General features: G+C 64.1%; 83 protein-coding genes, 3 tRNA genes and 4 pseudogenes. 35 read left to right on the top strand and 55 right to left on the bottom strand.

Translation table 11 applies throughout. The features are described 5' to 3' along the window. The first annotated feature begins 35 nt into the window (after positions 1-35). Entirely contained in the window at positions 36-893 is an 858-nt protein-coding gene (istB, locus tag SO139_RS18050) for an IS21-like element helper ATPase IstB (protein ID WP_449384702.1), read from the top strand. Between the two features lie 342 nt (positions 894-1,235). After that, positions 1,236-1,460 carry a hypothetical protein gene (locus SO139_RS18045; protein ID WP_449381254.1) on the top strand — a complete coding sequence of 75 codons (225 nt, stop codon included), beginning with the start codon at positions 1,236-1,238 and terminating at the stop codon, positions 1,458-1,460. Positions 1,461-1,592: 132 nt separating this feature from the next. Here the strand turns inward: SO139_RS18045 and SO139_RS18040 are convergent. The 7 genes from SO139_RS18040 to SO139_RS18010 form a co-directional block, all read right to left on the bottom strand. After that, positions 1,593-1,666 (bottom strand) — tRNA-Gly (locus SO139_RS18040). A 98-nt stretch (positions 1,667-1,764) separates the two neighbouring features. Next, entirely contained in the window at positions 1,765-2,796 is a 1,032-nt protein-coding gene (locus SO139_RS18035) for a 4-hydroxythreonine-4-phosphate dehydrogenase PdxA (RefSeq protein WP_449381253.1), read from the bottom strand. Next, positions 2,793-4,328, bottom strand: a complete 1,536-nt coding sequence (locus SO139_RS18030; RefSeq protein WP_449381252.1) for a tripartite tricarboxylate transporter permease — start codon at positions 4,326-4,328, stop codon at positions 2,793-2,795. The genes SO139_RS18035 and SO139_RS18030 overlap by 4 nt, the downstream gene beginning before the upstream one ends. Before the next feature lie 11 nt (positions 4,329-4,339). Next, positions 4,340-4,822 (bottom strand): tripartite tricarboxylate transporter TctB family protein, encoded by a 483-nt coding sequence (locus tag SO139_RS18025; RefSeq protein ID WP_449381251.1) that lies wholly within the window; start codon positions 4,820-4,822, stop codon positions 4,340-4,342. Positions 4,823-4,870: 48 nt separating this feature from the next. Beyond that, complete coding sequence (locus SO139_RS18020; RefSeq protein ID WP_449381250.1) at positions 4,871-5,863, bottom strand: Bug family tripartite tricarboxylate transporter substrate binding protein; 993 nt, start codon at positions 5,861-5,863, stop codon at positions 4,871-4,873. A 60-nt stretch (positions 5,864-5,923) separates the two neighbouring features. Continuing rightward, on the bottom strand, positions 5,924-7,183 hold the full coding sequence (locus SO139_RS18015; RefSeq protein WP_498540339.1) for a CaiB/BaiF CoA transferase family protein: 1,260 nt from the start codon (positions 7,181-7,183) through the stop codon (positions 5,924-5,926). A gap of 9 nt (positions 7,184-7,192) precedes the next feature. After that, positions 7,193-7,990 (bottom strand): enoyl-CoA hydratase/isomerase family protein, encoded by a 798-nt coding sequence (locus SO139_RS18010; RefSeq protein WP_498540338.1) that lies wholly within the window; start codon positions 7,988-7,990, stop codon positions 7,193-7,195. Positions 7,991-8,109: 119 nt separating this feature from the next. Between SO139_RS18010 and SO139_RS18005 the strand changes: the two genes are divergently transcribed. Then, positions 8,110-8,784, top strand: coding sequence for a GntR family transcriptional regulator (locus SO139_RS18005; RefSeq protein ID WP_449381247.1), 675 nt, complete (start codon positions 8,110-8,112; stop codon positions 8,782-8,784). Between the two features lie 300 nt (positions 8,785-9,084). Here SO139_RS18005 and SO139_RS18000 read toward each other — a convergent pair whose 3' ends face one another. Then, positions 9,085-11,481 (bottom strand): ATP-binding protein, encoded by a 2,397-nt coding sequence (locus SO139_RS18000; protein ID WP_498540337.1) that lies wholly within the window; start codon positions 11,479-11,481, stop codon positions 9,085-9,087. Positions 11,482-11,821: 340 nt separating this feature from the next. Here SO139_RS18000 and SO139_RS17995 point away from each other — a divergent pair, with 340 nt between their 5' ends. Both SO139_RS17995 and SO139_RS17990 read left to right on the top strand, forming a co-directional pair. Beyond that, positions 11,822-12,535: a substrate-binding periplasmic protein gene (locus tag SO139_RS17995; protein ID WP_449381245.1), complete on the top strand. Its 714-nt coding sequence runs from the start codon at positions 11,822-11,824 to the stop codon at positions 12,533-12,535. A 100-nt stretch (positions 12,536-12,635) separates the two neighbouring features. Next, positions 12,636-13,022 (top strand): YciI family protein, encoded by a 387-nt coding sequence (locus SO139_RS17990; RefSeq protein WP_498540336.1) that lies wholly within the window; start codon positions 12,636-12,638, stop codon positions 13,020-13,022. A 5-nt stretch (positions 13,023-13,027) separates the two neighbouring features. Here SO139_RS17990 and SO139_RS17985 read toward each other — a convergent pair whose 3' ends face one another. After that, positions 13,028-13,621 carry a TMEM175 family protein gene (locus SO139_RS17985; protein ID WP_449381243.1) on the bottom strand — a complete coding sequence of 198 codons (594 nt, stop codon included), beginning with the start codon at positions 13,619-13,621 and terminating at the stop codon, positions 13,028-13,030. A 123-nt stretch (positions 13,622-13,744) separates the two neighbouring features. On the opposite strand from SO139_RS17985, the gene SO139_RS17980 reads away from it, so the two are divergent. The 3 genes from SO139_RS17980 (at position 13,745) to SO139_RS17970 (ending at position 17,319) form a co-directional block, all read left to right on the top strand. After that, a complete protein-coding gene (locus SO139_RS17980) occupies positions 13,745-15,808 on the top strand; it encodes an ATP-dependent helicase (RefSeq protein ID WP_498540335.1) in 2,064 nt (687 codons plus the stop codon). 47 nt (positions 15,809-15,855) lie between these two features. Then, a complete protein-coding gene (locus tag SO139_RS17975; RefSeq protein WP_449381241.1) occupies positions 15,856-16,101 on the top strand; it encodes a hypothetical protein in 246 nt (81 codons plus the stop codon). Positions 16,102-16,287: 186 nt separating this feature from the next. Further along, entirely contained in the window at positions 16,288-17,319 is a 1,032-nt protein-coding gene (locus SO139_RS17970; protein ID WP_498540334.1) for an LLM class flavin-dependent oxidoreductase, read from the top strand. 9 nt (positions 17,320-17,328) lie between these two features. Here the strand turns inward: SO139_RS17970 and SO139_RS17965 are convergent, their stop codons facing one another. The 9 genes from SO139_RS17965 to SO139_RS17925 are packed head-to-tail and all read right to left on the bottom strand — an operon-like array spanning position 17,329 to position 25,467. Continuing rightward, positions 17,329-17,676 carry a RidA family protein gene (locus SO139_RS17965; RefSeq protein ID WP_449381239.1) on the bottom strand — a complete coding sequence of 116 codons (348 nt, stop codon included), beginning with the start codon at positions 17,674-17,676 and terminating at the stop codon, positions 17,329-17,331. Positions 17,677-17,694: 18 nt separating this feature from the next. Then, on the bottom strand, positions 17,695-18,816 hold the full coding sequence (locus tag SO139_RS17960) for an NAD(P)/FAD-dependent oxidoreductase (protein WP_498540333.1): 1,122 nt from the start codon (positions 18,814-18,816) through the stop codon (positions 17,695-17,697). Then, the gene (locus SO139_RS17955) at positions 18,813-20,231 is read right to left on the bottom strand and encodes an FAD/NAD(P)-dependent oxidoreductase (protein WP_498540332.1); all 1,419 of its coding nucleotides are present in this window, start codon (positions 20,229-20,231) and stop codon (positions 18,813-18,815) included. The genes SO139_RS17960 and SO139_RS17955 overlap by 4 nt, the downstream gene beginning before the upstream one ends. Continuing rightward, positions 20,228-20,524 carry a (2Fe-2S)-binding protein gene (locus tag SO139_RS17950; RefSeq protein WP_449381236.1) on the bottom strand — a complete coding sequence of 99 codons (297 nt, stop codon included), beginning with the start codon at positions 20,522-20,524 and terminating at the stop codon, positions 20,228-20,230. Before SO139_RS17950 ends, SO139_RS17955 begins: the two co-directional genes overlap by 4 nt. 31 nt (positions 20,525-20,555) lie before the next feature. Beyond that, complete coding sequence (locus SO139_RS17945) at positions 20,556-21,692, bottom strand: NAD(P)/FAD-dependent oxidoreductase (RefSeq protein WP_449381235.1); 1,137 nt, start codon at positions 21,690-21,692, stop codon at positions 20,556-20,558. Between the two features lie 8 nt (positions 21,693-21,700). Continuing rightward, positions 21,701-22,507: an ABC transporter permease gene (locus tag SO139_RS17940; protein WP_449381234.1), complete on the bottom strand. Its 807-nt coding sequence runs from the start codon at positions 22,505-22,507 to the stop codon at positions 21,701-21,703. Continuing rightward, positions 22,504-23,388, bottom strand: coding sequence for an ABC transporter permease (locus SO139_RS17935; RefSeq protein WP_449381233.1), 885 nt, complete (start codon positions 23,386-23,388; stop codon positions 22,504-22,506). Before SO139_RS17935 ends, SO139_RS17940 begins: the two co-directional genes overlap by 4 nt. Further along, positions 23,385-24,428, bottom strand: a complete 1,044-nt coding sequence (locus tag SO139_RS17930; RefSeq protein WP_498540331.1) for an ABC transporter ATP-binding protein — start codon at positions 24,426-24,428, stop codon at positions 23,385-23,387. The genes SO139_RS17935 and SO139_RS17930 overlap by 4 nt, the downstream gene beginning before the upstream one ends. Positions 24,429-24,432: 4 nt before the next feature. Continuing rightward, positions 24,433-25,467 (bottom strand): ABC transporter substrate-binding protein, encoded by a 1,035-nt coding sequence (locus SO139_RS17925; RefSeq protein WP_449381231.1) that lies wholly within the window; start codon positions 25,465-25,467, stop codon positions 24,433-24,435. Between the two features lie 271 nt (positions 25,468-25,738). On the opposite strand from SO139_RS17925, the pseudogene SO139_RS17920 reads away from it, so the two are divergent. Beyond that, positions 25,739-26,636 (top strand): annotated as a pseudogene (locus SO139_RS17920) (LysR substrate-binding domain-containing protein). 25 nt (positions 26,637-26,661) lie between these two features. Here the strand turns inward: SO139_RS17920 and SO139_RS17915 are convergent. The 7 genes from SO139_RS17915 to SO139_RS17885 form a co-directional block, all read right to left on the bottom strand. Beyond that, a complete protein-coding gene (locus SO139_RS17915; RefSeq protein WP_449381229.1) occupies positions 26,662-27,642 on the bottom strand; it encodes a D-2-hydroxyacid dehydrogenase in 981 nt (326 codons plus the stop codon). A 13-nt stretch (positions 27,643-27,655) separates the two neighbouring features. Then, positions 27,656-29,701 carry a transketolase gene (gene tkt / locus SO139_RS17910; protein WP_498540330.1) on the bottom strand — a complete coding sequence of 682 codons (2,046 nt, stop codon included), beginning with the start codon at positions 29,699-29,701 and terminating at the stop codon, positions 27,656-27,658. 71 nt (positions 29,702-29,772) lie between these two features. Further along, entirely contained in the window at positions 29,773-31,641 is a 1,869-nt protein-coding gene (locus SO139_RS17905; protein WP_498540329.1) for a TRAP transporter large permease, read from the bottom strand. Beyond that, positions 31,638-32,663 carry a TRAP transporter substrate-binding protein gene (locus SO139_RS17900; protein WP_449381226.1) on the bottom strand — a complete coding sequence of 342 codons (1,026 nt, stop codon included), beginning with the start codon at positions 32,661-32,663 and terminating at the stop codon, positions 31,638-31,640. Before SO139_RS17900 ends, SO139_RS17905 begins: the two co-directional genes overlap by 4 nt. Positions 32,664-32,714: 51 nt before the next feature. Beyond that, the gene (locus tag SO139_RS17895; protein WP_449381225.1) at positions 32,715-33,734 is read right to left on the bottom strand and encodes a transketolase family protein; all 1,020 of its coding nucleotides are present in this window, start codon (positions 33,732-33,734) and stop codon (positions 32,715-32,717) included. Next, positions 33,731-34,579 carry a transketolase gene (locus SO139_RS17890; RefSeq protein WP_498540328.1) on the bottom strand — a complete coding sequence of 283 codons (849 nt, stop codon included), beginning with the start codon at positions 34,577-34,579 and terminating at the stop codon, positions 33,731-33,733. The genes SO139_RS17895 and SO139_RS17890 overlap by 4 nt, the downstream gene beginning before the upstream one ends. Before the next feature lie 14 nt (positions 34,580-34,593). Continuing rightward, positions 34,594-35,343: an SDR family NAD(P)-dependent oxidoreductase gene (locus SO139_RS17885; protein ID WP_449381223.1), complete on the bottom strand. Its 750-nt coding sequence runs from the start codon at positions 35,341-35,343 to the stop codon at positions 34,594-34,596. A 108-nt stretch (positions 35,344-35,451) separates the two neighbouring features. Here SO139_RS17885 and SO139_RS17880 point away from each other — a divergent pair, with 108 nt between their 5' ends. After that, the gene (locus SO139_RS17880; protein ID WP_449381222.1) at positions 35,452-36,345 is read left to right on the top strand and encodes a LysR substrate-binding domain-containing protein; all 894 of its coding nucleotides are present in this window, start codon (positions 35,452-35,454) and stop codon (positions 36,343-36,345) included. Positions 36,346-36,816: 471 nt separating this feature from the next. Here the strand turns inward: SO139_RS17880 and SO139_RS17875 are convergent. Further along, positions 36,817-36,902: transfer RNA gene (locus tag SO139_RS17875), tRNA-Tyr, on the bottom strand. Between the two features lie 212 nt (positions 36,903-37,114). On the opposite strand from SO139_RS17875, the gene rlmB reads away from it, so the two are divergent. Further along, a complete protein-coding gene (rlmB, locus tag SO139_RS17870; RefSeq protein ID WP_449381221.1) occupies positions 37,115-37,945 on the top strand; it encodes a 23S rRNA (guanosine(2251)-2'-O)-methyltransferase RlmB in 831 nt (276 codons plus the stop codon). A gap of 74 nt (positions 37,946-38,019) precedes the next feature. Here the strand turns inward: rlmB and SO139_RS17865 are convergent, their stop codons facing one another. Both SO139_RS17865 and SO139_RS17860 read right to left on the bottom strand, forming a co-directional pair. Continuing rightward, entirely contained in the window at positions 38,020-38,496 is a 477-nt protein-coding gene (locus SO139_RS17865) for a hypothetical protein (protein ID WP_449381220.1), read from the bottom strand. A gap of 60 nt (positions 38,497-38,556) precedes the next feature. Next, complete coding sequence (locus SO139_RS17860) at positions 38,557-39,051, bottom strand: hypothetical protein (RefSeq protein WP_449381219.1); 495 nt, start codon at positions 39,049-39,051, stop codon at positions 38,557-38,559. 313 nt (positions 39,052-39,364) lie between these two features. On the opposite strand from SO139_RS17860, the gene SO139_RS17855 reads away from it, so the two are divergent. The 3 genes and pseudogenes from SO139_RS17855 to SO139_RS17845 all read left to right on the top strand — a co-directional run. Continuing rightward, positions 39,365-39,838 carry a hypothetical protein gene (locus SO139_RS17855; protein ID WP_449381218.1) on the top strand — a complete coding sequence of 158 codons (474 nt, stop codon included), beginning with the start codon at positions 39,365-39,367 and terminating at the stop codon, positions 39,836-39,838. A gap of 179 nt (positions 39,839-40,017) precedes the next feature. Continuing rightward, positions 40,018-40,092 (top strand) — tRNA-Thr (locus SO139_RS17850). Between the two features lie 555 nt (positions 40,093-40,647). Then, positions 40,648-40,923 (top strand): annotated as a pseudogene (locus tag SO139_RS17845) (septal ring lytic transglycosylase RlpA family protein); the annotation flags it as partial. A 485-nt stretch (positions 40,924-41,408) separates the two neighbouring features. Here the strand turns inward: SO139_RS17845 and SO139_RS17840 are convergent. The 3 genes from SO139_RS17840 to SO139_RS17830 all read right to left on the bottom strand — a co-directional run bounded on the left by SO139_RS17840 (position 41,409) and on the right by SO139_RS17830 (position 44,550). Continuing rightward, the gene (locus SO139_RS17840) at positions 41,409-41,582 is read right to left on the bottom strand and encodes a hypothetical protein (RefSeq protein WP_449381217.1); all 174 of its coding nucleotides are present in this window, start codon (positions 41,580-41,582) and stop codon (positions 41,409-41,411) included. Positions 41,583-41,893: 311 nt separating this feature from the next. Next, positions 41,894-43,732: an outer membrane protein assembly factor BamB family protein gene (locus SO139_RS17835; RefSeq protein ID WP_449381216.1), complete on the bottom strand. Its 1,839-nt coding sequence runs from the start codon at positions 43,730-43,732 to the stop codon at positions 41,894-41,896. A 101-nt stretch (positions 43,733-43,833) separates the two neighbouring features. Continuing rightward, positions 43,834-44,550 carry a class I SAM-dependent methyltransferase gene (locus tag SO139_RS17830; RefSeq protein WP_449381215.1) on the bottom strand — a complete coding sequence of 239 codons (717 nt, stop codon included), beginning with the start codon at positions 44,548-44,550 and terminating at the stop codon, positions 43,834-43,836. A gap of 105 nt (positions 44,551-44,655) precedes the next feature. On the opposite strand from SO139_RS17830, the gene SO139_RS17825 reads away from it, so the two are divergent. Beyond that, positions 44,656-45,387: a dienelactone hydrolase family protein gene (locus SO139_RS17825; protein ID WP_449381214.1), complete on the top strand. Its 732-nt coding sequence runs from the start codon at positions 44,656-44,658 to the stop codon at positions 45,385-45,387. Positions 45,388-45,401: 14 nt separating this feature from the next. Here SO139_RS17825 and SO139_RS17820 read toward each other — a convergent pair whose 3' ends face one another. The 4 genes and pseudogenes from SO139_RS17820 to SO139_RS17805 form a co-directional block, all read right to left on the bottom strand. Next, positions 45,402-46,121, bottom strand: coding sequence for a class I SAM-dependent methyltransferase (locus tag SO139_RS17820; RefSeq protein WP_449381213.1), 720 nt, complete (start codon positions 46,119-46,121; stop codon positions 45,402-45,404). A gap of 270 nt (positions 46,122-46,391) precedes the next feature. Beyond that, a pseudogene (locus SO139_RS17815) lies at positions 46,392-48,090 on the bottom strand (methyl-accepting chemotaxis protein). Positions 48,091-48,239: 149 nt separating this feature from the next. Next, a complete protein-coding gene (locus SO139_RS17810; RefSeq protein ID WP_449381212.1) occupies positions 48,240-48,740 on the bottom strand; it encodes a GNAT family N-acetyltransferase in 501 nt (166 codons plus the stop codon). Between the two features lie 84 nt (positions 48,741-48,824). Continuing rightward, entirely contained in the window at positions 48,825-48,989 is a 165-nt protein-coding gene (locus SO139_RS17805) for a hypothetical protein (RefSeq protein WP_449381211.1), read from the bottom strand. Positions 48,990-49,089: 100 nt separating this feature from the next. On the opposite strand from SO139_RS17805, the gene SO139_RS17800 reads away from it, so the two are divergent. Together SO139_RS17800 and SO139_RS17795 are read left to right on the top strand one after the other, a co-directional pair. Then, positions 49,090-49,479 (top strand): hypothetical protein, encoded by a 390-nt coding sequence (locus SO139_RS17800; RefSeq protein WP_449381210.1) that lies wholly within the window; start codon positions 49,090-49,092, stop codon positions 49,477-49,479. Between the two features lie 290 nt (positions 49,480-49,769). Then, a complete protein-coding gene (locus SO139_RS17795) occupies positions 49,770-50,024 on the top strand; it encodes a hypothetical protein (RefSeq protein WP_498540327.1) in 255 nt (84 codons plus the stop codon). A gap of 9 nt (positions 50,025-50,033) precedes the next feature. Here the strand turns inward: SO139_RS17795 and SO139_RS17790 are convergent, their stop codons facing one another. The 4 genes from SO139_RS17790 to SO139_RS17775 all read right to left on the bottom strand — a co-directional run bounded on the left by SO139_RS17790 (position 50,034) and on the right by SO139_RS17775 (position 52,429). Next, a complete protein-coding gene (locus SO139_RS17790; protein WP_449381208.1) occupies positions 50,034-50,273 on the bottom strand; it encodes a hypothetical protein in 240 nt (79 codons plus the stop codon). 196 nt (positions 50,274-50,469) lie between these two features. Next, positions 50,470-51,177 carry an outer membrane protein gene (locus SO139_RS17785; protein WP_498540326.1) on the bottom strand — a complete coding sequence of 236 codons (708 nt, stop codon included), beginning with the start codon at positions 51,175-51,177 and terminating at the stop codon, positions 50,470-50,472. A 287-nt stretch (positions 51,178-51,464) separates the two neighbouring features. After that, positions 51,465-51,887 carry a hypothetical protein gene (locus SO139_RS17780; RefSeq protein ID WP_449381206.1) on the bottom strand — a complete coding sequence of 141 codons (423 nt, stop codon included), beginning with the start codon at positions 51,885-51,887 and terminating at the stop codon, positions 51,465-51,467. Between the two features lie 197 nt (positions 51,888-52,084). Beyond that, positions 52,085-52,429, bottom strand: a complete 345-nt coding sequence (locus SO139_RS17775) for a His-rich protein BRANT (RefSeq protein ID WP_449381205.1) — start codon at positions 52,427-52,429, stop codon at positions 52,085-52,087. A 273-nt stretch (positions 52,430-52,702) separates the two neighbouring features. Between SO139_RS17775 and SO139_RS17770 the strand changes: the two genes are divergently transcribed. Continuing rightward, positions 52,703-53,245 (top strand): tetratricopeptide repeat protein, encoded by a 543-nt coding sequence (locus SO139_RS17770; protein WP_498540325.1) that lies wholly within the window; start codon positions 52,703-52,705, stop codon positions 53,243-53,245. 112 nt (positions 53,246-53,357) lie between these two features. Further along, positions 53,358-54,743: a serine hydrolase domain-containing protein gene (locus SO139_RS17765; protein ID WP_498540324.1), complete on the top strand. Its 1,386-nt coding sequence runs from the start codon at positions 53,358-53,360 to the stop codon at positions 54,741-54,743. Here the strand turns inward: SO139_RS17765 and SO139_RS17760 are convergent. Further along, on the bottom strand, positions 54,733-56,298 hold the full coding sequence (locus tag SO139_RS17760) for a S10 family peptidase (RefSeq protein ID WP_498540323.1): 1,566 nt from the start codon (positions 56,296-56,298) through the stop codon (positions 54,733-54,735). The two genes, SO139_RS17765 and SO139_RS17760, sit on opposite strands and share 11 nt — an antisense overlap. A gap of 184 nt (positions 56,299-56,482) precedes the next feature. On the opposite strand from SO139_RS17760, the gene SO139_RS17755 reads away from it, so the two are divergent. From SO139_RS17755 to SO139_RS17745, 3 genes are all read left to right on the top strand, one after another. Further along, entirely contained in the window at positions 56,483-57,262 is a 780-nt protein-coding gene (locus SO139_RS17755; RefSeq protein WP_449381201.1) for an NAD kinase, read from the top strand. 100 nt (positions 57,263-57,362) lie between these two features. After that, positions 57,363-57,908 (top strand): response regulator, encoded by a 546-nt coding sequence (locus tag SO139_RS17750; protein WP_027525630.1) that lies wholly within the window; start codon positions 57,363-57,365, stop codon positions 57,906-57,908. A gap of 30 nt (positions 57,909-57,938) precedes the next feature. After that, positions 57,939-58,517 carry an Hpt domain-containing protein gene (locus SO139_RS17745; RefSeq protein ID WP_498540322.1) on the top strand — a complete coding sequence of 193 codons (579 nt, stop codon included), beginning with the start codon at positions 57,939-57,941 and terminating at the stop codon, positions 58,515-58,517. Between the two features lie 144 nt (positions 58,518-58,661). Here the strand turns inward: SO139_RS17745 and SO139_RS17740 are convergent, their stop codons facing one another. From SO139_RS17740 to folE, 4 genes are all read right to left on the bottom strand, one after another. Continuing rightward, positions 58,662-59,828 carry a DUF2336 domain-containing protein gene (locus tag SO139_RS17740; RefSeq protein ID WP_498540321.1) on the bottom strand — a complete coding sequence of 389 codons (1,167 nt, stop codon included), beginning with the start codon at positions 59,826-59,828 and terminating at the stop codon, positions 58,662-58,664. Between the two features lie 146 nt (positions 59,829-59,974). Beyond that, on the bottom strand, positions 59,975-60,991 hold the full coding sequence (locus SO139_RS17735) for a lysozyme family protein (RefSeq protein WP_498540320.1): 1,017 nt from the start codon (positions 60,989-60,991) through the stop codon (positions 59,975-59,977). A gap of 129 nt (positions 60,992-61,120) precedes the next feature. Then, positions 61,121-61,543: a phosphoribosyl-AMP cyclohydrolase gene (hisI, locus tag SO139_RS17730; protein ID WP_498540319.1), complete on the bottom strand. Its 423-nt coding sequence runs from the start codon at positions 61,541-61,543 to the stop codon at positions 61,121-61,123. Between the two features lie 129 nt (positions 61,544-61,672). Further along, positions 61,673-62,362, bottom strand: a complete 690-nt coding sequence (gene folE / locus SO139_RS17725) for a GTP cyclohydrolase I FolE (RefSeq protein WP_449381196.1) — start codon at positions 62,360-62,362, stop codon at positions 61,673-61,675. A gap of 258 nt (positions 62,363-62,620) precedes the next feature. Here folE and SO139_RS17720 point away from each other — a divergent pair, with 258 nt between their 5' ends. Next, positions 62,621-63,076 carry an iron-sulfur cluster assembly scaffold protein gene (locus tag SO139_RS17720; RefSeq protein WP_449381195.1) on the top strand — a complete coding sequence of 152 codons (456 nt, stop codon included), beginning with the start codon at positions 62,621-62,623 and terminating at the stop codon, positions 63,074-63,076. A 20-nt stretch (positions 63,077-63,096) separates the two neighbouring features. Here SO139_RS17720 and SO139_RS17715 read toward each other — a convergent pair whose 3' ends face one another. Further along, positions 63,097-63,996 (bottom strand): COG3904 family protein, encoded by a 900-nt coding sequence (locus SO139_RS17715; RefSeq protein ID WP_449381194.1) that lies wholly within the window; start codon positions 63,994-63,996, stop codon positions 63,097-63,099. A 228-nt stretch (positions 63,997-64,224) separates the two neighbouring features. Between SO139_RS17715 and yidD the strand changes: the two genes are divergently transcribed. Together yidD and SO139_RS17705 are read left to right on the top strand one after the other, a co-directional pair. Beyond that, positions 64,225-64,563, top strand: coding sequence for a membrane protein insertion efficiency factor YidD (gene yidD, locus SO139_RS17710; RefSeq protein ID WP_498540318.1), 339 nt, complete (start codon positions 64,225-64,227; stop codon positions 64,561-64,563). A 103-nt stretch (positions 64,564-64,666) separates the two neighbouring features. Continuing rightward, complete coding sequence (locus tag SO139_RS17705) at positions 64,667-64,837, top strand: hypothetical protein (protein WP_449381192.1); 171 nt, start codon at positions 64,667-64,669, stop codon at positions 64,835-64,837. 86 nt (positions 64,838-64,923) lie between these two features. Here SO139_RS17705 and SO139_RS17700 read toward each other — a convergent pair whose 3' ends face one another. Continuing rightward, positions 64,924-66,138 (bottom strand): hypothetical protein, encoded by a 1,215-nt coding sequence (locus SO139_RS17700; RefSeq protein WP_498540317.1) that lies wholly within the window; start codon positions 66,136-66,138, stop codon positions 64,924-64,926. Positions 66,139-66,140: 2 nt separating this feature from the next. Continuing rightward, a complete protein-coding gene (locus tag SO139_RS17695) occupies positions 66,141-67,508 on the bottom strand; it encodes an APC family permease (protein ID WP_498540316.1) in 1,368 nt (455 codons plus the stop codon). A 347-nt stretch (positions 67,509-67,855) separates the two neighbouring features. Here SO139_RS17695 and SO139_RS17690 point away from each other — a divergent pair, with 347 nt between their 5' ends. Continuing rightward, positions 67,856-69,166: an alpha/beta hydrolase gene (locus SO139_RS17690; RefSeq protein WP_449381189.1), complete on the top strand. Its 1,311-nt coding sequence runs from the start codon at positions 67,856-67,858 to the stop codon at positions 69,164-69,166. A gap of 92 nt (positions 69,167-69,258) precedes the next feature. Further along, positions 69,259-69,651: a hypothetical protein gene (locus tag SO139_RS17685; protein ID WP_449381188.1), complete on the top strand. Its 393-nt coding sequence runs from the start codon at positions 69,259-69,261 to the stop codon at positions 69,649-69,651. 34 nt (positions 69,652-69,685) lie between these two features. Here SO139_RS17685 and SO139_RS17680 read toward each other — a convergent pair whose 3' ends face one another. Next, positions 69,686-70,081, bottom strand: coding sequence for a hypothetical protein (locus tag SO139_RS17680; protein WP_449381187.1), 396 nt, complete (start codon positions 70,079-70,081; stop codon positions 69,686-69,688). A gap of 105 nt (positions 70,082-70,186) precedes the next feature. After that, complete coding sequence (locus SO139_RS17675) at positions 70,187-71,365, bottom strand: MFS transporter (RefSeq protein ID WP_498540315.1); 1,179 nt, start codon at positions 71,363-71,365, stop codon at positions 70,187-70,189. A gap of 310 nt (positions 71,366-71,675) precedes the next feature. Here SO139_RS17675 and thrS point away from each other — a divergent pair, with 310 nt between their 5' ends. The 3 genes from thrS to SO139_RS17660 all read left to right on the top strand — a co-directional run bounded on the left by thrS (position 71,676) and on the right by SO139_RS17660 (position 75,872). Further along, on the top strand, positions 71,676-73,718 hold the full coding sequence (thrS, locus tag SO139_RS17670; protein ID WP_498540314.1) for a threonine--tRNA ligase: 2,043 nt from the start codon (positions 71,676-71,678) through the stop codon (positions 73,716-73,718). A 93-nt stretch (positions 73,719-73,811) separates the two neighbouring features. Continuing rightward, the gene (locus tag SO139_RS17665; protein WP_498540313.1) at positions 73,812-74,375 is read left to right on the top strand and encodes a nitroreductase family protein; all 564 of its coding nucleotides are present in this window, start codon (positions 73,812-73,814) and stop codon (positions 74,373-74,375) included. A gap of 222 nt (positions 74,376-74,597) precedes the next feature. Then, positions 74,598-75,872 (top strand): serine hydrolase domain-containing protein, encoded by a 1,275-nt coding sequence (locus tag SO139_RS17660; protein ID WP_498540312.1) that lies wholly within the window; start codon positions 74,598-74,600, stop codon positions 75,870-75,872. On the opposite strand, the gene SO139_RS17655 is transcribed toward SO139_RS17660, so the two are convergent. Together SO139_RS17655 and SO139_RS17650 are read right to left on the bottom strand one after the other, a co-directional pair. Continuing rightward, on the bottom strand, positions 75,858-78,320 hold the full coding sequence (locus SO139_RS17655) for a putative bifunctional diguanylate cyclase/phosphodiesterase (protein ID WP_498540311.1): 2,463 nt from the start codon (positions 78,318-78,320) through the stop codon (positions 75,858-75,860). The two genes, SO139_RS17660 and SO139_RS17655, sit on opposite strands and share 15 nt — an antisense overlap. Positions 78,321-78,554: 234 nt before the next feature. Next, positions 78,555-79,405, bottom strand: a pseudogene (locus tag SO139_RS17650) (LysR family transcriptional regulator). 127 nt (positions 79,406-79,532) lie between these two features. Here SO139_RS17650 and SO139_RS17645 point away from each other — a divergent pair. Continuing rightward, entirely contained in the window at positions 79,533-80,507 is a 975-nt protein-coding gene (locus tag SO139_RS17645) for a zinc-dependent alcohol dehydrogenase family protein (protein WP_498540340.1), read from the top strand. 67 nt (positions 80,508-80,574) lie between these two features. Here the strand turns inward: SO139_RS17645 and SO139_RS17640 are convergent, their stop codons facing one another. Together SO139_RS17640 and SO139_RS17635 are read right to left on the bottom strand one after the other, a co-directional pair. After that, complete coding sequence (locus tag SO139_RS17640; RefSeq protein ID WP_027525651.1) at positions 80,575-80,769, bottom strand: hypothetical protein; 195 nt, start codon at positions 80,767-80,769, stop codon at positions 80,575-80,577. A 584-nt stretch (positions 80,770-81,353) separates the two neighbouring features. Then, positions 81,354-82,415: an RgsD C-terminal domain-containing protein gene (locus SO139_RS17635; protein ID WP_498540310.1), complete on the bottom strand. Its 1,062-nt coding sequence runs from the start codon at positions 82,413-82,415 to the stop codon at positions 81,354-81,356. 253 nt (positions 82,416-82,668) lie between these two features. On the opposite strand from SO139_RS17635, the gene SO139_RS17630 reads away from it, so the two are divergent. Beyond that, positions 82,669-83,748, top strand: coding sequence for a patatin-like phospholipase family protein (locus SO139_RS17630; RefSeq protein WP_498540309.1), 1,080 nt, complete (start codon positions 82,669-82,671; stop codon positions 83,746-83,748). A 3-nt stretch (positions 83,749-83,751) separates the two neighbouring features. Here SO139_RS17630 and SO139_RS17625 read toward each other — a convergent pair whose 3' ends face one another. Together SO139_RS17625 and SO139_RS17620 are read right to left on the bottom strand one after the other, a co-directional pair. Continuing rightward, positions 83,752-84,180 carry a CBS domain-containing protein gene (locus SO139_RS17625; protein ID WP_449384253.1) on the bottom strand — a complete coding sequence of 143 codons (429 nt, stop codon included), beginning with the start codon at positions 84,178-84,180 and terminating at the stop codon, positions 83,752-83,754. A 190-nt stretch (positions 84,181-84,370) separates the two neighbouring features. Next, positions 84,371-85,177 carry a rhomboid family intramembrane serine protease gene (locus SO139_RS17620; protein ID WP_498540308.1) on the bottom strand — a complete coding sequence of 269 codons (807 nt, stop codon included), beginning with the start codon at positions 85,175-85,177 and terminating at the stop codon, positions 84,371-84,373. Between the two features lie 455 nt (positions 85,178-85,632). Between SO139_RS17620 and SO139_RS17615 the strand changes: the two genes are divergently transcribed. The 3 genes from SO139_RS17615 to SO139_RS17605 all read left to right on the top strand — a co-directional run. Then, entirely contained in the window at positions 85,633-86,187 is a 555-nt protein-coding gene (locus tag SO139_RS17615; protein WP_449384251.1) for a PAS domain-containing protein, read from the top strand. A 288-nt stretch (positions 86,188-86,475) separates the two neighbouring features. Next, positions 86,476-86,739 carry a GNAT family N-acetyltransferase gene (locus SO139_RS17610; protein WP_498540307.1) on the top strand — a complete coding sequence of 88 codons (264 nt, stop codon included), beginning with the start codon at positions 86,476-86,478 and terminating at the stop codon, positions 86,737-86,739. 141 nt (positions 86,740-86,880) lie between these two features. Continuing rightward, the coding region (locus tag SO139_RS17605) for a hypothetical protein (protein ID WP_498540306.1) at positions 86,881-87,123 on the top strand (243 nt) is incomplete at its 3' end.

The raw sequence follows: 87,123 nt of genomic DNA, 5'->3' as shown, positions 1-87,123 counted from the left end.
GCCGAATACGAAGCAGCGATCGGAGGGAGCTTCTGATGGCGCGCACAAAGAAGGCTACCGAAGTACCGATCGATCGGCTCGAGGCCATGCTGGCGCGATTGCAGCTCTCCGGCATCCGCGACCAACTCGACAACCTGCTCGACGAGGCGGCGCGCGCGAACCTGTCGGCGCGTGAGACGCTGATCCTGCTGTGCGAGCGCGAGATCGCGCGCAAGGATCATCGCCGTATCGAGATGGCGCTGAAACTCGCACACTTCCCGGCCGTGAAGGAGCTGGCGGGCTTCGACTTCGAGGCGCAGCCGTCGATCGATCCGAAGCAGATCCGCGACCTGGCCGCGTCACGATGGATCGCCAACGGCGAGAACGTGCTGCTGCTCGGCCCGCCGGGCGTTGGCAAGACGCACTTGTCGATCGCGCTCGGGCGAGAGGCGATCCTGGCCGGATACACGGTGCAGTTCACCACGGCGACGACGCTGGTCGCTGGCCTCGCCAAGGCGCATGGCGAGCGGCGCCTGGACGAGAAACTGCTGGCGCTGGCGAAGCCAAAGCTGCTGATCGTCGACGAGCTCGGCTATCTGCCGCTGGAGCCTGACGCGGCGCATCTGTTCTTCCAGCTGGTCAGCCGGCGCTACGAAACCGGCGCCATGCTGATCACGTCGAACCGCAGCGTTGCCGAATGGGGCACAGTGTTCGCCGATCCAGTGGTCGCCACCGCGATCCTCGACCGGCTCTTGCACCACAGCCACGTGCTGACCATCCGCGGCGACAGCTACCGGCTCCGCGCCAAGCGAAAGAGCGGCCTCATCAAGCCGCCCGCCGCTGACGGCCCTCCGGTCGGCTCCGCCTCCCTCCGTCCCGTCAGCGGCGGAGCCAACCTTCAACCGACATCATGAACCCGAGGGTGGGGGCAGTTCTTCATGACGCAAAGGGGGCAGTTCCGGATGGCGTTTGACACTAAGCAGACGTGAGCCGAGACGGATCGGCTGTAAGGGCGGGCACGTAAACCTTTGTATAGGTCCGTTACCCGTTTGGATGACCGATACTTGCCGAGTTCCAATTGAGCCGCGATCGCGATCGTCTTATCTACAGGGCGTGCGGTAGCGCTCCCGCTATCGCACGCCCTCCTTGGGCGTTTCCTCCCTAGACTTGGGCCGCTTGTGGCAACGCAGGCGGTCTTTCTTTTTGTCTGGGCCTCATCGGCTTCTCGGTCCTTTGGGGAGTGTGAGAACTGCGGGATGCGCGCGACCGCCTCCGTTGAGGAAATCTGGTGCGAGAAAATCCGTCGTTGCAGTTGCGGGGAGAGCTTCGTCAGAAGTCGCTATGGGCTGACAGCTACAAGCGAGTGTCCTGCCCAGCCAATTGCGGTTGCAGCAGCGCCCTTCAGCATCAGAACGTCGAAGCCCAGCATCACGCAGATGGCCCAGTTGAAGCGCATCAAGAAGCGCGGCCAGAATGCCTGAGCACTCGCCCGAGATTGAACTCGACCTTCATGGCACGAACCATCGCGAACAGGCCGCCAGAACTTGGTCGGAAGCGTTCAGCCCGACTTGTTGGAATTTAGGCGCACTCGCAGGCTAAGTCATTGAAATCATTGGAGCGGGTGAAGGGAATCGAACCCTCGTATTCAGCTTGGAAGGCTGCTGCTCTACCATTGAGCTACACCCGCATTGAGGCATCCCCTAACACGCCGCGCCGGGCGCCTCAACCGTCCAGACCCCGCCTTTTGGCGTTGCGAACAGCCGAGCTCCATCGCGCGCCGCCATGTCAGGACGCTGCGGCCCGCACCTCCTCCGCCCTGCCGCGACGGCCGGCCATCTCGGCGGCGAGCAGGAGAGCGGCGCGGCTGGCGCCGGTGGACGCGATCCCCTGGCCCGCGATGTCGTAGGCGGTGCCGTGTGCGGGCGTGCAGATCGGAAACGGAAAGCCCCCGAGGAGGGTTACGCCGCGATCAAAGCCCATGAGCTTCATCGCGATCTGTCCCTGGTCGTGATACATCGTCAGCACCGCATCGAAGGCACCGTTCTTTGCACGCAGAAACACCGTGTCAGCCGGGAACGGCCCCTCGGCGGCGATACCCTCGCGCTGGCCGACTTCGACCGCGGGCGCGATGATGTCGATCTCCTCGCGACCGAAATTGCCGCCGTCGCCGGCATGCGGGTTGAGCCCGGCGACCGCAATGCGCGGCCGCGCAAAGCCGGCGTTGCGCATGCAGCTGTCGGTCAGTTTCAGTGCGCGATGGATGCGCTCAACGGACAATCGCGCCGCGACGTCCTTCAGCGGAATGTGCGAGGTGACCCGCGCGTTCCAGAGCTGGCCCAGCACATTGAACTCGCTCGCCGCGGTCTTGAGCCCGGCGACTTCCGCCGAGAACGCAATCTCGTCGTCATAGTCGGCGCGCGCAAGCCGCATCGCCTGCTTGTTGAACGGGGTGAAGCAGACCGCATCGACGCGGCCATCGCGGCCAAGCTCGAGCGCGTGGCGGTAATTTGCCAGCGCGAACCTGCCCCCGGCAAGGCTCGCAACACCACGTTCGACCTCCGCGGGGGCGAGATGGCCAAAATCGACAAACAGCGCATCGCCCTCCGCCGCGCGAAAATCAGCGCCCTGCTCCACCGTCTTCAGCTCTGGAGTAACGCCGGCGACGCGCGCGCCCTCGTCGAAGATGCGGCGGTCGCCGATCACGACGAGCCGGGCACGGGCGCGGATGTCGTCGAGCGCCGCGAGCCTGGCTGTCAGCTCCGGGCTGATGCCGGCGGGATCTCCCATCGCCAATGCGACAAGCGGCTTTGCGTTCATATGATCACCTTTTCCTGGCTTGTCGTCTCGGCAATGGACGTGGGCTTGCGCCAGAGACGCGTGAGCTGCAGCACGAGCGGAAGCAGCAACAGCGCAATGCCGGCCACCACCAGACACGTCACCAGCCGGTTGGCAAAGAAAATTCCGAGCGAGCCCTTGGACATCAGCATCGACTGCCGGAATGCGTCCTCCGCCTTGTCGCCGATGACGATCGCGAGCACCAATGGTGCCAAGGGATAGAACAGCTTCTTGAAGAGATAGCCGACGATCCCGAAGCCGAGCATCATGACCACGTCGAGATAGGAGTTCGACACCGAATAGGCGCCGACGACGCAGATGATCACGATCAGCGGCGCGATGACGACGAAGGGGATGCGCATCAGGGCGGCAAAGACGGGCACGGTGAGCAGGACGAGCGCGACGGCGACGATGTTGCCGACATACATCGAGGCGATCAGGCCCCAGACGAAATCCTTCTGGTCGACGAACAGCATCGGTCCGGGATTGAGCCCCCAGATCATCAGCCCACCCATCATCACTGCCGCAGTGGCGGAGCCAGGAATGCCGAGCGAGAGCATTGGCAACAATGCGCTGGTGCCCGCCGCATGATCGGCCGTCTCCGGCGAGATGATGCCTTCGACCTCGCCGGTGCCGAAATGCCGGCCGCGGCGTGAGAAGCGCCGGGCGATGCCGTAGCTCATGAAGGACGCCGCCGTCGGCCCGCCCGGCGTGATCCCCATCCAGCATCCGATCGCAGCACTGCGCAGCAAGGCAATGCCATGCCGCGGCAGGCGCGCCACCGCGCGAAACACCTCGCCCCAGTCGATCTTCGAGGAGACCGCGCGGGCATGAACCTCCTCCTCGACGGCGACCAGGAGCTCGCCGATGCCGAACAGGCCCATGACCGCGACGACGAAGCTCACACCCTTGACGAGCTCGTCGACGCCCATGGTGAGGCGCACGCTGCCGGAGACGGTGTCGATGCCGATCGCAGCGATCGCAAAACCGATCGCGAGCGCCACGACGGTCTTGATCGGCGCCGCGCCGCCCATGCCGACGAAGCTCGCAAAGGCGAGGAAATAGACCGCAAAATATTCCGGCGGCCCGAAGGCGAGCGCGACCTGCGCCACCCATGAGGCCAGGAAGGTGATCAGGATGACGCCGACCAGCGCGCCGAACGCGGCCGAGCCGAAGGCGGTGGCGAGTGCCGTCGTCGGCCGTCCGTCGCGTGCCATCGGATAGCCGTCGAAGGTGGTCGCCACCGACGATGGCTCCCCGGGGATGTTGAACAGGATCGAGGTCACGGAGCCGCCGAACAGCGCGCCCCAATACATGCTGGAGAGGAGGATGATCGCCGACACCGGCTGCATGCCGAAGGTCAGCGGCAAGAGCAGCGACACGCCATTCGGCGCACCCAGCCCCGGCAGGACGCCCACGAGAATGCCGAGCAGCACGCCGATCACCATCAGCACCAGATGCGGCACCGTGACCGCGATGGTGAAGCCGTGCAGGAGTTCCTGGAGATTATCCATTGGCTTCTCCGTCAGAACCCGAACGCGGCGGCGAGCGCGCCATGCGGCAGCGTGACCTGGAACATGCGCTCGAACACCACGTAGAGCGCGAGCGCTGTCGCCGCCGCCATGGCGAGCGCACGCGGCACGGATTGATATCTGGGGATCGCGAGCACCGCGAAGATATAGATGGCCGAGGCGAGATACATCCCGAGCAGCGGGATGGCCGCAACGAACATCGCGGCCGGAACGAACAGGCTTGCGAGCCGGCGCAGCTCGGTCGGTGTGATCGCCACGGGAACGCTCGCGAGCGTCACGGCCGGCAATGCGCCACGCACCAGATTGTAGAGGCTGCCAAGAACGATGATGACACCGGTCAGGAACGGAAACGTGCCGGCGTCGACACCCGCGCTCGACCATCCGATGCCGTTGTCGAGGCTGGAGACGACAACCGCCACACCAAAGCTGCCGGTGAGGATGGCGGTCGAAAGTTCAAGAGCGCGGCGCGATATCATCGAGGACTCCAGTCCGATACGAGACATCAGGATTGCAGCTTAGCCTTTTTACTTGATGAGCCAGCCCTGCTCGCTCGCCACCTGCTTGAGGTGCTCGAGGTCCTCCTTGATGAACTTGTCGAAGTCGCCGCCGGTCAGGAACGTGTCGACCTGGGAGGTCTTCTCGATGTAGTCCTTCCATTCCGGCGTCGCCTGCACCTTCTTCATGAGGTCGACATAGAACGCGGTCTGGTCTGGCGTGACCTTGCCAGGCAGCCACACCGTGCGCGGCTGCTCATATTGCTTGATGTCGAGGCCCTGCTCGACGCAGGTCGGAACGTCGCTCCAGCCTTCGGTCGCGGTGATCTTCGGACCCTGCGGCAGCCGCTTCGGGCTGAAGGCGCAGAGCGGGCGCTGCGTTCCGCCGCGCCATTGTCCGAGGCTTTCGCTGGGATTGTTGACGTGGGAATCGATGTGCCCGCCAGCGAGCTGCACGGCGGCCTCGGCGCCACTCTTGAAGGGGATGTAGGTCAGTTTGACGTGACCGGCCTTCTCGATCATGCGGGTCAGCACCTCGTCGGTGTCCTTTGACTGCGCGCCGCCCATCTTGAATTCGCTCGATGCCGCCGCCTTCAGATAGTCGCCCGCGGTCTTGTAGGGCGCGTCCTGCTTGACCCAGAGCAAAAACTCGTCCTGCGCCATCGCCGCAATGGGAGTGAGGTCGGTGTAGTTGAAGGCGACCTTGGAGACGAGCGGCTGCTGCCACGCATTCGACGTGCCGAAAATGACCTTGTAGGGATCGCCTGCGGAGACCTTGCCGTAGACATAGCCCTCGGCACCGCTGCCACCGCCCTTGTTGACGACGACGATCGGCTGCTCCGTCAGCTTGTATTTGGTGATGATGTTCTGCACCGCGCGCGCAAGATTGTCGGTGCCGCCACCCGGCCCGGCCGTGGCGACGAACTCGATCGGCTTCTGCGGTTGCCAGGCCGCAAGTGCCGGCACCGTGCCGGCGAGGATGACCGCGGCTGCGGAAAGCAGAAATGTTGACGTGCTACGCATGATGTCCTCCGATTTTTTGCCTTTTTGGCTGTTGTTCTTGTTTGTCGTATCGACGCCCGGTCAGGCGACTCGTTCCTCGCGCGGTGTGGACGCCGATACGATTGCGCCCTGTTTTTCCAGCGCTTCGATCTGTTGTTCGTCGAACCCGTATTCCGCCAGCACCTCGCGCGTGTGCTCGCCATAGACGGGCGCGCCGGAACGGACCTTGCCGGGCGTCTCCGAGAACTTGACGGGTAGCCCGATGGTCTTCACCGGACCGAGCGTTGAATGCTCGACCTCGACGACCATCTCGCGCGCCAGCGTCTGCGGATCGCTCAGGGCTTCCAGCATGTCGTGCACGGGTCCGCACGGCACACCCTTCTCATCCAGCGCCGCGAGCCAATGCGCCCGCGTCCCGGTGCGGAAGCGTTCGCTCAAAACCTCCTCGAGCTGCTTGAGATGCGCCATGCGGTCGGCACCGGTGACGAAGCGCGGATCGGCGGCGAGCTCGCTCGCGCCCAGCGCCTCCAGCATCAACAGCCAATGCTTCTTGTTGGCGCCGCCGACTACCAGCCAGCCGTCGGAGGCTTCAAAGGCCTGATACGGCGCGTTGAGCGGATGCGCCGAGCCCATCGCGCGCGGCGCGGTGCCCGCGGCCAGCGCAATCGTCGATTGCCAATAGGTCTGCACCAGGGCTGCTTCATAGAGGGAGGTCTCGACCCACTGCCCCTCGCCGGTCTTCAGGCGATGCGTGTAGGCCGCAAGGATCCCCATACTCGCGAGCAGGCCGGCAGTGATATCGGACAGCGGCGGCCCGCATTTCACCGGCGGACCGTCGGGGCGTTCGCCGGTAAAACTCATGATGCCGCTCATCGCCTGCGCGACGAGATCGAAACCGCGACGGTGCTTGTAAGGACCTGTGCGGCCAAAGCCCGAAAGCGAGCAATAGATCAGCGCCGGAAACTCTCTGTGCAGGTCCTCGTAGCCGAAGCCGAGGCGCTCCATGGCGCCCGGCGCAAAATTCTCGACCAGCACGTCGGCGCTCGCGATCAGCCGTCGCAGCACCTCCTTGCCGCCCGCGGTCTTCAGATCCAGCACGATGCCGCGCTTGTTGCGGTTCATCATCAGGAAGGAGGCGGCCTCGTCGCCGATCTTCGGCGGCACCGAATGGCGGGTGTCATCGCCGTTCGGCCATTTCTCGATCTTGATGACGTCGGCGCCCATGTCGGCGAGCATCAGCGTGCAGGTCGGTCCGGCCATGACATGGGTGAGATCGATCACCTTGAGGCCGGCCAGCGGTCCCGAGGGACGAGCGGTGGAGTGCGATTGATCCTTTTTCATCGGCTCGTCCTATTGGCCGCGCCATTGCGGGGCGCGCTTGTTGAGGAAAGCATCGAGCCCTTCGCGAAAATCCTGGCTCGTGTAACACATCAGGATGAGGTCTTCGCCCTCCTCCCGCGTCAGCCGCTTTTGCAAGCGGGCCACCGCCTGCTTCGTCGCGCTCAGCGTCAGCGGCGCGTGGCTGGCGAGCAGGCGCGCGACCTCGTCGGCACGCTTGTCGAGTGCCGTACCATCCTCGACGATTTCGCTGAGCAGACCGAGGCTTGCGGCTTCCGCGGCGTCAACGAGGCGCGCGGTGAAGATCAGATCCTTGACGCGCGCAGCCCCAATGAGCGCGGTGAGACGGCTGACATTGGACATCGACAAGCAATTGCCGAGCGTTCGCGCAATGGGAAATCCGATACGCGCGCTCTTCGTGCCGATGCGCAGATCGCAGGCCGCCGCGATCCCCGCCCCTCCGCCGGTGCAGAAGCCGTTGATCGCCGCGATCGTCGGCACCCGGCATTGCTCGAGCGTGGTGAGCACGCGATCGATCCGGTTCTCGTAATCGAGCGCGTCCTGCGGCGTCCTGAATTCGCGGAACTGATTGATGTCTGTGCCCGAGGCGAAGGCCTTGTCGCCTGCACCGCGCAGCACCAGCACCTTGATGGAATGATCGCTGTTCGCTTCTTCGCAAATCGCGGCTAGCCGCTCATACATGGCGAAGGTGAAGGCGTTGCGGGCCTGTGGGCGGTTGAAAATGATCCGCCCGATGCCGTCCCCACGTTCGAAAACGAGGTGTTCCGCCTCTGCGACTTGGAGGTCCATTTCCTCACATCCCTTTTGTTTTTTACATTTTTGAATGCAAAATATGGGATTTTCAAGCTGGAACTTTGTATATTTAAGTCTATAAACTCACTTTTGCATTCAAAATAGAGCCTTGTCCCATGCTTCATGAGGACGTCGTCAGCCGCATCCGTGCCATCCTGCTCGACGGCGAAATCCCGCCGGGCGCGCGGATACCCGAGCGCGAACTGTGCGAGCGGCTCCAGATCTCGCGCACGCCGCTGCGCGAGGCGCTCAAGGTGCTCGCCGCGGAGGGCCTCGTGCAACTGCTGCCCCATCGCGGCTCGCGAGCGGCCAAGCTGACCGACAAGGATATGCGCGACCTCTTCGAGGTCTGCCAGGGCCTCGAGGCGCTCGCCGGCGAACTCGCCTGCGAGCGCATCACCGAGGACGAGGTCGACGAGATTGGCGCCGCGCAAACGGCGATGGCGCAGCATTATCGCGATGGCGATCTGATCCAGTACTACCGCTGCAATCGCACCATCCACGAAGCCATCGTCACCGCAGCCGGCAATCCCGTGCTCGCAAGTCTCTATAATTCCGTGACGGCACGCATTCGCCGCGCGCGCTACGTCACGCCGATGACGCCGCGGCGCTGGGCACTCGCCGTCAGGGAGCACGAAGCGATCCTCAATGCGCTCCAGCGGCGTGACGGCACGGGCCTCGCCCACATCCTGCGCGCCCACCTGCGCCACAAGCGCGAGGAGGTTTTGCAGGCGGGTTTTGCAGAGACGGACGGCGCGGCCGTCGCCGCCGCGGATGAAGACGACGACTGAGCACGCGACGAGATCATCAGAGCTGGCGATTTATTCCCGGCCAGCGGCAACAATTCCGCCCCTTAACAGCCGCGCGATCTCGACCTATATTGAGTCTCCCGAAACCAACGAAAGGAGGTGATCCAGTGTCTTATCTCAAGCGCTGTCACCTCGCTGGGATCGCCCGCTAGGCTTTGACGTGAAGCCTGGCAACGGGGCGCTCTCAGCCCTGGACCAGCGAGACAACAGATCGGGCGCGACGGGGTTTTCCCCGCCGCGCCTTTTGTTTTTCGCGCACAAGCCGGTCGTCTTGCGCCGGGATCAATGCGGCAGGCCGCCGGTCAGCACTTCGCGGATCATCTGCGACAGCTCCGACTTCCGGTATGGTTTTCTCAGCAGCGCGATACCGGGATCGAGGTGCCCCTCATGCACGATGGCGTCGTCGGTATAGCCTGACGTATAGAGCACCCTCACATCGGGACGGCGCTCGCGGATCGCTTCGGCCAATTCCCGTCCGTTCATGCCGCCGGGCATGATGATGTCGGTGAACAAGAGATCGAACTTGATGCCCTGCCCGACCAGCGCGAGCGCGGCCGCGCCATCGCTGGCAACCAGCGTCCGATAGCCGAGACTGCCAAGCTGGGCGATCACATAGCCCTGCACCAGGGGATCGTCCTCGACCACCAGGATCGTCTCGTGCCCGCGCGGCACGCTGGGCGCGGCCACGGGCCCGGCCTGGCTCGCCATCCGGCCGACGGAGCGCGGCAGAAACAGCTTCACCACCGTGCCGCGACCTTCCTCGCTGTCGATCGCGACCGTGCCGCCGGTCTGCTTGGCGAAGCCGTAGACCATGCTGAGCCCAAGCCCGGTGCCGCGGCCCACGCCCTTGGTGGTGAAGAACGGCTCGAACACGCGGTCGCGGATGTCGGCGGGGATGCCATGGCCGCTATCGGCCACCGCGATCATCACGAACTCGCCGGGCTCCATCTCGCGATCACCGGACTCGCCCACGCCGTCGAGCACGCGATTGGCGGTCTGAAGCGTGAGCTTACCGCCGCCCGGCATGGCGTCGCGCGCGTTGACGGCGAGATTGACGATCGCCGAGGAAAGCTGCGACGGATCGGCCATCGCGAACCACGCATCGTCAGCGAGTTCGGCGTCGATCTCGATGTGCTCGCCGAGGATCGGCTTGAGCAGCCGCGCGGTCTCGACCACGAGGCCGTTGACGTCGATCTCCCGCGGGTCGAGCGGCTGGCGCCGCGCGAAGGTCAGGAGCTGGGAGGTGATCTCGGCGCCGCGCGTCGCCGCGTCGTCGATGAGCTGCGCGATCGCGGCAAGCTGCGGCTTGTCCGCAAGGCCCTCCTGAAGGATCTCGATCGTCCCGGTGATGACCGTCAGCACGTTGTTGAAATCATGCGCGACGCCGCCGGTGAGCTGGCCGATCGCATCCATCTTCTGCGATTGCCGCAGCCGCTCCTCGGTCTCGTGCTGGTCGGTGAGGTCGGTGGTCGAGCCGCGATACCCCAGGAAGCGACCGTCGGCGTCGAACACCGGCCGGCCGTTGACGCTGAAATGCCTGATGCGTCCGGTTGCATCGCGGCCGCGATACTCGAACTTGCGGAACGGCTCGTGGCGTTCCAGCGCAGCCATGTGGTCGCGCCATTTCTGCGGCTCGGTCTCCCGATCGATTGCGCCGTCGGGACGCCGCCTGCCGATCACGAGATCGCGCGCCATCCCGAAGGAGCCGGCGCGATCCGAGATATAAGTGAACACATGATCCGGCCCGGTCTCCCAGAACCAGTCGGAGGCGGTTTCCGCGTAGTCGCGGAAGCGCTGTTCGCTGCGGCGCGCATCACCCTCGGCACGCCGCCGGACCTGGAGATCGCGCTCCAGATTGGTATTGGCGAGCCGCAGATCGCCATAAGCACGCTGCAGACTCGCGCTCATGGCATTGAACGCATCGATCACCTTGTCGAGCTCGTCGACCTCGTGCGTCGGCCCGCGCTCCAGGCGCAGCGGCGGCTGCGGCCGCGCCAGCGTGTATTTGCTGACGAACTCGGCAATGGCGACGAGATGCCGGGTCACCAGCAAATGGAACATGTAGATGATGAAGAGGGAGACGAGGAACGTCTTGGCCGCCTGGCTCGCCAGGATGATCAGGGCCCGGTTCAGCAATTGCCTGTAGACGTCGGTCAGCGTCGCCTCGACATGCAGCGTGCCGATCCTGTGCTTCTCGCCTTGCATGACGTAGTCGATGGGATAGTCGCGGGCCACCACCGCTCGGCCACCGCTTTCGCCGACCGCCACCCGAATCGGTTTCGGACGATCGGCGAATTCGCGGACCTCGACCGCTTGGATGTCCGGCAGTCGCATGATGCCGTTGAGCTGGAGCTCGAGCTGGTTTTTGTCGAGGCTCCAGAGGCTCTCGCCGAGGCTGCCGAGATAGCTGCGGCCGATCTCGTTGAGCCGCGTCTCGATGATGCCCATCTCGCGATCGTAGTCGAGATAGAGCTGAAGCGCGGTCAGGGTCAACGTCACGATCGAGGAGAACAGCAGCACGGCGGACAGCAGGCGCAGGCCGATGCCGCTGCGAAACCACGAGAAGACGCGCGGCAGCGGGGGCCCGATCGGGACCCCTATTCGTACCAGATCCTCATTCGCGGCCGCCGGCGCAATGGCGCGGCCGCGATTGGGATCGTGCTCACCTGCGTTGCCCATGCACCACTCCCCCGAGATGGCGACAATCCTGCGTCGGCCCGTTGCGGCCTGCCGCGGTTCGACAGTTCGGCCTCCCCTGGAAGACCCGCCCCAAGGGCGCAGCCTCCCTGCTAGATCCTGGACGATGATTCGTCTGTGGGGGTCAATTTTTGTGCCCAGCCGCAGGAAGCCTCCGCAAACTAGCACCATGCGTGCTAAAATGTCATCGGTCAAAGTGCGGAGTAGGCCCCGCCTCACTGGTGGCGGATGGCCGTTGTGATTCGCAGGGCCGATCACCATCCGCGGTAGATCGCACCGGGCCATGAATCCAGTGGTAGCAAGGACGAGCGGGAGACGCATCATGTGGCGGATATGTCTTGTTGGCGCATTGCTGCTGTTCGCCCATCCCTCACAGGCACAGTCGGTCATCCGGCTGGCGCGGATCGCCAACATTCCCGATCAGTATGTCGGCGGCGAGATGCTGCGCGTCGTCTATGCGCGGCTGAACATCAAGCTCGAATTCGAGGATGTGCCCGGAAAACGCGCGCTCGCGCTTTCGAGCGCAGGCGAACTCGACGGCGAGATCCAGCGCATCGGCACGCTGTCCAAGGATTACCCGACGCTGCTCCGGGTGACGCCCGCGATCAACTATATCGAGCCGGCGGTCTTCGCCACGAAGCTTCGTTTTGACGTCGCCGGCTGGGATTCGATCAAGGACTACAGCATCGGCATCGTGCGGGGCGTCGGTTCCTCGGAGAACGGCACGCATGGATTTGGCCGCGTCACCGCGACCACGAACCTTGAGAGCCTGATCCAGATGCTGGACGCTGACCGCTTCGACGTGATCGTCACCGATCTGTTCAGCGGGCTCGTCGCCGTGCGCAAGCTCAACCTGCAGGCACGGATCTATCCGCTTTCGCCGCCACTCGAACGTATCGACATCTACCACTATCTGCACGAACGCCACCGCGACCTCGTGCCGAAGGTCGGAAAGGTGATCGAAGAAATGACCGCAAGCGGCGAGCTCGCCAGATTGCGCGAGCGGCTCGTCAAGCAGGTGCTGAGCGAGTCCTGACGGCGGGGGCGGTTAAAATATTTCCAGATCGAGGATTGTCGGATTCATCGGCCGTCATCCGTCCTTGAACCGGCAAAGGCGGAAAACAAGCGAGGTGACGATGCTCTACGCCATCCTGGCCTATCACGTGGAAAGCGAGGTCATGTCCTGGACGAAAGACGAGGACGCCGCCGTCATGAAGGGGCTTCGCGAGGTCCAAGAACCCTTGAAAGCCAGGGGACATTTCGGACCCGCGGCACGGCTCGACGAGACCGGGAAGGCCCGCACGCTGCGCGGCCCCGGCGCGGGCATGGTGCTGGACGGACCTTTTGCCGAAACCAAGGAACAACTGCTCGGTTTCTACATCATGGAGTTTTCGGACGAGGCCGGCGCGATCGCCGCCGCGCGGGAACTGCGCAGGGTCAATCCGAGCGCGGTCTACGAAATCCGCCCGATCAAGCTTTTCCTTCCGGCCGATGGGTTTGGCACGACAGCGGCCGAGGGATGACGTCCTCAAGCGCTTCTGGCCGGATTCCCCTTCACGAACCGGCGCATCAATAACGCTCCGAAGGCGAGAAACCAGACGAATTGCGCATATTCCGGCGCGACCACTGCCACGAGCGTGCCCGGCACGAACACCAGCACTGGAAAGATCGCGCCGGCAATCTCGTGACGGTGGCCGGCACGGGACGCAAGCCACCAGAGCCAGGCATTGAGGCTCGCGATCGCGGTCAGATGCAGGCCATAGAGCACCGCGACGGCACTGCTCAGCCGGTAACTGCCATAGAGTCCGTTGGTGACCGGCAGCAGGATGATCGAGAGCAGGAAGACGAGATTGAGCAGCACCACACCTCGGCCGGCCTCGGGCTGGCGCGCAAGGCGACGATGATGACTGATCCAGAACACGCCGGCGACGACGAAGGTCAGGATCAGGCCCGCCACGCGTCCGGAATAGAGATGGTCGAGATCGCTCCAGGTCGGCGCCGTCTTGAGCTCGTCGGCCTTGGGCAGGCTGTAGGCGAGCAGAGTCATGGCGACACCGAAAATGGTGTTGCTGAGCGACTCCAGCCGGCGCATCTCGAACTGGTCGGTATCTTGGTCGGTCATTTAGGGGGCACGAGGCTGGAACCAAGGTCGAGCTTCTCCCCTAGATCCTAAATCGCACCGCGTCCAGCCGCATTGCGGATCGCGGCCGGATCGCGGAATCTGCAGCTTTCACCGGGGCGATTCGTGGCGACTACGACATATCTGGACACGCTGAATGCCGAGCAGCGCCGCGCCGTCGAGCATGGCGTGGCTGGTGGCAGCACCATCGGCGGCCCCCTCCTCGTCATTGCCGGAGCCGGCTCCGGCAAGACCAACACGCTCGGCCACCGGGTCGCGCATTTGATCGTCGCGGGCGCCGACCCGCGCCGGATCCTGCTGATGACGTTTTCGCGCCGTGCGGCCGCCGAGATGGCCGCCCGCGTGGAGCGGATCGCCAGAAAAGTGCTCGGCGAGAACAACGCCGCGATCATGCGCGATGCCTTGAGCTGGGCCGGCACCTTCCACGGCATCGGCGCGCGGCTCTTGCGCGAATATGCCGAGCGGCTCGGCGTCGATCCGGCCTTCACCATCCATGACCGCGAAGATTCAGCAGACCTGATGAACCTGGTGCGGCATGACTGCGGATTGTCGCGAACCGAAAGCCGCTTTCCAGCGAAGGGCACCTGCCTGTCGATCTATTCCCGCTGCGTCAATGCCGAGCTGGAGATCGAAAAGGTGCTCGGCCAGCATTATCCCTGGTGCGCGGGCTGGTCTTCGGAGCTGAAGCGGCTGTTTGCGGCCTATGTCGAGGCCAAGCAGGCGCAGCACGTGCTCGACTATGACGACCTCCTGCTCTATTGGGCGCAGATGATGAGCGACGCTGGCATCGCCGAGGAGATCGGCGGCCGCTTCGATCACGTACTGGTCGACGAATATCAGGACACCAACCGCCTGCAATCGACCATCCTGCTGGCGCTGAAGCCGGAGGGCCGAGGCCTCACCGTAGTCGGCGACGATGCGCAGTCGATCTATTCGTTCCGCGCCGCCACCGTGCGCAACATCCTCGAGTTCCCGCAAAGCTTTTCGCCGCGCGCCGAGATCATCACGCTGGACCGCAACTATCGCTCGACGCAAGCAGTGCTGGCGGCCGCCAATGGCGTGATCGGCCTTGCACGGGAGCGCTTCACCAAGAATCTCTGGACCGACCGCACCTCTTCGCACAAGCCGCAGCTCGTCGCCGTGCGCGACGAGGCCGAGCAGGCGCGCTACATCGTCGAGCAGGTCCTGGCCAATCGCGAGCAGGGCTCGCCGCTCAAGCACCAGGCGGTGCTGTTCCGCACCTCCTCGCATTCGGGTCCGCTGGAAATCGAGTTGACCCGCCGCAACATCCCCTTCGTCAAGTTCGGCGGGCTGAAATTCCTCGACGCCGCACATGTCAAGGACATGCTGGCGCTGCTGCGCTTCATCGAGAACCCGCGCGACCGCGTCGCCGGCTTTCGCATCCTGCATCTCTTGCCCGGCGTTGGACCTGCAACGGCGCAGCGCGTGCTCGACCACATGGCGGAGAGTCCCTCGCCGCTTGCCGCACTCACAAAACTTCCCGCACCGCCGCGCACCGGCGACGACTGGACCGCCTTCATTCGCACGGTCGAGAATCTCAGCTATTCGGAATGGCCCGCCGACCTCGAGCGTGCGCGCCTCTGGTACGAGCCGCATCTCGACCGCATCCATGAGGATGCCGAGACGCGCCGCGCCGATCTCATGCAGCTCGAGCAGATCGCAAGCGGCTATATTTCGCGCGAAAAATTCCTCACCGAGCTCACGCTCGATCCGCCGGATGCGACATCCGATCAGGCCGGCGTTCCCCTGCTCGACGAGGACTATTTGATCCTCTCCACCATCCATTCCGCCAAGGGCCAGGAGTGGAAGTCGGTGTTCCTGCTCAACGTGGTCGACGGCTGCATGCCGTCCGATCTCGGCGCTGGCACCAGCGCCGAGCTCGAGGAGGAGCGCCGCCTGCTCTACGTCGCGATGACCCGCGCCAAGGACGACTTGCATTTGATCGTGCCGCAGCGTTTCTTCACGCACGGTCAGGCCGCTTCGGGCGATCGCCACGTCTACGCCTCGCGTACCCGTTTCATTCCGGAAGCGCTCGTTCCTCTGTTCGAGCGGACGGCCTGGCCGAAGACGCAAGCCGGCACGGCGCGGACCGCGGCGCAGGGGCCGAAGATCGATATCGGAGCCAGGATGCGGGGCATGTGGCGCTAGCGCTGGCCGCGCGTCCGAAGCCTGAGGAATTCCAAGGGAGCATGGAGATGACGACAGCAGGCAAGAACGCAATCAAGGCAGAGCTCGATGCGCTGCGGAAGCTCGCACGCGAGGTAATCCAGACGTCGAAAGGCAAGAGACCCCTTCCCGTCAAGGACCAGCGCACCCTGCGCCAGCAGCAGAAGCGTGCGGTCGAGGCCATCGTCGCCGAAATCAAGGAGCTGAAGCAGCTGAAGCGCCGCGTTCTCCAGGCGCGCGCCCCCGAGGCGATGGCGGAAAAATTCGGGCCTTGATGCGAGCTGCAGCGGCCATCAACAGGCATCGCCCGGTCGCGAAACGGAAACCATGGATTTCCTGAAGCGGTATTGTGACGGGCAAGCCGACGACTAGATCTGCAGCTGCCTTCGCTATTGTTTGAGCATGATCCTTTCGGAAAACCACTTCACACTTTTCCGGATCATGCTCGAGAGACCTGATCAATGACCGCACCGCTCGAATTCGGACTGGATACCTTTGGCGACGTCACCAAGGACGCTGGCGGCATGCCGCTGCCGCATGCGCAGGTGATCCGTAACGTCGTCGAGGAGGCCGTGCTGGCGGACGAGCTCGGCATCGACTTCATCGGGCTCGGCGAGCATCACCGTGCCGATTTCGCGATCTCCTCGCCGGAAGTCGCGCTCGCCGCGATCGCGGCCCGCACCAAACGCATCCATCTGGGCTCCGCGGTGACGGTGCTCTCCTCGGATGACCCCATCCGCGTCTTCCAGCGCTTTGCGACGCTGGACGCGCTTTCGAACGGTCGCGCCGAGGTGATCCTCGGGCGCGGCTCGTTCACGGAATCCTTCCCGCTGTTTGGCTTCGACCTGCGCCGTTACGAGGAGCTGTTCGAGGAAAAGCTCGACCTGTTCGCCGCACTCCTGTCCCAGAAGCCGGTGACCTGGGACGGCAAGCTGCGTCCGCCGCTGAAGAACCAGCTCGTCTATCCGCCGGTCGAGCACGGCGAGCTCAAAACCTGGATCGGCGTCGGCGGCAGCCCGGAATCGGTGGTGCGCGCCGCGCATTACGATCTGCCCTTGATGCTCGCAATCATCGGCGGCGATCCCAGGCGCTTTGCGTCCTATGTCGAGCTCTATCACCGCGCCTACAAGGAATTCGGCCGCGCGGTGAAGCCGATCGGCGTGCATTCGCCCGGCTATGTCGCAGAGACCGATGCGCTGGCGCGCGAGGAGCTGTGGGCCGACTACAAGACCATGCGCGACCGCATCGGGAAGGAGCGCGGCTGGCCGCCGATGGGCCGCGACGAGTTCGTGCACGAGGCCGATCACGGCTCGCTCTATGTCGGCTCGCCCGAGACGGTCGCGCGCAAGATCGCCGCGACCACGAAGGCGCTCGGCATCTCGCGCTTCCAGCTCAAATATTCCGCAGGGCCCTTGCCCCACGAGAAGCTTATGCGCAGCATCGAGCTCTATGGCAGCAAGGTGATCCCGATGGTCAAGGAGATCATGGGCTGAGGTTTAGCCTTAGCCCTTGAGCGCGGTGACGACGACCTCGATCAGCGCGCTGCCGCCGAGATCAGCGACGCCGACGGTCGCGCGTGCCGGCAGATTGTCACCGAAGAACTCGGTCCAGACCGCGTCCATCTCCTTCTTCTTCGACAGATCGGTCACGAAGATCGAGGCGCTGACGATGCGGGAGGCATCGCTGCCCACCTCCTTCAGATAGCCTGCGATCTTGCCGAGGATGTTGCGGGTCTGCTCGCCCATCGAGACAGAGGTGTCGTCGGCGATCGTGCCGCCGACGAACACGAAGCCATTGGCCTCGACAGTGCGGTGCATGATGGGCGTGCGGATGCTGCGCGTGATGGTCATGATGTCCTCTTGTTGGTTCTAAGAGCTGAAGGAACGAAAGCGGTCGATGGCGAGATCGCCGATCCGGGTCTGGGTGCCGCCGTTCACGATCAACTCCGCCATGACTGCGCCAGCGCCGGGGCCGAGTTGGAAGCCGTGCAGCGAGAAGCCGAACTGATGGAACAGACCGGCATGGCGGGCGCTCGGGCCCAGCACGGGCAGATCATCCTTTGTCTTCGCTTCGATGCCGGCCCAGGCGCGCATGATGGTGGCATCCCGCATCACCGGAAACAGCTCGAATACGGTGCGGGCGCTGATGGCGAGGCTCGGCCAGTCCAGCACCGTTTCGTTGCGGTCCTGGTCCGGCGTTGCCAGATGTCCACCGCCGATCAACACGGTGCCGTTCTTGAACTGCTTGAAGGACAGTTTGCGGCCGCGCAGGATCACCACGGGGTCGATGAAGTGCGGCACGCGCGAGGTGATCATCAGCATCGGCGCCACGGTCTCGACCGGCACCGGCTCGCCGAGCGCGGCGGCGATACGCCCTGCCCACGCGCCGGCGGCGTTGACCAGAACCGGCGCGGCATAGGTTTCAGCGCCGACATCGACGCGCCAGAGCCCATCCTCGCGGCGGACGTTGCTTGCGGCCACGCCCTCGCGCACGGTTGCGCCGAGCTGCTCCGCCTTGCGCCGAAACGCCGTCGTGGTCTGGGCGGGATTGGCCGCGCCGTCGCGGCGCGAGACCACACCGCCGGGGCAGGTGTCGGCGACGGCAGGCACCAGCCTCCGCAGCTCGGCGCCGTCGATCAGCTCCTCGTGGGTGAAGCCGAGCGCGTTCAACTCGGCGACACGCGCGCGGCATGCCGCAAGCTCGGTCTCGTTCTCCGCGACCAGAACCTGGCCATGGCTCTCGAAGCTGCAATCGTCGTCGAGCAGCTCTTCGATCCGCTCCCAGATCCCCATCGAGCGAATCGAGAGCGGGATCTCGGCGACGTGGCGCGCGAGCTGGCGCACGCCGCCGGCATTGACGCCGGACGCGTGACGGCCGGCATAATCCTTCTCGATCAGCACCGGCTTCATGCCGGCCAGCGTCAGGTGCAGCGCCGTCGAGCATCCGTGGATGCCGCCACCCACGATGATGGCATCCGCAAGCTTCGTCATCCGCGCACCACCGCCTTTATGTCATCGTCGGTCTTCGGCATCGCCGCAAGCTCGGCGAGCGTGATCGGCTTCACCGGCGCGCGCAGCCGATAGTAACCGATCTCCTGCGCCGTCTTGCCGCGCGCCTCCGCCATCAGCTCGGTGACGGTGAGGCCGCACAGGCGACCCTGGCACGGCCCCATGCCGGTGCGGCGATAGGCCTTGAGCTGGTTCGGCCCCGTCGCGCCGATCGCGACGGCATCGACGATGTCCTTGGCGGTCACCTCCTCGCAGCGGCAGACGATGGTGTCGCCTGCGGGAATGCGGAATTGCCGCGCGGGACGGAACAGCGTGTCGAGGAAGACGCGACCGCGCTCGGCTTTGGCCAGATCGGCACGCAGCGCGGCCATCGACGAGAGCTTCGCGGCGGCTGCAGGCGCAAGCGCCTCGACTGCAGCCCGTGCAGCGATGCGGCCGCGAACCACCGCGGCGTTTGCGCCGCCAATACCGGCGCCGTCACCGGCGATCGCGATGCCTTCGATCGAGGTGCCGCCATTGGCATCGAGCATCGGCGACCAGCAGAGTTGCAGGTCATCCCAGCGATGTTCAACGCCCGCCGCCATCGCGAGATTGACGTTGGGCACGACGCCCTGATGCAGGAGAAGAAGGTCCGCTGGGATCGTCTCGCGACGGCTGCCTGCGACATGGCTTACGCTGGCAAGCCGACCCTCGCCGGCCGCGGCAAGCTCGGTGACCCCAGTCACCACCTGTACCTCGGCCTTCACCTCGCGCATCATCGCAAAGCCCTTCGCAAAGTAAGGCGACGTCAGGAAGCTGAAGGCGTGAGGCAGCGCGGCCAGGTAGTTCTTGCGTTCGGTCGTATCGAGAATGCGATCGATACGACCGCCAAGGCGCAGGATCTGCGCTGCGAGCAACCACAGCAGTGGCCCCTGCCCCGCGATCACCGTGCGGCAATCAGGCACCAGCGCCGACGACTTCAGCATGGTCTGTGCGGCGCCCGCGGTCATCACGCCCGGCAGTGTCCAGCCCGGAATCGGAAACGGCCGCTCCAGCGCGCCGGTCGCAAGGATGACGCGCCGCGCCTTGACGAAGGTGGATGCGCCGCCGACAGAAATCCCGATCTCGCGATGACGATCGAGACTCCACACGGTTGCGCGATGGATAATCTCGGCCTTGCTGGACCGCACCTCGCCAACGAGTTCGGCACCTGCCCAATAATCGGCGCCGAGCTGGTCGCGCGCTGTCACGGGCGTCGACGCGATGGCGCGCCAGACCTGGCCGCCAGGGCCCGGGTTCTCGTCGAGTAGCAGCGTCGACAGGCCTGCTGCCGACGCGGTCGCGGTCGCAGCAAGACCGGCCGGCCCTGCCCCGATGACGACGACATCGTAAGCGTCGCGCTGAGGCGTCGTGTTCATCGGCCGACCTCCCTTTTGCCCTTCTGAATTTCGATCTGCATGCCGGCGGCGACCGGCACCAGGCAGCCCTGGCGATTGCCGACGCCATCGATGGTGACGAGGCAGTCGAAGCACACGCCCATCATGCAATAGGGCAGCCGCGGCGCACCGCTCACCGCGGTCGCGCGGCGCACGTCACGCCCCGAGACGAGCAGCGCGGCGGATACGGTATCGCCCTCGCGCGCCTCGACGGCAACGCCGTCGACGAAGATCTGCAACGATGGACGCTTGTCCTGATCGGATCGTCTGAACATTGGATGCCTCTTGGCTCCTTCTCTGAAGTCGCTAGTAGCCACTGTCGTTCGTTGCGCCCTCGCCTCCGAAGCGGCACGCTGAGAACGCGCCGACCAGCTCCGGCTCGAGCGCGCCGCCTGCGACCATGCGGGCAAGCTCGAAGGCGTGGTTGGAGGCGAGCGTCACGCCGGAATGACAGCAGGCGACGAACGCGCCGGGATGAGTTTCCGACTGGTCGTAGATTGGAAAGCCGTCCTGCGGCATGACTCGGATGCCGGCCCAGCTCCTGACGACGTTGAGCCGCGCCAGATGCGGGAACATCCGCTGCGCGCGGTCCGCCATCACGGAGCTGATCGAATGTCTCAGCGCGCGATCGTCGAGCTCGTCTTCCTTGCTGTCGCCGATCATGACAGTGCCCTCGTCTGTCTGGCGGATGGTCGTCAGCGGATGCGGCAGGAACGGCACGGTGCGCTCGGTCACCACGATCTGGCCGCGCGTCGGCCCCATCGGCGCGAAGAGGCCGACCATCGGCGCCAGCGTCTGGTTGGCATTGCCCGCGGCAAGCACGATCTTGTGGGCGCGGATTTCGCCTTGCGGCGTTGTCAGGCCGAATTCGCCGCCGCTCTTCGTGATCGCCGAGACCGGGCGCTCCGGAAAATAGTCGATACCGAACGCCTTGAAGCCGGTATGGAACGCGCGAAAAGTACGGAGCGAATTGACGTGACCGTCGAACGGACAGAAGCTGCCGCCCGACACCTCCGGGCCGATCAGCGGCAGCATCTTCTTCACCTCTGAGGCCGGCAGCATCTCCATCCTGTAATCGGCCGCGCCAACCTGGTTGTGCATGCGCGTGACGAGCTGGGTGCGCTGCTCGTACTCGTCCTCGCCGAGCGTCAGATGAAAGCCGCCATACTGTTGGAGGCAGACGTCGAGGCCGGTCTGATCCTTCAATTCGGCGGCAAGCATTGGCCAGGCCCGCGCCGCGCGCACCGTCCACACGGTATAGGCGGGCATGCCGAGCCCTTTGCTCTGCACCCACACCAGCGCAAAGTTCGCGCGCGAGGCGCGCTTGGCGATGTCGCCCTCGTCGAGCACGGCGACGCTCTTGCCGAGCCGGCCGAGCCCCCAGGCAATGGCGGAGCCGAGCAGTCCGCCGCCAACGACGGCGACGTCATATTCCCTGTGCATGCGTTCTCCTATCGCCCGGGATCGCTCTTGCCTGCGAGCACGCGGTCGAGCCCGTAGAAGCGGTCGAGCAGGATGAGGGCAGTCATGGTGACTGCGATGACGCTCGCTGAGACGGATGTCACGAGCGGATCGATGTTGTCCTGGATATAGAGGAACATCCTGACCGGCAATGTTTCAGTGCCTGGCGCCGCCAGGAAGACGGTCATCGTCAGATCGTCGAAGGACTGGATGAAGGCGAGTGCCCACCCGCTGATCACGCCGGGCAGGATCAGCGGCAGTGTCACGCGGCGAAACAGCGTAAAGCCGCCGGCACCAAGCGAGACCGCAGCCATCTCGACCGAGCGATCCATGCCGGTCGCCGCCGCCAGCGTCAGGCGGAGTGCGAAGGGAAACACCACGATGACATGGGCGATCAGCAGCGCCGCAAAGGTGCCACCGAGCCCGAGCGAGGTGAAGAAGCGCAGGAAGGCGATGCCGAGCACCACGTGCGGGATCATCAGTGGCGACAGGAACAGCGCTGCCAGCGCATCGCGGCCTACAAATCTGTAGCGCGCAATCGCCAGTGCCGCCGGCACGGCAAACATCAGCGCAACGAAGGAGGACACCATCCCGAGCCCGAGGCTGACCCAGAACGCGTGCACGAATTCCGGATAGCTCGCGATCGTCCTGAACCAGCGCAGCGAGAAGCCGTTGGTCGGCAGCGAGAGGAACCCCTCGGGCGTGAAGGCGACGAGGCAGACCACCACGATCGGCGCCAGCATGAAGACAACGAAGAGCGTGTGAAAGGTGAGCGCGAGCGGGCCGTTCGTCCTCATCGGAACACCTCGGCATAGCGGCGCTCGATCAGCGCATTGCTGCCGACGACGATCAGCACCAGCGCGAGCAGCAGCAGCACCGCGACCGCCGCACCGAGCGGCCAGTTCAACGTGTTGAGGAACTCGTCATAGGCGAGCGTTGCCGCGACCTTCAGCCTACGACCGCCGATGATCGCCGGCGTTGCGAACGCGCTCGCCGACAGCGAGAACACGATGATCGCGCCCGAGAGCACACCGGGCATGATCTGCGGCAGGATGATGCGGCGGATGATGGTGAAGGCGCCGGCCCCGAGCGACATCGCGGCGTTCTCGATCTGCGGGTCGACGCGCTGGAGCGCTGCCCAGACCGAGAGCACCATGAATGGCATCATCACATGCGCGAGCGCTACGACCATGCCGGTCTCGGTGAACATGAAGGGCAGCGGCGCGCGGATCAGACCGAGAGACATCAGGAGCTTGTTGACGAGGCCATTATTGCCGCCGAATAGCAGCGCCCAGCCGAGCGTGCGCGCCACTACCGAAATCAGAAGGGGCCCGAGAATCAGGAGCAGGAAGATGCCTTTCCAGCGTCCGCTCATACGGTTGAGGATATAGGCCTCTGGCGCGCCGAGCACGGCGGTGATCAGCGTTGCCAGCAGCGCGATGCGGAACGTCCGCCAGAACATCTCGGCGTAATAGGGATCGCTCGCGATCTCCTGCCAGTTCTTCAGGATGAAGACCGGCTCGATGCCCTTGTACTGGCCCCAGTCGTGGAACGAGAGCATCACGGTCATGAGAAGCGGGATCACCAGCACGCCGACGAACAGCATCAGCGCGGGCAACGTCAGCGCCCAGGACGCGCGCGTCTCGGCAGATTGCGTTGACGTGCCGGCGGCGGTCATACGGCGCCTCCGCTTCCGCGCAGGCTCATGTCTTCCACGCGCCATGTGAGATGGACCGCCTCGCCTTCGCCCGGCTGCGGCGTCCCATCATTCTGCCGGATCACGATCGCCGCTCCGCACTCGGTCTCGCACTGGAACAGCCAGTGATTGCCCTGGAAAATCCGCGTGACGATCTTTGCCGCAAGGCCAACATCAGCAAAGCTGATCCGCTCGGGGCGAAGGCTGATCGTCACCACGCCGCTCGCGCCTGCCGGGGCCGGCGCCTGCCAGGAGCCGGCGACCAGCCGCGCAGGCTGAGCCGTCCGATCGACGGTCGCGGCGAAATCGTTGGTCTTGCCGAGGAACTGCGACACGAAGGCCGATGCCGGCCGCTCATAGGTCTGTTGCGGCGTGCCGATCTGCTCGATCTTGCCCTGGCTCATCACGACGATGCGGTCGGACAACGACATCGCCTCGTTCTGGTCGTGGGTGACGAGGATCGTGGTGGTGCCGATGGTGCGCTGGATCTGGCGCAGCTCGATCTGCATCTCCTCGCGCAGCTTGGCATCAAGGTTCGATAGCGGCTCGTCGAGCAGCAATACGCTCGGCTGGATCACCAGCGCCCGCGCCAGCGCCACGCGCTGCTGCTGGCCGCCCGACATGCGCCGCGGATAGCGCTCCTCAAAACCGGCAAGCCCGACCATCCCCAGCGCCGCGCGAACGCGCTCCGTGCGTTTGTCCCTCGGCACGCCACGCATCTCCAGACCAAAGGCGACGTTCTCGGCGGCGGTCATGTGCGGAAACAGCGCGTAGCTCTGGAACACGATGCCGAGGCCACGTTTCGCTGGATGCACCCTGGTCAGATCGCGCCCCTCCAGCCGGATCGCACCGCGCGACGGCTCCAGGAAGCCCGCGATCATCTGGAGCGTCGTGGTCTTGCCGCAGCCGGAGGGACCGAGGAACGAGATGAACTCACCCCTCTCCACCGCAAGGCTGAAATCGTCGACAACGGTTTGCGAGCCGAACTGCTTGCCGACGCGATCGAGCTCGAGGAAGGCCATCGCGTTAGCGCTCGACCTCGCGGTTCCACCGCTTGGTCCATTCCTCGCGCTTCTCGTTGATGACGGTCCAGTCAGGATTATAGAGCTTGGCCGCGCGCTCGCCGATCGGCGCCATCTTGCCGAGCTCCGGCGGGACGACGAGCGATTTCAGCACCGGGCCGTAGCCATAGTCCTTCAGCATAACGAGCTGGATTTTGGGATCGAGCAGCATCTTGATGAAGCTCGCCGCGAGCGGCGAAGCAGTGGACTTGGCGATCGGACAGGCGGTCGTCAGGAGCGTTGCAGCGCCCTCCTTCGGATAGACGAAGTCGACAGGGAAGCCGGTATTGGCAAAGCTCTGCACACGTCCCGTGCCCCACACCGCGATGACGGCCTGGCCGGACTGGAACAGCTCGGTCATCTTGCCCGGCGACGGTTCATAGGCGAGCACATTCGGATTGATGTCGTTCTTGAAGATCTTGAAGCCCGCATCGACGTTCGACTCGCCGCCGCCGTTCATCTTGGCGAGCATCACCAGCGCCTCCAGGCCGTAGGTGTTGTTGATCGGCGGGATGACGAGCTGCTTGGCGTATTTCGGATCCTTCAGATCGTTCCACGAGGTCGGCGGCGCCCAGCCCTTCTCCGCAAACACCTTGGTGTTGTACATCAACCCAGTCGCGACGAGACCGATCGCGACTGCACTATCGTCCTTGAAGCGCGCGGCGTCATAGAGGTCGGACGGCAGGCCGTCGAGCTTGCCGCAAAAGCCGAGCTGGATCGCCTGGTACATCGGGCCGTCGTCGACGATCGCGACATCAATCTGCTGATTGCCCTTCTGCGCCTGAAGCTTGGCGAGCGTATCCGTGGAGTTGCCGGCGACGTATTCGACCTTGACGCCGTTCTCCTTCTCGAAATTCGGGATCACCTCGTCGCGGATCGTCTTCTCGAACGAGCCGCCATAACCGGCGACATAGAGCGTCTTCTGCTGTGCCGAGACGACCGACGGGGCCGCGGCGAGCGCCGCGATGGTGACCGCTGTGAGAAGGCTGAGTGTCTTCATAAGGACCAATCTCCAAGACCGGGATGAGGTGACGTGTCGACGATCAGACGACCGAAGCGCGCCCGCGTTCCCTTCGGCGCAAAATCCCGATCCGACCAGGGCTCCGGCCCCTGCTCACGGGTTTTGATGCGATCGGCGGGCTTTAGGCCCCGATCTGCCGAAAAAGCGGGCTGACTTCAGCGCTGATGAAAAAGATCGCAGAGCTACACTTCCATCGTCCAATGAATAATGGCAACTTCTGCATGCCGAAATGTTATGAAGAGAGGCCGGAATGGCGCGGATCAATTCGCGGCAAGTGGAAGCCTTCCGCGCGATGATGCTGACCGGCAGCGTGACCGAGGCCGCGAGGTTGATGGTCGTGACGCAGCCGGCGGTCAGCCGGTTGCTCCGCGACCTCCAGGCCCTCTTGAAGATGGAGCTGTTCGAGCGCCGTGGCACCGGGCTCGTGCCGACCGCAGCCGCAACGGCGCTCTACACCGAAGTGGAGCGGTCCTTCGTGGGCCTCGAGCGTATCGCTGCCGCCGCCGAGGAGATTCGCGGCCGTCGCACCGGCTCATTGCGGATCGCCGCGCTGCCGGCGCTCGCGAACGGCTACCTGCCGCGGCTCGCCGGGCATTTCCTGAAAGAGCGGCCCAACCTCAACCTCGCCTTCTTCGGCGTGATCTCGCCGATCGTGGTGGACTGGGTGCTGAACAATCAGTGTGATATCGGTTTTGCCGAAGTGCCGATCGCTGCCGGTCTGCCGGGCCTGCGGCTGCCGGCGCTGGCGCGCGTCGCGGTGCTGCCGGCCGGACATCGCCTGGCAGAAAAGGACGTATTTTGAGCCGCGCGATTTCGAGGGCGAGACCTTCATATCGCTCTCGGCGGGATCTGCGAGCCGGCATCTCGTCGACCAGGTCTTCCACCGCAACGACGTCAGCCGCGTGCTGCGCGTCGAGACCACGCTGTCGGAGATCATGTGCGGAATGGTGTCGTCGGGACTCGGGGTTGCGATCTGCGATCCCTTCACCGCGCAGGAATTTTCGACCCGCGGCGTCATCGTGCGTCGCTTCCTGCCGCGCATCGACTTCGAATTCTCCGCCGTCTTTCCCGCGCAGCGCAGCCCCTCACCGGTGGCGCTCGATCTGGTCGAGGCGCTGCGGCGTGCACTGGAGGGGATGGAGGCGTAGCTCGCTCTTCGTCGCTTGTTCGACGTTATGCTGCTGTGACAAGATTGCGCGGAGCGCCGTTCCAGAAGGCCTCGATGTTGTCGACGAGCTGGTCGGCGAGAGCCTGCACGGCCTCGTGGCTCGCCCAGGCCACGTGCGGGGTCAGAATGAAGTTCGGCAATCCGACCAATTGCATCAGCGGATGATCGGCTGAGGGCGGTTCGACAGTCGCGACGTCGAAACCTGCCCCGGAGATCTTGCCGGAGCGAAGGGCATCGCCGAGCGCGGTCTCGTCGACGAGGCCGCCGCGCGCGGTATTGATCAGAAGCGGGCGCCGTTCCATCACGGCGAATTCGCCCGCAGCGATCATGTTACGTGTCGCCGGCATCAATGGCGCGTGCAAGGTGATGACGTCCGACGTACGCAGCACCTCCTCAAAGGGTGTGTAGAGGGGACCCATCCCCTCCACGCCCTTATAGGTGGAAAACAGCACGCGCATTCCGAGCGCGCGGCCGATATCCGCAACGGAACGACCGAGTGCGCCGTCACCGATGATGCCGAGCGTCGAGCCGGCCAGATCGCGAATGGGAAAGTCGAAATAGCAGAACTGGCCGGATTCGAGCCATCGGCCGTTGCGGACTGAATCACGATAAGCAGTCAGGCTGCGACGAAGCGCGAATATCAGTGCGAAAGTGTGCTCCGGGACCGTATTGACCGCATAGCCGCGAATGTTCGAGACGGCAACGCCGCGCTCTTCGCAGGCATGGATATCGACGACGTCGTATCCCGTGGCCGCAACCGCGATCAAGCGCAATTGCGGCGCCGCCCGCAATTCCGCGCGTCGAACAGGCACCTTGTTGGTAATCACGATGTGGGCGTCCGCTATCCGGCTCGCGATGTCCTGCGGCGCGGTCGTTGCGTACTCCTGAACTTCGTGCCGAAACGACGGCGGCCGAAGTCGAATCTCCGGCGGCATCGTGTCCCGGTCAAGAAATACGATACGGACTGGTTCCGATAGGTTGGCCATCTTGCTCTCGCGGTCAGTTGTCCAAGGCAGCGGTCAGCTTATCGCGAAGCAATCCCAATGCCATTCCCGCAACCTTCTCGGCGGTAATGCCGAAATGGACGAACAATGCATCGGCCGGGCCTGACGCGCCGAAAGAGGACATGCCGACAAATCCGCCCCGGTCTCCGATCCAGCGGTCCCAACCGAGCCGCACCGCCGCCTCGACCGCGACCCGCACGCCCTTGCCGAGAACGCCTGCCCGATAAGCTTCATCCTGCTCCTCGAACAGTTCCCAGCACGGCATGGAGACCACCGCGGTGGGTACCCCCTGCGCCTGCAGGACAAGCCGCGCCGCAAGCGCGATCTGGACCTCCGAGCCCGTTGCCAGCAGCGTGGCGCATCGCGCGCCATCGGCCTCGACAAGCACATAGGCTCCACGCGAGCAAAGATTGGCGGAGCTATCCCCAGTGCGAACCGGCGGCAGGCCCTGCCGCGAGCAGATCATCGACGACGGGCCGAGCCTGCGGCGCAACGCGAGCTCCCAGCATTCGGCGGCTTCCACATGATCGGCGGGGCGGAACACCGCCATGTTCGGCATCGCGCGCAGCGAGGCCAGGAATTCGACCGGCTGGTGGGTCGGCCCGTTCTTGCCGATGCCGATGGAATCGTGGCTGTAGACCGTAACGACCGGCAATTCCATCAGCGCGGCCATCCGCAGCGCCGGCCGCATGTAGTCAGAGAAAACCAGATAGGTGGCGCCGAGAGGCAACACGCCGCCATGCGCGGCCATGCCGTTCATCATCGCACCCATGGCGTGCTCGCGGATGCCGTAGTGCACGTAACGGCCGGCGGGATCTGCGGACGTGAATGCCTGCAAGGTACGCTTGTAGTTGGTCGGGCCTTCGAGGTCGGGGGCGCCGGAAATCAGCTCGGGGATCGTCTCGGCGAGCAGCGCAACGATATCGGCGGTCGCCTCGTTGGTGGAGCGGATCGGACCTTCGGCCGCCATCTTGCGGCGCCACGCGGCCAGCGCATCGCTCCATCCCTCCGGAAGCTCGCCGGCCATCGCGCGCTCAAACATGGCGCGCTTCTCCGGCTGCATGGCGGCCACACGGGCGCGCCACGACTCGTAGGCGGGCCGGTTGCGATCGGTGACGCCGTTCTTCCAGGCTTCCGTGACGTCGCGGGGAATCTCGAACGGTCCTTCCGTCCAGCCCGCGGCCGCGCGCGCCTCTTCCAGATCCTTGGCGAACACGCGCCCGCCATGCGCGCCGCGCTTGCCCTCGAGCCGCGGCAATCCCTTGCCGATGGTGGTGCGGCAGGCGATCATGGTCGGGCGCGGGTCGCATGCGGCCAATAGCAGTGCCGCCGAGACCTGATCCACATCATGACCGTCGGCATCGATGACCTGCCAACCGGCGATGCGGAAACGCCCGCGCACGTCCTCGGAGATCGCGAAATCCGTGTGACCGTCATCGGTCATGCGATTGTCGTCCCACAGAAAGCAAAGCTTCCCCAGGCGCAGATGACCGGCGAGCGAAATGACCTCGTGAGCGATGCCTTCTTGAAGGCAACCGTCGCCGACGATGGCGTAGGTGCGATGATTGACGATTTCCTCGCCGAAGGTCGCACTCAGCCAGGCTTCCGCCACGGCCATGCCGACCGCGTTGGCGATGCCCTGTCCGAGCGGGCCGGTCGTGACCTCGATGCCGAGATCGGGCGCCCGCTCGGGATGGCCGTGGGTGTGCGAGCCGAGCTCGCGAAACTGCTTGATCTGTTCGATCGGAAAGCCGGCATAGCCGGACAGGTGCAGCAGCGAATAGATCAGCATCGAGCCATGGCCGTTCGACAGAACGAACCGGTCGCGATCCGGCCAAAGCGGATCGGCCGGATTGCACTTGATGTGACGCGTGAACAGCGCGGTTGCGATCTCCGCGCAACCGAGCGGAGCGCCGGGATGGCCATCCGCTGCGCGCTCGACCGCATCGAGCGACAAGAAGCGGATCGCGTCGGCCATGCGCTTGTGCAGGTCAGCGGGAGCGCGCGACGTGTCTGAGGTGATCGAAGGACTGATCGACATTGGCGATGACACCTGTTGCGGGCGGCACCGGTGAGACCGGCGTCGCCTGGGTTAAGTGCGCGTTCAGCGCATCAGGGAAGAAATCCCGTCGAGATCCAGGGAACGAAGGCGACGACCACGAGACCGACAACGAGCGCAGCGAGATAGCTCCAGATGCGCTTGAGGCCGGAGTTCGGATCGACCTGTCCAATCGAGCAGGCCGCGTAGTAGCCGAGGCCGAAGGGCGGCGCGAACAATCCGATGCCCATCGCCAGGATCACCACCATGGCATAGTGCACCTCGTGCACGCCCAGTTGCTTGGCGACGGGAAACAGCAACGGACCGAACAGCACCATTGCCGGGATTCCCTCGAGCACGCTGCCAAGCACGACGAAGAGCACGATCGAGCAGAGAAGGAAGCCGTACCGTCCGCCAGGAGCCTGCGCCAGCGCGCCCGCGAGCGCATGGGAGAAGTTCGATTGCGTCAACGCCCAGGACATGCAGGTCGCCGCGCCAATGATGAACAGGATGGTTCCCGAAAGTGCCGCTGTGCCGACCAGGGCCGGATAAAGCTGGCGCCAGTCGAACGAACGGTAGACGATGATTCCCACGACGAAGGCATAGGCGATGCCGATGGTCGCCACTTCCGTCGCCGTCGCCACGCCTTCGCTGACCGCGACGCGGATCAGCACGGGAAGCATCAGCGCGGGCGCAGCGACGAGGAATGTGCGCCCGATTTCGCGCGCCGTCGTCACGCCGCGGTCCGCACCAGTGCCCTCGGACATCCGCCGCCGCGCAACAAAGGCCAAGGCCAACGCCAGAACGACGCCGGGAAGAATGCCGCCGGTGAACAGGGCCGCAATGGAGACGCCCGTCACCGATCCGATGATGATGAGCACGATCGACGGCGGAATCGTTTCGGCCATCGCGCCGGATGCCGCTAGCAGCGACACGAGCTCGCCCTCGTGAATGCCTCGTCGCTTCATGTCCGGGAACAGCACGGGTGCCACAGCAGCCATGTCCGCGGTCTTGGCGCCCGAAATGCCGGAGACGAGCAGCATTGCACCGAGCAGCACGTAGGCCAGGCCACCTTCGACGTGACCGACCAGCGCTGCCAGGAACTTCACCATGGATGACGCCATGCGCGTCATCACGATCAGGTAGCCGAGCAGGATGAACAACGGCACGGCGAGCAGGATGAGCGAGCTCACGCCCTCATCGATGCGGCCAGGGATGACCTGCAACGGCGTCGTGGTCGCGACCACGAGATAGGCGACCGTCGACAGGCCGAAGCAGAAGGCAATCGGCACGCCTGCGAGCACGCAGAGGCCGAGCAGCAGCGTGAAGAACAGCAACAGGTTCCAGTTGCCGATCGCGACGATCCAGGGCGTGAGGAGATAGAGTCCCGCCGCGAAAGCAGCGAGAATCGCAACCGCCAGAGCAAGCTGCAAGGCTCCGAGGCGAAGGCACCGAACAAGTGTACCGGCGAGCATGAGCACGACACCCACAGGCACCGCCGCGGCGCGCAAGGCGTCGTTCAGACCAAGCGCTGGGGTGTGAACGAAAGCCTGGTCCTCCGCAAAATCGAAGGATGGCGAAAGAATGAAGAGCAGGAACAGCGCGGGCGCCATGGTCGCCAGCGCCTCCAGCAACTCCCGCCTCGCGCCGGCGGTGCGCTCCACCAGCGCGGTCATGCGCATGTGCTGGCCGCGTCGCAACGCAATGGCCGAACCCAGCATGGCCAGCCAGAGGAATGTGATCGACGCGAGCTCATCCGACCATGTCAGGGGATGATTGAAGACGAATCGCGCGATCACGCCCGTGAGCAGGATGACGATCTCGGCCGCAACGGCGAACGCCGCGAGCGGCTCGGTGACCAAAGCGAGCAGCCGGTCGAGCTTGACCACCAGGCCGGAGCTCATGCTTCCGGCCACGGGGTCGTCGGCGTGGATGGCGCTCATCCCAATTTGCCTACTGCCTGCTCGAGCAGCGTCCAGCCCTTCTCACCAAACTTTTCGCGCCAATCCTTGTAGAAGCTGGTCTTGCCGAGCGTCGTGCGGAAGGCGCCCTTGTCGACCTCGACGAAGTTGAGACCCTTGGCCGCCAGTTCGTCGCGCAGCGACTTCGACAGCGCGGCGATGTCGGCACGCTCGTCATCGGCCGCCTTGTTCAATTCGCGCGTCACGATCTCCTGCGCGTCGGACGGCAGGCGCGAGAACGAGCGGCGGTTGCCCAGGATGAGATAGGCATCCCATACGTGGCTCGTGAGGCAGCAATATTTCTGCACCTCGTAGAGCTTGGCCGTCGAAATGATCGCCAGCGGATTCTCCTGCCCTTCGACCACCTTGGTTTGCAGCGCGGAGTACACCTCGTTGAAATTGATCGGCGTCGGACCTGCGCCGAGCGCTTGGAACAGGCTGGTCAGGATCGGCGCCGCGGGGACGCGCATCTTGAAGCCCTTGAGGTCATCCGGGGTCTTGATCTCGCGGGTGGAGGACGTGAGCTGGCGGAATCCGTTGTCCCAGGACTTGCAGACCTGAAGAACGCCCAGCTTCTCGATCTCGCCCTTGACGAAATTTCCGAGATCGCCGTCCATCGCCTTCCACACGGCATCGTAGGAGCTGAAGGCGAAGCCGGTGTTGACGATGCCGACGCCTGGCACCAGCGTGGCGAGAACCGAAGCGCCGATGTTCAGATAGTCGACGGCGCCGTTGCGGATTTGACCGAGAAGATCGGTATCGGAGCCGAGCTGATTGGCCGGAAACAGGTTGATCTCGACGCGGCCGCCGGTCGCCTGCTTGATCCGGTCGATGGCTTCGCGCGCCCGCTTGTTCACGGGATGCGAGGGGTCCTGACCGGTCGCGAATTTGAGGGTGAATTCGGCGGCGTCGCCGCGCCGCGAGATGATGGAGACAAGGGGTATGGCGGCGCCCATGGCCAACGCAGCACGACGCGTCAAGCCCCTCTTCGCTTCCTTGGTCATTTCCTTCTCCCTGTTTGTTTGATTATTGGTCTGTCGTGAAGGTTGTGTCCTTCATCTCCAGCTTTTGATGGAGGCGCATATCGCCTCCGTCGAAATGCCGTAGCGATCATGCAACGTCGGCAGCGCGCCTGCGGCGAGGAATTCGTCGGGCAAGCCGATCTGGTGGAAAGCAGGATGGACGCGCGCCCGCATCAGGGCCGCCGCCACCGCCTCGCCCAATCCACCGATCACGGTGTGGTTCTCGGCGACCACGACGATACGACCCGGCTTGCGGCACGCCTCCACGATCGTTTCTGTGTCGAGCGGCTTGATGGTTGGCACGTGCAGCACGGCCACGTCGACGCGGTCGGATTCGAGCTGCTTGGCGGCTTCCAGAGCCCGCATCGTGAGCAGGCCCGAGGAGATGATGAGCACGTCGGTGCCGTCGCGCAAATGCTTGGCCTTGCCGAGCTCGAATCTGTAGCCGTATTCTTCGAGCACGAGCGGCACCTGCCCGCGCAACAACCGCATGTAGACCGGGCCTTGATGCGCCGCGATCGCCGGCACCACCTGCTCGATCTCGTGGGCGTCGCAGGGATCGATGACGGTCATGTTCGGCATCGCGCGGAACAGTGCCAGATCCTCGGCGGCCTGGTGACTTGGCCCGTAACCGGAGGTCAGGCCTGGCAACGCGCAAGCAATCTTGACGTTGCGATCCTCCTCCGCGATCGTCTGGTGGATGAAATCATAGGCGCGGCGAGAGGCGAAAACGGCGTAGGTCGTGACGAACGGCGTGAACCCTTCCGCAGCGAGACCGGATGCAGCACCGAACAGGAGCTGCTCGGCCATGCCCATCTGGTAGTAGCGGTGCGGAAATTCCTTCGCGAACACGTGAAGGTCGGTGTACTTGCCGAGATCGGCGGTCATGCCGACGATGTCGGCTCGCTGGCGCGCAAGCTCGACCAGCGCATGGCCGAACGGAGCCGGCTTCGTCGCCTGTCCTTCGCCGGCAATCGAGGCAATCATGGCCGAGGTGGTAAGCCGCGGCTTGTCCTTGGCTGCCGCCGCAGCTGTCGTTGTGGCCGGCTTCATGCTTGCCTCCCTGCGTCCAGAGCTTGCAGCGCTAGCTGCCATTCGTGCTGATCCACCCGCATGAAGTGATTGCGCTCGCGCGCTTCCAGGAAAGGAACACCCTTGCCCATAAGCGTGTCGGCGATGATCATGCGTGGCCTTGCGCCATCATGCGCCTTGGCTGCATCGAAGGCGGCAACGACGGCGTTGAGATCGTTGCCGTCGACCCGTTGCACGAACCAGCCGAACGCGCGGATCTTGTCAGCCAGCGGCTCGAAGCCCATCATCTGCCCCGAGGGGCCATCGGCCTGCTGATTGTTGACGTCGACGACGGCGATGAGGTTATCGAGCTTGTAGTGGGCTGCCGACATCATGGCCTCCCACTTCGAGCCCTCGTCGAGCTCGCCGTCGGAGAACAGCGTGTAGACGCGGCTGTCAGAACCCTTGCGCTTGAGGCCGAGGCACATGCCGACCGCGATGCTGAGGCCAAGTCCGAGTGAACCGCCGGACATCTCCATGCCAGGCGTGTAGCTGGCCATGCCCGACATCGGCAGCCGACTGTCGTCAAAACCGTACGTCTCGAGCTCCGCATCCGGAACAATTCCGGCCTCGATCAGCGCCGCATAGAGCGCAATGGCGTAATGGCCATTCGAAAGCAGGAAGCGGTCACGCCCCTCCCAAGCGGGATCTTCAGGTCGGTAGCGCATCGCGTGGAAGTAGGCGACGGCCAGCACGTCGGCGATATCGAGTGCCTGGGCGATATAGCCCTGCCCTTGAACCTCACCCATCCGAAGCGCATTGCGCCGGATGCGGTAGGCACGTTCGGCAATGTCGGGCTCGTTGGTACGAATTGCGGCTTCAGCCATGACCGTCCCCTCGTTCAGTGGATGAGCATGCCGCCGTTGACGTCGATGACGGCGCCCGTCGTGTAGGCAGAGAGGTCGGAAGCCAGGAACAGATAGATGTTGGCGACGTCCTGCGGCACGCCGAGCCGGCCGAGCGGAATGCCGTCAATAATCTCCTTGCGCTTCTCCTCGGATATCTTGCCGGCGTTGATGTCGGTCTGGATCAGACCGGGCGTCACGCAATTGACGCGGATGCCGTCGGGACCCAGTTCGCGCGCCATCGCCTTGGCAAGACCGAGCACGCCGGCCTTCGCCGCCGAATAATGCGCGCCGCCAAGAATGCCACCGCCGCGCTGAGCCGAAACCGACGACATACAGGCGATCGCACCGGATTTGCGATCGCGCATATGCGGCATGACCGCCTGCGAGAGAAAGAGCACGCCGCGCAGATTGACGTCCTGGATGCGATCCCAGTCCTCGGACGAAATGTCCCAGACCTTGACCGGTTGGGTGATGCCGGCGTTGTTGATCAGGATGTCGATCTGGCCGAAGGCCTTGAGCACGTCGGAGACAGCGCGCTCACAGTCGGCTTTGTTCGTCACGTCGCAGGCCAACCCGATGTGGTCCTTGCCGAGCTCGGCCGCGGCACCTGCCGCACTCTTGGCATCGATGTCGAGGATTGCGACGCGCGCGCCGTTCTTTGCGAATGTTTTTGCAGTTGCGAAGCCGATCCCGCGCAGGCCGGCGGCTCCAGAAATGATCGCAGTTTTGCCTGCCAAAAGCATGTTCCCTCCGTGAGATCTTGTTTCGATTGCCGCTGACTATGTTTGGGAGGGAGAGGCTGGAAAATACATGGAATTTGCATCAATAGGTGAATTGTGTTCACCTATGGCATGTCCAAGCTTCCGCTCAGCGCATTGCGAGTGTTCGAGGCGGCCGCCCGCACCAGATCATTCCGCGCGGCAGCAAGCGAATTGGGCCTGACGCCGAGCGCGGTCAGCCACGCGATCCGTGCCTTCGAGGACCAGATCGGAACGACGCTGTTCGAGCGCGACGGCCGCAAAGTGCGGCTCAACCTGGCGGGCGATGAGCTGTTGCGTCGCGTCTCGAGTGGATTCGACGAGCTGCGACACGGCCTCGAGGTCGCAAGCGCGCGCTCGTCAAACCTGTTGCGAATCCACTGCGCGCCGAGCATGGCGGCGCAATGGCTGATGCCGCGCCTGCGAAGCCTGATTGAAGGCCATCCCGAACTCGAGGTGCGCCTCGCCGCTGGCGTCGACTATCCCCACTTTCGCAACGACGAGTTCGACGTCGATATCTGCTATGGGCCGCCGCGGCAGGAGGGCTTGTCCGTATTGCCTCTTGGCGAAGAGACGATCCGTCCTATGTGCGCACCGTCTCTCGCCGGCGCGATCCGTGAGCCTGCCGACCTCTTGAAACTGGTGCTCATCGAAAGCGAGCAGAAGCGCGTTCGCTGGAACGCCTGGTTCGCCACAAACGGCCTGTCCGCACCGAGCCCCGGCGGATTTCGGTTCGACCGCAGCTTCATGGCTATCGCCGCGGCCACCGACGGGCTCGGGGTCACCCTGGAATCGACGCGGCTAGCCGAACGCGAGCTCGCGACCGGCCAGCTGGTCGCACCGCTCGCCGGGCGCGCTCGCGACGTCACCTATGTCGGCCACTACCTCGTGTGCCCGCCGCAGGCCAAGCACAGGCGATCGGTCCGTACGTTTACCAGGTGGATTGCAAAGGAGTTGAAACTAACTCATGGGGTCCAAACACGTTAGCAGCCCTCCATTGCTCGATCAGCGCGAAACGCGACGATCGAGAAACCAGTCCATGGAACTTTAAGCGACGGCGCAGTGAGCGGCTCGGCGACGGCAGCACCGGTGCGCCCGTGAGAAAGCTTCAACCCGACATCCGAGGATGCGGAAGACTATCGCAGCCCAGTGGGTTCGTAGTTGGCTCCCATCATGTGCAAAGTCCGGGACACGGCGAGGAAGCCGGCAAGCGCCACGCCCGTTCGCTGTTGCCGTTGCTCCAGTATGGGCGCACCAGGCTGCAAATCTGGAATCGGGGACCTAGGTGCGGTTGCTCCTGCAGAGAAGCATGGAGCCGCCGAGCGCAAAAAACTAACCGTACCCTCTGCTGAGACGATCGGTTGACCTGCTGCACAATGTGACCCACAGGCAAAAGGTCGCGTAGCTTCCTTACCGCTCAGCAGGCCAGGAAAGTAAATTTACGAAATAGAATCAACATGGTGGGGGAGGCAGGACTCGAACCTGCGAAGCCATGAGGCGGCTGATTTACAGTCAGCTCCCTTTGCCACTCGGGACACTCCCCCGCTCGACGGCAGCACAATCGGACCGGACCTTGCCGGCGGACCGAAACGGCCATGGAGACGTGAAAACCGCAACTGCCCGAAGGGACACGGGGCGCGGCCGGGCGCGTTTATGGGCGAAGCGATGGGGCAAAGTCAACCGAGCTAAGCAGCTAAAATCGCCTCTTTGGACACCCAAATTGCTAACTTTCGGAACCCGTGAGACAAGCGAGCCCATGAACGATCGCAAGTTTGCTCAAAGACCTCGGCGCGGCGGGGCTAAGCCCTTCAACAAAGGCGCAAAATCCGCGTCCCGGCCCACCTGGCGCGACCGCGATTCGCACTCCGACGGACCGGTCATCCTCTATGGTTGGCACACGGTCACGATGGCGCTGCAAAACCCCGAACGGCGGATCCGCAAGCTCACCCTGACCGAGAATGCGGCGAGACGCCTCGCTGAAGAGAACATTGAAACCCGCATCGCCCCCGAGATCGTCCGTCCCCAGGAGATCGACCGGCTGCTCTCGCCGGATGCCGTGCACCAGGGCCTGCTCGCAGAGGCCGATCCCCTGCCCTCGCCTGACATCGAGGCCCTGGAGCAGGAAGGCATGGTGCTGGTGCTCGATCAGATCACAGATCCCCACAATGTCGGCGCGATCCTGCGCTCCGCCGCGGCCTTCGCGGTGAAGGCGATCGTCACCACCGCGCGCCACAGCCCCGAGGCGACTGGCGTGCTGGCGAAAGCCGCTTCCGGCGCGCTCGAGCTCGTGCCGATCGTGACCGTGCAAAATCTCGCCCGCGCCCTGACCGCGCTCAATGAGCGCGGCTTCCAGACCGTCGGGCTCGACAGCCAAGGCAGCGAGGATCTCTCCGAGGTCGCTCTGCGCGAGCCGCTTGCGCTGGTGCTCGGCGCCGAAGGCAAGGGCCTCAGGCAATTGACGCGCGAGACATGTAGCGTGGTGGCGAGGCTCGACATGCCCGGCGAGATCAAGAGCCTCAACGTCTCCAACGCCGCCGCGCTGTCGTTGTACGTCGGCGCGAGTCGGCTCGGGCTGATGAAGCGCTGAATTCAAGACAAAGCAAAACGCCCGTTCGCATGTTGCGAACGGGCGTGTCGTGATTCAGCTCAACTGATCAGGGATCAGTAATAGCGGCGCAGCACGCGCTGGCCGTGGTAGTGGTACGGCGCGTAACGATAGCCATAGCGCGGGCCGTAGCCATAGTGCACGCGCGGCAGATAGCCGTAGCGCGGACCGTAGCCGTAGCGATACGGACGGTAATACGGCCGGCGGTGATAGTAGGGATAGGCGCGCGCTGCGACGGTTGCGCCATAGCCGTAAGACCGCGGGCCGTAGTTCACGACTGCGTCTTCCTGATAGGTCGGATACGGCGCGAAGGCGCCTGGGCCGGTGTAGGTCGGGCCCTGGTTGACGTAGTAATACTGCGTGGCCGGGTCGGCGAGGCGATCAAAGCCCCAGCCGCCGCAGCCGGTGTTGCAGCCCGAATAGACCGGTGCAACCGGCGCCGCACAGGGGCTCCAGCCGCAGGCCATGGCAGGCGCCGCCCCCATCACCATCACGGCCGCCGCCGCGACCAATCCTGAAATCATCTGACGCATTACTCTCTCCTGTAGATTTTCCGTTTGTTGGATTTTGCTTGGGTGTTGATCTGCCTGGACTTACCTGTGCAGCTCATGATTGCCGGGCACCTGCGCGTGAGGCGACGGGCGAACACGACGATGCGGATCGACGTCGATCTGCGGTGCAAGGATCACCGGCGGCGGATTGGCCGGCACATCCACCTGAGGCGGCAGCGGCGCCGATTGCACGCCCCAGCTCCGGTAGTAGCTCTCTGCTGGTTGCGGCACCTTGCGGTTCGCGGGCGGCTCGACCTCGAGGCGGCCATAGCCGGGCTGCAAGCCCATGCTTGGATAATAATGGCCGACATCGCTCGGCTGCCGTTCGCCGACGTAGCGCCCGCCATAGATGGTGGGCTGCACCTGCACGTTCTTCGCCAGCCCCCATTCGCCTTCAACGACGGTATAGGAGGCATCGATGCCATTGATGATGATGGGCACGCCGGGACGGCCTGGAATCACGATATCGAAACCCTCGCCGGCAAGCGCCGTCGCGGGCAGTCCGACCAAAAGCGCAAGCAGCGCGACAGCGCGCATAAGAAGGTCCCGGGTTAATCGGCCGAGAACCTATCCGATCACCACGGTTAGAGTGTTAAGGCCTGCCGCTGAAATTCCGGTAAGCCTAACGCGTAAGGATGGGCGGGCGGTCAAATGCGCTCGTCGGCGCTATCGAAGCGTTAACGGCAGCCATCCGAGGCGCCCATCGCATGATCCATTGCAGTGCGGTTGCGTAGCAGCAAACAAACATCCTGCGCGGGTTCACGTCGATGTGACCCCACATGCGACAATCCGCGGAACCACGGCCGGACGTCGTACTTACCCAAGGTCTCAACCACATGGAGCAAATGCCATGACGAGCCTCAAACTTCTTGGCGCGGCGGCCCTTCTCGCGTCCGCGCTGGCGACACCCACCTTCGCGCAAACCATGACCGACAACCCGCGCTGCGCGGGTCTCTTCCAAGATCCCGCCTGCCAGGCCATGACGCCTGGCACGGCGACTGACCGGCACTATCGTCACCGCCATGCCGCCTATCGTCAGGCAAATCCGAATGATCAGACCGGCTTCTGGCCGGCCGATGCGGCAGGCGCTGCCGCCGGCGCTGCCGTCGGCACCGCGGCCGCCGTCACTGGCGCGGCCGTTGGCACCGCAGGCGCTATCGCAACAGCACCGTTCGGAGGTTGGAACAATTCCTACGCCTCTTATGACCAAGGTGGTCCCGCCTGGCACGGCGACTGGAACACCTATGCGGCCCGTAACGGCATCGTTTGCAGGCCCGGCACCTGGGTCAAGGGCGATGACGGCCGCCGGCACCTCTGCCAATAACGCCTTTCTTTTCAGCCCGAATGATACAGGCGGCCCTCGGGCCGCCTTTTTTTCGATCGAGCTGCGGCTCCCTTGAGACAGCGTCGGCGGGTTCTGGCTCTTTTCAGACAAGTCTGATATTGCGACCGCACCCAAGCGGACCCGCCGGCGCCATGCCGGTGGCATTTTCCCGGAAAGTGGCCGGCTTAGCTCAGCGGTAGAGCAGCGGTTTTGTAAACCGAAGGTCGGGGGTTCAATCCCCTCAGCCGGCACCATCGGTCTAGCCGACAATGCGGCCTTACCTACAGACCGGTTCCCCCCCCATAGCGGGTGAAGGTCGACGGAAACAATGTTTCGTCGGTGGCTGCCAACTCGCCCTCTAGCCGGGCCTTCTCGGCGCGTGCTCCAACCGACGCTATCTCCTCAGCTTCGAACAGTCCTTTCTCGACCGCTCCTGTGAGGTTGTCGATAGCCTTCTGACATCCTGCGAGCTGGCGGTAAGCATTCACCTCTCGGCAAGCGAATTCCTGCGTGTCAGGAACACACCTCGATGAGTTTGCATTGGGCCTTTGCATTTCGATTTTTTGAGAGGTCCGATCATGCACCTGCTTTTTGGAATGGTCGCTATTGCGACAGTCCCGGCTTGGGTGGGGATACTCGCGAGCCCTGCTGCAGCACAGACCTTCGATGATAGATGGTCCCTCATTCCAAAGGCACACGCAGAGCCAGCTCCTGCCGAGACAAAGCAGGATCAGCGGCAAGTACAAACATCGACTGAACAGGAGGCGACACGAGAGCCGGAGGCTCGCTTACACGCTCGACCTTCCAACCGAGGCTTCTCCGGGAAAGCCTCCTACTATTCGTATTCAAAAGGAAAGACAGCGAGCGGCTCTTCCTTCAATCAGAATCTTCTAACCGCAGCGCATCGCAGCCTTCCGTTCGGCACCAAGGTCCGCGTGACCCATGGCGGAAGTAGCGTCATCGTCACCATTAATGACCGTGGCCCGTTCGTTCGTGGCCGCGTGCTCGATCTCTCGACTGCCGCCGCGCGCATCCTTGGGATCACGGATCGCGGAGTGGCCCAAGTTCGCGCTGAGGTGCTTTAGGGGACACTGCCGACGACCTCCGGCAGCCTGCTAAGAAGGTGCATCGCCGCCTCAATTGGTACGGGGCACGCTTCAGGCCGGCCATAAACTGCCTCATGTTGGATCTTACTAGGCCCCAGTAGAAGCCAATTCTCACCGCATTTCGTCGCAAGGGTACCTAGAACAAGAACCTTTGGGGGATGGCGAATGACAATTAAGAACGTCGTAGTTTCCTTGGAAGTCGAGTATCTACAAGACGCAGCGAAGCGGCGTGGGGTTTCGCGTACCAAGCTCGTTCAAATACTGATGGAGCGCGTTGTGCGAGACGAACTCGTTCCTGTCATCCTTGGCGATGAAGACCTCTCGCTAGCTTCACCACGTCAACAGAGCTACCGCCGGTTTCGGAAGCCGCACTGAAAGGCGCATTCGCAAGCTGTCTCAGCGATACCTGCGCGGCCCATTCAGTGTCTTCGCCGAACCCGCGGTTCATCGTTTCTCGTACCACCTCATCCATCCGACTTGACTGCCCTCGCTGCGCGCTCGCGCAGCAGGTCGGCTTCGAGATCAATGACGATGTGGTGCAACAGACGCGCGGCGAGCGGGTCCGTCACCTCCTGCGCCAAAATCCTGTAGCGGGCGATCTCGCTTTCACGCTCGTCGAAACCTGCATCTGTGTCCATCGCTGCACCCTCCAGCAGACTGACGCAAAGGGCCCGCAGATCGTTTCGCTAAAATTTTCCGATCATTTTTCATGGTTCACAGCTTGTAAATAATGCCGACTGGCGTTCGTCCCGAAGCAGCACAGTCTGGAGACGAGCATAAAGAACGGCCTCAGCATCTGGGGGCCCTGGTGGAGGCTTAATGCTGAGGCCGCACGTCCGCGCCGGTGTTGAAGCGGCACGTCGAGAAGGGTGCTCTGCTTCGCCGGTTCCCGCACTTGCCTATGTGAATCCGGCTGCGCCCGCTGATACGTCGCAGGCCTTACCCAATTTCACTTCCCCACCTCGAACGCCAGCAACACGTTGCCGGCGACGCCGCTCCATTGGCCGTAGCCGGAGTTGCTGTAAAGCATGCCGTCGACGATCACCGGACCCGGGCCGTCGATCGCGCCGCCGGACGCCGCAACGCCGTTGATGGCCTTGTAGTCCCGCGAGGTGTCGAACTCCCAAAGCAGTTTTGCATCCGCGGTCGCATAGGCGCGTAGGTAGCCGCTGACGCCGCCGGAGAACACGACGCCGGGAATGATGCTGATGGCAGCCGACAGCGCGGGGCTGCATTGCGGGCGCTCGCCGCAAGGCACCGGTGCCACCTCCATCGAGACTTTACCGCTCGCAAGATCGAGTGCGAACAGCCCGCCGCCCTGCGTGGAGTCGAGCCGCCGCGTGCCATCGCGCAGGAAACGCACGTCGGAGATCGCGACATAGATGCGGTCCTGGTCCGCGGCCGAGCCCCACTCGGTGCCACCCAGCGGACCACCCTTCCCGATCCGCGTCTGCCAGAGGATCTTGCCCTCGCTATCCGGATCGAGCGCGTGCACGACGCCCGATTTCTGGCCGATGACGAGGACGCGCTTGCCGTCGCGCATCTTCACCAGGATCGGCGACTGGCCGAAATCATGATCCGGACCGTGAGCGTCAGGACAATTGGTCTGGTCTGCGGCGAAGCAGGCCACGACAAAGGCATCCTTCGGCGTCGCCTGCTGCTTCCAAAGCAGCCGTCCGCTTGCGAGCTCGAACGCAAGCACCGCATCGCTGGTTGCGGCCGGCGGGTCCGAATAGGAATTGCTGGTCGCGACATAGATCGCGTTCCGCTCGGTGTCGATCGTCGGCGCCGACCAGATAGCGGCGCCGGACGGACCATAGAGCTGCGTGCCGCGCGCATTCCTCGTCGTCGGCTGCGGCACCTCGGGGATCGTGTAGGCCTTCCAGATCAGCTTGCCGGTCGCCGCCTCCAGCGCGACGAGGCTGCCGCGGAAGGTGCAGCATTCGTAGTTCGGCTGCGATCCGGCTACCTCCTCGATCGAAGAGACCGGCACGTAAAGCACGCCGGAATAAAGCACCGGAGCGCCGGTGATCCGGGCGGCCGGATGCTCTTCGACGTTCACTTTCCAGATCAGTGCGCCGGTCAGCGCATTGACGGCATAGGCGCTGGCGCGGCCATCGCCGAAAAATACCGCGAACTGATCCGTGCCCGGGACCTGCCCGAAGCTGATCGCCGCGCGGACCGCGAGGTCCGGTGCAAATGTCCACACCGTGCAGCCGCGCTTCGCATCCAGCGCCCGCACCTTGCGATCGGCGCCGCCAACGAACAGCAGCCCGCCGGCGACCGTCGGCTGCGCGAAGGCGAGTGTCGCGCCGGGAAATGCATACACCCATTTCAACGTCAGATGCGGCACCTGCTCCGCCGTCAGCCCGGCCATTCCCGCCGGCTGGAAGCGGCTGTTGTTGAGATCGGCGCCCCAGCCATTCCAGCGCGGCCCGTCGATGCTTTGCGGAAAGGCGGTGACGGCTTGCGTGCAGCGGCCGGACGCGTCGGCCGCCGCGGCCCCGCCGCTAACGGCCAGCTTGCCGGTGACAAAGGATGCGATCGCCTTGCGCTCGTCATCGCTGCGCCCCTGCGCCATCGCGGCCATGCTGCCGGTGCTGAGCGCTGCCAGCACATGCTCGAACGACATCGCCTGCATCGCGCTGCGAGGCGGCACCCGGCTCTGTGCGTCGCTGCCGTCGTGGCACTGCGCGCAATGTGTGGCGTAAAGCGCGGCGCCATCCTGCGCGATCGCAGGAGCGCCACAGGAGATCAGCAACAAGGCCACGATCGCGTCCAGCTTCATCGTTCCCCCCGGGCAGGAGCAGCGAGGCGAAATTCCATCACGCAAGAGGAAGTGTAGTGCGAAGGCATCGACGAGCGCAACCGACGTCGTGGCGACATCGGTCAAACGGCCCTTCCAGTGTCTCCTGTCTCACCGGACAGATCGGCGAGCCGCCACAGCCCGAGGCTCTTGTCTCGCCAGCCGCCTCCGCCCTCCTCGCAGCGTTCGTTGATCACCTCCAGCGGCGCAGGCCAGCCGAACGGCGCTCGCTCGAGATTCAATGCGCGCCAGTCGCCATCCTCGCAGTCGAGGTTGTCCTGCCACGCCGGAAAAGTGGTGGCCAGCAGGAAACGCGCACCACTGGCGCGGAAACGTCCCAGGGCGCGGGAGATGTTCTGAAAGCTCAGGTGCACCAAACAATCCCGGCACAGAATGACGTCGGCCTGAGGCAGCTCGTCTCGCGTGATGTCAGCGCTAATGAAACGACCCAGGAGTTCGCCCTGCGCAACCTGCCTGCGGTTGGCTTCGATCAGTGACGGCACGATATCGACTCCGATGTAGTCGACATCGAGCCCGCATCTGCCGATCCAGCCGGCATCCCCGCACGGCGCATCGAGCAGCGAGCGCACGCCGAGCCGTCGCAGCAAAGGCGGCAGCGCTCCCTTGATCGCGGCTGTGGCCGGGTCTTCGGAGCCGAGCCCCGAGACCGAGGTCGGAGCGCCCCACAGATTGGTACGGACGATGCGCTCGAACCGTCCGGCAAGATCGAGACCGGCAAAGTTCTCGCGATCGGCAACGAAGCGCTGATGGGCGAGCACGGGCGGACGATCCGGGATCATCGGGCAAGGCCTCGAGAAAGATGTACGGCAAGTCAAATTTCCGTCGCAGGCGCATTATACAGGCGGCGCTTCCCGATCGGAATCCTTCTTGAAGAGAGCCGAGTGATGATCACGCGACGAACCACCCTTGCAGGTCTGGCCTTGCTCTCGCTGTCGCCTGCGGCACGCGCCGAGCCCGGTAACGACACCTTGACGCGCTATGCCGCGGAAGTTTCCGGAAAACGCCCCGCAGTGATTCTGCTCCACGGCTCGCGCGGCATCGAGCTCAGGCGTCGCGCCTATGAGCGGTACGCCGACGCGCTTTCGGCCAAGGGCATCGATGCCTATTTGCTCCGCTACATGACCGAGCGCGACACCGCGACGCTCATCTCCAAGACCAGCACGAAGGCGAGCCGCGAGACTTTCGAGGCGACGCGGTTCGACGGCTGGTCGGACACGGTCTCCGCCACCGTGACAACCATCCTGGGGCAGCCCGACAGCTCGGGGCGTGTCGGCCTCTTGGGCTTTTCGCTCGGCGGCTTCATCGCCGCCAACACGGCCGCGCGCGACGAGCGCATCGCCGCGCTCGCCGTGCTCTATGGCGGCATGCCCGATGCGATGGCCGGCAAGGTCAAGCACCTGCCGCCGATGATCGAGCTGCACGGCGAGGCCGACCAGAACGTGCCGATCGCGAACGGAAAGAAATTGATCGAGCTCGCGAAATCCGTCGGGGCGGAAGCCGAGTTCGTGCCCTATCCCGGCAAGCCGCACGGCTTTGACTTCTCCGACACCGATCCGATGACCGCGGATGCGATCGACCGCATCAGCCGGTTCTTTCAGGCAAGGCTCGCGGGCTGAATCACGCAAGCCCCTCAAGCCGGCTTCTGCCACTCCATAATGTGGAAATAGGGTACGCGGCGATGCAACGCGTTCCTTTCGGGATCCCCGCCCGTGGGCTGAGGCTCGCTGAACAGGCGCAACTGCAGACCATGATCGAGCAGCAGCGTCATGTAGGTGCTCAGCGGACGGTGCCAGTTCTGGATCCGGATGCCGCGCCAGGCAATCCAGTTCGCCCGCTCGTCCATGTAGTGATCGATCGGGAATCGCAAGGTACCCCCGCCATCGCGGATCCATCCTTCCGGCGGGCCGGCGGTGTTGAAGCTCGTCAAATTCGCGATCAGGAGCATGCCGCCCGGCCGCAGCGCCGCCACCATCTTCGCGATTCCCGTGCCGAGATCCGGTATATCGATCAGGCTGAGATAGCTGACAACCAGGTCGAAGGACGCATCGACATCCATCGTTTCGGCGCGGCCGAGCCGATAGTCGCCATGCGGGTCCAACTCTCTGGCGCGCGCGAGCAGCGCCTCGGTCGGATCGATGCCGGTGGTTGCGATGCCGGCACGCTGCATGATGCGGCAGAAGCGCCCCTCTCCGCAGCCGACATCCAGCGCACGATGGAAGCCGCGTCCCTCGATCCGCGCCCGCATCGGCGCGTCCAGCACGAAGCGGCGGCCGTAGTCCCCGTCGTCCCCCTGCTCCACGATCCATGCGGAAGCAGAAGCTGCCCAGCCGTCGCTGACATCGTCGCTCATGGATGTCCTTGAGGAATGGATGTTGACCGCTGCTTCGCGGGGACGGCCATTAACCACACGTTGGATCGAAGTTCAACATGAGCTAATTTGCGTGCCGCATGCGCCCTGTCACCGCCCGAGAGAGAGCCAAGATCACCGCTGGTGCGGTCGCCGCCGTCGTTGCGACGGGCATGCTGTTCGCGGTCGTGTTGGCTCTTTTGATGACTCCGCCATAAGCTGTGCGGCGCACCCGGCGGCGCAAGGGCCGCCGGGTCATTTGCGCTGCCGGATTTAGCCGGCGCGCACCGTCGAGAGGAATTTGCCGACTTCGAGCTTCAGCCGGTTGCTGTCGGTCGCCAGCATCTTCGCGGTCGAGAGCACCTGCGAGGACGCCGAGCCGGTCTCGGCGGCGCCGCGCTGCACGTCATTGATATTCGAGGACACCTGGTGGGTGCCGTGGGCGGCCTGCTGAACGTTGCGTGCGATCTCCTGCGTCGCGGCGCCCTGCTCTTCGACCGCCGCGGCAATCGTCGAGGACACCTCCGACAGCCGCTCGATGGTCGCCGAGATCTCGCGGATCGCCGTCACCGAATCCTGGGTGGCGGTCTGTATGCCGGAAATCTGCTGACTGATCTCGCCGGTCGCCTTCGCGGTCTGCTCGGCCAACGATTTGACCTCGGAGGCGACGACCGCAAAGCCGCGGCCGGCCTCACCGGCCCGCGCTGCCTCGATGGTGGCGTTCAGCGCAAGCAGATTGGTCTGGCCGGCAATCGTGTTGATCAACTCGACCACGTCGCCGATCCGTGTGGCCGCGGTCGAGAGCTGGCTGACCCGCTCGGTGGTCGAGCGCGCCTGGCCCACCGCATCGATCGCCATCCGCGCGGATTCCTGTACCTGGCGGCTGATCTCGTTGACCGAGGACGACAGCTCCTCGGTCGCGGTGGCGACCGACTGAACGTTGCCGGTGGCTTCGCCGGAGGCCACCGCGACGACCGAGGGTGAGTTGCTGCGCACGCTGCGCCGTGGTCGCGAGCGTCGAGGAGGACGCTTCGAGCTCGGTGGAGGCGGAGCCGACAGTGTCGATGATCTCGCCGACTGCGCGCTCGAATCCGTCGGCAAGATCGACCATATCGCGCCGGCGCTGCGCGGCGGCCTGCCGCTCGGTGTCCTCCTGGGCCTTCTTGAGGCGCTCGACCTCGAGCGCATTGGTCTTGAAAATCTCGACCGTCTTCGCCATCTCGCCGATCTCGTCGCGACGGTCCTTCTCGGGCACCTCGGTTGAAAGATCGTTCCGGGCCAATCCTTCCATCGCAAGCTTGAGCCGGGCAATCGGCTGCGACATCGCCTTGAGGCCGATGAAGAGCGCGATGACGACGCCGAGGAGCAGACCGGCGGCGCTGACACCGATCACGGTCGTAGTGGAAGCGTGGGCCTGAAGGCCGATCTCTTCCTTGCGCTTGATGACGCGCTCGGCGGTCTCGGCTGCGAACTTCGCGATGTCGGCAAGCGCAACGTCCAGCGCCGGATCGCATTCCTTGTGGGCGCGATCGGCGACCCTGGCATTCTCTTCCGGTGTGCTTGCCTTGGCGCCAGCCTCCAGCACCGGATCGCACGCGGCAAACACGCCCTTCAGCTTGTCGCCGATGGCGCGGATTTCGCCGGCACGGCCTGCATCCTCCTTGATCGCGGCTTCGAGAAAGCCGGGAATCGAGCCGCGATTTTCGCTAGCGATTTTCAGCCGCCTGGCGTTCCCCTCCTCGGAAGTCTCGGTCATCACGGCATAAAGGGCAGCGTGATAGGTCTCCATTCGGCGCTGCGCGCGGGTGAGGCTTAGCGCCGCCGACTGTGCGTCCGACAGCTCCGCGAAATTGTCCACCGTCGAGGAAAGCTGGACGGCGCTGAATGCCGCAACGCCCAGGAGCGCACAGCCCAGCACCGTAACGATCAGACCGACTTTCAAGACAATTTTCAGATTATTCAAAAAGCGCATCACAATTCATCCGATTTGGAGCATCCACAGCGTTCCCGGCGCGGAACCCAATGGAACCGACGGACGTTAAGATTTGATACAAAATGCCGCGCGTAAAATTACGGGAAGATGGCTTTTGGTGCGGGCTTTGTAAGCTTCGTGTAATTTTTCTATGTCTGTGGCGACATCGGCTGGATCGCACGCGACATGAAAGCGGTACGTCCAAAGCCCTTCCAGTCGGTGTGCTCGACAAGGTCCCAGCCGAGCCGCTGATAAAACCCCGCGGCGCTGGTCGTGTAGAGGAAGATCCGTGCAAAGCCGCGCAGGCAGGCCTGCGCCTCGATCGCGCGCACCAGAGCGGCGCCTGCCCCATGCCGCCGATGCTCGGGCGCCACGAACAATCCTGCAAGCCACGGCGAGACCTGGTGATTGGGCTCGATTTCGGAAGGCACCAGCAGGCAGGTGCCGACCGGCACCGTCCCGCGCTTGGCGATCAAGGCTACCTGCCGCGTCTGGTCCGCCGCGAACCGATTGAGCGTGCGTCGCTCCTGCTCGACGGTCGCCTCGAGCACCGCAAACGTCTCCGCGCGCCAGCGCGCGCAGATATCGATATCAGGCGTGTCGGGGTTGACGATGGAGGTCTCTATCTCGGCCGTTTCTATCTCGGTCATGGCGCCAAATAAGAACCGAGGCCGCACGAACGCGCAAGCTGTGCGTAGATACAGCTACAGCCTGAGCGAGGGCGCCGTCGTTGCTCAGGTCGGGGACGCTTCCGTCCTCTCCTCGTGGCGGTCCTGCGCGCGCGCCAGATCATCGGCGAACTGAAGCACGAGCCGCCGCTTGTCGGGCGGCAGCAACAGAAATGCGCGCACTAGGCGCAGGCCCTCGGCCTCTTCCAGCCATTCGTCCTTCGGTTTCATTGCCACAGTTTCGTGCGATCGGGAAAAATATGCAATCCCTGCAAGCATGCCTTGATTCGGAGCAGCCGGTTTGCTGGAATAGGGCGGGCAGAGGTGGACCATGAAGTGGATCAGGGAACGCGATGCGCTGATCGCGCAGACATTGGCCTTTGTTCAATCCGTGACCGGTCGGAAGGAGGAGCAGCTCCCGACGGGGCCTGATTCCGTGCCCCCTCCGACGGCCGTGGAGGTCGCTTCCGTGATGGCGGTCGAAGAGACCCGTGAGGTCGAGCAGCCGCCGCAGGCGGAGCCGCCGCCCCAGGCCTTCCAAGTCGCGCCGCCCAGGAGATCGGGCGATTTCCGCAGCGAAGTGCAGGCGCGGGTTGCCAACTTCCGCAAGCATCAGGAGCGTTTCGAGCGCGAGCGCGAGGAGTTTTGCCAGTCGACCCTCGCCAAGGTCAGGGACGCCATCAGCACTCCCCCGCCTCGGCCGCCGGCCTCAGGCCACTAGAGCCAGGACCAGACCAGCAGCAGATTGGCCGCACAGGCGCCGAACAGCGCCAGTATGAGCGGCAGGAGCATGTGCTCGCAGGAGGTTTTGAGGCCAGTCATCATGGCCAGAAACATCCGCTGATTCCAGCCGAGGAGTCCCAGGGATTCTTTTTCCTGGGATTCAGGACTCGTTTACGACTCACGCCCGGACGTCCCATTCACGGATCCGTGATCACTCGCCGTCCAATAAAGCCAGGCTGAAACCCTCAATCCGCTCAAGCGTTAAGGCCGTTGCGGGAGGCAGGACCGATGCCGTACGCGCTGTTTTGCAACGACGCCCAACTCAGCAAGGCCTACCCAAGCGAGGCCGATGTCTGGAAATTCGCGCAGCAGAGTGGCCTGGTCGTGGACGTCGCCACCGACGAGGACAGGCCGGGGCCGCGCCGCGTCCTGGACAATGACTACGAAATCAAGCCGTGCCGCATTGGTCCCGACGAGGATCCGGCCAAGAACAAGGCAGACGCCGAGCGGCAATCCCGATTGGAGCTGCAGTTCAATTCGTGAAGATGCGCATCAGGGCGTTGCGACCGCTAGCGATGCCTGCTCGCCCGACAACACCACGCACGCCTTGCGCCGATGCAGGCCGCGGATCGCGCCCGTGACCTTCAGCACCCGGCCCAGTCCGCAGGAGAAATCCTGCACGAAGGCCACCTCATAGGGCGCCAATACCAGCGGTTCGGATTTGAGGATCGTCTGTGCCGAGCACGGCAGCGTGACGAATAACGAGATCACCACCGACGCCAAGATACGCATCTTCGTCATCCCACCCAGCCCGGCAATCAATAATAACGCGTTCCGGCAGCGTGTTCCCTAAGAGGCAAAAATTATTTTTGCTTTACCGCATGCCCATGACGCTGGTGAGACCGTGCTGGTGAGAGTGAGACGAGCTTCCGAAAAAACAAAGGCCGGCGGAGCCGGCCTTTGCAGTGTGTCGTTTGCTGCCTGAGGATCAGTAGCGCGTGGCCGCCGGACCGCCCCAGCCGAAGCGGTAGTTCACGCCGACCTTGACGGTATGCTCGTCCTCCTTGCCGCGGACGCCGACGACGTCGGCCGGGCCGGCGGTGACGGTGGTGCTGCCGAAATTATAATACTGGTACTCGGCCTTGGCCGACCAGTTCGGCGCGAACATGTATTCGAGGCCGGCACCCACGGTGTAACCGTCCTTGCTGTTGCCGGTGGTGCTGACCGCAGTGGCTACGCCGCCGACGCTGGCGCCGAAATTGTTGTTGCGCCAGGCATAGCCGCCCTTGGCGTAGACCAGCGCCGGGCCCCAGGTGTAACCGATGCGGCCGGTGACCGAGCCGAGCTGGTCGGTGTTGGAGGTCACGAGCGTGCCGGCCGGAAACGGGACGCCATTATTGTTGGACGGCAGCCACGAGTACTGGGCCTCGAGACCCACGACCCAATTGGGCGCGAACTGGTAGTCGAAGCCGCCCTGCACGCCACTGAGGAAGCGGGCGTCGGTCGACTGGAAGGTGTTGTCGCCGGCGAACGCACCGCCGACATGGCCACCGATGTAGAAACCGGTCCAGTTATAGATCACCTGCGGCGGCGTATACTCCGGGGCCTTGGTGTAAGGACGCGCCGGAATGTCGGCTGCGGCGGCTGGCGCTGCCAGCGCGAGCACAGTGGCTGCGCCAAGCAAGAACGTCTTCATGGATGATCCCCGTTATCTCGAATTCACCCTCAGCAAACAACGTGGCCTGAATTTGGTTGCTTCGCGGCGATGCCGGAGCCTTGATCGTTCGGTGTCTAATGAGGCCCGCAACAACGGCTTTTTGTTCCCCAGCGTTCCCTCGTCACGACAGATTTTTTCGCTCGCGCGCACACTGCCGTAACTATTTGTCGCAAGAACAAACAACCCCGTTCAAGGCTCCCCGAAATGTGATCAGAGGCTTCCAGCCGCTCCTGTCCTAGCAGGCACAGGTGAAGACGTGCTTTGCGCTACCGCGTCATCTTTTCCAGTTCTGGAAAGGGTGCGTAAACCGCACCCGCGCACATCTCACCGGCCCGCTCGGTGACTCGGTCGGCGCGCCCATTGACGTAGATGATCGCCCGCTCGCGCATCGCCCTGTAGCTGCCGTCGCTCTCGCGCGGGGTGAAGTGCAGACAGCTCACATAGAATGGCCGGCCGCCGACCGTGCGCAGCACCGGATCCGCCATGGCGGCGTCGCGCACGCCGACCGGGTCGTTCAGATAGCTGCGCATGATGGCGAGCGCTTCGCTGCGGAAATTGTCCGGAAAGGGCTGCTGCGCTGGATTTCCCGCATCGTCCACCATGGACGGCCGGCCTCCGTCGCTACCGAAGCAGGCCGCAAGTACCAGCGGCAGCACCAGGACGCTCACGCGTTTTGCCAATTCCCCCACGACTCCCTCTCGACCCGACGCAACGTTCGTTCTAGCGGCAAGGTCGGGCCGAGGGAATTCGCTTCTCGCTTCCAAAACGGCTTAACCGGCCCGCCGCCATCGTTCACGCTTTCGCGAGGCCGATGGCAGTCGGGCCGGCCCTGAACCCTGCGCGCGGTGGCGGGGCAATGTGGGTCGCCACCGCGCGGGACCAGTTGCTAGCTGCGCTTCTCGGTCGTCACCGGCGCGCCCGGCTTGGAGACGTCGGGCTGGGCCTTCGGCTGCTTCTTGGCCGAAAGCATCTTGTGATGATGACGATGCTTGTGGACCGACTTGTGCTCGCTCGGAGCGATGGCGGCGTTCGCGTTCATCGCCTTCGTCTTGGTGTCGAGCTTGGCACCAGTCTTCGCGTCGGTCTTGACGCTGGTCTTGGCGTCAGCCTTGACGCCCTGCTCCGACTTGATCACCGGGGCCTGCGTGGCGGTCTTGCCGGACTCCGCGGCGAAGGCCGGAGCGGCGATGACGGAAGCTGCAAGGAAGGCTGCGGAAATGGTCTTCAACATGGTGTTGTCTCCTCTTTGAAGGATCTTGAGGCGGCGCCCTCTCGCCGACCCTTCGATCATGGGACAGACGTTAGGCGGGGCGCACTGAACCCATTCTGAAGCACGCGAATGGCTTCCATTCATCTCGATGACATCTTTGTCATGTTTCCGGCCGGCGGCCGGGTCACCTCTGTTCCGTGAATAAGCCGAACGGCCGGGAATGTTTTTGCGCCGCGGGTGTTCCCGTCTTGAGGCAATCGTGTAGGATCGCCGCATTCCATACGGGAGAGATAGATGAGCAAAGTTGCAAAGCTTCTGGTTCCGGCACTCCTCTGCATGACGCTGGTCGCCGTGCCGGCAATCCAGAGCGCCTATGCCAACGGCAGCGATAGCCCCTCCGGCTCCGGGTCATCAGATACGACGCCGACCAAGAAAAAGAAGAAGAGCTCCTCTGTCAGCGATCCCAAATTCCTCGCCGCCTATCGCACGGCCTACACCACAATCTATGATCGCCACGACTATGCGAGCGCGATCGACCAGCTCAAGACGCTCAAGCGCGACGACGTCGCCGACGTCGCCAACCTGATCGGCTACTCCTACCGCAAGCTCGGCGACTACAAGCAGTCGCAGGCCTATTACGAGCTGGCCCTCAAGGACGATCCGAACCACGTGCGCACCTGGCAGTATTACGGGCTCTGGCAGCTCGAACAGGGCAACCGCGAACAGGCGCAGTATCACCTGAACAAGATTGCCTCGCTCGTCGGCACCGGCAGCGAGGAATATCGCTCGCTTGCCGCGGCGCTCGACAAGCCGACGGGCGCGACGCTCGTCTACTGAGGACTGCTCCACTTTAGAGACCGATGAGCCGGTGCAACCCTCGGGGGTTGCGCCGGCTCTGTTTTGTCGGCTAGCATTCGCAAAAGGGCTTCTCCTTCGCGTATGGTGGGCAATGGATGCGTGGTTACGAGCCGCGATCGACTACATCGGCTCATGGATCGAATTTCAACTGATCGGATCTCAGCAGCCAGGCCTCATCATCGCGATCGCCCATCGCGGCGAAGTCGTCGCTGAGCATGCGTTCGGCCTTGCGAATCTCGACACCGGCGAGAAGCTGACGCCGCGGCACCGCTTTCGCATCGCCTCCCATTCCAAGAGCTTCACCGCCGCCGGCATCCTGAAACTGCGCGAGCAGCGCATGCTGCGGCTCGACGATCCGGTGGGCCAATATGTCGGCGGCCTGCATCCGCGCGTTGCCGAGACGACGATCGCCCAGTTGCTCTCCCATAGCGCAGGCCTGACGCGGGACGGCGCCGACTCCGGCCAGTTCATCGACAGCCGTCCCTATCTCGACGAGAAGGAGCTGTTGGCGGAGCTGCAAATGCCCACCGCGATCGAACCCGGCACGCGCTTCAAATACTCCAATCACGGCTTTGGCCTGATCGGGCTCGTGATCGAAGCCGTCACGAAAGAGCCCTACCCCGCCTGGATCAAGCGCGAGATCATAGCAGCCGCCGGCCTACGCGAAACCGAGCCGAGCGCGCCGCCTGCCAAGGGCGCACCGTTCGCCCGCGGCCACACGCGCAGGCTACCGCTCGGCGAGCGCTGCGTGATTCCGGGCGATAACCTCACCCACGCGATGACGGCGGCCGCCGGCTTCGTCGCAACCGCCGCCGACACGGCGCGCTTCTTCGCGCAGCTCGCACCCAATGCAAGGAAGAGCGTGCTGTCGGTCGCGAGCCGGCGGGAAATGACGCGGCATCATTGGCGTATTCCGCAGGGTTTCGAGTGCTATTACGGCCTCGGCGTCAACGCCAGCAGAGACGACGGCTGGGACTGGTTCGGTCATAGCGGTGGCTTCCAGGGCTACGTCTCAAGGACGTGCTCCATTCCGGCCTGCGAGCTCGCGATCACGATGCTCAGCAACTGCATCGACGGCGCCGCGCCGATCTGGATGGACGGCGCGATGCAGATCCTGCGCGCGTTCCAGAACCGTGGGACGCCTAACCGGCGTGTGCGCGACTGGACCGGCCGCTGGTGGACGATCTGGGGCGCGGTCGATCTCGTGCCGATGGGCAACCGCGTCGTGGTCGCCAATCCGCACTTCAACAATCCGTTCATGGATGCTGCCGAGATCGAAGTCACCGGCCGCGATTCCGGCACCTTCGCCGCAGCCGCCGGCTACGCCAGCCATGGCGAGCCGGTGCGCCGCATCCGCAACACGCGCGGCAAGGTCCGCGGCATCTGGCTCGGCGGCATCAACGTCAAGCCGGAGAGCGTTGTCGCCAACGAGATCGCGCGCAAATATACGCCGCGGAAACGCCGGCCTACTGTTTGATCATCGCCTCGACCTCGGCGCGAAACGCCTGCCGCGAGCCATCGCGCGAGTAGAACATGTGGCCGCCGGGATAGACCACGAGCTTGACGCGCGGCGCTGAGGCAAAGGCGGGCAACTGGTCGAGCACGATCTGCGAGCCGAAATAAGGTGTGGCCAGATCGAACAGGCCGTGTCCAACCAACACCGTCATCTTCGCGTCTGTTGCCAGGATCTGGCGCAGCTCCGACACCGACTGCGCGGGATTGATGCCGTGGCCGAAATCCCAGGCCCGTTCGACCGCGCCATTGAGCACCTCATACGAGCCGTCCGGCCGCCAGTTCAGCTTGCGCGTGAGGAGATCGACGGCGGCGCTGGTCAGCGGCGCCTGAAGCGTGTCGCCAGAGGGATCGCCGAAACGGAAGCTGCTGGAATCCGGATAGGGATCAAAGCCGCGCACGGAGGCATCGTAGCGGCCGGTCACCTTGCCGTTCTTGCGGTCGAGCTCGCGGCGGAATTCGCCGACGTCGAAGCGGCCCGCGAGCCTGCGGCTCACCGCCTGGTCGATTCCCGTCAGCGTGGCGACCTTGTCGGACAGCCGTGTGGCCGCCTCCCTGTCCGCCTCGCCTTTGACGAGATCGGCCAGGAACTCGCCGCGCGCGTAGGCTTCGATGTCGGCGAGATCGGCCCGTTTCACCGGCCCCTTGGCTTCGCGCACGGTCGCGACATAGCTCGGCAGCGTTGCGACATATTGCAGGAGGCTCGTGCCGGTGAACTCGCGGAAGTCGAACAGCGGCGAGATCATGATCAGGCCGTTGACGCCGACGCCCTGCTGCATCTGCAACTGGCGCACGACCTTCGGCCCGCGAATGCCGCCATAGCTTTCGCCCGCGACATATTTTGGCGACAGCAGCCGGTCGTGCTTCTCGAGCCAGCGGCGTATGACCAGCGCGAGTGCGCTGACATCGCCGTCGACGGAAAAGAACCGCCTGCGGACATCCTCGCCTGTCGCCACGAAGCGGCTATAGCCGGTCCCGACCGGATCTATGAAGACGAGGTCGGTGAAATCGAGCCAGGTCTCCGCATTGGGCTTCACCTCCGGAGAGGTCGATGGCGTGACCTCGTCGGCATTGATCGGCAGCCGCCACGGGCCGGCATTGCCGAGCTGCAGCCAGGCCGACGATGCGCCCGGCCCCCCGTTGAAGAAGAACATGACCGGGCGCGTGGCGCGATCGGTGCCGTCGAGCTGATACGAGGTATAGGCGATCTCGGCCTGCGGCTCGCCCTTGTCGTCGAACACGCGGATGGAGCCTGCTGTGGCGGCGAAGGCGAGCGTCCGCCCGGGCAGCTCGACCGTCTGCCGGGTGGTGGAGTCCGGTGGCAGGCGATGCTGCTCGGCGGTGGACGGCGTGCTCGGCGTCTGGCCGGCGCGCGCGCCGGGACCACCCTTCTGTCCGGCGGGCGTCGCGGCATCGGGACGCTGCGGCGGGTCGTCCGCGTGGGCCGGCCCGAGCGTGGCAAAGGCGAGGAGCGCCAGCAAAAGCCCCCCGCGGCGAAGCGCCGCCGATGTGATGGTCACGCTGCTCACTCCCTATTATCCGCTACAGGCGGTAGCACAAGATTGCGACAATGGCACGGCATCACGGCCTATTGACCGTTTGCCATGGCGCGGGGTCGCGCTCGACAACAACGGCCGAGGTCGTATAGGACGACCTCGGCACACTTTTTCGAGCCGGCCAGACCCTTTCGAGCCTCGCAATTTCATGACAAAGCCCAAGCGATATGATCGGATCGCCTTCGTCGCCAGCGCGGGCACTGAGGCCCAGGAAGCCTATACGCAGCTGACCGGGTTGTACGGCAATTGCGTGCCCGATGAAGCGGACGTCGTCGTGGCGCTCGGCGGCGACGGACTTATGCTGCAAACGCTGCACCAGAACATGCGCACGGGAAAGCCGATCTACGGCATGCACCGCGGCACCGTCGGCTTCCTGATGAACGAATACTCGACGGTCGACCTGCGCGTGCGCCTCGAGGCCGCCCATGTGTCCGTGATCCATCCGCTGCTGATGCGCGCCACCGACGTGCAGGGCGCGGTGCACATTCATCACGCGATCAACGAGGTCGCCCTGTTTCGTCAGACCTATCAGGTGGCGCGGCTGAAGATCCTGGTCGACGAGCATGAGCGCATGTCCGAGCTGATGGCCGACGGCATCATGGTGGCGACGCCTGCTGGCTCGACCGCGTACAATCTCTCCGCCCAGGGGCCCATCCTGCCGATCAATGCCGCCCTGCTCGCGCTCACACCGATCAGCCCCTTTCGTCCGCGCCGCTGGCGCGGCGCCCTCCTCCCCAACACCGCCTATGTCGTGTTCGAGGTGCTCGATTGCGAGAAGCGTCCGGTCGCAGCGGTCGCCGACCATGACGAGGTACGCGACGTCCGCCGCGTCGAGGTGCTGTCCGACAAGACCATCTCGATGCGGATGCTGTTCGACCCTGGCCACAGCCTGGAAGAGCGGATTCTGCGCGAGCAGTTCGGCTACTAGAGCTGTATCAGAACCTGCTCGCAGGCCGCGGGAGGGCAACGCTTCGTTAACCTCAGACGCGATATGGTTAACGAAGTTTGACCGCTTCGGCCTGGGCGTCATGTTCCGCATCGATTTCAACAAGCTGCGCTTCCTCGTCTGCGACGACAATCCGCATATGCGCCGCATTCTGCGGACGCTGTTGCATTCCTTCGGCGCGCGCGAGGTCTACGAGGCCGAGGACGGCGCCACGGCACTCGAAATGTACAGCCACTACGTGCCCGACATCGTTATCACAGACTGGGCGATGCCGATCTTCGACGGGCTCGAGCTGGCGCAGATGATCCGGCAGCCGGAATCCAAGGGTAACCCCTACGCGCCGATCATCATGCTGACAGGTCACTCCGAAAAACGCCGCGTCACCGTGGCGCGCGATGCCGGCGTCACCGAGTTTCTAGCCAAGCCGATCTCGGCCAAGGGACTCTACCAGCGCATCCTGAACGTGGTCGCCAATCCCCGGCCCTTCATCAAGACCAAGACCTATTTCGGGCCCGATCGCCGCCGCAACACCAGCTCCGCCTATATGGGCCCCGAGCGCCGCGTCGGCGAAAAGCACGAGGTGCTGCAGCAGCCCTCGCTGCTCGACAAAGCGCGGTCCTCCATCTAGCTGAAACCCTCAACCATCGAGGCAGGCATCATGGCCAGGAACAGCCCCAAGGACATTGAGGTCAAGGCTTTCGCCACCCACCACGTGATCACGCAGCCCAATCCGCTGCGCAAGGTGCTGCGCCGGGTCGAGGAAAAGGACATGGACGACCCGGTCGGCCGCGCCGAGCAGGCGCTCGCCGGACTCTCCGGGGAATTCAAGGACTGGATGGCGATCGAAGCGGGACGGCTGGCTGCGGCCTACGCGGTCGTGCAGAAGGACGGCTTTACCAAGGAGGCGCGCGACGAGCTGTTTCGTGCAGCCCACGACATCAAGGGCGATGCCGCGACGTTCGGTTATCCGTCCGCCGCGGTCATCGCCGAAAGCCTGTGCCGTGTCATCGAGCATGCGCCGGATCTTGCCAAGGTGCCGGGCGAGCTCTTCTCGCACCACATCAACGCCATCCACGCCATCGTGCACGAGAACACCAAGCTCGACAGCCTGAGCGTCTCGGGCGAGCTCAGTCGTCGCTTGCGCAGGGTTGCCGACGACTATCTCGCCCACGTCAACCGCGACCGCCCTGAGCATCTCGAAGCGATTCTGGCGCCGAGCATCGTGCCGGGAGAATGACTTTCCGCGTTGAATAATTTTCCGCGTTGAAGGTTGCCGGGCGGGCAGAGGCGCTCTTGCGCTGTGCTCACCATCTTGCCCCGACTCTCAACAGAAGCGGTGGGCACGCTTCGCTTTGCCCACTCTACCACTACGAAGCTCGGCTCACGCAGCGATCAGGTCGTCCTGGAGCGCCTCCTCCGCGACGAGCTCGTCGCAGAACAGGCGCGCTTCCTCGCGCGCAGATTCCGTCGCGAAGCGGCGCAGCAGGATGAGCAGCGGCTCGGTCGCGCCGCGATCGGTCTCGCAATGGGTGAGCACGCGCTCGACCATGCGCCGGCGCAGCCGCGCGGCGCCATCGTAGGTGTCGACAAAGCCGCTCTCGTGGCAGGCCTCGAGCGCAACATGGAACGCGGCGAAGGTCGATTCCGGAAAGCCCGCCCGGCGCAGAAGCGCATGCAGGCTGGCTCCGCCGCGATCGTGCAGCAGCGCCGCGACGCGCGCCGGCGGCATCTCAGACAATTCCGCAAGCGCCGCATTGAACAATTCGAGATTGCCTGACAATAGCGCGCGCAGGATCAGGCCTGCGGTGAGCTGGCCGGTCGCGCGCAGGTGACGCACGAGGCCTTGCATGTCCTCGCCGCGCGAGCGCGCCGCGATGTTGACGGTAGAGCGGTCGCGGGCCTCGGTCGCGATACGCTCGGCGCGATCGGCACTCAGCCAGTTGCGGGCGATCACGAACTGCGCCAGCGTCTCGGAGAGCTTTGCGACCAGCGCAGCGCGCGTGGCCGCCGGCAGGTCCTCGAGCACCAGCAACGCCTCGCGGATCGCGGCGAGATGGCCGTGACGCTCGACGATACGGTCCCAGGAGAACGGCGCGAGCTCGGCGTAGGGATTTTCGATCAGCTCGAGCGCCGCTGCCGCGCAGCCGACTTCGGCGATCGCGGCACAGACCGACGCAGGCAGCGCGATGCGGCGGGCGATGGCGCATTGCACCTCGCAATTGCCGGTCGCGACGATGTCGACGAGGTCGGCATCGATCAGGAGCGGTGAATGTTCGAGCACGGGAAGCGCGACCGACGGCTGGTCGGTCGACAGCGCCTGGACGATTGCCGCCGGGGCCTCGGTCGAGCGCGCGAAGGCTTCCGCCATGGCCTGGCGTACCAGCGGCGACGGATCGTCGAGCAGCATCAACAGCGCGCCTTCGGCGGCGACGCGATCGTCGTGTGAAAGGTCTGAAATCAACCAGGCACGGGCCAACGCCCGTGTTGCCTCTGCCCGCTCACCGGCGGACGCAGTCCTGATCCAATTGATAAACTGCCGAACGATCATGGTGCTTCCGGCCTACGCAACCAAACGAAACGGTGACACCCGTCACCCGCAAGACAAAATAAACCACGACGCTTAACAAAGCGTTCACCATAACCGACTGGTTTTATTGACGTTTTGTTAAGGGCTGCAAGTTTTGCAGCGCGAGCCTAGCTCGAGAAGGTGCCGCTGCGATCGCTGAAGAGGTCGAGCGGCTGCGGCGCGCGAACGTCGGGCGTCGCATTCGTAACCGAGGTGAGTGAGGCGTTATCGCCCCACAATTTCTGCACGGTGGCCGAAACCGGCTGCGTGCTGTCGCCGGGCTGATAGATCGAGCGAAACACCGGCGTACTCGGCGAATTATCCGCCACCGTGGTTGCGGAGGTCGCGCTGACTGGCGTCGCCACGCGCGTATCCGGGAAGGTCTGAAGATAGGCAGCGTTGTTGATCAGCGACGTTGGCTGTACACCGTTCGCGCTCGCGACCTGCGTCGTCGACGGAGTGTCGCCGTACATGGCGATCGCGCTCCGCGTCGATTTCGAATTCGCGGCGCTGGCGTAGCGCGAGTCCAGCACCGAATAGACTTCCGAGACGCTGCGCGCCCGGCCGTCCTTGGCATAGAAGATCGAACGGTTGGCTGCGGCGGCATTAGGGAATAGCCGCGCACCGACGGCTTGCGGATTGTCCTCCGCGTTGGCGATCAGCTTGGCCGCGCCGCCGACGCCCATGAAGTGCGCCATGTAGAGTTCGCTGTCGCTCGGACGCCGGCCGAGCAGGCCGGTCAGCTTGAAGCTATTCGACTGCGTCAGCACCGCGGCCATGCTCGATGCGGCCTCGGGGTCGTCGCGCAGCTTCATGATCGAGCTCCGCATGGTCGGGTCGGCGACGGTGTAGCTGCCGGAGGAGGTCTTGGTGATGGCATCGGCATAACTGCCGTAGCCGAGCTGTGTGCCCGCCTCCTTCACGGTGCCGAGCCAGGTCTGGTCGATGAACTGATAGAGCCCGTGCGCAGACGAGGTCGATGCACCCGCGGTCGGATTGAAATCCGATTCCATCTTCGCGGTGGTCAGCATGTATTCGAAGCTGACGCCGGTGAGATTGGAGGCCTGCTTGATCGCGCCGGTCACACGCGCCCGCGACGGGTCGATCCCCGCCGTCGTCGTGGCACTAGAATTGTCGACCGACATATTGGGCAGCCCCGCTCCGCGCGGCGTTGGTGACGCCGGCAATTCGGCGCCATGTCGTCTCACGGTGGGACAGGTATGGTTAATGCCGGGTTAATACGCCCCCCGGCGCTTCCGGGGGGCGCGATCAGATTACTTCTTATAGACCGCGTCGGGATCGAACAGCCGCTCAGCCTCGACGAAGACAAGCCTCGCGCTCCCATCATCGGCTTCCACCTTGCGGTAGAAGCAGGACCTGCGGCCGGTGTGGCAGGCTGCGCCGACCTGCTCGACCCGGATCCAGACGGCGTCCTGGTCGCAATCCGTGCGAATCTCGACGACGTGCTGGGTTTGACCTGACGTCTCACCCTTTCGCCATAACGCATTGCGCGAGCGGCTGAAGTACCAGGCTTCACCCGTCGCAATCGTTTTGCGCAACGCCTCATCATTCATATGGGCGACCATCAGCACGTCGCCGGTCGCAGCATCCGTCGCCACGCACGTGACGAGGCCGGCCGCGTCGAATTTGGGCTGGAAGCTCAGCCCTTCCTCGATGTCGTGGGAGTGCGTGGACACGAGACCCCTCGCTGGCGCATGATCCGGAAAAGTGTGCAGCGGTTTTCCGAGAAGATCATGCTCAAAAAATAAATCAAAGCGCGATGATGTCAGCCAGTCTGACATCATCGCGCTTTGGCTCAACGAGGGTCAGCGCGGTGAGCCTCGCACCAGGGACAGGAAGCGGGCCTGCTCCGCCGGATTATCGCGAAACATGCCAGTGAAGCGGCTGGTGAACGTCATCGCGCCATGCTTGGCGACGCCGCGCACCGACATGCAGGTATGCTCGGCCTCGACCAGCACCGCAACGCCACGGGGCTTTAGGATCTCGTCGATCGCGGCCGCGATCTGCGCGGTCAGATGCTCCTGGGTCTGGAGCCTGCGGGCGAAAATGTCGGTCAGCCGCGCGAGCTTGGAGAGGCCAACGACGCGCTCGACCGGCGTATAGGCGATGTGTGCCTTGCCGTAGAACGGCATCATGTGGTGCTCGCACTGCGAGGTGAACTCGATGTCGCGCACCAGCACGAAGTCGTCGTAGCCGGCGGTCTCGCCAAAGGTGCGGTCCAGCACCTCGGCCGGACACTGGTGGTAACCCTGATAGAGCTCGTCGAAGGCCTCGACCACGCGACGCGGCGTGTCGAGAAGCCCCTCGCGATCGGTGTTCTCGCCAATATAGGCAAGCAGCGTCTTCACCGCCTGCTCGGCCTCGGCGCGCGCCGGGCGCGGCTGGTCGGCGCGGACGGCGGCCGCGAGAAATTCAGCAGGATCAAGCTCGGCAGGGCGATCGACCTGCTTGTCGGAAGGCTTGCTGGGGCGGATGGATTTGATCAACGCGTCCATGTCAACTCCGTTCGACGGCCTTGCGGCCGGAGTGTCACCGGCAGACGGGGCGGTCTAGCCGCCGGACGCCTGAGAGAGAACAACCAAATTTGGCGATCAACCGCCCCCGCCTCGACGTCGGATACGAGGTGCTCGACCACCGCCGACAAGGCTACCGGGCTGTTTTTCCGCCAGTTCCAACCCTATATAAGACCGAGGACGGCGGCCGCCAAGGCCGATCCAGCCGGAAGCCGCCCGGAAGGTCTCGGACTCCATCACATGCTGAACGACATCTATAACAAGCGGATCATCGAACTGGCCGGGAATATCCCCCGTCTGGGCCGCCTCTCCGATCCCGACGCCAGCGCCACAGCCCATTCCAAGCTCTGCGGATCGACCGTGAAGGTCGATCTCAAGATGAGTGGCGACACTGTCACCGACTTCGCCCACGACGTGAAGGCCTGCGCGCTCGGACAGGCGTCTTCATCCATCATGGCAAGTCACGTGGTTGGCTCGACCGCCAGCGAACTCCGTGAGTTACGCGAAACCGTTCGCAAGATGCTGAAAGAAAACGGCGACCCGCCGGACGGAAAATGGGCCGAGATCAAGTTCCTCGAACCGGTCCGTGACTACAAGGCGCGCCACGCTTCGACTCTGCTGACCTTCGATGCCGTCGTCGACGCCATCGGCCAGATCGAAGCGAAGACGAAACAGCCGGCTGCGGCGCAGGACTAAACCAGATCGATTGTCGGGTCTTACTTCTGTGACGCTGGGCCAGGCGCCGACGCACCGCCGGTCGCGACCAACGCTTCCGCCGTCTTGGTCGACCTGGCCGGCTGCTCCGGTTCCGCCGCAAAGCGGTCCTGCGCCTTCGGCGCAGCATCAGCCATCGCGGGGGCCGAGACATCGATGTGCGGCAGCACGTCGGAAGCTGCGTCCGTCGTCACTACATTGGTGAGCTTGAGCTCGGCCGCGTCCAATTCGTGCAGGTCTTCCCATGGCGGCACATTCAGTGCGAGCGACAGCAAGTCGCCGGCGCCGCCCATATCGAAAGTGTACTTGGCGAGCCGGCCGATGTCGCGCTCGACGATCATCAGGTCCTGCGCGCTGTAGCTTGCGGCCCGCGCGTCGTCGGCGCGATCGCCCATCCAGATCTGATGCACCCGAACATGGGCTGCTTCCGGCACGTAGCGCGTCTTGCCGGCCAACAGCAGGAATACGCACATCGACTCGCAATACGCCTCGGGCGCGATAGCTGGACGCGCGCCCTGCCCGCCGCGGTTCTGCAAGCTGATGCCGACGGTGGTCAAAAGGCCGAGGTTACGGAAGCGCCGTCCGAGCGTGATGGCGTCGTTGACGGAACCACCGCTGGAGTCGAGCACCACGGTCGCCCCGCCAAGCTGACGGCCGCGGGCAAAATCCTCAAAGTCTTTCGGCGTATCGGCTGTGATGATGCCGACGGCGCTGACCCAGCCGCGGCAGTTCTGCTCGCATGCGACCCAGCTAAATTTCATCGGCAACTTGCGCTCTTCGAGCGTACCGCCAGCGTGTGCGGAAGAGCTGAAAGTCGCGACTGCGCCCGTCAGCGCAACACAACATGCAGCGGTTCCCACAAGTAACCAGCCGCGAAGGTCAAGCGACTTCAGAAGTCTCAACGTGGTTCCTTCCCCAAGCCTCAAAAGCGATCAGGCAAGCCCCATGCAACGTTCGACTCTGTATCACACAGGCGTCACAAAAAATGTATCCGGGGGAATACAGATCGTCCATAGCTACTTGCTGCACTGCCCCCTAAAAGCATGCAAAATATGGCATCAGCGCAACGGCTTGCTGTTCCCTGCGCTGGAACCGCGCAACACCTCGCATAGCTTCGCAGCAAGGCGCACATGAAGCATTCAGCGTCAGAACCAGGTCGCACCATCGTCGCCTCGTTGCTGCGGCTGCCTCGCTTCGTCGGACGCGCGCTGATCTGGCTGTACCGACACACGCTGTCCCCGCTGGTCGGCTACAACTGCCGTCACCTGCCGACCTGCTCGGTCTATGGCGATGAGGCGATCGAGCGTTTCGGACTCTGGGCCGGTGGCTGGATGACACTCGCACGTCTGTTGCGCTGCCACCCATTCGGAACGTCAGGCATCGACAACGTGCCGCTGACTGCCCCGCAAGGCGCACGCTGGTATCTGCCCTGGCGCTATGGACGTTGGCGCGGCGTCAATGCGTCCTGATTTCGCTTCGCCGCTTCCAAGCGTACCATGCAGCTCTGACGTGCAGGGAACCGCGGATACTACGATCGCGTTGTTGTGATGCTCCCATCGGGAGGAAACAACAATGCGCTGGAAAATCAGCCCCCACGGTCACGACAGCAGGACCATCGACCTGCTCGCCATCATCGCGCTGCTCACCCTCGTCCTCGGCTCCGGCTGGTATCTGGCAACAAGTTTCGCAACTCCGCCAAGCACGACGGCCTTCATCGTTCCGAGCCAGAGCGTGCATTGGTAGTCAGAGCATGATCCGGAAAAGTGTGAAGCGGTTTTCCGAAAAGATCATGCTCAAAACCATAACCTAAAACGCGATCTCGTCGCGCTTTAGCGAAACCAGAAAAAGCGTCCGGGCGGCGGCGGGATTGGCTCAGGCGGACGCGGCCGCTTCGGACGCACCGGCTTTGGCGGCGGTTCGGCCGACGAGGTGGTCTCGACCGGCACGATCTCGCTTCCCGGCACCTTCACCGACAGCAGCAGGTTCGATTCGTTCATGCGCCAGCGATAGCCGATGCCGAAATCGATCGGCTGGGCCCGCGAGAAGAGCTCGGCATAGCGTTCCTGATACCGGCCGGGAAATTCCGCAATCGGGCCGAGATAGCGCCCGAATGGGAAAAACCGCCATTGCCGCGCATTGTAGCTCGCAAGCGGAATGCCGGAATCGTCCTGGATGATGGTGGCGCTGTTGGCGAGCAGCCAGTCGCGCACCGTCGTGAAGTTACCGGCATGCAGGAGATACGACGCGCTCTTGAGCAGGCTGTTGCCAGGTCCGAGCGTCTCGCAGAACTTCAGGAAGCCGGCCGCGCGCGCGCCGGAATTGGAGAGATCGGTCGAGAAGTAATAGAGCGTCCGCGCCTCGCCATCGCTGCCGACGAATGTGATGCGCACACCGTGGGTGGCGTTCGGGCCTGCGTTGTCGCCTGCGGCATGCAGACCGCCCTTGTCGTCGATCGAGACCATCTCGACGTTGCGGATGGTCTTCCCCGAACGCGCCAGGAAAACGTAGAGGATCGGCAGGGTGCCGTTGACCTCATTGGCGTGCAAGTCGACCTTCATGTGCTTGGTGATGAAGAAGCTGAAGCTGAGGATCGAGCCGAGCGAGCGCTCGACATTGTAGAGCGCGGGCGCGATCGCCCCACGCGGTACGCGCGTCAGGTCGGGAACGTTGCCGACCGGCTCGAGCGCGCCAAGCACGTAGGTGCTTGCCTTGGAATAGAACGCGTCGGCGTAGAGGAAATCCGGTCCCGAGAACATGTAGAACATGGTCGGCCGGGGCGCGGCCAGATTGACCTCCGACCAGGCGCGTATCCTGGAAAGCTGCCGCTGCTCAAGCTGGACGAAGGCGCCGTCAAAGAACTTGGCGTGGCGCTGCCAGGACGGATCCCTGGTCAGCGCCACGAGCGGAGACTCCGCGGATGGCTGCATGCCCGCGAGGAAGCGCGCCGTATCGTCGGCGGTGACGGTGCCGGCCGCACATGCGGGGGCCACGACCGCGAACAGCAAGGTGAAGGCGACGGCCGCAATCTTCATGGGTCGAAACATGTCTATTCGCGATGGTGTGAGGATGCAGCGGCATCCGGCCGCCTGCGGAAAATGGCGTAGATCAACAGGCCCGCGAGCATGATCAGCATGCTCGACAGCGACTGAACCGGCCGCTCGGTCAACAAATAGTACATCATGAACGCGGTCACGAGCAGGAAAACCACCGGCGTGACCGGGTACCCCCAGGCGCGATAGGGCCGCGGCAGGGCGGGATCCGTGAAGCGCAGCTTGATCACCCCCAGCACGGTGAAGAACGAGCAGAACAACAATGCGAACTGGATGAAGTCGAGCACCGCCTCGAAGCTGCGCGTGAAGAGCAGGAGGTTGGCGACTGCGAGCTGAAACAGGATCGCATAGGCCGGCGCGCCGCTCGCCGATCTTCGGGAGAACACGCGCAGCGCCGGAATGTCCTCGCCCATGGTCATCATGACGCGCGGACCGATCCACATCATCGCGCTGATGGAGGAGATCAGGCCGACGCAGATCATGGTGCCGACGATGCGGCCGCCGATATCGCCGAAGATAGCGGTGCCGGCAATGCTCGCGACCTCGAGCTGGCCGGCGAGCTTGTCGATCGGGGTTGCGTAGAGAAAGACCGCGTTCAGCGCCACATAGAGCACCATCACGATCAGCGTGCCCCCGAGCAGCGCGCGCGGCAGGCTCTGCTGCGGCATGTGCAGCTCGCCGATGATGTAGGTCGCCGCGTTCCAGCCGGAGAACGAGTACATCACGAAGACGAGCCCGATCGCGAAAGGCGCACTGGTAATGTGGCCGAAGTCGCCCGACGCAGGCATGAATGACACCGGTTGCTGCATCCCGATCACAAAGCCCGCAACCAGGAAAGCCACGATCAGAATGACTTTCAGAACCGTCGAGACGAGCTGGAAGGTCGAGGAGTGCTTGACGCCGGTGAGTTGAACGATCGACACCAGCCACACCACGGCGATGGCAAGCGGGATCGGCGGCAACGTCGGAATGACCGACTTCGCATATTGGCCGAACGCCATCGCCGCGAGCGCAACCGGCGCGGCAAAGCCGACGGTCGCCGAGACCCAGCCGGCGAGAAAACCGAATGCTGGATGATAGGCACGCCCGAGAAAATTGTACTCGCCGCTCGAGCGTGGGAACATCGCCCCGAGCTCGCTATAGGAGAACACGCCGCACAGCGCGACGATGCCGCCGACTGTCCACAACAGCAGGATCGAGAAGCCGGACGGGATGTCCTTGACCTGGAAGCCGAGGCTCGTGAACACACCGACGCCAACCATGTCGGCAACGACGATCGCGGTCGCCACGAGGACGGAAACGCCGGACCCGCTTCCGAAACGTCGGCCCGTCCACGCCGCGCTTCCAGCATCTGATGCCGTCATCGCCGTCCTTAGCTGAGGCCTCTCGCCTCTCCCGAGCATCGTGCAGATTGGTCCAGTCAATTCAAGCAGGGTTAACAAGGGCTAAATGAGGCAAGCGCAAGCGGTATTTTAGCACCACACATGCACCTTCCCGAGCAATAAACCTGCTGTCGCGCGCCGAAAGTCGGCTCCCCCTCCCCACAATCGCGACACGATTGCGTGGTCATTTTGAGCGTCCGGATGTGGGGAGTTTTCTCCGGAAGCTTAACGTCGCCTAAACAACAGTCGGCTCAATTAGCTCAAGAATTGCCGATTGCCTTGGGGTTAGTGGGTGGATGGTCGGGGCCGATCCGAGAGTCGAGACAGCCATGAATGCTGACCGGGCGAGATCGACCGGCATGCATCGTCGCGCGTTTCGACTTGCCTGGCGGATCGGCCTCGCCGCCGTCTTGGTGCCGCTCTCGCTGACACTGGTTCAATGCGGCAAGGCGCCCAACCCGGCGATGCTGGCGGCGAACTCCCAGGCAACCTCCCAATCCAATACCCAGATCGTTGCCAAGACCAGCACGCAAGTCGCAAGCGGCGACACGTTCGAGGATCGTTTTCCGGCCCCGCAGTTCAAGGAGCGCTTCCCCTCGGCAAGCGAAAGCTTCCTGCAACGGCAGATGTCGGACTTCTCGCCGAAGCGCGCGGTGCAGGAGCCGGCTCCCGCTCCCTACAAGATCGCCTCGCTCGAGCCGCAGGTGCCCTATCGACGTCCGCAACGCGACGACCTGACGACGCTCATCAGCATGAAATCGTCCGCCTTCCCCTATTTCGGCAACAATCCCGCCTCCGACGCTCCCTTCCTCAACATCTCCAAGGGCGATCGCCGCGGCCACCGCAGCTATTCGGGACGCGTGTTCTGGCAGGACGAAACCTACAATGACAGCCGCGTGCTCGTGCACGTGCCCGAGCATTTCGACGTGCGTAAGCCCGGCGTGATCGTGGTGTTCTTCCACGGCAACGGCGCGACGCTGGAGCGCGACGTGCGCGACCGGCAATTGGTGCCGCAGCAGATCTCCGACTCCGGCGCCAACGCCGTGCTGCTCGCACCGCAGATGGCGGTCGATGCCGCCGATTCCAGCGCCGGCAAGTTCTGGCAGCCCGGCGGGCTCAAGCGCTTCATGGAGGAATCGAGCCAGCATCTCGCCCGCCTCTATGGCGATCCCGATAGCGCGCGCGCCTTCGCCAACATGCCGATCGTCGTCGTCGGCTATAGCGGCGGTTTCCTGCCGACCGCCTGGAGCCTCGAGGTGGGCGGCATCAGCGACCGTGTTCGCGGCGTCGTGCTGCTCGACGCGGTCTATGGCGAACTCGACAAGTTCGCCTCATGGATCGAGCGGCACCGCTCCGGCTTTTTCGTCAGCTCCTATACCCATTACACCGCGCAGCGCGATCGCGAGCTGATGAGCATGCTCCGGCAAAAGGGCATCAGCGTCTCGGAGGACATGGACGGCCCCTTGCGTCCCGGCAGCGTGGTGTTCGTCGAGACCGGCGACGGCATCAGGCATCGCGACTACGTGACCCGCGCCTGGACGCAAAATCCACTCAAGGACGTGCTGGTCAAGATGTCGGCGACACCGTCGCTGGCACTCACGCGCGTCGCTGCGAGCACTTCGTCGGCTTCAAGTCGCTAGCGTTTTCCGCGCGTACCGACATGCGGATGCCCGGACTTCAAGAATCTCGCTTGCTGATCAAAATGTGATGTTGATGGCCGGAGCCTCCCGGAATGCCCGGGATTGTTTCCCCTGACGATGCCCATAACGTGGACTGGGGATTCTCTGAGGGACCGAGGTTGCGTGAGGGACTCTACAAGGCGAACTTTCACACCGTGCACGGCACCGGGTGCGGGGTGCTCTATGTGACCGGCGGCAAGCTGCGCGGCGGCAATTCGGCTTTCGCCTTCGTCGGCACCTACACCGGCGAGGGCGAGAGCATCAAGGTCAAGATCTCGACCGAGCGCTATAACGACGATCCGACCTTCCGCCCGCTGTTCGGAACCGACAGGATCACGCTCACGCTCAGCGGCCGTGAAGACGGCGAGATGGCGGAGTTCGAGGGCAGCGCGCTGCAGCTTCCAGGTGTCGCCTTCCGCGCGGTGCTGACCCGGATCAGCGACTAGCTGTGGATCAGCACGCTCTCCTAATCGGGCGCAATTAATTCTTGGGCAGCTTCGGAATGCTTTCCGCAAAGCCGTTGAAGCAGGCCAGGCGCTCGTCCTCTTCCTTGAAGAAGCGGCAGTCGGCAACGCCCTTCGCTTTTGCGGGCTTCGGCTTCGGCGCCGGCGGGATCACCTCGTCGTAGCAGTTGAGCCGGTCCTTGGTGCCGTCGTCGAGATCGAGACAGGCCTGCAGCCTGACCGCGGTGGACTGCGGCTTGCCCTTGGGCGCAGCCGCCTCGGTTTTGCCCTTGGCCGCCGCCTCCTTGGTGCCCTTGCTGGCACCCTTGGGCTTGACCTGCACCAGCGGCTTGTCGCCAACCATCGGCGTGTCGGTTTGCGCAAAAGCGGCGGCCGAATAAAGCACCGCGACAAGCGCCAGAATCATCCTCATCTTAGTCAGCTCTCGTTGGTCCCCCACCCCTCGCCTTCTAGCGCCCTCCTGCGCGGTTTGCCAAGCGTCCGCTGAGGGGAAAAGCCGGATGTGAGGGGCTTTGCACTATGCCGCGACCGTCGCCACGGCCTGCCGGGGCCGGGTCAGCCCGACGACGGCGAGCGCCAGGACGACGAAGCCGGCCGCCACGAAGCCGATGGTGTGCAAGAGATCGCGCGCGAACAAGGCCCCGCCTGCTGCCGATCCCACGGCCTGCCCGATATAGAGCACGGACGTATTGAGCGAGACGGTGGCCGGCGCCAGCGACGGCGCCGCTGCCACCAGGCGCACCTGCTGCATCGAGTTAGTCGAGGCAAAGCCCAGCCCCCAGACCGCGACCGAGAGGACCATCAGTGCAAAATTGCCGGCGCCCAGCGCCCACCCGGCGACGCCCGCGAGCAGCAGGCTCGTGAACAGAACCGAGGTCCTGTAGGGCCCCCAGCTATCGACGATGCGCGTGGCAAAGAGGAGGCCCAAGAAGCCGCAGACGCCGTAGACGCCGAAGGCCAGACCGATCGCATCGGGACTGGCATCCGTCAGTTTATTCAAGAGCGGCCCCATGAAGGTGAAGATCACGAACTGCCCGGACATCTGCAACATGGTGATCGCAAGCAGCAGCACGATGGTACGATTGCGCCCGACTTCGCCCCAGGTCTGCAAGTCGACGGGCGTGCCCTTCAATCCCGCCGGCAGGCGCCATAGCAACAGGAGGAAGCTGAGGCAGCCGAGCCCGCCAATCGCGCCGTAGGATGCCCGCCAACCATAGCGGCTGGCGATGAAGGTGATCAGCGGCAGTCCGACGGCCGCGGCAATCGACCATCCGAGAAACACATAGGCGATCGTGCTGCCACGCTTTTCGACCGGTACGATGATCGCCGCAGTGCCTGCGGCCTGCGGCGTATAGAGCGCGCCAATCGCGAGCATCACCAGGCGAATGGCGAGCAGACTCGTATAGTCAGGTGCGAGGGCCGAACCGACATTGCCGACGGCAAGCAGCGCAAGCGTTATGGTGAACAGCATGCGCCGCTCGATCCGGCTGGTCAGCCACGCCGTCAGCGGCGAGCCGATGCAGAGCGTGATGGCGCCGAAGGTGATCAGAAGGCCCGCGGTGCGGATGCTGATGTCGAGCTCCGACGACAATTCCGGGAGCATCCCGGCCGGCGCCAGCACCGAGCAGCCGGTGACGACATTTCCAAGCATCAGGGCGGTTGGTGCAAAGCGGCGGGCGGCGGAATCGACTTTCATGCAGCTGCATGTAGGCAACATCGGCCGGGCATGGAAGGGCCGACCATATCTATTTCGCCGGATCCACGATGTCGCCGCGCGCACCGGCCGTGTTCAACCCCAAAACCACAGGCATCCCCGATACGCCCCATGAAACAACAACCTGTGGAGGCATGCAACGTCAAGGTCGCGTCTGGCGTCAGACATCGAAACGGGATATTCGCAGGCAATTTCCTCGTTTTGCCCGATTGCGCAGGCCGAATCGCCTGATATACCGCTCGTTCCCGCTTACCTGCGCTCGTTCGCAGGAGTGAGCTTCAGGAGAAATACCATGTCCGACGACCACAAGTCCGAATCCGGTTTCCAGTACAGCCTCAGCAATTTGAAGCCCGTGACCCCGGCCGCGAAGATTACCCTCACCTTCCCCGACGGCGCCAAGCGCCAATTCGATAAGAGCATTACCGGCCTCGACATCGCCAAGGACATCTCGCCGTCGCTCGCCAAGCGCACGGTGGCGATGGCGCTCGACGGCGCGCTCGCCGATCTCAACGATCCCATCGAGGCCGATGCCAAGATCGAGTTCGTGGGCCGCGACGATCCCCGCGCGCTGGAGTTGATCCGGCATGACGCCGCACACGTGCTGGCGGAAGCCGTGCAAGCTCTGTGGCCGGGCACTCAGGTCACCATCGGCCCGGTGATCGAGAACGGCTTCTATTACGACTTCTTCCGCAACGAACCGTTCACCCCGGAAGATTTTGCCGCGATCGAGAAAAAGATGCGCGAGATCATTGCGCGCGACAAACCCTTCACGAAGGAAGTCTGGGATCGCGAGAAGACCAAACAGGTGTTCCGCGACAAGGGCGAGGCCTTCAAGGTCGAGCTGGTCGATGCCATTCCCGGCAATGAGCCGATCAAGATCTATTTCCAGGGCGACTGGTTCGATCTGTGCCGCGGCCCGCACATGACCTCCACCGGCAAGATCGGCAACGCCTTCAAACTGATGAAGGTGGCCGGCGCCTATTGGCGCGGCGATTCCAACAACCCGATGTTGACCCGCATCTACGGCACCGCCTTTGCCAAGCAGGAGGACCTCGACGCTTACCTCAAGCAGATCGAGGAAGCCGAGAAGCGCGACCATCGCAAGCTCGGGCGCGAGCTCGACCTCTTCCACTTCCAGGAGGAAGGTCCGGGCGTCGTGTTCTGGCACCCCAAGGGGTGGACTATCTTCCAGCAGCTCATCGCCTATATGCGCCGGCGCCTGACCGGCGACTATAGCGAGGTCAACGCCCCGCAGATCCTCGACAAGGTGCTGTGGGAGACCTCCGGCCATTGGGGCTGGTATCGCGAGAACATGTTCGCAGCGCAGTCTGCCGGCGACGAGGCTGAGGACAAGCGCTGGTTTGCGCTGAAGCCGATGAACTGCCCCGGCCACGTGCAGATCTTCAAGCATGGCCTGAAGAGCTACCGCGACCTGCCCATGCGGCTCGCCGAGTTCGGCGTGGTGCATCGCTATGAGCCGTCGGGCGCCATGCATGGCCTGATGCGCGTGCGCGGCTTCACCCAGGACGATGCGCACATCTTCTGCACCGAGGAGCAGCTCGCCGACGAGTGTCTCAAGATCAACGACCTGATCCTGTCGACCTATGCCGATTTCGGCTTCACCGGCGACCTCACCGTGAAGCTTTCGACCCGCCCCGACAAGCGCGTCGGCACCGATGCGATGTGGGATCATGCCGAGCGCGTGATGGCGACCGTGCTGCGCGAGATCCAGTCGCAGAACAATCACATCAAGACCGAGATCAATCCGGGCGAAGGCGCGTTCTACGGGCCGAAGTTCGAGTACGTGCTGCGCGATGCCATCGGCCGTGATTGGCAGTGCGGCACCACTCAGGTCGACTTCAACCTGCCGGAGCGGTTCGGCGCGTTCTATATCGATCATGACGGCGGCAAGAAGCCGCCGGTGATGGTGCACCGCGCGATCTGCGGTTCGATGGAGCGCTACATCGGCATCCTGATCGAGCACTATGCCGGCAACTTCCCGCTCTGGCTCTCGCCGGTGCAGGTGGTGGTGACCACCATCACCTCAGAAGCCGACGAATACGCCAAGCAGGTGGTGGAACAGGCACGCCGCGCCGGCTTGCGCGTTGAGATCGACCTGCGCAACGAGAAGATCAACTACAAGGTCCGTGAGCACTCCCTGGCGAAAATCCCGGCGCTGCTCGTGGTCGGCAAGAAGGAGGCCGAGACGCAGTCGGTCTCCGTCCGTCGGCTCGGCAGCGACGGCCAGAAGGTGATACCGACGGCGGAGGCACTGGCTGCGCTTCTCGATGAGGCAACCCCACCGGACGTCCAGCGGGCGCGCAGCGCGGCCTGATCGCTGAAATCGGTCTAAACTCGCTTTCGGTTGCGGGCATGCATGCTTATCTCGGGCAGGCATGCCCGACGACCAGCCGAAGAGGAAACTTCCGTGCCCGACGCCATCGACCTCCTGAAGACCCGCCGCTCCGTCAAGCCGCGCGAGATGGCGGGGCCCGGCCCCTCGCCGTCCGAGCTCGAGACGATCCTCACCATCGGCGCGCGAGTGCCGGATCACGGCAAGCTTGCGCCTTGGCGCTTCATCGTCTTCGAGGGCGAGGCCCGGATGCGCGCCGGCGAAGTGATCGCGCGCGTGTTCGCGCGCAAGAATCCGGGTGCACCGGCGGCCGAGATCGAGGTCGAAAGGAAGCGGCTGACTGACGCGCCGCTTGTCATCGGGATCGTCAGCTTCACCAAGCCGCATCCCAAGGTGCCGGCCTGGGAGCAGGAATTGTCGGCCGGCGCCAGCGCCATGAACATCGTCACGGCCGCAACTGCGCTCGGCTATGGCGCGTGCTGGCTCACCGGCTGGTTTGCCTTCGACCGCGACGTGCTGGAAGGGCTCGGGCTCAAGCCCGACGAGAAGCTGGCCGGCCTCGTCCACATCGGCAGACCGACCAAGTCGAGCGAAGACCGCCCTCGCCCGGCACTTTCGGAGATCGTGACCCGGTTTTAGAGCATGATCCGGAAAAGTGCGACGCGGTTTTCCGAGAAAAATCATGCGCAAACAACAACCTGAAGCGCGATGACGATTCATCTCATCGCGCTTTAGTCGACTTCTCACAGTTGACGGGCCGCTCATCTTCCGGCTTTGATCCCGTTGCGTCGGCCGGGCAGGATGCCGAAGTGACGCTTGCTCACGCCTGTGCCGCCGCCTGACGCTGCGCGGGCTCATGCCATGACCACCACGCGACGAACATTCCTCGCCGGCGCAGCTCTGCTCGCCGGCACCGCCATGCGCAGCCGCGCCAACGACATTCCCGCACCCTCGCCCGACCAGCTCGAGCGCATCACGACCTTCTTCGACAACGAGGTCGTGGCCCGCCGGCTGCCAGGTGCGGTCATCCTGGTTCAACAGCACGGCAAGCCGCTCTATCTGAAGAACTTTGGTGTGCGCGACGTCCGGACTGGCCTGGCCATGACGCCGGACACCATCTTCGCCATTCACTCCATGACCAAGCCGATCACGAGCTTGGGGGCGATGATGCTGATTGACGCGGGCAAGCTCGCACTCGCCGACCCGGTTTCGAAATACATCCCGTCCTTCGCCGATACCAAAGTTGGGTTGGAGGTCACCAATCCCGACGGCACGCTTGCCCTCGAGATGGTGCCGCCCAATCATCCCGTGACCATCCAGGACCTGATGCGTCACACCTCCGGCATCAGCTACGACTATATCGGCGGCAAATGGGTCGAGCAGGCCTATCACAATGCGATGATCTTCGCCGGCCAGTTCGACAACCGCGAGTTCGCCGGGCGCATCGCGAGGCTGCCGCTGGCACGCCAGCCCGGCACGCTCTGGCGCTATGGCCATTCCACCGACGTACTCGGCCGCGTCATCGAGGTGATCTCGGGGCAGACGCTTTACGAATATCTCAAGCAGAACGTGCTCGATCCGCTCGGCATGACCAGCACCAAGTTCGAGCTGACCTCGCACGACGAATTCAAGCGGATGGCGAGGCCGCTGCCGAACGACACCATTCTGCTCGACGCCGAGCGCGACCGTCTCGCCCATCCCGAATGGGAATCCGGCGGCGGCGGCCTGCTCTCGACCATCACCGACTACGGGCGCTTTGCGCAGATGCTGCTCAACGGCGGCGAGCTCGACGGCAAGCGCTATCTCAGCCCCGCCGCCTTCAAGGACATGACGACGGACCACATCGGGCCTGGCTCGGGCGTCGATCGCGACTATTTCTATTTTCCGGGCGACGGCTTCGGCTACGGCTACGGCCTTGCGGTGCGCACCGATCCGGGCGATGCCAAGCCGCCGCCGCCGGGCTCGATCGGCGAACTGAAGTGGGATTCGGGCAGCGGCACCTATTTCGGCGTCGATCCCAAGCTCGACATGATCTACCTCATGATGCAGCAGACCCAGAACGAGCGTGGTCGCATCACGCCAGCCTTCAAGGCGCTCGTCTACGATGCCTACCCTGCCGAGCTACGCCGCCCGTGAGGCGCGCTGTCCGAACGTCGTCAGCAACTGTTCGATCTCACCCGCCGGGCGCGCCGCGCTGAACAGAAATCCCTGAACCTCGTTGCAGCCTTCCGCGCGCAGCCAATCGAGCTGGTCCTGGGTCTCGACGCCTTCTGCCGTCGTCGTGATGTTGAGGCTGCGGCCTAGCCCCGAGATCGCGCGCACGATCGCGAGGCAGTCGGGGCGCTCTGCGAGATCCTTGACGAAGGACCGATCGATCTTGATCTTGTCGAAGGGGAAGCTGCGCAAATAGCTGAGGCTGGAATAGCCGGTGCCGAAATCGTCCATGGAGATGCCGACACCGAGCTCGCGCAACTGGTGCAGCGTGGCGAGGTTGGCATCGGTCTCCGCGAGGAATATCGACTCGGTGATCTCCAGCTCGAGCCGCTTCGGCGCCAGCCCCGATTGTGCCAGCGCGGAGATCACGACCTGGACCAGGTTGCGGCTGCGGAATTGCGCCGGCGACAGGTTGACCGCGACCTTGATGTCGCGCGGCCATTTCACCGCCTCGCTGCACGCTTCGCGCAGCACCCACTCCCCCAGCTGGGTGATCAGCCCGATGTCCTCGGCCACCGGGATGAACTCGGCCGGCGAGATCATGCCCTTGTCCGGATGACGCCAGCGCAACAGGGATTCGAAACCCGAAATGCGGTCGGAGGCGATCGAAACCAGCGGCTGGTAATGCAGCTCGAGCTCGCCATTGGCAAACGCACGCCTGAGGTCGAGCTCCATGTCGCGCCGCCGCTGCGCTTGCAGATCCATCTCCTTCTCGAAGAAATGGTGCACGCCACCGCCGTTGGACTTGGCACGGTAGAGCGCCATGTCGGCATTGCGCATCAGTTCCTCCGACGTCGCGCCGTCGCCGGGCGACAGCGCGATGCCAATGCTGGCGCCGATCACCAGCTCCAGGCCGTCGATGTCGTAGGGCGCGCTGAGCATCTCGATCAAGAGGCTCGCACAGGCGCTGGCCTCGTTCGGCGAGACGTCGGCGGCGAGGATCACGGCGAACTCGTCGCCGCCGAGGCGAGCGGCAAGGTTGGCGCCGCGGATTGCGATCGCCAGGCGCTCGGCAACCTCCTTCAGCAGGCGGTCGCCCACGGGATGGCCGAAGGAGTCGTTGACGGTCTTGAACTGGTCGAGATCGATGCAGAGCACGCCGACCCTCTTTCCACCAGCTTGATCGAGCGCCTGCTTCAGGCGCTCCTGGAAATGCTCGCGGTTCGCCAGATTGGTGAGCCCATCATGATGGGCCATGTAGGCAATGCGTGCCTCGGCCTTGCGCCGTTCGGTGATGTCGACCACCGCGACCAGATAGCCATCGCGGCCTTCGAACGTGACGCGGCGGCCAAAGGTCAGCACCTCGATCTCGCTGCCATCGGCGCGCAGGTGCCGCCAGTTGCGTGAGGAGCGATAGGCATCGCCGACGTGCTCCAGCGCCTCGGAATGGCTGTCCCATTCGTCCTGCGGCCAGATTTCCGGGAGGCTCATGCGCAGGAAGGCATCCCGGCCATAGCCATAGTGCTGAACCGCGGCGTCGTTGACGCTCAGGAAGCGTTTCGTCTCGGCGTCGAACACCCACATCGGCATCGGGTTGTTGTCGAAGAGCAGGCGGAACGATGCGTCGCGATGCTTCAGCGCAGTGACATCGGAGATCGTGAGCGACACGACGTCGGCAAAGGCGGTGGCGCTGAGCCGGAGATAGCGGCTATCGCTCTCGATTTCGCGCTGCTCGCTACGGCCGCCGGAGATGGCTGCAAGCAGAAGCTCCACGACATCCGGTGCTCCGAGAATCGTGCCCGCCTCTTCGAGTCGGCACCACAACAGGCTTCCGCTCGCGACCTTCAGGAGCAACTCCGCACTTCTGTTGTGATGCACGACCTGGAAGTCGAAGACCCTCGCATCGGCGTCGCGCAGCGCGGCAAGCGATACCACCGCGTCGTCGGTCGCAGAGAAGATCGCATCGAGGAGATTATATTGTCCGCCGCACTCGTTGACGTAAGCCCCGATCAGCATGGCGCCCCACCGCGAGGCGGTCGGCAGCGCCAGCACGTCGTAGGTCCTGACCATGCCGTCGCGTACGCAGTGCGCGCGTCCGTGATACGGGCGGCCGTTCCGCAGTGCGTTCGCCGCGACTTCCGCAAGCGCGGTGGCGCAATCGGGCGGCAGGGCTGCCACCGGAACATCCCAACGCTCGTCGCCGAGCCATGTCTGCACGTAGCGTCCACTGCGCGACAGTTCGAGCGCACCATCATTCCGCAGCAGCGCAATGTGGTCGGCGAGCCGCCCGAGGCTGCCGAGCATGACGTCCTCATAGCGCGGCAACCGTTCGCCCGGCCGCAACGCGGCGTGCCATTTGCGCTGAAGCACCGGGATGCCGTCGAACATTTCGGTGGCCGGCTTGCCCGGCGCCTTCTTCGCGGCACTCATCGTAGTCCCCAACGCGCTATCCCAACGCATCCAAGGCAGGCGCACTTAATGGCGTGTAAAGAGTCGTTGTGTGCAGTGCCCAATCGGCGATTGTGACAGTTCTAAGTCACACGATGGTTTAGCGCGCGTTAGGGACTGTGACAGTTTCGTTTCGCTTTCCTGGGTTTGCACCCGGACGATGGTGGAGAGCTGTCGCGCATCCTGCCTCCAAGCACCGTCCTTGCGAGCGCAATGTCAGCCCGCCAGCCGCTCGATCACGAGATCGAGCAGCGCGCGCAGCCGGGAGAGCCGCCGCAGGTCGCGATGATAGCCGACGAAGGTATCGCGGCCGGGCGGCGCCTCGCCAATGTCGAGCGCGACGAGCCTGCGGTCGCGATCGCCGAGGGGCCGCGGCAACACGGCCAAACCGCCGCCGCCGGCACAGAGCTCGGCCTGAACCTCGCGATTGTTGCTGCGAAAGCCGATTTCGGCGTTCGGCAGTGTGCGCTTCAGCCAGGTGGCGTCGGGCATGCTGGCGAAGTCCGCATTCATCGTCACCACGCGTGCGCCGCGCCCGTCGCCGCCCGCGGCGGCTTGCTGCCCTTGCGCCCGTACAGCGCGTAGGGAATGTGCAGGAGCTTCCGCGAAATCACCTCGGGCTCGTCGAACGCGGTGATACGGAAGACGAGATCGGCCTCGCGGTGCGACAGGCAGTAAAGTCGGGCATCGGTGAGCAGCTCGACCACGACCTTGGGGTGGCGCTTGCCGAACTCCGCGATGACCGGCGACAACATGTAGGTTCCGAACCAGTCCGACGAGGAGACGCGCAGCAATCCATCGAGCTGCGCTTCCGCACCGGACAGCCGCCGCTCCAGCGTCATCGCCTCCTCCTCGATTCGTTCGGCATGCCGAAGTACGGCCGACCCTTCATCGGTGAGGACGAAGCCATCGGCCGTGCGCTGGAACAGCGTCTGGCCGAGCGCCTTCTCGAGCGCGCGCAGCCGTCGCCCCATAGTCGGCTGGGTCTGGCCGATTTTTCGCGCGGCAGCGCCGAGCGTTCCTTGGCGTGCGATCGCAAGAAAGATGCGCAGGTCGCTCCATTCCATGCGGCTCACCATGGTCATTCAAGAATGCATGGATAGCGTACATTCTTGTTCATTTTCATGCAAAAAAATAATGCCGATCTTGCAGACCGGACAACGGAGCGAGATGGCGATGACGACGACACCCGATATGCGCGCAGCGGTCCTCGAGAAGCATGGCGTGCCGCTTCGCATCACCCGGATCTCCACGCCCGCGATCGGCCCCAACGAGGTCCTCGTCCGCGTGATGGTGAGCGGAGTCAATCCGCTGGACACAAAGATCCATGCAGGCACCGCGGCTCACGCGCGCCATCCGCTGCCTGCAATCCTCGGGATCGATGTCGCCGGCGCGGTCGAGCACGTGGGCGCGGCGGTGACGCGCTTCAGTCCGGGCGATGAAGTATACGGGATGATCGGTGGTGTCGGCGGCGTCCAGGGCTCGCTAGCCGAATTCGCTGCGGTGGATGCAGATCTGCTGGCGTTGAAGCCTGCCAATCTCAGCATGCGGGAGGCGACCGCCCTGCCCCTCATCTTCATCACCGCCTGGGAGGGCCTAGTCGACCGGGCCAGAGTTTCACCCGGCAGCAAGGTCCTGATTCACGGCGGTGCCGGCGGCGTCGGCCATGTCGCGATCCAACTCGCACATGCGGCCGGCGCGGAGGTGTTTGCCACCGGCTCCAAGGCGCAGCGCACTTACATCGAAAGTCTCGGCGCGACCTTCATCGACCGCGACGAGACTGTCGAGGCTTACGTTGCGCGGCACACGGCGGAGCGCGGTTTCGATATCGTCTACGACACCGTCGGCGGAGCCGTGCTCGACAGCTCGTTCACTGCCGTACGCCGCTTCGGCCATGTGGTGAGCGCGCTCGGCTGGGGCACGCATTCGCTGGCACCGCTGTCGTTCCGTGCAGCAACCTATTCCGGCGTGTTCACGCTGCTGCCTCTGCTGACCGGCGAAGGCCGCGCACATCACGGCGATATCCTGGCGGAAGCGACCCGCCTTGCCGAAGCGGGCAAGCTCGTGCCGCTGCTCGATCCCCGCCGCTTCACGCTTCAGACCGTCGCCGACGCCTACGCGCTGATCCGCGACCGCGGCGCCAAGGGCAAGCTGATCGTCGAACTCTGAGCCGGCAAGATAGACAATCTTGCAGCGCTTCATGGTCCCGCGCCTTCCCAGGCTGGGCTGCGGCCCGCTAGTCCTCGCTCGAGGCCGCCGACCGATTGTTCAAGTAGGCCTGGGACAGGAGGAAGAACAGCGCGCGTTCACCCTGATACTTGGCCGCCGGACGGGTGCGCTCGAAGCCGTCGGCAAACAGCTTGCCTGACTGGTCGCAAACCTGCCACCGCCAGCCAAATCGCTTGCGTCTCGTAAGGACCACTTCGAACATGCCGTCGGGCTGCGCCCCCTGCTCGTTGCCGGCCACGCGCGGCGAACACAGACGACCCGCGCATCCCGCCCCCTTGGACGGATGTCAGAGATATAACGCAGCAGGAGCGAAAGAGAACAAAATTGATTATCGGAATTACGTCGCGGGTGCGGTGTTTCCCAAAGCCTTGCACCTGAAGACGTTTTTGGTAGCGCTTTCGCACACGCACTCAAATCAAAACACAGGGCGGGATGACCGGTGAGCAGAGACTCACCGGTCAATCCCCATGCTGAGCCTCAGCGGCCAATTAGCGCCTGCAAATGCGCCGGATACCGATCGCCTTCGGTGACCCTGACGAGATGTCGATGGCACGGCGATCGGCGTTCGCTGTGTGACGGCACTGATGTTCTGCTCTCTTGGCTCCGAAAATCGGCACGATCCAGGGCTTTTGCGCCAACAGCCAGGCGAGCGCCATCTGGACCTTTCGCGAGCGCGCCGAGCAGGTGGATCAGCCTGGCTGACCTTTTCGTGCGCTGAATGAGAAGCACGGTACGATATTGCCCCCTGCCTTGGCCGTGCTGGTCGAGGGACTGCGCTACCGAGGCCTAGCGCGCGACGACTTCGACTTCGCCGTCGACGCCGTTGACGACGTTGAAGCCGCGCTCATAGACCTTGCCCTCGTTCTTGGCGATGGCGCGGTATTCGCCTTCAGAGAGGACGACGCGCGGGAAGGCGCCGATCGATTCCTTGATCACGTCGCCGCCGGGGGTGAGCACCGACCAGGCGGTGTTGGCGAGCGCCTCGCCGCCCTTGTCGCTGACAAGCTTCAGCGTGATCACGGCGGCGCGGTGGGTGATGGTCACGTCCGTGAGCTTTCCAGCCTGCACGCGGATGTCGGATCGCACCACCGAGTTGGCGTCGCCATAGTTGGAGATGATGTAGTAGGTGCCCTCAGGCAGCAGGACGACGTCGCCGGCGGCGACGTTCGGTACCAGCGAGGAGCGCTCGCCGCCTTCGAACTGGCTGCCCTTGTAGATCGCGAACGAGATCTGGTTTTGCGGAATACGGCTGGTGCCGACGCGGCCCTCGATGCGCAGGCCTCCCGCCGGCAGCACGAAGGCCTCGCGGTCAGTCTCCGCCTTCAGACTCACCGTACGCACCGCGCTGACGAGGCCGAAGGCGACGTGCACGACGTAATTGCCGGGCGGCAGCACGATGTTGGGCGTGGCGTTGCGGTCCTCGCGGATCAGCTTGAAGGTGCCATTCTCGTCGGGGCGGTCGGCAAACACCCGCCACACCAGCCCGCTGGTGATCGGCGGCAGATCCTTGCCGTATTTCGCGGTCAGCGACAGCACGGCCTGGCCGGGCGCCGCTGCCCCCATGGGCGCGGCGGGCGGGACCGTCGAGACCGAGGGTGGGACCGTGGGAGAGGCCGGCTGCGTCAGCGTCGGCGGCAGGCTCGGCGGCGCCGCCCCCGGACCCGAGGGCGGCGCGAGGCTGACGGCCGCGCCGGGATCGGGCACGGCGGCCGGCGGCACCGGCGGCGGGCGATCAGAGAACAATTGCGCGTGAGCGGTACCCCCGCCAAGCAAGCAGGCGAGCAAAACTCCCGGCAGCAGCCATCCGCTGCGCCGCCATCGTTTGATGCCGTCACCCCCGAAAATCATGCAACCTGCTTTTCACCGAAAACGCGGCAAATTCAAGCCACTGGAACCCCGGGAAACACCTGTTTCTGGAACAGGCGGAACCTTAAATGGTTAGTCCCGCGGCAACCGGCCATCGCCATACTCCTGCCCAGCGCGCTCACCAAAGCAGCATAAACCATGCTTCGCTGTGTTTCTGGCGGGGCGGGATTGCGGTGCCTAATCTGGTCAGCGTTAGTCGGGTCGTAAGCGTCAGTCGGGTCGTAGGAGATCGTCGGTGCTGGATATGTTGAAGGGTCGCGGCGCGAATGGCTCCAACGGCGCGAACGGCGAAAAGGTGGGGCTCGGCAGCATTCGCCGGCCGGTCATCGGCCTTGCGCTCGGCGGCGGTGCTGCGCGCGGCTTCGCCCACATCGGTATCTTGAAGACGTTGCTGGCCAACGGCATCGTGCCGGACGTGGTGGTCGGCACCTCGATAGGTGCGGTCATCGGCGGCGCCTATGCGGCCGGCCATCTCGACACGCTTGAGGACTGGGCGCGCAGCTTCCAGGGCGTACGCAACATCCTCTCCTATCTCGACATCCGCCTCAATGGCTCCGGCCTGATCGGCGGCGAGAAGCTCGCAACCCGGCTCGAGGCAGCGATCGGCCAGACCCTGATCGAGGATCTGCCGATCAAGTTTGCCACAGTCGCCACGGAAGTCCGCACCGGCCACGAGATCTGGCTGACACGCGGCCGCATGGTCGAGGCGATGCGCGCATCCTATGCGCTACCTGGCATCTTCTCCCCCGTGCTGATCGGCGATCGCTGGCTGGTTGATGGCGCGCTGGTCAACCCGGTGCCGGTCTCAGCGGCGCGGGCGCTGGGCGCGGAAATCGTCATCGCGGCAAATCTTTCGAGCGACATCTTCACCCATTCCACGACCATCTATTCGCATGGCGCGATGCCCGCTCCGGTCGAGTCGCCGGCAACCGAGGACGCCGCGGCAAAGGACGCCGCCAAGCGCCGCTTCCCGAGGCTTTTCTCGCCCGAGCGCACAATGAAGCGCGAGTTCTTCGGCGGCGGCGGACGGCCCGGCATCTCCTCGGTGATGGTGGATGCCTTCAACATCATGCAGGACCGCATCACCCGCGCGCGCCTTGCGGGCGATCCGCCGGACATGCTGATCACACCGCGGGTCGGCCAGATCGGCTGGTTCGACTTCCACCGCGCCGACGATCTGATCGCGTTCGGCACGCGCGCCGCCGAGCGCGCGATCGACTCCATCCAGGAGGCGATCCACGTGCTGGCGCCGGCGCCGGATGGCACCGCGCCCAAAACTGACCAGAACAAGGCCGGCGAGAAAGTCGGCGAATAAGGCTCAGGCTGTCTTGATGTAGTCGCGCAGGGCTTCCTGCTCGGTCTCGTATTCGCGCACACGCCATTTGACGATGTCGCCGATCGAGATCAGGCCAACAACCTTGCCATTATCGATGACCGGCAGGTGCCGGAACTTGCCCGTGGTCATCATCTCCATGATCTCGGCGACCGTGTCAGTCTCCTTGCAGGTCACGACCTTGCGGGTCATGACGCTCGAGACCGGTTCCTCCAGCACGCCGGCGCCCCGCTCGCCCAGCACGCGCACGATGTCGCGCTCCGACAGGATGCCTTCCAGCCGGCTTTGATTCATCACCAGAACCGCGCCGATCTTCTTCTCGCCAAGCAGTTTGATTGCGGCCGACATCTTTGCGTCGGGCTCGACATTCATGATCTGGTGGCCCTTGGTGTTGAGGATAGAACGTACCGTCATTGCCGCCTCCCTGAATCCGACCCAGCCCTCTAAGCTTGGGCCGGACTTGTTCGCGAGTCTTCAACTAACAGTCTCAATGCCGGTTTCGTTCTCAGGCGCTGCGCGAAGCAGGGCCGCTACCGGCTTGTCGTATCACGACATTCTTCGCATGAGATGATGGATGAAATCGCTCCATCCCGCAAGCGCCGCTTCAAATGCGATCTGAAATGTCCTGTGATGACGCATCTGCAGTATCGGGGGGCGCGCGCGGCACGGGGTCGAACAGCGAGAACAGCAGAAGGCCTGCGAAGAAGCCGCCGATATGCGCCTGCCAGGCGACGGTTGCGCCCTCCGTATCGACCCCGATGGCCCCGATGCCGAAGATGATGTTGACGCCGAACCACACCGCGAGAAAGCCCATCACCCGCCCGTCGCGCAGAGCTCGCGACAGCGGCAGCGCCGGCACCTTTGCCGCCGTGTCGGCATCGCTGCGGCTGAAGGACAGGAAGCTGCCGCGCACGAAGGCAAAGCGGATCGCCGCCGCCATGGCGCCGGATACCGACGCCGACGCCCCGATCATCGGCACCACCGCATGCTCATGGGTGAGCAGATGAGCAAGCGCGCCCGCCGCCGCCGTCATCGCCAGGAACAGGTAGAAGCGCACCGGCCCAAAGCGCCGCGCCAGCGCGCTACCGAACGGCAACAGCCACAGCACATTGAAGCCGAGATGGGTAAGATTGGCGTGGAGCAGAGAATAGGTGACGAACGTCCATACCTTCGCACCGGTGCCGCCGGGGATCGAAAGATTGAGCAGCGAGGAATCGTAGCGCTTCGGGATGAAGCCGAATACGTCGATGGTCCAGTTTTCGAGCTCCGGCGGCAGCAGTACCCGCAGATGGATCACTACCAGCAGCGCGACGTAGGCCGTCAGCGCGCGCGGCAGCGTCAAAACCGGCTCGCGCCGCGCGTCGTGAAGTGCGGCCGGCTCATCCGGCGGAGAATTAGGCGGGGCGTCCAAGGGATTTTGGCTTTCAAAGCGCGAACAAGGCGACAAGCGTGGAGATAGTCGCCTTTGCCCACCCCGTGCAAGTGCACAAAAGGAAAAGGGAGGGCCCTGGGAAAGCCCTCCCTGTCCATGTCGGCCTTCCGGAACTTGGAGGAAAAGGGATTATCCCCACCCCTCCCCGCGGCCCGTGACCAAACTGTTTGACGCCTTGTGTGTACAGGCCCTGCCGAGAACCTGGAAAAGCGGCGAAGCTTGCGACCGCGGCAACCATAGCAGCCGTGCGAACGGGTTAAAGTCCATCGTTAATTTAACGTTAACGACGCAAAGGCCCGCCCCAGGGGGCCAAAAACGCGTCAGCGGCATGGACGCTGCAAATCCGCTCCTGCACAACAAAGAAGGGGACCCGAGGTGCACTGAAGCGGGACAAGTCTGTCCCACGACGTGCGGCCGAGGGGGAGCGTAGAGTCATGAAACATCCGTCGAGTCGCGAATTCTTCGCCTACTGGGATGATAAGCGCGGCACCGCGCGGGCGCCTGATCGTGCCGATATCGATCCGGCCGCTGTCCGCGGCCTGCTCGGCGACATCTTTGTCCTGTCCTGCGAGCCGACGCTTGGCTTCCCCTTCCGCGTCGCCGGCACGCGCGTCTGCGCGCTCGCCGGACGCGATCTCAAGGACCAGAGCTTTGCCGCGCTGTTTACGGGCCGAAGCCGCACCGAAATCGAGGAGATCACTGCCATCGTCGCCGAGGAAACGCTCGGCGCCATCGCCGGCCTCACTGCGACACGGCAAGACGGCACGCACGCACATCTCGAGCTCTTGCTTCTGCCCTTCAACGCCCGTCCGCATACACCGGTGAGCGTCACCGGCGTGCTCGCCCCGTTCGACGACGAATATGGTGCGCTTGGCGAGTTCGCCCTCACCTCGTGGCGCTATCTGCACCAACCGGAAAAGCTGTTGCCCCGCGCCATCCGCAAGCTGCAGATCGCGCGCGGATTGATGGTATATGAGGGGCTGAGATAGGCGCCCGCCTCGGGCGCGCTGGAAGCAACGTGCAATCACATTGGCGCTGCGCCAAGCCCTCCGATCTGCCGGCGATCATCGCGATCGCGGCGGCCATCCATCCCGATCTGCTGGAACGCGCGGACGTGCTGGCGGAGAAGATGAGCTTGTTTCCGGAGGGCTGCCGAATGCTCACCGCAGGAGACGACGTTCTTTGGCTACGGCATCGCTCATCCCTGGACGCTCCACCAGATTCCGCCGCTCGACGACTACCTGCAAAAACTGCCGCCCGCGCCGGACTGCCTCTACTTGCATGACGTCGCGGTGATGCCCGCCTCGCGCGGCAATCGCGTCGCGACATCGTACATCGAGACGCTCGCACGCCTGGCGCGCGCGAACGGAATCGAACATCTCGCGCTCGTCTCCGTCTACGACACCGCTTCACTCTGGTCGCGCCATGATTTTCGCGTGATCGCGCCCGATGCGGCGTTGCGCATCAAGCTGGCATCCTATGGAGAGGGCGCAAGATACATGGTCCGCGATCTCAATCAGCGCGGTTTGCGCGGCGCCTAGTGTGGCGCAGCGTGCAGGCCTGCCGTCGCCGCGGATCGTTCACGTTGCCGTGTAGCCGCTCGAACCGGTCTTCATCCGACCCCGTCCAACGGCTGAGCGGGCCGTTCCGGGCTTCGCCGAACCGAAGGCTGGAGAATTCCGATGTTTACGAAATCCAGATTGACGGCAATTGCATTGATCAGTTTCGCTGCGACGACCGCGATGGCCACGACCAACGCCAGCGCATTCCACGAGCGCGTTTCGACCTGCGACGTCTTCTTCCTTGCGGGGTGTGGCGCAATTCCTCCGACCGTCGCCCTGGAAGGTCGGCGAATCGTTCGCCTGCCGACGCCGCCCCGCGACACGTCCCCGACCTACATGAAGCAGACCGATCCCCGCTACAGC

This window comes from Bradyrhizobium sp. UFLA05-89, from assembly GCF_059803475.1.
Note: the sequence above shows the minus strand (reverse complement) of the source record. Positions and strands in the feature narration are given on the sequence as shown.

Bases quoted from the DNA above. Each gene is read 5' to 3' on its own strand.
- SO139_RS18015 (WP_498540339.1), bottom strand. From the start codon at position 7,183: ATGAAAAAGGATCAATCGCACTCCACCGCTCGTCCCTCGGGACCGCTG.
- SO139_RS18005 (WP_449381247.1), top strand. From the start codon at position 8,110: ATGCTTCATGAGGACGTCGTCAGCCGCATCCGTGCCATCCTGCTCGAC.
- SO139_RS17890 (WP_498540328.1), bottom strand. From the start codon at position 34,579: ATGGCTGAAGCCGCAATTCGTACCAACGAGCCCGACATTGCCGAACGT.
- thrS (WP_498540314.1), top strand. From the start codon at position 71,676: ATGTCCGACGACCACAAGTCCGAATCCGGTTTCCAGTACAGCCTCAGC.
- SO139_RS17990 (WP_498540336.1), top strand. From the start codon at position 12,636: ATGCTCTACGCCATCCTGGCCTATCACGTGGAAAGCGAGGTCATGTCC.
- SO139_RS17805 (WP_449381211.1), bottom strand. From the start codon at position 48,989: ATGAAACCGAAGGACGAATGGCTGGAAGAGGCCGAGGGCCTGCGCCTA.
- SO139_RS17820 (WP_449381213.1), bottom strand. From the start codon at position 46,121: ATGAGCGACGATGTCAGCGACGGCTGGGCAGCTTCTGCTTCCGCATGG.
- SO139_RS17900 (WP_449381226.1), bottom strand. From the start codon at position 32,663: ATGACCAAGGAAGCGAAGAGGGGCTTGACGCGTCGTGCTGCGTTGGCC.
- SO139_RS17830 (WP_449381215.1), bottom strand. From the start codon at position 44,550: ATGATCCCGGATCGTCCGCCCGTGCTCGCCCATCAGCGCTTCGTTGCC.
- SO139_RS17720 (WP_449381195.1), top strand. From the start codon at position 62,621: ATGCTGAACGACATCTATAACAAGCGGATCATCGAACTGGCCGGGAAT.
- SO139_RS17860 (WP_449381219.1), bottom strand. From the start codon at position 39,051: ATGCGCGCTGTCGCGCTGCTTGCGCTTTTGGTCGGACTGCCCGCGACG.
- SO139_RS17945 (WP_449381235.1), bottom strand. From the start codon at position 21,692: ATGCACAGGGAATATGACGTCGCCGTCGTTGGCGGCGGACTGCTCGGC.
- SO139_RS18025 (WP_449381251.1), bottom strand. From the start codon at position 4,822: ATGATATCGCGCCGCGCTCTTGAACTTTCGACCGCCATCCTCACCGGC.
- SO139_RS17790 (WP_449381208.1), bottom strand. From the start codon at position 50,273: ATGCGTATCTTGGCGTCGGTGGTGATCTCGTTATTCGTCACGCTGCCG.
- SO139_RS17680 (WP_449381187.1), bottom strand. From the start codon at position 70,081: ATGAGGATGATTCTGGCGCTTGTCGCGGTGCTTTATTCGGCCGCCGCT.
- SO139_RS17925 (WP_449381231.1), bottom strand. From the start codon at position 25,467: ATGAAGACACTCAGCCTTCTCACAGCGGTCACCATCGCGGCGCTCGCC.
- SO139_RS17775 (WP_449381205.1), bottom strand. From the start codon at position 52,429: ATGTTGAAGACCATTTCCGCAGCCTTCCTTGCAGCTTCCGTCATCGCC.
- rlmB (WP_449381221.1), top strand. From the start codon at position 37,115: ATGAACGATCGCAAGTTTGCTCAAAGACCTCGGCGCGGCGGGGCTAAG.
- yidD (WP_498540318.1), top strand. From the start codon at position 64,225: ATGAAGCATTCAGCGTCAGAACCAGGTCGCACCATCGTCGCCTCGTTG.
- SO139_RS17695 (WP_498540316.1), bottom strand. From the start codon at position 67,508: ATGACGGCATCAGATGCTGGAAGCGCGGCGTGGACGGGCCGACGTTTC.
- SO139_RS18035 (WP_449381253.1), bottom strand. From the start codon at position 2,796: ATGAACGCAAAGCCGCTTGTCGCATTGGCGATGGGAGATCCCGCCGGC.
- SO139_RS17950 (WP_449381236.1), bottom strand. From the start codon at position 20,524: ATGTTCAGACGATCCGATCAGGACAAGCGTCCATCGTTGCAGATCTTC.
- istB (WP_449384702.1), top strand. From the start codon at position 36: ATGGCGCGCACAAAGAAGGCTACCGAAGTACCGATCGATCGGCTCGAG.
- SO139_RS17975 (WP_449381241.1), top strand. From the start codon at position 15,856: ATGACGACAGCAGGCAAGAACGCAATCAAGGCAGAGCTCGATGCGCTG.
- SO139_RS17705 (WP_449381192.1), top strand. From the start codon at position 64,667: ATGCGCTGGAAAATCAGCCCCCACGGTCACGACAGCAGGACCATCGAC.
- SO139_RS17865 (WP_449381220.1), bottom strand. From the start codon at position 38,496: ATGCGTCAGATGATTTCAGGATTGGTCGCGGCGGCGGCCGTGATGGTG.
- SO139_RS17835 (WP_449381216.1), bottom strand. From the start codon at position 43,732: ATGAAGCTGGACGCGATCGTGGCCTTGTTGCTGATCTCCTGTGGCGCT.
- SO139_RS17660 (WP_498540312.1), top strand. From the start codon at position 74,598: ATGACCACCACGCGACGAACATTCCTCGCCGGCGCAGCTCTGCTCGCC.
- SO139_RS17895 (WP_449381225.1), bottom strand. From the start codon at position 33,734: ATGAAGCCGGCCACAACGACAGCTGCGGCGGCAGCCAAGGACAAGCCG.
- SO139_RS17675 (WP_498540315.1), bottom strand. From the start codon at position 71,365: ATGAAAGTCGATTCCGCCGCCCGCCGCTTTGCACCAACCGCCCTGATG.
- SO139_RS17960 (WP_498540333.1), bottom strand. From the start codon at position 18,816: ATGACGAAGCTTGCGGATGCCATCATCGTGGGTGGCGGCATCCACGGA.
- SO139_RS18000 (WP_498540337.1), bottom strand. From the start codon at position 11,481: ATGGGCAACGCAGGTGAGCACGATCCCAATCGCGGCCGCGCCATTGCG.
- SO139_RS17785 (WP_498540326.1), bottom strand. From the start codon at position 51,177: ATGAAGACGTTCTTGCTTGGCGCAGCCACTGTGCTCGCGCTGGCAGCG.
- SO139_RS17750 (WP_027525630.1), top strand. From the start codon at position 57,363: ATGTTCCGCATCGATTTCAACAAGCTGCGCTTCCTCGTCTGCGACGAC.
- SO139_RS17940 (WP_449381234.1), bottom strand. From the start codon at position 22,507: ATGAGGACGAACGGCCCGCTCGCGCTCACCTTTCACACGCTCTTCGTT.
- SO139_RS17985 (WP_449381243.1), bottom strand. From the start codon at position 13,621: ATGACCGACCAAGATACCGACCAGTTCGAGATGCGCCGGCTGGAGTCG.
- SO139_RS17685 (WP_449381188.1), top strand. From the start codon at position 69,259: ATGCCCGGGATTGTTTCCCCTGACGATGCCCATAACGTGGACTGGGGA.
- SO139_RS17995 (WP_449381245.1), top strand. From the start codon at position 11,822: ATGTGGCGGATATGTCTTGTTGGCGCATTGCTGCTGTTCGCCCATCCC.
- SO139_RS17655 (WP_498540311.1), bottom strand. From the start codon at position 78,320: ATGAGTGCCGCGAAGAAGGCGCCGGGCAAGCCGGCCACCGAAATGTTC.
- SO139_RS17905 (WP_498540329.1), bottom strand. From the start codon at position 31,641: ATGAGCGCCATCCACGCCGACGACCCCGTGGCCGGAAGCATGAGCTCC.
- SO139_RS17640 (WP_027525651.1), bottom strand. From the start codon at position 80,769: ATGTTCGAAGTGGTCCTTACGAGACGCAAGCGATTTGGCTGGCGGTGG.
- SO139_RS17880 (WP_449381222.1), top strand. From the start codon at position 35,452: ATGTCCAAGCTTCCGCTCAGCGCATTGCGAGTGTTCGAGGCGGCCGCC.
- SO139_RS17840 (WP_449381217.1), bottom strand. From the start codon at position 41,582: ATGGACACAGATGCAGGTTTCGACGAGCGTGAAAGCGAGATCGCCCGC.
- SO139_RS17690 (WP_449381189.1), top strand. From the start codon at position 67,856: ATGAATGCTGACCGGGCGAGATCGACCGGCATGCATCGTCGCGCGTTT.
- SO139_RS17955 (WP_498540332.1), bottom strand. From the start codon at position 20,231: ATGAACACGACGCCTCAGCGCGACGCTTACGATGTCGTCGTCATCGGG.
- SO139_RS17770 (WP_498540325.1), top strand. From the start codon at position 52,703: ATGAGCAAAGTTGCAAAGCTTCTGGTTCCGGCACTCCTCTGCATGACG.
- SO139_RS17825 (WP_449381214.1), top strand. From the start codon at position 44,656: ATGATCACGCGACGAACCACCCTTGCAGGTCTGGCCTTGCTCTCGCTG.
- SO139_RS17885 (WP_449381223.1), bottom strand. From the start codon at position 35,343: ATGCTTTTGGCAGGCAAAACTGCGATCATTTCTGGAGCCGCCGGCCTG.
- SO139_RS18045 (WP_449381254.1), top strand. From the start codon at position 1,236: ATGCGCGCGACCGCCTCCGTTGAGGAAATCTGGTGCGAGAAAATCCGT.
- SO139_RS17970 (WP_498540334.1), top strand. From the start codon at position 16,288: ATGACCGCACCGCTCGAATTCGGACTGGATACCTTTGGCGACGTCACC.
- SO139_RS17915 (WP_449381229.1), bottom strand. From the start codon at position 27,642: ATGGCCAACCTATCGGAACCAGTCCGTATCGTATTTCTTGACCGGGAC.
- SO139_RS17645 (WP_498540340.1), top strand. From the start codon at position 79,533: ATGCGCGCAGCGGTCCTCGAGAAGCATGGCGTGCCGCTTCGCATCACC.
- SO139_RS18020 (WP_449381250.1), bottom strand. From the start codon at position 5,863: ATGCGTAGCACGTCAACATTTCTGCTTTCCGCAGCCGCGGTCATCCTC.
- SO139_RS17625 (WP_449384253.1), bottom strand. From the start codon at position 84,180: ATGACGGTACGTTCTATCCTCAACACCAAGGGCCACCAGATCATGAAT.
- SO139_RS17800 (WP_449381210.1), top strand. From the start codon at position 49,090: ATGAAGTGGATCAGGGAACGCGATGCGCTGATCGCGCAGACATTGGCC.
- SO139_RS18030 (WP_449381252.1), bottom strand. From the start codon at position 4,328: ATGGATAATCTCCAGGAACTCCTGCACGGCTTCACCATCGCGGTCACG.
- SO139_RS17735 (WP_498540320.1), bottom strand. From the start codon at position 60,991: ATGTCGGTCGACAATTCTAGTGCCACGACGACGGCGGGGATCGACCCG.
- SO139_RS17930 (WP_498540331.1), bottom strand. From the start codon at position 24,428: ATGGCCTTCCTCGAGCTCGATCGCGTCGGCAAGCAGTTCGGCTCGCAA.
- SO139_RS17935 (WP_449381233.1), bottom strand. From the start codon at position 23,388: ATGACCGCCGCCGGCACGTCAACGCAATCTGCCGAGACGCGCGCGTCC.
- SO139_RS17765 (WP_498540324.1), top strand. From the start codon at position 53,358: ATGGATGCGTGGTTACGAGCCGCGATCGACTACATCGGCTCATGGATC.
- SO139_RS17755 (WP_449381201.1), top strand. From the start codon at position 56,483: ATGACAAAGCCCAAGCGATATGATCGGATCGCCTTCGTCGCCAGCGCG.
- SO139_RS18010 (WP_498540338.1), bottom strand. From the start codon at position 7,990: ATGGACCTCCAAGTCGCAGAGGCGGAACACCTCGTTTTCGAACGTGGG.
- SO139_RS17700 (WP_498540317.1), bottom strand. From the start codon at position 66,138: ATGTTTCGACCCATGAAGATTGCGGCCGTCGCCTTCACCTTGCTGTTC.
- SO139_RS17810 (WP_449381212.1), bottom strand. From the start codon at position 48,740: ATGACCGAGATAGAAACGGCCGAGATAGAGACCTCCATCGTCAACCCC.
- SO139_RS17740 (WP_498540321.1), bottom strand. From the start codon at position 59,828: ATGATCGTTCGGCAGTTTATCAATTGGATCAGGACTGCGTCCGCCGGT.
- tkt (WP_498540330.1), bottom strand. From the start codon at position 29,701: ATGTCGATCAGTCCTTCGATCACCTCAGACACGTCGCGCGCTCCCGCT.
- SO139_RS17965 (WP_449381239.1), bottom strand. From the start codon at position 17,676: ATGACCATCACGCGCAGCATCCGCACGCCCATCATGCACCGCACTGTC.
- SO139_RS17795 (WP_498540327.1), top strand. From the start codon at position 49,770: ATGCCGTACGCGCTGTTTTGCAACGACGCCCAACTCAGCAAGGCCTAC.
- SO139_RS17855 (WP_449381218.1), top strand. From the start codon at position 39,365: ATGACGAGCCTCAAACTTCTTGGCGCGGCGGCCCTTCTCGCGTCCGCG.
- SO139_RS17745 (WP_498540322.1), top strand. From the start codon at position 57,939: ATGGCCAGGAACAGCCCCAAGGACATTGAGGTCAAGGCTTTCGCCACC.
- folE (WP_449381196.1), bottom strand. From the start codon at position 62,362: ATGGACGCGTTGATCAAATCCATCCGCCCCAGCAAGCCTTCCGACAAG.
- SO139_RS17615 (WP_449384251.1), top strand. From the start codon at position 85,633: ATGAAACATCCGTCGAGTCGCGAATTCTTCGCCTACTGGGATGATAAG.
- SO139_RS17635 (WP_498540310.1), bottom strand. From the start codon at position 82,415: ATGATTTTCGGGGGTGACGGCATCAAACGATGGCGGCGCAGCGGATGG.